Genomic DNA, 113,260 nt, shown 5'->3' with positions numbered 1-113,260 from the left:
CGACGCCGAGTCCACCGGCAGCCTGACGCTGATCGGCACCGTCTCGCCGGCCGGCGGCAACTTCGAGGAACCGGTCACCCAGGGCACGCTCAATACCGTCAAGACCTTCCTGGGGCTGAGCTACGACCGCGCCTACAAGCGCTATTACCCCGCCGTCGATCCGCTGATCTCCTGGTCGCGCTATCGCGATCAACTGGCCCCCTGGTATCGCCGCGAGCTGGGTGACGACTGGCCCGGCCGCGTCGAGCGCCTGCAGCGCCTGCTCCACGCCGGCGACGCGATCCAGCGGATGATGCAGGTCACCGGCGAGGAGGGCGTCAGCGACGCCGATTACCTGACCCACCAGAAGGCCGCGCTGGTGGATCAGGCCTATCTGCAGCAGGACGCCTTCGACCCGGTCGACGTCTCGACCCCGCTGGCGCGCCAGAAGGCGGCGCTCGACCTGCTCGACCGGGTGACGGCGATGGACGGGCCCTTCGCCGACAAGGCGGCGATCCGCGCGACCTTCACGCGCTTCGCCGACCTGTTTCACAATCTGAACGGAACCGCCACCGACAGCGACGCCTACCGCCAGTACCGCACGCGCATCGAGGCGCTGATCGCGGGCGACGCCGGCACGCAGCACGCGACGGCCCCCGCCGCCGAGGCGGGGCAGCAGGGGGCGACCTGAGGCGCCGGCTCAGCGCCCGGTCAGCCCCGTGAAGAAGCTAACGGCATTGGCCTCCAGCCCTTCCAGGTAGTAGCCGCCCTCCTGCACCACCAGCGTCGGCCGCTCGAGGTCGGCCACCGCCCGCCCGAGCCGGGCGAAGCCGGGGGTGGTGACGGCGACCTTGGCCTGCGGGTCCTTCTCGAAGATGTCGAAGCCCAGCGCCAGCACCACGGCGTCCGGCTCGAACAGCCGGATCGCCTGGCAGGCCTCTTCCAGCCGCGCGAAGAACACCGCTTCCGAGGCGCCGTGCGGCATCGGCAGGTTGAGGTTGTAGCCGTAGCCGGCGCCATGACCGCGTTCCTCCTCGAAGCCGCAGACCGCCGGATAGAAGTTGGTGGTGTCGCCGTGGATCGAGACGTACATCACGTCGTCGCGCGCATAGAAGATCTCCTGCACGCCCTGGCCATGGTGCATGTCGGTATCCAGCACCACCACGCGCGGATAGCGCGCGGTCAGATGCTGGGCGGCGATGGCGGCGTTGTTGAGAAAGCAGAAGCCGCCGGCCGAGTCGACCCCCGCGTGATGGCCGGGAGGCCGCGACAGGGCATAGGCGAAGCGCTCACCCGCCAGCAGCGCCTCGGCGCCGGCCACCGCGCTCTGCGCCGAGGCGTAGGCGGCCTGCCAGGTGTGTTCGCCGACCGGCGCGCTGCCGTCGGCCAGGTAGCGCGCCGCCTCGGCGAGGATGCCGCGCAGCGCATTGGGCGAGCGCACGAAGACGTTGGAGATCACCTCCTCGCCCCAGTCCTCGTCGAGCGCGTGCCAGCGCCGGTGGGCGCTTTCCAGAAAACGCAGGTAGGGTAGCGAATGCACCGCGCGCAGCGGCGTCACGCCGTGATCGCGCGGTGTCTGGATGTCGAAGCCCAGGCGTTCGGCGGCCGCCAGCAGGTGCTCGGCGCGCTGGCGCACTTCCTGGGGCGTGCGCAGCTTGCCGCGGGAAAAATAGGTCTGCGGCTGATGCAGACGCTGGTCGTCGTGGAAGAAGGTCTTCATCGCTGTGTCCTCGTCGGCCTCGCTCAATAACCCGCCTGGCGATCCACCTGGCTCGCCGGTTGACGCCCCGCGTCGAGATCGCGCAGCGCCGCTGCCACCTCCTGGGCAACCTGGCTGGGCGTCGAGTCGCAGGCGTCGTGCGGCGTGACCAGGATCCGCTCGTGACGCCAGAACGCATGACCCGGCGGCAACGGCTCGACCGCGAACACGTCCAGCGAGGCAGCCGACAACCGACCGCTGTCCAGCGCGACCAGCAGGTCATCCTCGATGAGATGTTCACCGCGCCCGACGTGGATCAACACGGCACCCGCGGGCAATCGCGAGAACAGTGTGGCATTCAGGATGCCGCGCGTCTGCGCCGTCAGCGGCAGCAGGTTGATCAGGATATCGCTGCGCGCCGCGAGTCGCTCGAGTCCCGCCTCACCGGTGACCCCCTCGACGCCGGCCGGCAGATTGCGCCCGCTGCGCGAGTAGATCGCCACGTCGTAATCCAGCGCCACGAGCGCGCGCGCGACCGCCCCGCCCATCCTGCCCGCCCCCAGCAGCCCTACCCGCACGTCAGCGGCGTCGCGCTTCGGCAGACGCTCCCAGTGCCGTTGACGCTGATGACTCAGATAGTCGCCGAAGCGGCGGTGATGCCACAGCACGTGCCAGGTCACGAAACCCGCCATCATCTGTGCCTGGGACTCCCCGGCAATGCGCATCAGCGGCACGTCGCTCGGCAGGCTGGGGCTGGCGAGAATCCCATTGACGCCGGCGGCGATCGACGACACCAGACGCAGGTTGGGATAGGCGCGAAAATCGTCGGGGCCCGGATCCCAGGCCAGCGCAAAGGTCACGCTTTCGGGCTCGGTGACGGCATCCGGCAACGCCAGACGGCACTGCGGCGCCACCTGCTCGAAGGCGGCAATGTAGGTCGTCATGATCTCGGGCGAGCCGAGCAGTACGCCGTGAATCGGTCGGGGCTCGTCGCGGGGGGCGCCGGTGGACCGGGCCTGTGGCGGGTTGGGGGGCATGGGCGTCCTCGTGTGATCGATCACGGCATTCGCGGGGCGGCGGCCGGGGCGGTCGCGTCGTCATGCCGGCCGGGAATCGCCGCCAGCAACTCGCGGGTATAGGGATGGCTCGGCGCCTGGAAGATCCGTTCGGCGCTGCCCTGCTCGACGATGCATCCCGTCTGCATGACGATCAGCCGGTCGCAGATCTGCGCCGCCACGCGCAGGTCGTGGGTGATGAACAGCAGCGACAGCGAGAGCTCCGTCTTGAGCCGCTCGAGCAGCTCGAGCACCTGGGCCTGGATCGACACGTCCAGTGCCGAGACCGCTTCGTCGGCGACGATCAGCTCGGGGTCCAGGGCCAGGGCGCGGGCGATACCGATACGCTGGCGCTGCCCGCCGGAAAACTCGTGGGGGAAGCGGTCGGCGGCGGCAGCGTCCAGGCCCACCGTGGTCAGCAACTGGCGTGCCCGCTCCAGGGCCCGCGCCCGGGGCACGCCGTTGGCGATGGGCCCCTGGGCGATCGCCATGCCGACGCGGATGCGCGGGTTGAGCGAGGCGTAGGGGTCCTGGAACACCATCTGGATGTGGCGGCGCTGTTCGCGCAGGGCCTGCCCGGTGAGTGTTCGCAGGTCGGTGCCTGCGAGCCGGATCCCGCCGCTGTCGGGGGTCTCGAGGCCGACGATGCAGCGCCCCAGGGTCGACTTGCCCGACCCCGACTCGCCGACGATGCCCAGCGTCTCGCCACGCCCCAGGGTAAAGCCGACCTCGTCGAGGGCGACCACCTCGCGGCGTGGCTGCCACCAGCCACCCCGTGAGCGATAGACCTTGTTCAGGCCCTCGACCGTCAGCAACGGCGCGGGATCGGCGCCGTCGCGGGCGGGAGCCGCCACACCGCCGGGGATCGCCGCGATCAGGGTGCGGGTGTAGGCGTGGCGCGGGCTTGCCAGCACCTCGCGGGCGTCGCCCATCTCGACGATCCGCCCCTTGCACATCACGCACACACGATCGGCGATCTCGGCGACCACGCCGAAATCGTGGGTGATGAACATCACCGCCATGCCGCGGCGCTTTTGCAGGTCCCTGATCAGGTGGAGGATCTGCGCCTGGGTCGTGACGTCGAGCGCCGTGGTCGGCTCGTCGGCGACCAGCAGCTGCGGCTCGAGTGCCAGGGCCATGGCGATCATCACCCGCTGGCGCTGGCCGCCGGAGAGCTCGAACGGATAGGCGCGCAGCGCGCTGGGCGGGTCGGGCAGACGCACCTCCTCGAGCAGCGCCAGGGCCTTCTCGCGCCGCTCGCGGGCCGTCAGCAGACCATGAGCCTCGAAGACCTCGGCGATCTGGTCGCCGACACGCATCAGCGGATTGAGCGCGGTCATCGGCTCCTGGAAGACCATGCCGATGCGCCGGCCGCGCAACGCGCGGTGGGTCGGCTCGTCCATCGCCAGCAGGTCCGCGCCGTCGAACAGGGCGCGTCCCTGGGTCACGCGCAGGCCGGGCGGCAGCAGCCCCATCACCGCGTTGGCGGTCATCGACTTGCCGGAACCGGACTCGCCCACCACACACAGCACCTCGCCGGCGGCCAGCGAGTAGCTGACGTCCTCGACCGCGTAGCGGCGATCCGCGCCCTCGGGCAGGGCCAGGGTCAGGCGTTCGATCTGCAGCAGGGGTTCACTCATCGTCGACTCCTCAGCGCTGCCGCGCCAGTTGCGGATTCAGCGCGTCGTCCAGGCCCTCGCCGACCAGGTTGAGCGCCAGCACGGTCAGCAGGATGGCGACGCCGGGGATCACCGACAGCCACCAGGCCTGGCGCATCACCGTGCGCGCGGCGCCGATCATGTAGCCCCAGGACATGGTGTCCGGATCGCCGAGGCCGAGGAACGACAGCGACGATTCGAGCAGGATCGCCGTGGCCACCATCAGCGAGGCCAGCACGATCACCGGCGACAGCGTGTTGGGCAGGATCTGCTTGAGGATGAGGTCGCGGTGGCCCTGCCCCACCAGGCGTGCCGCCTCGACGTACTCGCGGTGCTTGAGCGACAGGAATTCGCCGCGCACCAGGCGTGCCACCGGCGGCCAGCTGACCACGGCGATGGCCAGCACGATCGAGCCGATGCTGGGTTCCATGATCGCCACCAGCACGATCGCCAGGGCGAAGTTGGGGATGGTCTGGAAGAACTCGGTGATGCGCATCAGCACGTCGTCGGTGCGCCCGCCGAAATAGCCGGCCAGTGCGCCCAGCGGCACGCCGATCGCCAGCGCCACCAGGGTGGAGACGAAACCGACCAGCAGCGACACCCAGGCGCCGTGGGCCAGCTCGGCGGCGACGTCGCGGCCCATGGTGTCGGTGCCCAGCGGGAAGCCCGGCAGCTCGCCGGGGGCCAGGAACGGCCGCTGCACCATGCGCCACGGCGACTCGGGATAGAGCAGCGGCGCCAGCAGCGCGAGCAGCACCACCAGGGCGAGGATCACCAGCCCGACCAGGGCGCCGCGGTTCTGGGCGAAACGGCGAAAGAAGCTCATGCGGCCTCCTTGATGCGCGGATCGGCGAGGCGATAGATCACGTCGGTGAGCATGTTGAACAGGATCACCAGCAGCGCGCAGAAGAAGAAGATGCCCAGCAGCAGGTTGTAGTCGCGCTGCATCAGCGCCTCGTACATCAGCCGGCCGATGCCGGGCCAGGCGAACACCGTCTCGGTGAGCACTGCCCCGCCGACCATCTGGCCGGCCTGCAGCCCGGCCAGGGTGATGATCGGCAGCAGCGCATTGCGCAGGATGTGACGGCGCTGGATCATCCCCGGCGCGAGCCCCTTGGCGCGGGCGGTCTTGACGAAGTCCTGCTGCGCCACGCTGAGCATCGAGGCACGCGTCATGCGGGTGTAGACCGCCATGAAGAACAGCCCCAGGGTCGTCGCCGGCAGGATCAGATGCTCGGCGACGTCGAGGGCGTGGGCCAGCCCGGTGGCATCGCTGCCCACGGTGTCGTAACCGTAGGCCGGCAGCCAGCCGAGAAACACCGAGAACACCAGTACCGCCATCATCGCCACCCAGTACAGCGGCGTGGCGTAGAACAGCAGCGCCAGCCCCATGATCAGCGAGCCCGAGGGGCGCTTGGCGCGCATCGCCGCGAGCATGCCGGCGACGATGCCGCAGCCCAGCGAGATCACGAAGGCCGCCCCGGTCAGCAGCAGGGTCGCCGGCAGGCGCTCGAGGATCAGGTCGAGCACCGGCATCTGCTGACGATAGGAGTAGCCGAAATCCAGCGTCAGCACCCCGGCCAGGTAGTGCCAGAGCTGCATCGGCAGCGACTGGTCGAGGCCGAAGCGCTCGCGCAGGTCGGCGATGAACTGGGCATCGGTGGCGCCGGCCTCGCCGGCCATCACCATCGCCGGATCGCCCGGAGCCAGGTGGATGAGGAAGAAGTTGAGAATCAGGATCGCCAGCAGCACCAGTACCGCCTTGAGCAGGCGCGAGGCGATCAGCGACAGGTAGCGCATGTCGTGTCCTCCGCAACGCGCGCCGGCCACGGCGGGCCGGCGCGACCGGGCTAGCGTTCGATCCAGGCGTTCTTGAAGCCGTCGCTGAGGCCGATCCCGGTGGTGATCAGGTCATGCACGTTGCAGCGATAGAGGGTCGGGAACCCCAGCTCCATCAGCCAGGCCACCGGCACGTCGGCGTAGAGGATCGCCTGGATCCGGTCGTACATCGCCTGGCGCTTGGCGGGGTCGTTCTCCACCGCCGCCTCGGCGAACAGCTCGTCGACCTCGGGGTTGCGGTAGCCCTCGACGTTGTTCCACGGCGAGCCCTTGGCGATGTTGCTGGAGATGTAGGTGCGCGAGATGCCCAGCGCCGGATCGCCGTACTGGAAGAGATAGGTGAAGGCGATGTCGTAGTCCCACTGGGCGAGCTTCTGGTTCCAGCCGGCGACATCGGTGGACTCGGTCTCGACCTTGATGCCCACGCTCTCCAGGTTCTGGCGCACCGCTTCGCTCCAGCGGGTCCAGGTCTCGCCGTAGGGCAGCGGCAGCAGGCGCACCGGCGTGCCGTCGTAGCCCATCTCGGCGAGCAGCGCCCGCGCCTTGTCGGGGTCGTGCGGATAACCCTCGATGCTCTCGTCGTGCGCCGCCAGGTTGGTCGAGAAGGGCCCGCTGGCGACCTTGCCCAGGCCGTTCCACAGCACGTCCTTGGCGAAGTCGCGGTCCATGGCGTACATCACCGCCTGACGGAAGCGCGGGTCGGCGGTGGGCCCTTCGCGGTCGTTGAGCCACAGCATGGCGAAGGGGTTGAAGTACTCGTTGCCCTTTTCGGTGATGCAGCTGTTGTCGAGCCCCGACAGCCGCGGGATGTCGAAGTTTTCCACCGAACCCGGCGGCAGCACCTCGAGGGTGCCGTTCTCGTAGGCCGCCGCCCGCGAGGCGGCATCGGGGATCACGTGCCAGAGGATGCGATCCAGGTAGGGCTTGCCGGGCTCGTAGTAGTCGGGATTCTTGTCCAGCTCGATCACCGAGCCGCGATCCCATCGGGTGAATTCGAACGGACCGGTGCCGATCGGATGGTTGTTGGCGGGGTTGGTGCGGAAGTCGGTCCCGGCATAGATGTGCCTGGGCACCATCGGCATGGTGCCGACCTCGAAGGCCTGGATGAAGGGCGCGAAGGGCTGCTCGAGGGTGAACACCACGGTGTCGTCGTCGGGGGCCTCGATGCTCGCCACGTGTTCGAGGATCGCCCGGGTGCGCGGGTTGGTCTCGCGCAGGAAGACATCGGCCGAGAACACCACGTCGGCGGCGGTGAAGGACTCGCCGTCGTGCCACTTGACGCCGTGGTGCAGATGGAAGGTATAGACCCGGCCGTCGTCGCTGATCTCCCAGGACTCGGCCAGTTGCGGCATGGGCTCGAGGTCGGTGTCGTAGCGCAGCAGGCTCTCGTAGATGTTGCCGGCCACCCGCTGGGTCGGGGCATTCTGGATCAGGCCCAGCATCAGGCCCGGCGGTTCGGGCTGGATGGCGACATCGATGGTGCCGCCGGGCTGCGGGGCCGTGTCGGCGCTCGCCGCCGTCATCAGGCCGCTCGACAGGCATAGCACGGCGAGACCGCCGCGAAGGAAGGTGGTCGTTCGCATGATAAACCCCTCATCTGTTGATGTTGTTGGTAAGGGTTGCTGCTTCGGGTTGTACTTATCGTGATCGACGGGGCCCGCTGGTGCCGGGCCTCGCGTCAGCTGTCGAAGTCGGGCTGGATACGCCGCAGAAGGCGCAGGTAGGCGTCCCATTCGGGATCACGCTCGGTCGCGCCGTGATCGGCATCCCACCCCTCGTACTGGCGGGCGGTATGCTCGGCCAGGGCGTCCGACGGGCGGCGTATCGGCATGCCGGTGGCCATCGCCGCCAGCTGGGCCTGGCAGCTGCGCTCCAGGTTGTACATGCGACGGAAGGCTTCGCCCACCGTGCGCCCGCAGACCAGCATGCCGTGGTTGCGCAGTACCATCACCGGCTTGTCGCCGAGATCCGCCACCAGCCGCTCGCGCTCGGTCAGATCCAGCGCGATACCCTCGTAGTCGTGATAGGCGGTGCGCCCGTGGAACTCCATCGCCCACTGGTTGAGCGGCAACAGCCCTTCCTCCAGGCAGGATACGGCAACGCCGGCCACCGTGTGGGTATGCAGCACGCAGTGGACATCCGGGCGTGCGGCATGAATCGCGCTGTGGATGGTGAACCCCGCCTTGTTGATGCCCGCGCCGTCGGGGTCGTCGACCACGTGGCCGTCGAGATCGACGCTGACCAGGTTGGAGGCGGTGACCTCCTCGAAGCGGTAGCCGTAGGGGTTGATCAGGAAATGCTCGCCGTCACCGTCGGCACGGGCGGAGATGTGCGTGTAGATGCTGTCATCGAGCCCGAAGTGGGCGATCAGTCGATAGGCGGCGGCCAGATCGCGACGGGCGGATGCGTGCCGGGACGTCGCAGGGGCCTCGGTAACCGTATCCATCGGAAGTCTCCTGACGCTGGCGAGGGATCGGCGGATCATCCGCGTGCCGCTCTCGCCGGGGGTTGAGGAAGCCATCCTGAATCAACCTATCAGTTGAACCGCAAACTGTCGACACTCGACAGTCGACCTGAAACGCGTTTTCGGGGATAGTGGCGACGACGGTTCGATCCCCTCTTCCGGCCCAACCAGCGAGATGCCATGACCGCCCAAACCCGGAACTTTGCCGCGATCCAGCAGCGCGACCTGGTCAATCAGATCGCCGACCAGCTCACCGAAGCCCTGCTCAAGGGGGATTTCCGACCCGGCACCCACCTGGCCGAGGCACAACTGGCCCGCGACTTCGGCGTCAGCCGCGCCCCGGTGCGCGAGGCGGCGCGACTGCTGGAGAGCCGTGGCATGCTGGTGTCCCAGCCGCGTCGCGGTTTCTTCGTGCGCACCTTCAACGCCGACGAGCTGAACGACGTCTACGACCTGCGGCTGTGCCTCGAACGCCACGCCATTCGCCTGCTGGCCGGCCAGTTGACGGCCTCGATGGAAGCCGAGCTCAGTGCCCAGCTCGAGACCATGCGCCGGGTCGCCCAGGAGGGCACCGCGGTACAGCAGATCGAGGCGGATGTCGCGTTTCACCGTCGGCTGTGCGAATTCAGCGGCAACCGCCGGCTGCTCAAGGTATTCGACGAGCTGTGCCACGAGATGCGCTTCTGCATCCTGCTGATCGGCCAGCTCTACGACGATCCGGCGCGGGTCGCCGAGACCCACCAGCCGATCATCGAGGCCCTGCGCACCCGCCGCCCCGAGGCCTGCGAATCGGCCATCGACTATCACATCGGCATCGCCCAGCAGCGCGTGACGGAGATGTTCCGACGTCAGGAGACGGGGGCATCGTGACCCCCGGACAGCGGCGAGTCGTGCCATGAGGCGCTGGGGCACCTCGGAGTAGACCTGGATCAGGTCACGCTGCCGTGGAGCTTGCTAGACTGGTGGTTTCGCCACCGATCGAGCCGACGAATGCCCCAGGACCTGCCCATCGAGCGCATCATGCAGACCGGCCTGCTGTGCTGCTCGCCCCGCACCCCGTTGTGCGAAGCCGCCGCCCGCATGGCCGAACGCTGCTGCAGTTCGGTGCTGGTCATGGAAGGCGATGCGGTCGTGGGAATCTGGACCGAACACGACAGCCTGCAGGTGGACTTCGACGAGCCCGGCGCGGTGCGCGTGCCCATCGCCCAGGTCATGAGCTACCCGGTGGTCAGCCTGCCGCCGTCGACGCCGATCGGCGAGGCGGCGATGCGCTTCGCCGCCGAGAATCGCCGCCACTTCCTGGTCGCCGACGCCGATGGCCGGCCGCTGGGCATCGTGTCGCAGTCCGACGTGGTGCTCAATCAGGGGCTGGAACCCTACCTGCGCCTGCGCGAGGTGCGGGCCGCCATGCGCCCGGAGCCGGTGATCCTCGACGGCGGTCTGTCGCTGCGCGACACGGCGAGCACGATGCAGGCCGCCACCTGCGATGCCGTGGTGGTGCGTTGCGGCGATACCCTGGGCATTCTCACCGAGCGCGACCTGGTCCGCTTCGTGGCCCGCCACCCGGGGAACACGGCGATCCGCGAGCTGGCCAGCCGCCCGCTGATGAGCGTGCGCGCCGACGACATGCTGATTCATGCCCGGGATCTGCTGATCGGCCATCACGTGCGCCACCTGGTGGTCCTCGACGAGGATGACGCCGTGGTCGGCCTGCTGGGCTTCGGTGACATGCTGGCCGGCGCCGAGCAGCTCTACCTCGCCGACCTGCGCGACGCGCTGGAAAAGCGCGACCAGGCCCTCGCCCAGTCGCGCCGCAACCTGCAGCTCGCCGAACGGGTCATCGACTCGTCGCTGGAAGGCATCATCATCACCGACGCCCGCACGCGCATCGAATTCGTCAATCCGGCCTTCACCCACATGACCGGCTACTCGCTCGAGGAAGCCCTCGGCCGCACCCCCGCCATGCTCTCCTCGGGGCGGCACGATGCCACCTTCTATCGCCACATGTGGGACGACCTGCAGGCGCGGGGCTCCTGGCGTGGCGAGATCTGGAACCGGCGCAAGAGCGGCCAGCTCTATCTGGAACTGCTGACCATCACCGCGATCCGCGACGACGATGGCCAGATCACGCATTTCGCGGCGCTGTTCAACGACATCACCCACCTGCGCGAGAACGAGGAGCGCGTGCGCCGCCTGGCCTACTACGACGCCCTGACCCAGTTGCCCAACCGGCGGCTGCTCGAGGACCGCCTGTCGCTGGCCATTCGTCACGCCCACCGGCAGACCCAGCGTCTGGCGGTCATCTTCATCGACCTGGACCACTTCAAGCAGGTCAACGACTCGCTGGGCCACGCCGCCGGCGACGAACTGCTGATGCAGGTCGCCCGCCGGCTGAGCGCGCACCTGCGCGAGGACGACAGCCTGGCGCGGCTGGGCGGCGACGAGTTCATCGCCCTGCTGCCCGAGATCGACACCCCCGAGGAAGCCGCCTGCGTGGCGCGCCGGCTGATCGAGGCGATTCGCGCGCCGTTTCGTTTCGGCAATCGCGAATTCCGGGTCGGCTGCAGCCTGGGCATCAGCCTCTATCCCGACGACGACACCAGCGTCGAAGGGCTCTTGCACCATGCCGATGCCGCCATGTACCGGGCCAAGCAGGAAGGCCGCAACACCTATCGCCTGTTCCGGGCCGACATGCACGCCCACGACGATCGCCGCCTGGCGCTGGAGAGCGCGCTGCGCGAGACCCTGGAAACCGGCGCGGGGCTCGACGTGCACTACCAGCCGCTGTTCGACCGCGACACCGGCCGGCTGTGCAGCGCCGAGGCGCTGATGCGCTGGCGACACCCGGCATTCGGCGACCTCTCGCCGACCGAGTTCATTCCGCTGGCCGAACGCTCCGGGCTGATTCTGCCCCTCGGCGAATACCTGTTGCACCGGGTGGTCGAGCAGTTGCGCGTCTGGCGCAGCGCCGGCTTCGACCCGGTGCCGGTGGCCGTCAACCTCTCCGCCCGCCAGTTCTGGCAACGCGATCTCGTCGACTGGGTGTGCGCCGAGCTCGAGGCGCAGGAGGTGCCCGCCGAGCTGCTCGGCTTCGAGCTCACCGAGAGCACCCTGTTCGATAAGCAGCAGCAGGCCAGCCAGATACTCCGGGAGCTGCGCGAACTGGGCTGTACCGTCGCCATCGATGACTTCGGCACCGGCTACTCCTCGCTGAGCTATTTGCAGGAGCTGCCGATCAGCACGCTCAAGATCGACCGTCGCTTCATCCAGTCATTGACCGACGGCGGCCGGGGCGGCCAGGCGATCCTCGCCGCGGTGACCGGGCTGGCCAGCGAACTCGGTCTGCAGGTGGTCGCCGAGGGCGTCGAGACCCAGGCCCAGTTGATCGCCCTGGAACGCTTTCCGGTACATCGCATCCAGGGCTTTCTGACCGGCCATCCGGTGGCCGCCGCCACCTTCGCCGACAACTGGCTGATCGGCCGCTAGCCGACGTTTCGTCAAACCCTCAGGCCCAGGACGTCGACGTCTCGCGCCCTTCCTCCAGCGACGGCAGCGCGGCGACCCCGTCGTCCGGGGCGCCGCCGGCCGTCTCGCCCTCGTTCAGCTTGAAGCTGGCGATCATCGTCGCCAGGCGCTGCGACTCCGCTTCCAGCGAGGCGGCCGCCGAACTGGTCTGCTGCACCAGGGCGGCGTTCTGCTGGGTGACCGAGTCCATCTCGGTGACCGCGGTATTGATCTGGCCGACCCCCGACTCCTGCTCCCTGGCCGCCATCGACAAGTCGTCCAGCATCCGCGACACCTGCTCGATCGAGCCGACCACCTCGCGGATCTTCTCGCCGCTGCGTCCCGCCTGGCGCGAGCCGGTGGCGATCCGGTCGGTGACCTTTTCGATCATGCCGCGGATCTCGCGCGAGGACTCGGCGGTCCGCGTCGCCAGCGTACGCACCTCGCTGGCCACCACGGCGAAGCCGCGGCCGTCCTCGCCGGCCCGCGCCGCCTCCACCGAGGCGTTGAGGGCGAGGATGTTGGTCTGGAAGGCGATCGAGTCGATGACCTCGATGATCTCGCCGATCTGCTGGGAACTGGTCTCGATCTCCGCCATCAGCTCCACGGTCTGCTCGACCTCCCGGGTACCGGTCTCGGCCTGATCGCTGGCCTCGCTGGAGAGCGCGTTGGCCTTCTGCGACGTGTCGGTGTTCTGGCTGACCAGCGACGAGATCTGTTCCATGCTGGCGGCCGTTTCCTGCAGGGCGGAGGCCTGCTGTTCGGTCCGCGACGACAGGTCCTGACTGCCGCTGGCGATCTGGGCCGCGCCGGTGGCGACGCTGTCGCTGCTCGCCCGCAGCGAGCCGACCAGGGTACGCAGGCGCTGCTGCATGTCCTGCATCGCCGAGAACAGCTGGCCGATCTCGTTCCGGCCGTGCGAGGGAATCGTCGCGACGAGATCGCCGTCGGCGATCCGCTCGCAATGCGTGACCGCCTCGCGCAGCGGCGCGACGATCCGTCGCGAGACCCCACGCAGGACCAGCGCGACGATCCCCAGGGCCAGCAGCAGCAGGCCGATGCCGACCCCGTTGGCCAGCGTGGCGAACCGGGCATCCTCCATGATCAGCGTGTCGCCGCGCTCTTCGGCATAGTGCACGAAGTCATCCACCGCGCCGGCGAACGCTGTGTAACCGGCGAGAAAGTCCGCCCGTTCATCGGTCAGAGCACTGGCGTCGCCGGCGCGAATCGCGGCCAGGAAGTCGGCGCTCATGGCCTGAGCGTAGGCGTCGACGATCGCCTCGACGTAGGGCAGGCGTTGGCTGTCCGGGGGCAGATCGACGTTACGGAACTGCTCGAAACGATCGGCCGCCTGGGCGAAGGAATCCTGGGCGGCGGTTAGCTCCCGAGCGGCCTGGTCGTTCATGTCGCGGCGCCGGAACTCGTCGAACTTGAGAACATGGCTCTGCCCCTCGGCCATGTTGACCTGAGCGCGATTCAGGGTATTGACCTGTTCGACGTTGATCTCGGCCAGTTCCGAAAGGCTGGCGCTGCTCACCGAATGCGAATAGAAGCCCAGTCCACTGACCGCGGCGAGCATGAAGACCAGAACGCCGAAGGCGATGAAAAGCCCCTGCTTGACCGATAGGTTTGCCATCCCGGCACCTCGTTTGTCGTGTGTGCTTTATTGTCTCTCATCACACTTTGGATCGGCGAAGAGGCGCGGATCTTTAACGCCTTTCGACGTCACTCGAACACCGTCCCGGGATCGACGAGGTCTTAAAATCAACGAATGCTAATTGAATAATTATTGATAGATGAGAGAAGGTTAGCCGACCAACACAACGTACCGAGAGGCCGAGTCATCGGCGAAATTCTCCGACGAAAAGCACGGCAATGGCATGTCGACCAGCCGGCCATTATCGTCGCCAAGGGAGCAGAAAAAGATGTCAGAAGGGCCGCCAATGACGGCCCACGAATGCCTGACCAGGCCGGGAATGACAACTACGGAAACACTGCCTAAATGGCGGCGTGGGCCAATCACCCCGCCGTGGCGCCCTCAGGTGCTGGGACGCGCCTTGATCGCCACCCGGCGCTCGTGGAGGGCGATCGCCACGCCACTGGCGATGATCACCCCGGCGCCGACGAAGACCCAGACGTCGGGCACCTCGCCCCACAACCACCAGCCGAGCAACACCGCCCAGACCATCGCCGTGTAGTCGAAGGGCGCGGCGAGCGCCGCCGGGGCGTAACGAAACGCCAGGGTGATGCAGGACACCGCCCCCACCCCCAGCACGCCGGAGCACACGAACCCCAGCCAGTGGATGCCCTGGGGCGTGCGCCAGACCCCGGGCAGCAACAGCGCGCTGACCACCAGCGGCACCAGGGTGGCGTAGAAGACCATCGCCCAGAGCCGCTCCTTGCCGCCATAGCGGCGCGCGGTGATCATCATCAGCGCATAGCACACCGCCGCGCCGACCACGATCAGCGCCCCCCACTGAAAGCCCGACGCCCCGGGACGCACCACGATCAGCACTCCGGCGAAGCCCACCAGCGAGGCCGCGAAGGGCACCGCCTCGACCCGCTCCTTGAGCAGCGGGCCGGAGAGCAGGGTCACGAACAGCGGCGCGGCGAAGGCGATCGCCGTGGTCTCGGCCAGCGGCAGCAGGGTCAGCCCGGTGACGAAGCAGAACATGGTGCCGGCGAAGATCAGTCCGCGCAGCAGGTGCACGCCGGGCCGGCGCGTCTTCAGTGCCGCCCAGCCGCCGTTGAGGCGGGCCAGCAGGGCGATCAGCGGCAGCGAGATCAGGGTGCGGAAGAAGATGATCTGGATCGGGTCGTAACTGGCGCCCAACCACTTGGACACCGCATCCCCCAGCGCCAGGCACAAGACACCGGCACACATGATCAGGATCCCCAGCAGCGACGACGACATGCCCACCTCCACAGACGCACGATGGCCGCGACGCGAGCGTCGCAGCCATCGACAATGAACCGGACCGGTTTACCCACCGGCCTTCGAGCATAGCCGAAAGCCCGACGCACCGCGATGGTGCAAGTCGGATCGCGGCGTTGGCGGGTCGGAAACGACAACGCCCGATCGAAACGACCGGGCGCGGAAGTGGCAGGCGAGACTGTCAGGGAGAAGGGCGGAACGCCGCCACGCTTTTCGAGCGAGCGGCGAACGACCGCGCTCAACCGAACTTTTCGTTCTCGCCCATATCGGGCACGCTGCCCTGCTTGACGTTGGCCTTGGCGATCTCGTAGAGCTGAAACACCTTGCTTTCGCGGGCCTTCCAGTGCTCGCCGAACTTGACCTTGATCTCCATCAGCGTCAGGTCCGGGTCGTCCTTGCCGTCGGGGAACCAGGCGGCGACGAACGGGTTCCAGTACTTGTCGATCAGCTCGCGGTCGTCGTTGAGCCGGGCGGTGCCGGACAGCGAGACATAGACCCCCTCCTCCTGGTCGGAGAAGGTGATGCAGACGTCCTGATCGTCCCGGGTCTCGAAGACCTTCTCGGCACTGCGCCGGGTGTAGAACCACAGGGTGCCGTCGTAGGCATCCTGCACCAGATGCATGGGCCGCGCTCGTGGCATGGGGCCATCGAGGGTCACCAGCATCCCGACCTTGATGTCTTCGATCAGCTTCCAGATCTTCTGCTTGTGTTCCGGGCTCGACATACAGCGTTCCTCCTTGTCGCGGGTGGACCGTCGATCCGAAACGCGACGGCCCCTGGGCATCCTGCAGGGTGCAGCCTAGTCAGGGAGCGGCCGACCGGGCAAGCTCGCGATCCCCCGACCGGCTAGAACTCGTCCCACTCCGACTCCCGCTGAGCGGCGGCAGCGGGTCGCGGCTCGTGGCGCACAACGGCGGCTTGCCGCTGCGGGGCGGTCGCTGACGGATCGCCCTCGGGCAGCGCCTGCCACTGTGCATCGTCATCGATCCGGAAGCGGCCGATGATGTCCGTCAGGCGCCGGGACTCGTCGCGCAGCGTGCCGGCCGCGGTACTGGTCTGCTCCACCAGCGTGGCATTCTGCTGGGTCACCGAATCCATCTGGGTGACCGCCGCGCCGATCTGCTCGACCCCGGCGTCCTGCTCACGGGCGGACATCGCCAGTTCATCGATCAGCTCGGCGACCCGACGGATCGAGGCCACCACCTCATGGATCTGCTCGCCGCTGCGTCCGGCCTGCGCGGAGCCCGAGGCGATGGTCTGCGAGACCTGCTCGATCATGTCGCGGATCTCGCGCGAGGACTCGGCGGTGCGGGTCGCCAGGGTCCGTACCTCGCTGGCGACCACCGCGAAGCCACGGCCGTTCTCGCCGGCTCGGGCGGCCTCGACCGAGGCGTTCAGGGCCAGGATGTTGGTCTGGAAGGCGATCGAATCGATGACCTCGATGATCTCGCCGATCTGCTTCGACCGCGACTCGATCTCCTGCATCAGCGCCACCGTCTGTTCCACTTCACCGGCGCCCCGTTCGGCCTGATCGGCGGCGGTACCCGAGAGCTGATTGGCCTGTTCGGCGGTCTGGGCGTTCTGGCGCACCGTGGACGAGATCTCCTCCATGCTCGAGGCGGTCTCCTGCAACGCCGAGGCCTGCTGTTCGGTACGCGACGACAGGTCCTCGCTGCCGGCGGCGATTTCCTCGCCTCCTCGGGCGACGGCGTTGCTGCTCGTCTTGAGCCTGCCGACCAGCCGCTTGAGCCCGCCTTGCATGGCGGCCATGGCCGTGTAGAGCTGGCCGATCTCGTTGTCGCCCTGCGCGCGGATATCGCCGGTGAGGTCACCCTCGGCGATGCGCTCGCAGTGGTCGACCGCCTCGCGCAGCGGCGTCACCAGCCAGCGCTTGACGCCCAGCACGATCACCACGATGAGGCCGATCGTCAGCCCCAGCAGGAGCAAACCCAGCAGGTTGGCCAGCGTCGCGAAACTCGCGTCCTCGGCGATCAGGTCGTTGCCTCGCTGTTCGGCGAAGTGCACGAAGTCGTCGACGGCATCGGCGAACTCGGCATAGCTTTCGAGAAAGGCGTCGTCGTTGGCGAGCAGGGCCTGGGCATCGCCGCTGGCCAGGGCGTCGAGGAAGGGCTGGTTGATCGCCTGATGATAGGCGTCGGTGACGGCCTCCACGTAAGGCCGGCGTTCGCTGTCGGCGGGCAGGTCGACACCCTCGAACTGAGCGAAGCGCTCGGTGGCTTGACCGAAGGCGCTTTGCGCCTTCGCCAGCCAGGTCTGCGCCTCGTCCGGCATGCCGCGCTGCTGGGCGTTCTCGAACTTGACCAGCCGCGTCTGTCCCTGGGACAGATTGACCTGGGTGCGATTGAGCGTGTTGACCTGCTCGACGTTGAGTTCGGCCAGTTCGTGCAGCCCGCGGCTACTCACCTCGTGGGCGTAGTAACCGAGACCGCCGATCAGGACCATCATCAGGGCCATCAGGCCGAAGGCCGTGAAGAGTCCCCGCTTCACTGAAATATTGCGCATGGGTCGTTGTCTCCCTCGCCATCCTGGCGGATGCACGAATCGGATGAGTGGAGTACCGATACATGGAAAGCGGTATCGGCCGGGGTTTCAAAAACTTGAACAAGTGTTGTACAACAGTTTTATTCTTGTCTGAAAGGAGTTGTCATGTCAGCACTTCCGGGACGCCGTCAGGGCGTCGGTCTGCTGGGCTGGTTCGCCCTGTGCTTCGTGGCGGCCGGCATCGGCGCGCTGGCCTCGGTGGACGCCGCCGCCTTCTACGCCAGACTGGCGCAACCGGCCTGGGCGCCACCCGCGGCGGCCTTCGGCCCGGTCTGGACCACGCTCTATGCGCTGATGGCGATCGCCGCCTGGCTGGTCTGGCGCCGCGCCGGGTGGCGGGACGCCCACCGCGCGCTGTCGCTGTTCGTGATCCAGCTGGCGGTCAATGCCTTGTGGAGCTGGTTGTTCTTCGTCTGGCATCTGGGGGCTCCCGCTTTCGTCGGTACGCTCGCGCTGTGGGGGCTGATCGCGGCGACGCTGATCGCCTTCTGGCGCAAGAACCGCCTGGCCGGCGTATTGCTGGTGCCCTACCTCGCCTGGGTGAGCCTGGCCACCGCGCTGACCTGGTCCGTCTGGCAGGCCAACCCGGGACTGCTGGGTCTTTCCTGAAAGGCGAAAACGGGCCGCAATCGCGGCCCGTTCCGTGGTACGTCCCGACGTCGGTCGGCGTCAGCCCGGCTCGTGCTCCGGCAGGGCGCGACCGCGGGTCGCCCGCCCCGAGGTCAGGGCGTAAGGCGCCGGCGCCTCGCTGCGCCGGCGCAGGGTGAAGGTGCCCACCACCTCGGCGAGTCGCTGGGCCTGGGCCTTGAGCTCCTCGGCGGCGGTGGCGGTCTGCTCGACCATCGCGGCGTTCTGCTGGGTCATGCGATCGAGGTCGGCGACCGCCTGGTTGACCTGGCCGATGCCCTGACTCTGCTCGCGGGTCGCGGCGTTGATCTCGCTCAGCACGTCGGTGACCCGCGTCACGCTCGCCACGATCTCGTCCATGGTCGTCCCGGCAGTACGCACCCGTTCGGCGCCGCTGCGGGTCTTGGCGGTGGAGGCGTCGATCAGTTCCTTGATCTGGCGGGAGGCGTCGGCGCTGCGGCTGGCCAGCTGACGCACCTCGCCGGCGACCACCGCGAAGCCGCGGCCCTGCTCGCCGGCCCGGGCCGCCTCCACCGAGGCGTTGAGCGCCAGCAGGTTGGTCTGGAAGGCGATACCGTCCATCAGCGTGACGATCTCGGCGATCTGTCGCGACGAGGCCTCGATCTCGTCCATGGTCTGTACCACCTCACTCACCACCTGACCGCCGCGGGTGGCGACGTCGGACGCCGAGGCGGCCAGTTGATCGGCCTGGCGCGCCGAATCGGCGGTGTGCTCGACGGTGCTGGTCAGCTCTTCCATCGACGCCGACGACTCCTGGATGCTCGACGCCGCGGACTCGGTCCGCGCGGAGAGATCCTGGCTGCCGGTGGCTATCTCGGCCGAGGCCACCCGCACCGAGTCGCTGCTGTCGCGGACCTCGACCAGCACGTCGTGCATCTTCTCGGCGAAAGCATTGAACTGGGTGGCCACATCGGCGGTCTCGTCGCGCCCCCGCACCGGTAGCCGCTGGGTCAGATCGCCGCCGCCCGAGGCGATGTCGCGCATGCGTTCGGCCAACTGGCGCAACGGCCTGGCGATGCGACCGCCGAGCAGCCAACTGGCCAGCAGGCCGACCCCGGCGATCGCCAGGCCGACGGCGATCATGCCCAGCATGGAGGCGTGACGCTGCGCGCCGAGCTGCGCTTGCAGATCGTTCAAGCCGGCCATGACGGCGCTCTGCGGCAGCCGCACCATCAGCACCCAGGGCTTGTCGATCCCGGCGACCTCGAATGGCCAGTAGAGCACCACATCGCCGTCGGTCGTGGTATACACCGAGTCGCCGGACTGGGCCTGCTGGACCCGTGACACGGCCGCCTCGCCGAGCGCGCCGGCCATCGGCTTGCCCAGGGCATCGGCGTGCCCGGTAAAGGCCGTGATACCGCCGCGCGGGGCGATCAGCACCATCTCGCCGGCGCCGTCGTAGAGGGAGGCGTTGGCCTGATCCAACAGCCCCTGGATGAAGTCGACGGCGAGATCGACACCGGCGCTGCCGCGAAACTCGCCATCGACCAGGATCGGCGCGTTGAACGAGGTGACCAGCAGCATCTTGCCGTTGTAGTCGTACAGGTGGGGATCGACGATACAGCTACGCCGGGTCTCCTTGGGGCACAGGTAGTACTCCCCCTGGCGGATGCCCGAGTCGTCGCGCTCCTGACTCTCCATGCCACTGCCCAGCGCCAGGACCTCGATATCGCCGCTCTTGGTGCGATACCACCAGGGCATGAAACGCCCATCGGGGCCGTATCCCTGGTCCTCGCGTCCGGTGTAGAGCGCATCGTGGCCGAAGGCGTCGGGCTCCCAGCCGATGAAGGCGTCGAGCAGTTCGGGGTTGTCGACCACCATCTGACGCACCACCTCCGAGAGCTCGTCGCGGCTGAGCGTCAGCGGCGCCGGGCCGCCCGCATCGGGTTTCGCCATCATCGCATTCAACGACGCCAGGTTGCGCGCCAGCGTCATGGCGTGTTCCAGCCTGGACTGAATGCGCGTCGCCTGGTCGGAGGCCACCGCCTCGAGCCGCTCGGCGATACTCGTCTCGAGCAGATCGCTCGTCTGCGCGTCCACCAGCGCCTGATTGCGGGAATTGGCGAACATCGAATAACCCACCAGGGCCACCACGACGAGCAGGATGCAACTGCCGACGAGCGTCGTGACCAGCGTACGTACGGATTTAAATTGCATAGTCCGGCTCTCTCCGGGCGGTGTTGGCGGCGGTCGCGGGTGCTGCCGGCAGTGGCTCTGCCGATCGGGTGCGCCGCGTCAACGTGAAGGAACCCACCGCCTCGGCGAGTCGCTGGGCCTGGGCCTTGAGCTCCTCGGCGGCGGTGGCGGTCTGCTCGACCATCGCGGCGTTCTGCTGGGTCATGCGATCGAGGTCGGCGACCGCCTGGTTGACCTGGCCGATGCCCTGACTCTGCTCGCGGGTCGCGGCGTTGATCTCGCTCAGCACGTCGGTGACCCGCGTCACGCTCGCCACGATCTCGTCCATGGTCGTCCCGGCAGTACGCACCCGTTCGGCGCCGCTGCGGGTCTTGGCGGTGGAGGCGTCGATCAGTTCCTTGATCTGGCGGGAGGCGTCGGCGCTGCGGCTGGCCAGCTGACGCACCTCGCCGGCGACCACCGCGAAGCCGCGGCCCTGCTCGCCGGCCCGGGCCGCCTCCACCGAGGCGTTGAGCGCCAGCAGGTTGGTCTGGAAGGCGATACCGTCCATCAGCGTGACGATCTCGGCGATCTGCCGCGACGAGGCCTCGATCTCGTCCATGGTCTGTACCACCTCACTCACCACCTGACCGCCGCGGGTGGCGACGTCGGAGGCCGAGGCGGCCAGTTGATCGGCCTGGCGCGCCGAGTCGGCGGTATGCTCGACGGTGCTGGTCAGCTCTTCCATCGACGCCGACGATTCCTGGATGCTCGACGCCGCGGACTCGGTCCGCGCGGAGAGATCCTGGCTGCCGGTGGCGATCTCGGCCGAGGCCACCCGCACCGAGTCGCTGCTGTCGCGGACCTCGATCAGCACGCCCTCGAGCTTGTCGACGAAGTGGTTGAAGCCATCGGCGATCTGCGCCACCTCGTCGCGCCCATGAACCGGCAGCCGGCGGGTCAGATCGCCGCTGCCGGAGGCGATGTCCTCCAGCGCGTCGCGCACGCGCTCCAGGCCGCCGAAGGCGCGCCTCAGCCACAGGCCCAGCAGGACCGCGGCGATCAGCGTGACGATCACCAGCGTGACCAGTGCGGAGCGGATGATCGCGCGCAGCCCGGCCGTCGCCTCGCGTTCGTCGAGCGCCACGGCGAGTCGCCAGTCGGTACCGGTGATCGGCACGACCTCGAGTCGCTGGGCGGCGTCGCCGATCGTGACCGGCTGCCAGCCAGGCTGGTCGGCCAGGGCATTCATGTCGCTGGCGGTGAGTCCCGCGCTCAGCGCCGAGAGCGGTTCGAGGGTCAGTGCCTCGTCGGGATGGGCGATCAGGGTGTCGCCGGTGCTCAGGAAGGCGAAGCTCGAGGGCGTGGGCCGGATCGCCGCCACCGTGTCGACGATGGTCGCGATCGCCACATCGCCGCCGATCACTCCCCAGAGCTTGCCGTCACGCTTCACCGGCGTGGCGAACGACACCGCCGGCTTGCCGGAATTGGCATCGATGAAGGGCTTGGAAACGATGGTCCCGCCGTGCGCCACGGCATCCCGATACCAGCCACGCTGGCGGGGATCGAAATCGTCGGGCGGCACCCAGCCATCGGACATGACGATGCTGCCGTCGGTCTTGCCGACATACGCCGCGATGAAGCCCCCCGATTCGGCGAGCTGAATCAGGGCCGGCAGCGGATCGCCCTCGGCGACCGGCTTGCGGGCCGCCTCGATCATGCGACGACGATCGTCGATCCAGACTTCGATGGTATCGCGGCCGCCCTCGGCGGTCGCCGCCAGGCTCTTGCCGATGGCGTTTTCGTAATGACTGCGTACGGTGAAATAGCTGGTACCCGCGACCAGCAGCATGGCCACGGCAATGATGGCCACGCAGGCCACCTGAATGCGGCGTTTCAGGGAGGACAGCATGTCGGAAATCTCACTCAGGGCTTGGGTCGATCGATCATCGATAGGGCGCGCCGTCTTCGTGTGCGGCGCTTATGGGCCATATCGGCTGCTGTCAAGACAACTTGAGTGGCGATTCCCGAAACGTTGCCCGGGATCAAGGACGAACCGGGCACGCAGAAAAACGCCGTCCCGGATGGCGGGGCGGCGTTGCGATGGTCGTCGAGGGTGGGGTGGGATCAGGCGTAGGGCTTGCCCAGCGCCTCGGCGATCTTCTCCTTGGAGGCCTTGGAGAGGTCCTTGTCGAGCTCCCTGACCACCATGTCGCGGGTGTTGGAGTCCATCTTGTCGCGCAGCAGCCCGAGGAACCTGGGCTCGGCGATGATCACGAAACTGTCCGCCTTGCCCTGGGAGCGCGCATCCTTGAGATAGCCGGCGACCTCCTTGGCGAAGAACATCGCATGCTTGTCGGACGTGGCGTCGTCGTTGCCGGTCTGGCGAAGATTGGCACCGCCTCCGCCGCCGGACTCGCCCTTGCCGCCGGTGCGCAGATCGCCGGTATGCTCGCGGCTCTCCGGGTGGGACAAGTCCTCGACCTCGTTCATCTTACCGGCTGCATAGGCAAAGACACGGGCACGCGCCGCATCGGTGGCAACGATGTAAGTGGTCATGGAGTCTCCTTATTCCTGTGGCACATTTGCGCGTCGACCCATCCTCGGTCGCCCCTTCAGGATGGGCGATCCCGCCCCGCCGATCAACGTCGCCATGCCCGCCCCGGCCCGGCGGCCGGCTCGCCTTCACGGACGACCAGCCAGAGGCGCACCAGGCACGCCAGTGAATCGACCTCCAGCTTGGTCATGATCCGGGCACGATGCAGCTCGACGGTCTTGGGGCTGATCCCCAGTTCCGCGGCGATCGCCTTGCTGGTCGCACCGTCGACGACGCCGTCGAGCACCTCGCGTTCACGTGGCGTCAGCCGCGCGAATCGCTCGCCCACGTCCAAGCGCTGGCGACGCGCCCGACACCGGGCGAGATCACCCCGGGTCGCCCAGTTCACCCGCTCGCGGAGTTCCCCGGCCGCCAACGGCCGCAGCAGGACATCGGCCGCTCCGGCACGCATCGCCCTCAGCCCCAGCACGGCATCGGCCTCGCCGGCGAGAAACACCACGGGGGGCGGGTCGCCCTGCGCCGCGAGGCGCTGCTGAAACGCCACGCCATCCATGCTCGGCAGGCGCAACTCGCTGACCACACAACCCGGCGTGCGACACGACGCGTCGGCGAGCGTCCGGGCCCAGACGGCAAGGAACTCGCGCCCGCCGGCATAGCGTTGCACCGGCCAGGGCAGGTGGCGGGCCCAGTCGTGCGCTGCCCGGGCCGAGCCGTTGTCGACGAGGTGAATCGTGGGTGTGTCCTGCATGGAGCCTCCGCGGGTTGCCGTCCGTGGCGAGACGCGGCCGCAGCTGCGTCATGCTCAGCGTAGTCGCTGGACTAGGGGTTTTCCCCTATGGCGACATCCGCCGCGAGACACTTTACTTAACAGACGAATGGAATCCGCTAACGATACCCGGCCGGAAACTGGCGTCCGGCCCGACCGTGTCTCTCTGAGAGGGAGCAAGCACCATGCACGACGAAGCGCAAACGGATACGCGCTGCACGATCCACGTCGACGGCCAGCGCATCGAGGCCTTGCCGGGCGAACCGCTGATCGCCTGCCTGGAACGTCATCACATCGACCTGCCCCACCTCTGCTATCACCCGCAACTCGGCCCGCTGGAAACCTGCGATACCTGCTGGGTCGCCACCGGCGCCGGCCTGACCCGCGGCTGCACGCTGCGTGCCGAGGAAGGCCTGGCGGTCGAGCTGTCGCCCCATGAGGCCGACGCGGCACGCCACGAAGGCATCGACCGGGTGATCGCACGCCACGAGCTCTACTGCTCGGTGTGCGAGAACAACAACGGCAACTGCGAGGTGCACAACACCGTGCGCGACATGCAGGTGCCCAACCAGCGCTACCCCTACGAGCCCAAGCCCTACGCCAAGGACACCTCGCACCCCTTCTACACCTACGATCCCGATCAGTGCATCCTCTGTGGGCGCTGCGTCGAGGCCTGCCAGAACCTCGAGGTCAACGAGACGCTGACCATCGACTGGGAGCGCGAGCATCCCCGCGTGCTGTGGGACGGCGGCGAGGTCGCCGACGAATCGAGCTGCGTGTCCTGCGGCCAGTGCGTTACCGCCTGCCCCTGCAACGCGCTGATGGAGAATTCCATGCACGGCGAGGCGGGGCCGCTGACGGCGATGTCGTGGGACGTCAAGCGCCCGCTCACCGACGCCGTCAAGCGCCTGGAGCCGGTGACCGGCTTCGGGCCGATCTTCGCCATGTCGGAAGTCGACGCCACCCAGCGTCATGCCGACATCCAGCGCACCAAGACGGTATGCACCTACTGCGGGGTGGGCTGCTCGTTCGAGATGTGGACCCGGGGGCGCGAGATCCTCAAGGTCCAGCCCACCGAGCACGGCCCGGCCAACGGCATCAAGACCTGCATCAAGGGCAAGTTCGGCTGGGACTTCGTCAACAGCGACAAGCGCCTTACCCAGCCGCTGATCCGCGACGGCGAGCACTTTCGCGAGGCCAGCTGGGACGAGGCGCTCGATCTGGTGGCGCGCCGCCTCGGCGAGATCAGCGAGACCCACGGCCGGGACTCGCTGGCCTTCGTCGCCTCGAGCAAGTGCACCAACGAGGAGTCCTACCTGACCCAGAAACTGGCCCGGGCGGTGTTCGGCACCAACAATGTCGACAACTGCTCGCGCTACTGCCAGAACCCGGCCACCACCGGACTGTTCCGCACCGTCGGCTACGGCGGCGACTCGGGCAGCATCAGCGATCTGGAGATGGCCGACCTGATCCTGATGGTCGGCACCAACACCGCCGAGAACCACCCGGTGATCGCCTCCTCGCTCAAGCGCGCCCAGAAGCATCACGGCCAGCAGCACATCGTCGCCGACGTACGCCGCCACGAGATGGCCGAGCGTGCCGATTTGTTCCTGCAACCGCGCAACAGCACCGACCTGGTGTGGCTGTGCGCGGTGACCCGCTATCTGATCGACCACGGTTACGCCGATCGCGAGTTCATCGACGCCCACGTCCATGGCTTCGAGGAGTATCGACGCTCGCTGGAGCCGTTCACCGTCGGCTACGCCGCCGAGATCACCCGCCTCAGCGAGGCATCGATCATCGAGGCCGCCGAACGCATCGGTCGCGCCGAGCGGGTCTGCGGCCTGTGGGCGATGGGCGTGACTCAACACACCTACGGTTCCGACACCAGCACGGCGATCTCCAACCTGCTGCTGGTCACCGGCAACTACGGCCGCCCCGGCACCGGCGGCTACCCGATGCGCGGCCACAACAACGTCCAGGGCGCCAGCGACTTCGGCTCGCTGTGCAACATCTTCCCCGGCTATCAGTCGGTCGAGGATGCCGACGCCCGCGAGCACTGGCGTCAGGGCTGGGGCGTCGACTGGCTGCCCGAAAAGGCCGGCTTCAACAACCACTCGATGATCGACGCGGTCAGCGAGGGCAAGCTCAAGGCGATGTACATCATCGGCGAGGAGAGCGCGCTGGTCGACGCCAACGCCAACCACGTGCGCGAGAACTTCGGCCGGCTCGAATTCATGGTGGTGCAGGACATCTTCTTCTCGCGTACCGCCGAGTACGCCGACGTGGTGCTGCCGGCGGCGCCGAGCGTCGAGAAGGAGGGCACCTTCGTCAACACCGAACGACGTATCCAGCGCCTCTATCAGGTCATGGAGCCGCTCGGCAACGCGCGCCCCGACTGGGCGATCCTCGCCGACCTGGGGCGCCGCCTGGGCCATCCCTGGGACTATCGTCACCCGTCCGAGATCATGGACGAGGTGGCCAGCCTCAGCCCGCTGTTCGCCGGGGTCAGCTACGCGAGACTGGAAGGCTGGCAGTCGCTGCAGTGGCCGGTGGCCGCCGACGGCACCGACACCCCGCGGCTCTACGCCGACCTCGAGTTCCACTTCGACGACGGCATGGCGCGCTTCCATCCGGTCGAATGGCGCGACTCGCCCGAACGCATCGACGCCAAGTACGACCTGCACCTCAACAACGGCCGCGTCCTCGAGCACTTCCACGAAGGCAACCTGACCGGCGCGGGCCGCATCAACGACAAGCTCGCGGAGGTCTTCGTCGAGGTCAGCCCCGACCTGGCCCGGGCGCGCGGTGTCGAGACCGGCAGCCTGGTACGGCTGACCTCGCGGCGCGGCGAGATCGAATTGCGCGTGCTGGTCACCGACCGCGTGGTCGGCCACGGCCTGTACGTGCCGCTGCACACCCGCGAAGGCAACGTCAATCGCCTGACCGGCGATCACGCCGATGTCGCCGTGGACACCCCGGCCTACAAGGAGATCGCCGTGAAGATGGACGTGCTCCAGACCGAGGGCCCCTCGCCGCTACCGCGCAACAACCACCGCAACGGCAAGCGTATCCCGATCCAGGATATCGGTGTCGACCGCAAGTGGGCGCGCAGCGACTACCAGCGCCCGCCCCATGCCTCACCCGACCCGGAGCGATTCTGATGGCCAAGGCAATCAAGCCCGACCAGGTGCCCGCCGGCGCCTTCGGCGGCAAGACGGCGCCCGACGCCCACGATGAACTCGAGCGGCTGATCGAGAACCTGCACCGGCGGCAGGTCTTCCGCACGCTCAATGTCTTCCTCGAAGCCTTGCCCGAGACCTCGCGGCTGTTCGCCGAGGAACTCGACAGCGACACCGGCGTGCGCGGCGGGGCCAACCTTTACCTGCTGCTGCGCCTGCTCGGCCGGGTGCCACCCGAGGAGCTCCAGCGCTGGCTCGACGCCGCCGCCCGCGGCGTCAGCGCCGCCTCCCGGGAGGAGGCCAGCGAGGCCTACCCGCCACCGGGTGTGCTGGGGGTCAAGGATCTGCTTCACGACGAGGCACTGTGGCGCTCGCTGGGCCCGCTGCTGGAGGGGCTCAAGGCGTTCAGCGGCGGGCTGCAGGAGTCCGGGACCGGGTCGACCGGTTCACGCCCCGACCCCGAGACGGGTGCCGACGTGCCGCCGGCACGGGCCGGCAGCGGCCGTGATCCACTGGACTCGTCTGGGTAAACGCCGCGCCTCGTGGGTTTAGCGCTGCCGCAGCGGCAATGTTAGTATTGACTAACCGGCAAGGAGTGCCGGCCGTCATCGCATTGCATCCCCGCTGCGACCCGAATGGAGGCTCTGCCCACGATGCGCAATTTCCTGTTCCTGCGCCACCCGCTGCCCCGGCGCACCCTGGTGTTCTGTCACGTCGTCACGCAACTGGCGCTGTTCGTGGCCGGGCTGGTCTGGCTGGCGCGCCACAGCCCGCCGCTGTCCGGTGGCGCCTGGACGACGAGCTGGCCGACCCTGGCGCTGGGCGGCGGCGTCTGGCTGCTGAGCCTGGTGGGCGTGCGCCTGCTCGCCGAGTTGCTGATGCTGCCGTACCACCTGGCCGGGCTGCGCAACGCCGACTCGCCGGGCGCGGTGATGACACGCGCCTACGACCGCCGTCCCGCCGTCCACGATCCCGAGCGTCGCTGGGTCAACGACATCTCGCCGGTCATTTCGGAAGAGGCCGTGGGCGAGGCCCGGGTCACCCGGCCCCGCCAGTCGCTCAAGACCCGCCTGCACAGCCCCACCGAGCCCGGCGTCGCCGGCGAGGCTCGCAGTGCCGTGGCGGCACCGGGCAAGCAGCGCCAGGAGCCCAGCCTCTAGGGGCCTGACTTGTGCGCGGCGAGCATTGGACGCTTCCCGCGAATCACCTTAGGCTAGTGCCTCGCTTCACAGGCGGGGCGGCGTGCCACCGGGCGTGGTCCCCGCTTCGCCGGACGGGAACCCCTAGCCAATGTCGTCGGTCGTCAATGTCATCCTGCCCATCTTCGGGCTGATCCTGATCGGTTATCTCTGCCGCAGGACGGGCCGGCTGGGCGAGACCGCCGCCTCCGAGCTCAACCGCTTCGTGGTCTGGCTGTGCCTGCCGGCGCTGCTGTTCCGCGCCACCGCCACGGCGACCTGGGCCGAGATCTGGCACCCGCAATTCCTCGCGGTGGTCGCCATCGGCACGCTCACGGTGTTCATCGCCACCCTGGCCTATCGGCTGCGCGGGTCGCGCCATCTGGCGGATGCCAGCATCGACGGGCTCGGCGCCGCCTACGCCAACACCGGTTACGTGGGCATTCCACTGAGCCTACTGGTGCTCGGCGAAGCCGGGCTGGAACCGGCGCTGATCGCCACGCTGTTCGTCGCCTGCGTGCTGTTCGCCATCGCCGTGATCTGCATCGAGGTCGGCCTGCAGGCCGAACGGTCCCCCTCCCACGCGGTGCTCAAGGTGGCCAAGGCACTGGCCAGGAATCCGCTGGTGGTGTCGCCGCTGCTGGGGGCGCTGTGGGCGCTTTCCGGGCAGGACCTGCCGCATGCCCTGGACGCCTTCCTGCGCCTGCTCGGCGATGCGACGACGCCGTGCGCGCTGGTGTCGCTGGGGCTGTTCCTGGCCCAGAAGCAATCGGGGTCGACGCAGGGCACCCTGGGGCTGGTGGGCCTCAAGCTGTTCGTGCACCCCTTGATCACCTGGGTGCTTGCCTATCAGGTATTCTCCCTGCCGCCGCTGTGGGCACAGTCGGCGCTGCTGATGAGCGCCCTGCCGACCGGTACCGGCCCCTTCATGCTCGCGGAGTTCTACCGGCGCGAGGCGGCGGTGGTCTCGCGCACGGTGCTGCTGTCGACGCTGGGCTCGCTGGTCACCCTGTCGCTGTGCCTGTACCTGATCCAGGGATGACGGCGGGGCGTGACGGCATCGCGCGTCACGCCCCGGTCGCGCCCTTCCCGGTCAGTGACCGAGAATCTGGCTGAGGAAGGTCCGGGTGCGCTCGGAACGCGGCTCGTTGAAGAACCTCTCCGGCGGCGCCTGCTCGATGATCTGACCCTGGTCCATGAAGATCACCCGGTCGGCGACCGTCTTGGCGAAGCCCATCTCGTGGGTCACGCAAAGCATGGTCATGCCCTCGCGGGCCAGTTCGACCATCACGTCGAGCACTTCCTTGATCATCTCCGGGTCGAGCGCCGAGGTCGGCTCGTCGAAGAGCATCACCTCCGGGCGCATGCACAGCGCCCGGGCGATCGCCACGCGCTGCTGCTGCCCGCCGGAGAGCTGGCCCGGGTACTTCTTCGCCTGATTGGCGATCTGCACCCGGTCGAGGAATTCCATGGCGGTCTTCTCGGCCTCGCGGCGCGGCTTCTTCTGCACCCAGATCTGCGACAGGCAGCAGTTCTCGAGCACCGTGAGGTGGGGGAACAGGTTGAAGTGCTGGAACACCATGCCCACCTGACGGCGAATCTGCTCGATGCGCTTGATGTCCTGGGTCATGGTCACGCCGCCGACGACGATCTCGCCCTGCTGGTGCGCCTCGAGATGATTGATGCAGCGGATCATCGTCGACTTGCCCGACCCGGAGGGGCCGCAGATGACGATGCGTTCGCCGCGCGCGACGCTAAGGTCGATGTCGCGCAGCACGTGAAAATCACCGTACCACTTGTTGAGCCGCTTGATCTCGATCATCGGCTCGCTGTCGTGCCGGGGGGCGGAGGCTTCACTCATGGCAGTTTCCTGAGGGTCCTGCGCTCGTCGCCAGCGGGCCACGAGCGGCGGTTATGGTTGTGGATGTCACCGCTTGTGGCCGGTATGCAGCCGGCGCTCGATGTACTGGCTGTAGCGCGACATGCTGAAGCAGAAGACCCAGTAGACCAGCGCGGCGAACACGTAACCCTCCATCGCGAAGCCCAGCCAGTCGGTGTCGGTCAGGCCGGCGCGGATGATCGCCAGCAGATCGAACAGGCCGATGATCAGCACCAGCGAGGTGTCCTTGAACAGCGAGATGAAGGTGTTGACGATGCCCGGGATCACCAGCTTGAGCGCCTGGGGCAGGATGATCAGCCCCATGCGCTGCCAGTAGCTCAGCCCCAGGGCCTGGCCGGCCTCGTTCTGGCCCTTGTCGATCGCCTGCAGGCCGCCGCGTACCACTTCCGCCATGTAGGCGCTCCAGAAGAACATGATGCCGATCAGCGCACGCAGCAGCTTGTCGAACTCGATCTCCGAGGGCACGAACAGCGGCAGCATCACCGAGGCCATGAACAGCACGGTGATCAGCGGCACGCCGCGCCAGAACTCGATGAAGATCACGCTCACGCCCTTGACCAGCGGCATCGTCGAACGCCGCCCCAGCGCCAGCAGCACACCGATCGGCAACGAGCCGACGATGCCCACCACGGCCACGGTCAGGGTCAGCATCAGCCCGCCCCATTCGCGGGTGGGCACTTCCATCAGGCCGAAGTGGCCACCCACCAGCAGGAAGTAGGCGATGATCGGGAAGCCGACCAGCGCGAACAGCCCCACCCACGGCTTGGCCGGCAGGCGGGGGAGCGCCAGCCAGGCGATCAGCGCGGCCAGCATCGCGAAGACGAGATCCACGCGCCAGCGCGCCGCCTCGGGATAGAAGCCGTAGACGATCGACTCGAAGCGCGCCGAGATGAACACCCAGCAGGCGCCATCGCCGCTGCAGGCATCGCGCGTCGAGCCGAGCCAGTCGGCGTCGAACAGGCTCCATTCCAGGAAGGGCCACAGCAGCCGCGCCAGGATCGCGATGGTGACGATCGAGACGAGCGAGTTGAGGGGCCCGGAGAACAGGTTGGCACGCAGCCAGCCGAGCACGCCGCGGCGCTGGTCGGGGGGCTCGCGGGCCTCGATCATCTGGGTACGGACGGGGGTCGGTGACGAGGCCATGTCAACGCTCCTTGAGCAGCGTGCGCGCGTTGTAGAGGTTCATCAGCAGCGACACCAGCAGGCTGATCACCAGATAGACGGCCATGGTCATGGCGATGATCTCGATCGCCTGGCCGGTCTGGTTGAGCGTGGTCCCGGCGAACACCGCGACGATGTCGGGGTAGCCGATCGCCGTGGCCAGCGACGAGTTCTTGATCAGGTTCAGGTACTGGCTGGTCAGTTGCGGGACGATCACCCGCATCGCCTGGGGAATGACGATCTTGCGCAGGGTGATGCCGCCGGGCAGGCTCAGCGAGCGTGCCGCCTCGGTCTGCCCATGGGGCACCGACTGGATGCCCGAGCGCACGATCTCGGCGATGAACGCGGCGGTGTAGATCGACAGCGCCAGCCACAGCGCCATCAGCTCGGGCATGATGTTGATGCCGCCACGGAAGTTGAAGCCCTTGAGCTCGGGTATCGACCACGCCAGCGGCGAACCACTGGCCAGAAACACGATCAACGGCAGACCGACGACCAGGGCGGCGCCGATCCGATACATCGGCAGCGCCTTGCCGGTGGCCGCCTGGCGGCGACGGGCGAAGACCGCCAGCACCACGGTGAGGACCACCGCGACCACCAGCGCCCAGGGCGTGGCGGCGAACCCCGACAATGCCTCGGGGGCCGGCACCACCAGGCCGCGCACGTTGAAGAAGAAGGTATCGAACAGCGACAGGCTCTGGCGCGGCGAGGGCAGCGAGCGCAGCACCGCGAAGTACCAGAACAGGATCTGCACCAACAGCGGCACGTTGCGGAACGCCTCGACGTAGATCGTCGCCAGCCGGGCCAGCAGCCAGTTGGGCGAGAGCCGGGCGATGCCCACCGCGAAGCCGATGATCGTCGCCGCGACGATCCCCAGGACCGAGACCAGCAGGGTATTGAGCAGGCCGATCACGAAGGTGCGGCCGTAGGTGTCGTCGCTGGTGTAGTCGATCAGCGTCTGGGGGATGGAAAAGCCGGCGCGCTCGCCGAGGAAGTCGAAGCCGGTGCGGATACCGCGGGCCTCGAGATTGGCCAGGGTGTTATGGACCAGAAAACCGATGAAGACCGCCAGGAACGCGAACAGCAACCCCTGGACGATCAGGGCGCGCATGGCGGGGTCGCGCCACAGCGGACCCCGCCCGCGACGCGGGATGGACGTGGTGGGACGCAGCATGAGTGATCTCGACTCGGGCGGATAAGCCTGACCCGCGCGCCCTCGTGAGGCGCGCGGGGCTCGTTACGTCCAGCGGCTCAGCGAACCGGCGGGGCGTACTGGATGCCGCCGTCGGTCCACAGCGCGTTGATGCCGCGCTCGATCTCGAGCGGTGAATCCATGCCTACGGTGTGCGCATAGACTTCACCGTAGTTGCCCACCTTCTTGACGATGTTGTAGGCCCAGTCGTTGGACAGACCCAACTGCTCGCCGTAGTTGCCGTCCTGCCCGAGCAGACGCGCGACATCGGGGTTGGGCGGGTTGTCGCGCATCTGGTCGACGTTGTCGCTGGTCACGCCCAGTTCCTCGGCGTTGAGCATCGCGAACAGCGTCCACTTGACGATATCGAACCACTGGTCGTCGCCCTGGCGGACCACCGGGCCCAGCGGCTCCTTGGAGATGCGCTCGGGCAGGATCTTGACGCTGGCGGGGTCGGCGAGCTGCAGGCGCAACGCGGCGAGCTGCGAGGAATCGGAGGTCAGCACGTCGCAGCGGCCGCTGTCGAAGCCCTGGGCGGTCTGGTCCGAGGTGTCGAAGGCGACCTGCTGGAACTGCATGTCGTTGGCCTTGAAGTAGTCGGCCATGTTGAGTTCGGTGGTGGTGCCGGCCTGCACGCAGATCGAGGCGCCGTCGAGCTCGGTGGCACTGTCGATGCCCAGATCCTTGCGGATCAGGAAGCCCTGGCCATCGTAGAAGTCGACCCCGGCGAAGTTCAGCCCCAGGGAGTCGTCGCGGGTCGCGGTCCAGGTGGTGTTGCGCGAGAGCACGTCGATCTCGCCGGACTGCAGCGCCGTGAAGCGCTCCTTGGCGGTCAGCGGCGTGAAGGAGACCGCCTCGGGGTCGGCGAAGACCGCCGCCGCCACGGCACGGCAGAACTCGACGTCGAGTCCCTGCCACTGGCCGTCCTGGTCGGGGGCCGAGAAGCCGGGCAGGCCGGTGCTCACCCCGCAGCGAAACTCGCCTTCGCTCTTGACGTCGTCGAGCGTCGCGGCCTGTGACTGGGAGGCCACAGCCGCCGCCAGCAGGGCGGCGGGCAACAGGATCAGGCTGTTGTTCTTGATTCGCATGTCGGATTCAACTCCCTGTCGTTGTCATTGTCGGTGCATGCAGGCGCATGGCCCGAACAACGCTTGCAAGGAGCGTTCCAACCTGGCCCGTGAGTCGCTTTCATCTCATGGCAACGTGGGATTTGCCGCGGCGATGCCACCCCGCGGCGGCGACACGAGCGCTATCAGCGTGCGGTCGCGTGCCTCGACGCGCCGTTTCGGTGCGGGGTCGACGGCGGCCGCCATCAGGCAGCGGTGCGCCGACGTCGCCAGGCCAGCAACAGGCCGCCGGCCAGCAACGCCCCCAGGGTGTTGGCGAGGATGTCCAGCGGGTCGCCGCCGGCCCGCCCGGGCACGCCGAGCTGAGCCAGCTCGATGACGACCCCGTAGACGACGGCGACCCCAGCGGCGACCGCCAGGCGCCAGCCTGCCAGCCCCAGCGCACCGCTGAGCGCGGCGTAGGCCGCCAGGTGGTTGAACTTGTCCCACGGCAGATGCGCGGGCAATTCGTCGGCGGGGGTCAGGCTGCCCCAGGCGATGCCCGCGGCGACGCCCAGCGCCGCCAGGGCCCACCCCCGATGGCCGGGCATCGCCTCAGCCCAGCGGATGGTAGGCCGGGCTCAGCTCGTGCAGCGCCTCGAGGAAGTCGCTGACGCGCTGCGGGTCGGTATGCTGGCTGATGCCGTGGCCCAGGTTGAAGACATGCCCCGGGCCGGCGCCGTAGCTGTCGAGGATGCGTGCCACCTCGGCGCGGATCGCCGCCGGCCGCGCGAACAGCACGCTGGGGTCGAGGTTGCCCTGCAGGGCGACCCGGTGGCCGACCCGCGAGCGGGCATCGCTGAGTTCGGTGGTCCAGTCGAGCCCCAGGGCATCGGCCCCGGTCGCGGCGAGATGTTCGAGCCACTGACCGCCGTTCTTGGTGAACAGGATCACCGGCACCCGCCGACCGTCGCCATCGCGCTGCAGCCCGGCGACGATCTGCTCCATGTAGCGCAGCGAGAACTCCAGGTAGGCCGGCGTCGACAGCGCCCCGCCCCAGGTATCGAAGATCTGCACCACCTGGGCGCCGGCACGGATCTGCGCGTTGAGGTAGTCGGTCACGGCGTGGGCCAGCAGGTCGAGCAACTGGTGCATCGCCTCGGGGTTGCCGTAGAGCATGCCCTTGACGTGGCGGAAGTCCTTGCTCGACGCTCCCTCGACCATGTAGGTGGCCAGCGTCCAGGGGCTGCCCGAGAAGCCGATCAGCGGCACCCGGCCATCGAGTTCGCGGCGGATCGCACGCACCGCGTTCATGACGTAGTCCAGGTCGCGCTCGGCGTCGGGCAGGCTCAGCGCTTCGACGTCGGCCTGGCTGCGCACCGGCTTTCTGAACTTGGGCCCCTCGCCGGTCTCGAAATACAACCCCAGCCCCATGGCGTCGGGAATGGTCAGGATGTCGGAGAACAGGATCGCCGCATCCAGGGGGAACCGCTCCAGCGGCTGCAGCGTCACCTCGCAGGCCCGGGCGGTGTCGCGGCACAGGTCCATGAAGCTGCCGGCCTCGCCGCGAACCCGGCGATATTCAGGCAGGTAGCGCCCGGCCTGACGCATCATCCATACCGGGGTGCGGTCCACCGGCTCACGGGCCAGGGCACGCAGAAGGCGGTCGTTCTTGAGTTCCATGAAAGTCTCGCTGTTCGCGGTTTTGACCCATTGTACCGGATGCGCCGGGGGGATTGGCGAGCGCCGTGCAGCGCCGTGTGCGCCCTGCCGGCAAGACGCGATACGGGTGAGCTCGATCGGCGATCCTGCTACCATGGACGCTTCATCGGCCGGGCGCTGGTGCCCGCCGGTTCGTTGTCGAGGGTAACCGTGACGATTCGCTTCATCGCCGCCTCCAGGCTCCCCACCCCCTGGGCCACCTTTACCATGCACGGCTTCGAGGACGAGGCCACCGGCAAGGACCACATCGCCCTGACGCTCGGCGACGTGGCGATCGGCGAGCCCGTGCTGGGGCGCGTCCATTCCGAATGCCTGACCGGCGACGCGCTGTTCTCGATGCGCTGCGACTGCGGCTACCAGCTTCAGGAGGCACTCAAGCGCATCGCCGCGGAAGGTCGTGGCGTGCTGCTCTACCTGCGCCAGGAGGGGCGCGGCATCGGCCTGCTCAACAAGATCCGCGCCTATCATCTGCAGGATCAGGGCTATGATACGGTGGAGGCCAACGAGCACCTGGGCTTCGGCGCCGACCTGCGCCGCTACGACCTGTGCGTACCGATGCTCGAGCATCTGGGCGTCTCGTCGCTGCGCCTGATGACCAACAATCCGCGCAAGGTCGACGCCCTGACCCGGGACGGCGTGACCATCAGTGAACGCGTGCCGCTGACCACCGGTCGAAACCCCCACAACGAGCACTACCTGTCGACCAAGGCCGGCAAGCTGGGCCACATGATGGCACTCGACGACTTCACCCCGGCCGGCGACGTGGACATCGAACGCAAGCCCTGAGCGCGCCCCGATCGCGCACCCCGGCTTGCCATGCGGGAGGCGCAACGATGAGTTCCGAGCCCACTGACGACACGACCTACAGTCTTCTCGAGGAGTCCCTGCACAGCATCAGCCACGGCATCGGCGCCGCGCTGAGCCTGGCCGGCATGGTGGTGCTGATCGTGCTCGCCAGCCTGGCGGCCCACGTCGACCCCTGGAAGATCGTCGGCGTCAGTCTCTACGGCGCCACCCTGGTGCTGCTCTACACCGCCTCGACGCTCTATCACGGCTTTCGCCATCCGCGCCTCAAGCGCGCCTTCAAGATCCTCGACCACTGCGCCATCTATGCGTTGATCGCCGGCACCTACACGCCCTTCCTGCTGGTCAACCTGCGCGGCCCGCTGGGCTGGACGCTGCTGGCGGTGATCTGGACCCTGGCCCTCGGCGGCATCGCCCTGAAGCTGATCTGGCCGCAGCGCTTCGGCGTGCTGCGGGTCGCCGTCTACCTGCTGATGGGCTGGCTGATCGTGGTCGCCTCGGGCGAAATGGGCCGCTCGCTCTCCGCGACCAGCCTGGACCTGCTGATCGCCGGCGGCATCACCTACACCGTGGGGGTGCTGTTCTACGCGATCCGCGCCATCCCCTTCCACCACGTCATCTGGCACCTGTTCGTGCTGGGCGGCAGCGTCTGCCACTACCTGGCGGTCTACAACGCCGTGCTCGCCTGACGACCGCACCCCCGATCGACGGACCAATCCATCCGGGTTGATCCATATCAGCCCGCCCCCTGCCGGCTCGCTCTAGACTGGCGTTGACATTCATCAACGCAGGGAGAGCCGTCATGGCCGTGACGCCACCTCGACTGAAGCTCGGCGCGCTGATCGCGCTGGTCGTGGGATCGATGATCGGCGGGGGAATCTTTTCACTGCCCCAGAACATGGCGGCCAGCGCCGGCGCCGGGGCCATCCTGATCGGCTGGGCCATCACCGCGGTGGGCATGCTGGCACTGGCCTTCGTCTTCCAGAGCCTGGCCAACCGCAAGCCGGAACTCGACGCCGGCGTCTATGCCTACGCCAGGGCGGGCTTCGGCGCCTACATGGGCTTCTCCTCGGCGTGGGGCTACTGGATCAGCGCCTGGATCGGCAACGTCAGCTATTTCGTCCTGCTGTTCAGCACCCTGGGGATCTTCTTCCCGATCTTCGGCGAGGGCAACAACCTGCCCGCGATCGTCGCCGCCTCGCTGGTCCTGTGGGGCGTGCACTTCCTGGTGCTGCGCGGCATCCGCGAGGCCGCCTTCGTCAACCTGGTCACCACCATCGCCAAGCTGGTGCCGCTGCTGCTGTTCATCGTGCTGGTCGCCACCGCCTTCCGCTGGGACGTCTTCACCCGGGATTTCTGGGGCCTGCAATCCCCCGATCTGGGCGGCGTCATGAACCAGGTACGTAACATGATGCTGGTCACCGTGTGGGTGTTCATCGGCATCGAGGGCGCCAGCGTCTACTCGGCCCGCGCCGAACGCCGTCGCGACGTCGGCCGGGCCACCGTGATCGGCTTCGTCGGCGTCCTGCTGGTGCTGGTCCTGGTCAACGTGCTGTCGATGGGCGTGCTGTCCCAGCCCGAGCTGGCCGGGCTCGGCAACCCCTCGATGGCCGGCGTGCTGGAACACGTGGTGGGTCACTGGGGCGCGGTGCTGATCGGCATCGGCCTGATCGTCTCGCTGAGCGGGGCGCTGCTCTCCTGGACGCTATTGTGTGCCGAGATCCTGCATGCCGCGGCCCGCGACGACACCATGCCGGCCTTCCTCAAGCGCGAGAACGCCCGCCAGGTGCCGGCCAACGCGCTGTGGCTGTCCAATGGCCTGATCCAGCTGTTCCTGGTGCTGACCCTGTTCAACGAATCGACCTACCTGAGCCTGCTCTACCTGGCGACGTCGATGATCCTGGTCCCCTACTTCTGGTCGGCCGCCTACGCCCTGCTGCTGGGCCTGCGCGGCGAGACCTACCGGAACGCTCCCGGCGAGCGTCGCCGCGACATCGTCGTCGCCCTGATCGCCACGCTGTACGCCGTCTGGCTGGTCTACGCCGGCGGTATCCAGTACGTGCTGCTCTCGGCCCTGCTCTATGCACCGGGGGCGCTGTTCTTCGCCAAGGCCCGCCGCGAACAGGGCCAGCCGGTCTTCACGACCGTCGAGAAGGGCATCGTCGCGCTGGTGCTGCTCGGCGCCCTGCTGGCCATCTACGGGCTCTACAGCGGTTTGCTGAGCCTGTGACGCGCCCCGTTTCCCCTTTCCACCGCCACTGAGGACCTTCGCCATGTCAGTTACCGCGCTTTCCCCCGGCGTGTACTCCGAGATCGGCAAGCTGCGCCGGGTCATGGTCTGCTCGCCGGGACTCGCTCACCGGCGTTTGACCCCGGCCAACTGCGACGACCTGCTGTTCGACGACGTCATCTGGGTCAGCCAGGCCAAGCGCGATCACTTCGACTTCGTCACCAAGATGCGCGAGCGCGACGTGGAAGTGCTGGAGATGCACGATCTGCTGGCCGAGACCGTCGCCGACGCGCGGGCGCGCCAGTGGCTGCTCGACCGCAAGGTGACGGTCGACCGGGTGGGCCTCGGCCTGCAGCAGGAGGTGCGCGCCTGGCTGGAAGAACTCGAGGCGCCGCGGCTGGCCGAGTTCCTGATCGGCGGCGTCACGCCCGACGACATGGCGGGCACCCACGGCGGCGAGATTCTCGGCATGTTCCGCGATTACCTGGGGCACTCGAGCTTCATCCTGCCGCCCCTGCCCAACACCCAGTTCACCCGCGACACCACCTGCTGGATAAACGGCGGCGTGACCCTGAACCCGATGTTCTGGCCGGCGCGTCGTCAGGAAACCCTGCTCGCCGCGGCGATCTACCGCTTCCACCCGCTCTTCGCCGAGCAGGAATTCCCGATCTGGTACGGCGACCCCGACATCGACCATGGCCCCGCCTCGCTGGAAGGCGGCGACGTCATGCCGCTGGGCAACGGCGTGGTGCTGATCGGCATGGGCGAGCGCAGCTCGCGCCAGGCCATCGGCCAGCTCGCCCGGACGCTGTTCGATCACGAGGCCGTGGAACGGGTCATCGTCGCCGGCCTGCCGCGCTCACGCGCCTCGATGCACCTCGACACGGTGTTCACCTTCTGCGACCGCGACCTGGTGACCATCTTCCCCGAAGTGGTCGAGGGCATCGTCGCCTTCAGCCTCTATCCCGACGCCGGCAAGCCCGGCGGCATCGACGTGCGCCGCGAGACGCGCGGCCTGCTCGAGGTGGTCGCCGAGGCCCTCGGCCTGCCCGCCCTGCGCGTGGTGAAGACCGGCGGCGACAGCTTCGAGGCCGAGCGGGAGCAATGGGACGACGGCAACAACGTCGTCGCCCTGGAGCCCGGCGTGGTGATCGGCTACGACCGCAACACCTACACCAACACGCAGTTGCGCAAGGCCGGCGTGGAGGTCATCACCATCGACGCCAGCGAACTGGGGCGCGGCCGCGGCGGCGGCCACTGCATGACCTGCCCGATCGTTCGCGACCCCATCGACTACTGAGGAGGGACCCGTCATGGCCTTCAACCTGCGCAACCGCAGCCTGCTCAACCTGATCGACTACAGCGAGCGGGAACTGCATTTCCTGCTCGACCTGTCGCGGGATCTCAAGCGCGCCCGCTACGCCGGCACCGAACGTCGCCATCTCGTCGGCAAGAACATCGCGCTGATCTTCGAGAAGACCTCGACCCGCACACGCTGCGCCTTCGAGGTCGCCGCCTACGACCAGGGCGCCAACGTCACCTACATCGACCCCACCTCGTCGCAGATCGGTCACAAGGAAACCATGAAGGACACCGCCCGGGTACTGGGGCGGATGTACGACGCCATCGAGTATCGCGGCTTCGCCCAGGCGACCGTCGAGACGCTGGCGCGCTACGCCGGGGTGCCGGTCTACAACGGTCTGACCGACGACTACCACCCCACGCAGATGCTCGCCGACGTGCTGACCATGCGCGAACACAGCGACAAGCCGCTCCACGAGATCCGCTACGCCTACCTCGGCGATGCCCGCAACAACATGGGCCGCTCGCTGCTGCTGATCGGCGCCAAGCTGGGCATGGACGTGCGCATCGCCGCGCCCAAGGCGCTCTGGCCGCCCGCCGAGCACCTCGAGGCCTGCCGGGCGATCGCCGCGACCAGCGGGGCGCGCCTGACACTGACCGAGGATCCCCGCGCCGCCGTCGAACACGTCGACTTCATCCACACCGACGTCTGGGTCTCGATGGGCGAGCCGGTGGAAACCTGGGACGAGCGCATCGACGAACTGCTGCCCTATCAGGTCAACCGCGCGCTGCTCGAGGCCGCCGACAACCCGCGCGTGCGCTTCATGCACTGCCTGCCCGCCCTGCACAACGCCGAGACCAAGGTCGGCGCCCGGCTCGCCGAGCGCCGACCGGAACTGGCCCAGGGCGTGGAAGTGACCGACGAGGTGTTCGAGTCGCCCGCCTGCATCGCCTTCGAGCAGGCGGAAAACCGCATGCACACCATCAAGGCGGTGCTGGTCGCGACGCTCGGCGAGCGCTGAGCGCGGGCGATCGCTGCGGGACAAGGACCGCCCGGCGCCAGCGTCGCGGCGGTCGACCATCGACTGACAGGAGACACGCCATGCGTATCGTCGTCGCCCTGGGCGGCAACGCCCTGCTGCGCCGGGGGGAGCCGCTCACGGCCGAGGCCCAGCGCGACAATATCCGTCTCGCCTGCCGGCAACTGGCCCGCATCGCCCCGGGCAACGAGCTGGTCGTCGCCCACGGCAACGGCCCCCAGGTCGGCCTGCTGGCACTGCAGGGCGCCGCCTACGAGGCCGTCGAGCCCTACCCTCTGGACGTGCTCGACGCCGAGACCGAGGGCATGATCGGTTACGTCATCGAGCAGGAACTGGGCAACCTGCTGCCCGCCGAGACCCCGCTGGCCACCCTGCTCACCCAGGTCGAGGTGGACGCCGACGACCCCGCCTTCCATCACCCCACCAAGCCGATCGGCCCGGTCTACTCCCGCGAGGAGGCCGAGCGACTGGCCCGCGAGAAGAACTGGTCCATCGCCGCCGACGGCGACCGCTATCGGCGCGTCGTGGCCAGCCCTCGTCCACAGCGCATCTTCGCCATCCGGCCGATACGCTGGCTGCTGGAAAAGGGCAGCGTGGTGGTCTGCGCCGGGGGCGGTGGCATCCCCACCGCCTACGACGCGGCGGGCCAGTTGCAAGGTATCGAAGCGGTGATCGACAAGGACCGCTGCTCGGCGCTGCTCGCCGAGCAGCTCGATGCCGACCTGTTGATCATCGCCACCGATGTCGACGCCGCCTATGTCGACTGGCAGAGCCCGTCGCGCCGGGCGATCGCCCAGGCCTCGCCCGAGGCGCTGGATGGCCACGAATTCGCCGAGGGCTCCATGGCGCCCAAGATCCAGGCCGCCTGCGATTTCGCCAGACACACCGGCCGGCCCGCGACGATCGGCGCCCTGGCCGACATCGAGGCCATCGTCCAGGGCCGGGCCGGCACCCGCATCGACCGCCACGTCGACGGCATACGCTATCGCCCGTCAGGCACGTAAGCTCCCGCCGGCGGCTCACGTCTCGAGCCGCCGCGCCCCGCTCGCCGTCGCGCCCAGCACATCCTCGGGGTTGCGCAGCGGGCAGCTCTCCAGCGACAGACAACCGCAGCCGATACAGCCGTCGAGTTGATCGCGTAGCTTGCTCAGCGCATCGATCCGCGCCTGCAGCGACTCGCGCCAGTCGGCCGACAGGCGGCGCCAGTCATCGGCGGTGGGCGTGCGTCCCGGCGGCAGGGTCGCCAGGGCCGCGCCGATCTCGGCCAATGGCACCCCGGTGCGCTGGGCGATCTTGATGATCGCCACCCGGCGCAGCACGTCACGGGTGTAACGCCGCTGGTTGCCGGCGTTGCGCCAGGATTCGATCAACCCCTTGCTCTCGTAGAAGTGCAACGTCGATACCGCGACGCCGCAGCGCGCCGCGACCTCGCCGACCGAGAGTTCGCGCTTGCGGGGATCGAGCCGTCGTCCCATGGCCTTGACCTCAAGTTTACTCGAGGTTCTAGAGTGCTCGACGTCGCCCGTCACGTCAAAGGAGCCTCGCCATGCCCGCACCGCTCAAGCTCGCCCTGATTCTCGGCAGCGCCCGTCACCGACGCTTCTGCGACCGGGTCGCCGGCTGGACGCGCCGCCGGCTGGCCGCCCACGGCGGCTTCGAGGTCGATGTCATCGACCCCGCCGAACTGCCGCTGTCGGTTCGCGACCAGCCCCTGCCGCGGGCGGCATGGGGGCACCTCGAAGAACGGCTGGCTGCGGCCGATGCCTTCCTGATCGTCACGCCGGAGTACAATCATGGCTACACGGCCGCGCTCAAGGCGCTGCTCGACACGGTGCACGACGCCTGGCAGGCCAAGCCGGTGGGCTTCGTCGCCTATGGCGGCGCCTCCGGCGGGCTGCGGGCGGTCGAGCAGTTGCGCCTGGTGTTCGCCTCGCTGCATGCGGTGACGCTGGGTGACACGGTAAGCTTCGCCCACGCCTGGGAGCGTTTCGGCCCCGGTGGCGCCCTCTACGCTCCACTGCGCGAGGATCACCGCCTGGCGCTGCTGCTCGAGCGCCTCGCCTGGTGGGCCCGGGCACTGCGCACGGCGCGTCGTGCCGAGCCCTACGAGAGCGTCGGCCGGGACACCGCGACGAGCGTCTGACCGGCCCGCCTGGCCACCGACCACTAGCCCATCAAGGACGAGGTTGCCGCATGTTCCGCTGGTTCGAAAACCGACTCGATCCCTTTCCCGCCGAGAAGCCCGCGCGGCCGCCCGATACCCTGGTCGCCTTCTGCCTGCACTACACCCGCGGCGCCTGGCCCTACCTGGCGATCTCGGCGGTGCTGATGGCGCTGATCGCGGTCAGCGAGGTATGGCTGTTCCGCTTTCTGGGCAACATCGTCGACTGGCTCTCGGCCCAGGACCGGGCGACGTTTCTCGCCGATCAGGGCGCCAAGCTCGCGGGCATGGCGCTACTCGTCCTGGTCGTCCTGCCGGCGATGGTCTTCGCCCATTCACTGCTCAACCAGCAGACGCTGATGGGCAACTACCCGATGCGCATCCGCTGGCAGGGCCACCGCTACCTGCTCGAGCAGTCGCTGGGCTTCTATCAGGAGGAGTTCGCCGGGCGCATCGCCACCAAGCTGATGCAGAGTTCACTGGCGGTCCGCGAGTGCGTGATCAAGCTGTTCGACGTGCTCAACTACGTGATCGTCTACTTTCTCGGCACCTTGTTGCTGGTCGCAACCACCGACTGGCGCCTGGCCCTGCCGCTGGCGGCCTGGCTGGTCGGCTACCTGGTGCTGCTGCGCGTGTTCGTGCCACGCCTGGGACACGTCGCCGAGGATCAGGCCGACGCCCGTTCGCGGATGACCGGGCGCCTCGTCGACAGCTACACCAACATCCAGACCGTCAAACTGTTCTCCCACGCCCGGCGCGAGGCGAACTACGCCCGCGAGGGCATGCGCGGCTTCCTGGGCACGGTGCACCGCCAGATGCGTCTGGTGACGCTGTTCTACGGCGCGCTCTACGTGCTCAATGCGCTGCTGCTGTTCTCGGTGGCGGCCCTGGCGATCGTGCTGTGGCGGGAGGCGGCGGTGAGCGTCGGCGCGGTGGCGGTCGCCCTCGGCCTGGTACTGCGGCTGTGGGGGATGTCGCAGTGGATCATGTGGGAGGTCTCGGCACTGTTCGAGAGCGTCGGCACGGTGCAGGACGGCATCACCACGCTGGCCCTGCCCCACGCCCTCGAGGACGCCCCCGACGCCCGGGCCCTGCAGGTCGTGCGCGGCGGGCTGCGCTTCGAGCATGTGCGCTTTCACTACGGCAAGGGTGGCGGAGTGATCGAGGATCTCTCGCTCGACATTCGCCCCGGCGAGCGTATCGGCCTGATCGGGCCCTCGGGCGCCGGCAAGTCGACGCTGGTCAACCTGCTGCTGCGCTTTCACGACCTGGAGGGCGGCCGCATCCTGATCGACGATCAGGACATCGCCGAGGTGACCCAGGAAAGCCTGCGCGCGGCCATCGGCATGGTCACTCAGGACACCGCGCTGCTGCACCGCTCGGTGCGCGACAACCTGCTCTACGGCCGCCCGGACGCCGACGAGGCGAGCGTGCTCGAGGCGGCCCGCCAGGCCCACGTCACGCCCTTCCTCGACGGCCTGCGCGACAGCCAGGGGCGCAGCGGGCTCGACGCCCACGTCGGCGAGCGCGGGGTCAAGCTCTCCGGCGGCCAGCGCCAGCGTATCGCCATCGCCCGGGTGATGCTCAAGGACGCGCCGATTCTGATCCTCGACGAGGCGACGTCGGCGCTGGATTCCGACGTCGAGGCGGCGATCCAGGAGAACCTCGAGACGCTGATGGCCGGCAAGACGGTGATCGCCATCGCCCACCGGCTGTCGACCATCGCCGCCATGGACCGACTGATCGTCATGGACCGCGGGGCGATCGTCGAGCAGGGGCGCCACGACGAGCTGCTCGCCCGCGATGGCCTCTACGCCCGGCTCTGGCGGCGCCAGTCGGGGGGCTTCCTGGCACCCGGCGACAGTCGCGACACCGCCGCGGCACGCCCCGACATCAACCGCGCCTGACCCTCACTCGGCCGGGGTGAGTTCGGCCTCGCGCGCCCGGGCGGCGGCCAGGGCCGGTCGCGCCATGCAGCGCTCGCGATAGGCATCGAGCGCCGCCGGCAGCGGCTGCTGGAAGGCCTGCGCCCAGCTCAGGGTGTGGCCGACGAAGATGTCGGCCAGCGAAAAGGTCCCCCGGACCAGCCAGTCCGAGCCGTCGAAACGCCGTGCCAGCGCCCCGAGTGCGCGCTGGAACTCCCATTCGGCGGTGGGCAGGATCGCCGGCACCCGCCGCGCCTCGGGCAGGGCGAAGCGATGCTTGCCCAGCGTCCACAGCGGCTGTTCCAGCTCGCTGATGGTAAAGCTCAGCCATTGATCGACCTGTGCCCGGCCGGCCGTGTCCTCGGGCAGCAGGCGCCCCGCCCCGTAACGGTCGGCGAGATACCGGCAGATCGCCAGCGATTCGAACAGGGTCAGGTCGTCGTCGACCAGGACCGGCACCTTGCCATCGGGATGCAGGGCGAGATGGTCCTCGCGCTGCCCGGCCCCCGCCGCCAGATCCACGTGCCGGCAGCGATAGTCGAGGCCCAGTTCCTCGAGCGTCCAGGCCGCCCGCAGCGAGCGGCTGTTGGCAAAGCAGTGCAGGGTGAGCATGCGGCTATCCTCGCGGTGACGTCGGGGGATCAGTCTAGCGCGACGGCCGGTTCCGTGCCTGCATGCCGCTCAGGCATCGCGCTCGGCATCGGCCCGCTTCTCGAGACGATGGCCGTCCTCGCTGGCGCCCGCCTTCCAGTAGCTGGAGATGTAGAACTCGCCGCGCTGCAGGCCGCACTCGTTCCTGAAATAGGCACGCAGCTTGCGCATGCCCGAGAACTCGCAGGCCGCCCACACTGCCGGGCGTCCGGGCAGCCAGGGCAGGTCGCGTACCGCGTCGAGCATCCGGTCACTGTTCGCGCCCGGATGGGGCTCGATCACCCACGCGATGTCGACCCCGGCCGGCTTGACGAGCGACTGGATGTCATCGGCGGTCATCACTTCGATCACCGCCTGGCCCCGGGCGTCGGCGGGCAGGGCCGCGAGGTTGTCGGCGATCGCCGGTAGTGCGGTCATGTCGCCGACCAGCAGGTACCAGTCGGCACCGGCGGCAACGCGCTTTCTGGGCCCCGGGCCGCCGACGTCGATGACATCGCCCGGCTCGGCGTCGAGCGCCCAGCGCGAGGCCGGCCCACCGTGGTCGTGCACCACGAAGTCGATGTCGAGGGCGTCGTCGCGCTGGGCACTAACGGTATAGGTCCGTACCGCGGTCTGCCCATCGGCGGCGGGGCAGTGCAGCTTGACGTAGCCGCCGGCCTGGTCGGGCGGAAAGGTGCGCAAGCCGTCACCACCCAGGGTGATGCGCAGCATGTTGGGAGTGACGTAGCGTTTGCCGAGCACGGTGAAGGAACGGGGCGGGGAGCGTTTCATGCCGTCTCCTGGGGAAATTGCGAAACGAGTGACGGAGGCGCGAGCCGCAGCAAGCGGCCCGGGGTCGACCGGCGTGTCGACGATCATTGGCGATATAGTTGACTTTGTCAACCATAACAGCGAACGGTCGACAGCCCCGGTCAGACTCCGCCGCCATCGGCCGCCCACGAAAAAGCTCCGGTGCGAACACCGGAGCTCTCGGGACACAACGCGCGATCGTCATTCGAGGCGCGGGTCACATACCGCTTACCAGTCGCTGCCGTGGCCCAGCCGCGGCTGATCTTCACTGGGCAGATGCGCCTGCTGCGGCAGGCTCGTCTTGTGTGCGGTATTCCGGGCGATGGTGCGCTGGGTCTGGGCCATGGCATCGCTGACGCCACTGACGTCGATGACCAGGGCATCGGCCTGCGAGGACGCAGCGTGCTCGGCGGACATCGGAGCCAGCGGCTCGTGGTTGACGTTCATGGCCTCGTGGGAAGCGACACTGGCCTGGGCCACGACCGGCAGGACAGCGGCGACGAGAGCGATGAGGGTGAGTTGGCGTTTCATGATCAATACCTCCTTGGCGTCATTTCTTAGGAGACATTTTATTAACAGGCTAACGTTATTTGAACTAAAGTCTAGCTATCAAGAAACCCAGATAAATAGCCTAAAGCTATCACATACACCCACCCACGCGACGAACCACGCCGGCGGGCGAAATCAATGGTAAGAGGCGTATCGAAAAAGGCGGAATCAGGCGCTGCCACGCGCCTGCTTGATCTGATCGTAGGCGTGGGTGATCTCGCGGGTGCGGGCTTCGGCCATCTCGCGCATGCTCTCGGGCAGGCCCTTGCCGGCCAGCTTGTCCGGGTGGTTCTGGCTCATCAGCCGGCGATAGGCGCGCTTGATCTCGGCATCGCTGGCGTCACGCTCGACGCCGAGCACCCGATAGGCATCCTCGAGCGCCTGCTCCGAGGGTGCGCCGCCCGCCTGCTGCCCGGCACCGCCACGCAGCATCGCCTCGATCTGGGCGATCTCGGCCTCGCTGCACCCCAGGCCGCGCGCCACGCGCAGCAGCATCTCGTGCTCGGCCGGGTCGATCCGACCATCGGCGACGATCGCCGACAGTTGAACCTGCAGGAAGACCTGCAGCAGCGCCCGCTGGCCGCGGGTCAGGCGACGCACCGTGGCCAGCTCGGCGTCGAGGTCGAAGTCGTCGGCCTTGCCGCGCTCGAAGGCGGCCCGCGCCTGCTCGCGCAGGGCGCCGCTCAGGTGCAGACGGTCGTAGAGGCGTTCGGCGACACGCTCCTCGTCGGCGCTGACGTGGCCGTCCGCCTTGCACAGACAGCCCATCACCGCGAAGGTCGAGTCGAGAAACTGATTCTGCAACTGCGCCACCCGGGCGATGCCCAGGCCGCCGACCAGGCGCCGGGCGAGCCAGCCCGCGGCGATCGCCCCGACCAGCAGACCGACGAGCCCGCCGATCCAGTAGCCGAGTACCGCGCCGATCAGTATCGCTGTAAGCATGCCGTCCTCGTCGTCAGGGGTCGTGTAGGGTCAGTTCGCCAGGCGCTGGCGGATCGCGGCCTCGATGCCATCGACGTCGAGCCCGCAATCGGCGAGCAGCTCGGCGGGCTTGCCGTGCTCGATGAAACGGTCGGGGATGCCCAGGTTGAGCACCGCGACCGACACGCCCGCGGCGGCCAGCAGCTCGTTGACGCCACTGCCGGCACCGCCGGCGACCACACTCTCCTCGAGGGTGACCAGCAAGGCGTGATCGCGGGCGGCGGCGAGCACCGCGTCGCGGTCCAGCGGCTTGACCGTGCGCATGTTGAGATGCGTGGCGTCGAGGCGCTCGGCGACCTCGCCGGCGGGGCCGTTGAGGCTGCCGAAGGCGAGCAGGGCGATGCCGCTGCCGCCGTCGCGACGCCGCTCGGCGCGGCCGATCGCCAGCGGCTCGAGATCCTCGGGGATCGGCGTGCCGGGCCCCTTGCCGCGCGGGTAGCGGACCGCGGCCGGCCCCGGGTGGTGATAGGCGGCGCTGAGCATCGCCCGGCACTCGGCCTCGTCGGCCGGCGTGAGGATCACCAGCCCCGGCACGCAGCGCAGGTAGGAGAGATCCAGCGCCCCGTGGTGGGTCGGGCCGTCCTCGCCGACCAGCCCGGCGCGGTCGATGGCGAAGGTGACGTCGAGGTTCTGTACCGCGACGTCGTGGATCAACTGATCGTAGCCGCGCTGCAGGAAGGTCGAGTAGATCGCCACCACCGGCTTCATGGCCTCGCAGGCCATGCCGGCGGCGAGCGTCACCGCGTGCTGCTCGGCGATCGCCACGTCGTAGTAGCGCTCGGGGTACTCCTTCGAGAAGCGCACCAGGTCGGAGCCCTCGCGCATCGCCGGGGTGATGCCGATCAGCCGGGTATCGGCGGCGGCCATGTCGCACAGCCAGTCGCCGAACACGTTGCAGTACTTGCGCGGCTTGGCGGCCGGGAGTTCGGCCCCCTGGCTCTCGGGCGCCTGGGTCTCGACCCGGGGCGGCGGCGCGGGCTCCTTCTCCAGCTTGGTGATGGCGTGATAGCCGATCGGGTCGGCCTCCGCCGGGCGGAAGCCCTTGCCCTTGCGGGTCTTGATGTGCAGGAACTGCGGACCGTCGAGATCGCGCAGGTTGCGCAGCGTGTGCACCAGGCCGTTGAGGTCGTGACCGTCGATGGGGCCGATGTAGTTGAAGCCCATCTCCTCGAACAGCGTCGCCGGGCTGACCATGCCCTTCATGTGCTCCTCGGTGCGCCGCGCCAGTTCCAGGGCGCCGGGCAGGCGCGAGAGCACCTTCTTGCCGCCCTCGCGGACATTGAGGTAGGTGTTGCTGGCGAAGACCTTGGCCAGATAGCTGGCCATGCCGCCGACGTTCTCGGAGATCGACATCTCGTTGTCGTTGAGCACCACCAGCAGGTTGGCGTCGACGTGTCCGGCGTGCGCCAGCGCCTCGAAGGCCATGCCCGCCGACAGCGCGCCGTCGCCGATCACCGCGCACACGCGGCGCTTCTCGTCCTTGGTGCGGGCGGCCAGCGCCATGCCCAGCGCGGCGCTGATCGAGGTGCTGGAATGACCGACGCCGAAGGTGTCGTAGTCCGATTCGTCGCGCTTGGGGAATGCCGCCAGCCCGTGCAGCTGACGGATGGTGTGCATCCGCTCGCGACGGCCGGTGAGGATCTTGTGCGGATAGGCCTGGTGACCGACATCCCACACCAGCCGGTCGTGGGGCGTCTCGAAGACATGGTGCAGCGCCAGGGTCAGCTCGACCACGCCCAGGCCGGCGCCGAAGTGGCCGCCGGTGCAACCCACGCTGTAGAGCAGGTAGGCGCGCAGCTCATCGGCCAGTTGATCGAGTTGCGTGGCATTCAGGGCGCGCAGGTCCGCCGGCACATCGATGGTATCGAGCAGCGGCGTCAGCGGACGCTCGGCAGGAATCTCGTCGAACAGCTTCATAATGGCTCTTTAGTACTCGCGCTCGATCATGTAGCGGGCCAGACCGGCCAGCGGCGCGGCGGCTTCGCCCAGCGGGGCGAGCGCCTCGAGGGCCTCGTCGAGCAGCGCCCGGGCCCGGTCCTGGGCACCGTCGAGACCCAGCAGGGCGGGATAGGTGGGCTTGTCGCGGGCGGCATCGGCGCCGGCGGCCTTGCCCAGTGTGTGAGTGTCGCCGATGACATCGAGCACGTCGTCGTGGATCTGGAAGGCCAGACCGATCGCCGTGGCGTAGCGATCCAGCGCCAGCAGCCGCGGGTCGCTCTCGGCCACTGCGGTCAGCCCGCCCAGCAGCACCGCCGCGCGGATCAGCGCGCCGGTCTTGTAGCGATGGATCTCGGCCAGCGCCGCGACGTCGAGCGACTCGCCGACCGCGTACAGATCCAGCGCCTGGCCGCCGGCCATGCCGTCGCGACCGGCGGCCTGGGCGAGAATCCGGATCATCGCCGCCAGTCGGGGCGGCGCCGCCTCGGCCAGGGTCTCGAAGGCCAGGGTCTGCAGGGCATCGCCGGCGAGGATCGCGGTCGCCTCGTCGAAGGCCTTGTGCACGGTGGGCTGGCCGCGGCGCAGGTCGTCGTCGTCCATGGCCGGCAGGTCGTCGTGGACCAGCGAATAGGCATGGATCAGCTCGATCGCCACCGCCGCCGGGTCGAGATCCTCGTCATCGCCGCCCAGGGCGCGGCCGGCGGCATACACCAGCACGGCGCGCAGCCGCTTGCCGTTGCCCACCACGGCGTAGCGCATGGCCGCGTCGAGACGCTCGGCCGGGGCATCGTGGCGGGCGAACAGGTCATCCAGTTGCGCATTGATGTGCGCCTGATCGGCACTCAGACGCAGGGGCCATTCCATGGTTTCATCGATCATTACCGCTCTCCGCCGGCGGGTTGGGCATCGCGAACGGCGTCTCGTCGAGGGTGCCGTCGGGACGTTCGACCAGTGCGCTCACCTTGAGCTCGGCGGCGTCGAGGCGACGCTGGGCATCGCGGGTCAGCCGTACGCCCTGCTCGAAGGCCGCCAGCGAGGCCTCGAGCGACAGCTCGCCGGACTCCAGCTGGCCGACCAGCCGTTCCAGGCGTTCCAGCGTGGTCGCGAAGTCCTCGCCTGTCGGCGCGCCATCGCCCGGCGCTACGGATTCCTTGTCTGCCATGACGCGTCTCGCTCATCGACACGGGCCGCCTTCGGCAGCGCGGCCCGCCAGTGTCAGGGGTCTGGGCGCACAGTATACACGCTCATCCCCGGGGTGCGTCTGCCCGGCACGGCGATCTCCCCGCCGCCCTGACAAAACGACGCTTCGATTTCACTCATGGCCGAGCCGCGGCATTTTCATCGTCCCGTGACGGCGCTGTGCTAAGATGTGCGCCCTGTTGCGCTGTCCCACAGCCCGGCTCGGCCCTCACCTCTCCCCGCGTCTGCCACGGGCCGTCGCCGCTCGAAACGCCGCCAACAGATCCACATTCCAGACGCCGAGCGCGTCGTCAGTCGACGAAAGGGTTGAATCGACAATGGCCAAGACGTCCCTGGACAAGAGCAAGATCAAGATCCTGCTGCTTGAGGGCATTCACCAGTCCGCGGTGGACAACTTCCTGAACGCCGGTTACACCAACATCGAGCGCCTCTCCACCTCGCTCGACGAGGAGTCACTGATCGAGAAGATCCGTGACGTCCACTTCATCGGCATTCGTTCCCGCACCCAGCTCAACGAGCGCGTGTTCGCCGCCGCCGAGAAGCTCACCGCGGTGGGTTGCTTCTGCATCGGCACCAACCAGGTCGATCTCAACGCCGCACTGAGTCGCGGTATCCCGGTCTTCAACGCGCCCTACTCCAACACCCGCTCGGTCGCCGAGCTGGTGCTGGCCGAGACGATCATGCTGCTGCGCGGGATCCCCGAGAAGAGCGCCCGGGCCCACCAGGGTGGCTGGCTGAAGTCGGCCAAGAATGCCCACGAGGCGCGCGGCAAGACGCTGGGCATCATCGGCTACGGCAGCATCGGCGCCCAGCTCTCGGTACTCGCCGAGTCGGTGGGCCTGGATGTCATCTACTACGACGTCGTCACCAAGCTGGGCATGGGCAACGCCCGCCAGGTCGGCAGCCTGGAAGAGCTGCTGGCCCGGGCCGACGTGGTCACCCTGCACGTCCCCGATGTGCCGTCGACGCGCTGGATGATCGGCAAGAACCAGTTCGCGCTGATGAAGCAGGGCAGTATCTTCATCAACGCCTCGCGCGGGTCCACCGTGGTCATCGAGGATCTTGCCGCCTCGCTCAAGGAAGGCAAGCTGCTCGGTGCGGCGGTGGACGTCTTCCCGGTCGAGCCCAAGAGCAACGACGAGGAGTTCGTCTCGCCGCTGCGCGGTCTGGAGAACGTGATCCTCACCCCGCACATCGGCGGCTCCACCCTCGAGGCGCAGGAGAACATCGGCGTCGAGGTCTCCGAGAAGCTGATCACCTACTCCGACAACGGCACCACCATCACCTCGGTCAACTTCCCCGAGGTGGCGCTGCCGGCGCACCCGGACAAGCACCGTCTGCTGCATATCCACGACAACGTGCCGGGGGTGATGTCGGAGATCAACCGCGTGCTCTCCGAGGAAGGCATCAACATCGCCGGCCAGTACCTGCAGACCAACGAGAAGGTCGGCTACGTGGTGATCGACGTCGACAAGGCCTACGGCGCCAAGGCGCTCGAGGCGCTCAAGCAGGTCGAGCATACCCTGCGCACCCGCGTGCTCTACTCCGAGACCAACTACCAGGACTGAGTGCGTCTCACGCGACAAGGCGGCCCCGGGCGGGGCCGCCTTGTCGGCAGGCGTGTCATGCGGCCCCCAGGGGGCTCAACCCCGCGTCGCGCAGCGCCTCACCCCATCCGCCAGTTGGCCCAGCAGTTGCGGGTAGAGCCGCTCCCCGAGCGGCAGGTCGGTTCCCAGCGGATCGATCACCACGGATGTATTGACCCCGGTGCCCGCGAAGACGTTTTCCACCAGGGCCGGATTGAATTGCGGCTCGCTGAACACGCAGTCGACGTGCAGTTCGTTGACCCGCCGGCGTAACGCATCGAGCCTCGCCGGGCTGGGATCCGAGGCGTCACCCAGCTCGATCGCGCCGACCGCCGAGAGTCCGAAGCGATTCTCGAAATACTGATAGGCATCGTGGAACACCACGAAGCGGGTATCGCGGTCGTCCGCGAGACGATCTTCCAGCTCGCGGGTCAGCGTTTCGAGATCGCTCTTGCCGAGACGCGCATTTCGGCGATAGGTGGCCGCGTGCTCGGGGTCGGCCTCGGCGAGTGCCGCGGCGATGGCGTCGAGCCAGACCTCGGCGTTCACCGGGTCGAGCCAGGCATGGGGGTTGAGGCCGGTATGGGCGTGGTCATGACCACCGCTGCCGTGGTCGTGGTCGTGGTCGTGGTCGTGAGCATCATGCCCATGGGGCGCGAAGGTCGCTCCCTCGCGATACGCCAGCCGTAGCGTGCCGGGCTCGTCCAGCAGCGCCACCCCCTCGGCATCGGCGCCCAGCGTGTCCATCGAACGGGCCAGCCAGGGGGTCAGGTCCTCGCCGATCCAGAAGACGAGATCCGCCTGCTCGAGCGCGGATGCCTCCGAGGGCCGCATGGAATAGCGATGGGGCGATGCACCTTGCTGGATCAGCAGTTCCGGGGAGCCGAGCTCCCCCATCACGCGATCGACCAGCGAGTAGACCGGCGGTATATCCACCGCGACCGAGGGCACCTCGGCAGCGGCAAAAGCCGGTGTCAGCATCAGCGGGATTAGACAATAACGAGCGCGTCGTCTCACGAAGACCTCCGAAATAGAGCCTGATGGCGAATTGAACCCCGTTTTTGTTATGTTATAACATTGCTATTCATGTCAACCCGCTTGCCTCTTGAAGGCCTCTGCACATGACCCATCCCTGGAAGTCCCCATGGCCCTATTGACCCTCGAACACTGCGACATCCGTCTCGGCGGTCACCGCGTTCTGGAAGCGATCGACCTGACTCTCGAGCGCGGCGAGATCGTTGCCGTCATCGGCCCCAACGGTTCGGGAAAATCAACCTTGCTGAAGAGCATCCTGGGTTCCCTGACGCCCTCCCGGGGGCGCATTCACAAACCGCCCGGGCTGCGCATCGGCTATGTCCCGCAGCGCCTGTCGCTGGATGCGACCTTGCCGATGACAGTGTCCCGGTTCCTGCAGCTCCCCGGACAGCGCGCCTCGCCACGGATCGGCGAGACGCTGGCCCAGGCCGGCGCCGAGGGCCTGGAACGCTCCCAGATGAGTGAGCTGTCGGGCGGTCAGCTACAGCGGGTGCTGCTGGCGCGCGCCTTGCTGAAATCACCGGATCTGCTGCTGCTCGACGAGGCGACACAGGGCCTCGATCATCGCGGCATCGCCGACTTCTATCGGCGTCTCGAGCCGATACGCCAGACGCTCGACTGCGGTCTGCTGATGGTCAGTCACGAGCTGCAGGCCGCCCTCGCGGCCTCCGACCGGGTCGTGTGCCTGAACCGTTCCATCCATTGCCAGGGCACCCCGGCCCACGTCGCCGCCTCGCCCGCCTATCGGGCCCTGTTCGGCCCCGAGCCACGCCCCCTTGCCGACACCACTTCGACGCTACCGGAGTCTTCCTCGTGATGTTCGACGATTTTCTGATACGCGCCGCCCTGGCCGGACTCGGGGTGGCCCTGGCCGCGGCCCCCCTGGGCTGCTTCGTGGTATGGCGGCGCATGGCCTTCTTCGGCGACGCCACCGCGCACGCCGCCATCCTTGGCGTGGCGCTGTCCCTGCTGTTGTCGACCTCGATATTCGCCGGCGTCCTGGTCGCCTGCCTGCTCATGGCGGCGCTCGTCTCGCTGTTGAACGGCAAGGGGTATGCCATGGACACCCTGCTGGGGGTGATGGCGCATTCGGCCCTCGCCTTCGGCCTGGTGGCGGTGTCCTTCGTGTCCGGGGTGCGCATCGATCTGACAGCCTATCTCTTCGGCGACATTCTCGGCGTCGGCAAGAGCGACCTCGCGGTGATCTGGACGGGGGTCGCGCTCGTTCTGGGGTTGATGGGCTGGCGCTGGTCACGCCTGCTCATCGCCACCCTCGACGCCGATCTGGCGCGTGCCGACGGGATCGACCCGGAGCGCGAGCGGTGGGTACTGACCCTGTCGCTGGCGCTGGTGGTCGCCGTGGCTCTGAAGGTCGTGGGCGTGCTGCTGATCGCCGCTCTGCTGATCATTCCCGCCGCCACCGCACGCCCCTTCAGCCGCACACCGGAGACCATGGTGATGCTGGCCGGCTTGCTCGGGGCCACCTCGACCGTGGGCGGCCTGCAAGTGTCGTTCTGGTTCGATACGCCGACCGGCCCGACCATCGTCAGCCTGGCGTCGACCCTGTTCGCCGTGTTCGGCCTGGCCGCCTGGTCGAGGCAAGCGACCCGACGCGCCCGGCATCCCCCGCCGAGCGCTGAACGCTATCGATGATGCCCCACCGTGCGCATGCCGGCCGCGGCGTCGCCTTCACGCCTCGTCGGGGCCCCAGTTCCACGCGCTGCGTGCCACCGCATCGTGGGCGTGCAGGCTCTCGGCGTGCACGATACGCACCTGGAAGCCCTGCACGGCATCATGGCCTTCCAGGGCACCATGCACACGGCGTGCCGCGTCTTCACAGAACATCAGGTTACGGCCATTGGCCAGGGCGAAGGCCTGCTCGTCGACGCGCTTCACCGCCGTCTGCAGGGCGGTACCCAGCGCCCCTTCGACACACTCGACGAGCGCCGGCAGGGGCAGCGCGTCGATGCCGTCGGCCAGACGCACCGACAGGTGGGCCTGGCTGCGCTGGCTGTGCGGCGTCGCCACGATGCCCTCCTCGCTGCCCAACCAGGCCCTGACGGCGTCCCGGGTCAGCGGCGTATCGGTGAAGTCCGCGTCGAAGGCCTCCTGAATCGACTGGCGTGCCAGCGCGGCCGAGCAGGGGCAGGTCGACGAGTAGCCCACCGTCAGGTCGAGGATGAATCGCACGCCCTGCGCGTCTTGCCGGCAACGCAAGGCGAACGGGTAGGCCTTCCAGCCGGCGAGCGGGCTGATCAGCGCCGGGCGCTCGAGCAGCGCATCGCCGGCGAGATCGAGAAAGGCCGCGTCGGAAAGCGCCTGATGGCTGTCCAGGCAGGACGCCAGTACCGACTGCGCCCGCGACAGCGTCAGTTCCTGGCCGGCCAGCTCGGCCAGTGCCAGGTAGAGCCGCGACATGTGGATGCCACGCGCCGCGGGGTCGGTCAGGTTGACGCCCACCGAGGCGCGCCCGTTGACGGGGCCATCCGCCACCCGCAACGGCAGGGCGATTCGTTCCATGCCGACCCAGGCGAGGGCGCCCGCAACGGCGGACACACCCCCGGCCACATCGACCAGATGACTGCGACTCATGATTCAGGGATCTCCTTGATCGGTGTCGGAGGGGCCATGGCTCGGCATCGCTGCCGGCGACGCGGCGAGTCGCCGCTCACCCCCAGGCGGGGAAGGGATCGTCCAGGGTCTGCCAGTAGGCGTTGCCGGCCGCCAGCTCGTCGTCGGTCAGCAGGCAATCGTCGAGGGCCTGGCGAATCCGCGCTGCGTCCAGGTCCTGGCCGATGAAGACGAGTTCCTGGCGCATGTCGCCGAAGGGTTCCTGCCACTTGGTCAGGATGGCGGCCCGATAGTCCGGATCGACCGGCCAATGCGTGTCGGGCACGGCCTTCCAGAACAGGCCGGCGAAACCGTGGTGGGCGATGCCGCCGGCCTGGCTCCACTGCCCGGCGAACTGTGGACGCGTGGCCAGCCAGAAGAAGCCCTTGGAGCGCAGCAGCTTGCCGCCGAACCAGTCGCCGTGCAGCAAGTCGTGGAATTTTCGGGGATGAAACGGGCGTCGCGCATGGTAGGCGAAGCTGGAAATCCCGTACTCCTCGGTCTCCGGCACATGCTCGCCGCGCAGCTCCTTCAACCAGCCCGGTGCCTGCTGGGCGCGTTCGAAGCTGAACCGCCCGGTATCCAGCACCTTGTCCAGCCCCACCCGGCCATGTGCCATGGGGATCAGCTCGGCCTCCGGGTTGAGCGAACGCAGCACCGCCAGCAGTTCGTCCAGCCGTTGCGCGTCGATCAGGTCGGTCTTGCTGACCAGCAGCACATCGCAGAACTCGATCTGGTCGACCAGCAGGTCGGCGACGTTGCGCTCGTCGTCCTCACCCAGGCTCTCGCCCGCCTCGGCCAATGACCGGGCGTCGTGATACTGGGTCAGGAAATTGGCGCCATCGACCACCGTGACCAGCGTATCCAGCCGCGCCACCTGGGAGAGGCTGCGGCCGTCATCGTCGGTAAAGGTGAAGGTCTCGGCGACGGGCAGCGGCTCGGAGATGCCCGTGGACTCGATCACCAGATGGTCGAAGCGCCCTTCGCCGGCGAGCCGGTTGACCTCGACCAGCAGGTCCTCGCGCAGGGTGCAGCAGATGCAACCATTGCTCATCTCGACCAGGCGCTCCTCGGCACGATTTAGCGCCACCTCGCCGCCGGGGGTGAGATCCTCGCCCGGCAGACCGCGCACCAGCGACGCATCGATGTTGATGTCGCTCATGTCGTTGACGATCACCGCCACGCGGCGACCTTCGCGATTGGCCAGGATGTGGTTGAGCAAGGTGGTCTTGCCGGCCCCCAGGAAGCCGGACAGCACGGTCACCGGCAGGGCATTCCGTCGCGATTCCATCAGCCTTCTCCTCTTGCCTTGCGATAGTGATGTTCCCGCTGCTCCTGACGCGCCTTGGCCTCCAGGCACAGCGTCGCGGTGGGGCGCAGCAGCAACCGTGGCAGGCCGATGGGCTCGCCAGTTTCCTGGCAGTAGCCGTAGTCGCCAGCCTCGATCCGCTTCAGGGCGGCGACGATATTGGCCAGCAGGCGCGTCTCGCGGTCGGCCTGGCGCAACTGCAGGCGCAGTTCTTCCTCGAAGGCCGCCTGGTCGAGTTCGTCGCTGTCGCGACCATGGCCGGCCATGACCTCACGAACCTCCCGCAGGTGACTCTCGATACCGGCTTTCTCGGCGAGCAGGCGGCGGCGGAAGAAACCCAGTTGCTCGTCGTTCATGTAATCGTCATCGGGCATCATCAGCAGGCGTGTTGCATCGTCAGTCGGCATTCCAGGGCTCCCACGGCCAATGGCGAATCACCTCAGGGAATGACGCGAGGGACGCGATCCGTACCAGGCGCCACTTCAAGCGCCATAAAAGATACGTTATAACATAACATTTAAGCAACCCATGGAGACCTCGCATGCCGATGAACGCTCACGCCCGCACTCAACGACCCACCCATCTCGCCGGGTCAGGGGCCGAACACTGGGCCATCGATCAGGAAAGCGACGTGCTGCCGAGAATCTTCGAGGACGGCATCACCATCGCCGTGATGCAGCGGGCACTGTCGACGACGCTGCAAGCCGGCATCCACGCCCAGTGCCGTACGGCGCACGCCTGGCAGATCGCCTGGTGGGGCGACCCCGGCGAAGGCGCCTTGCGCCAGGAGCTGTTCGACCGGCTGCCGGCCCCGCGGCTCGCCGAGGCACTGGTCGAGGACGTCACGACCCTGGCCACGGCCATGGGCTGTCTCTTCGCCACCGACACGGTGGGGGTGCGCCTGCGTCTGCTGGACGCGGCGATGTGCCCCCGCTTCCACTGCGACAACCTGCCGGTGCGGCTGGTCACCACCTACTCGGGCCCGGGTAGCGAATGGCTGCCCGACCACGCCGTCGAGCGGGCCGGACTGGGCGCCCCACGCCCCGACAAGCCGGACGTCGTCGCCGATGCCGCGACCATCGAGCGGCTACGGGCCGGCGATCTGGCACTGCTCAAGGGGAGCGGCTGGGTCGGCAACGAACAGCGCGGGCTGGTCCACCGCAGCCCCGCCCTCGCCCCCGGCCAGAAGCGCCTGATGCTGAGCATCGACCCGGCGTGATGGCGCTTCCCGCGGCGCACTGACAAGCCCCGCCCGGGAGCATCGGGCGGTCCCCCCGTCGCTCGCGACGCATGATTGTCCGGCACTTTCATGCCATCATCCGGCCAGGCATCGCGCCACCGCGCGAGGCGCCGTTCATCGCCGTTCGAAACCCATGGGGATCGTCTTGACACCTACCGCTATCGGCATCGGCCGCTTCCTGGGGAGCGCGTCACTGGCATTGACCGCCTGGCTTGCCATTCCGCAGACCGCCGGGGCACACCCCCATGGTTGGGTCGATATCCGCGTCGAGGGGATCTTCGACGCGCAAGGCGACCTGACGGCGCTGCGCCAGCGCTGGCGGATGGATCCACTCTACAGTCAGGTCCTGATGGAAGAGATCTCGAGCGCGCCGGGGGACACGCCCCTGGCCCAGCGCCTCGACGCACTGGCCATCGAGATTCGCGACAACCTAGCGACCCAGCAGAACCTGACGCGCATCACCCTGGACGGCCGCCCCATCGCCCAGGGTGACGTGACGGCCATCAATACCGAGTATCGCGATCAACGCATGGTGTTCGGTTTCACGCTACCGCTGGCCGAGCCCCAGGGCTTGGCCGGGCACACCCTGCGTTACCGGGTCTTCGATCCGACGTATTACATCGAGATGCTCCACGAGGCCGATGCCGAGGGAACCGCCCCCTTGCCCGACGCCCTGCAGCTCCGTGATGCACCGCCAGGCTGCACGACACGGATCGTCGCGGCCGATCCCGACCCGGACAAGGTGATGGAGGCGGCGATGCTCGACAAGACGCAACAGGGCGAGCCGAACCTGGGGCGCTTCTTCGCCGAAACGGGGGAGATTGCATGCCCCGATTGACCGCGAAGGCCGTGCTCTGGATACCCCCGGTCGTGCTGACCGCGCTGGTGATCGTCGGCTATGCCGGGGGCTGGTGGCAACAGATCGTCGTACACATCGTCTTCTGGCAAGGCAAGCTCTACCATGCGCTGGTCGATGCCATCTCGGCACTCGACCAGGCCCCGGATGCCACCGCCTGGCGCGTACTGCTGGGCGTCAGCTTCGGCTACGGGGTCTTCCACGCGGCGGGGCCGGGCCACGGCAAGGTCGTGCTGAGCACGTATCTGGCCTCCCAGGGCGGCGCCTGGCGGCGCGCGCTGGGGCTTTCCGTGCTGGCGGCGCTGCTCCAGGGACTCATGGCCATCGCCCTCATCGCGGTACTGGTGTTCGGCTTCGGCTGGTTGACACGCCAGGCGATGGGCAGCGTCGAACACGCCGAGCTGGCCAGCTTCCTGATGGTGACGCTGGTCGGATTGTGGTTGTGCTGGCGCTCGCTGAAACGGTTACGCCTCGCGATGACCGCGTCCGGCGGGTCGGGCGAGCCCGCCGGTCATGCCGCTGTCGCGGCACCGGGCCATGGTCCGCATTGCGGCTGCGGTCACGATCACCATATCGCCCCCGATACCGCCGGCGACTGGCGGGTGGCGCTGCTCACGGTGCTGTCGATCGGCGTCCGGCCCTGCAGCGGCGCGGTGCTGCTGCTGGGCGCGGCGGCGCTGCTGGATCAGTTCGGCAAGGGGGTGGTCGCGGTCATGGCGATGGCCTGTGGCACGGCGCTGACGGTCGCCACGCTGGCGCTGGTGAGCGTGGTCGCCCGCGACTGGGTCGCTCGTCGTCTACGCCGCCCGACCGGGCACCACCCCTGGCAAGCCTGGATCGGCCTGGCCGGCGGCGCAGTGATCCTGGTCCTGGGGCTCACGCTGACGCTGGCTCAGTGGCGCAGCACCGCCACCGACACGCCGCCCCTGCTCGGCGGGGCGTCGATGACGCGCGCCGGGGAAGCTGGCGAGGCGACTGGCTGACGCCGACCCGGCCCCGCGTCTCAGGCGGCGTGGCTCGGGCTCTCGGAGACCTCGCGACACCGCTGCGGTTCGACGGTCACGTGCACCAGGGAGCGGCAGCACGCCCGGATGCGTCGCCGGTAGACGTCGGGCGTCGCCGGCTCGTGTGCCACCAGAGAGACGATGGCGGCATCCAGCCCCGGGCCGATAGCCCAGACGTGCAGGTCACTGACTCGTGCATCGCCATCCTCGATGGCATCCTTGACCGCCGTTTCCAGGTCATTGCGCCGACGATCGAGCAGGACGCTGGCGGTATCCTTGAGCAATCGCCAGGACCAGTGCGAGACCAGGATCGCGCCGACACCGCCCATGAGCGGATCCATCCAGTGCCACCCCGCATACTTGCCGGCCAATAGCGCGACGATTGCCAGCAAGGAGGTCAAGGCATCGGCAAGGACATGGAAATAAGCGGCACGCCGGTTATGGTCATGGCTCGCCTGATGGGAGCGAGCCTGGCCCGGGTCATGGTCATGCCCGTCATCTTTCAGAATCCAGGCCGACACGCCGTTGACCGCCAGGCCGATGACGGCAACGAGAATGGCGCCATCGAAGGCGATCGAGACCGGGTTCATGAAACGACCGACACTCTCGACCATCATGTAGAGGGCGAAGACGCACAGCAGAATGGCGCCCGCAAAGCCACCCAGCGCGTTGACCTTGCCCGTGCCGAACGAGAATGACGCATTGCCGGCATTCTTTCGCGCGTAGGCGTAGGCAAAGACGGTTATGCCCAGCGCCATGGCATGAGACCCCATGTGCAACCCGTCGGCCAGCAGGGCCATCGAGCCATAGACCACCCCGGCCAGGGTTTCCCAGACCATCATGGCCAGGGTGAGCCCCACGATGACGAGCGTTCGGGTCTCGCCCGCTTTCTTCCGATCCTGGCCAAAGACATGGTCATGCCGCCATTGGTCGAGACATTGGTGATGCATTGCTCGGCCCTCCAGAGCGTCGGGAACATCGTGTGCATGGCCTTCGCGATGGCAACAGGATGGTTGCGCATCGCAAACGTTACTATATAACATCACATATCCGTGCCGGCACACATCCCGGGTCTCGCGATGCCATCGAAGCCACCCAAAGGTGTCTGCACCCAGACGCGGCCGGCCGCTTTCCTCGTCGCAAGCCCTGGAAGTCACCATGTTCCACCGATCACCTAATCGCCTCGTCACCGCACTCGCGATCCTCGCCCTCGGCCTGGCCCCACGGGTCGCCTCCGCTCACATCATTCAGAACGGCGCGGCCGGCTTCACCAGCGGTTTCCTCCACCCGCTGACCGGCCTCGACCACTTCCTGGCCATGTTCGCCGTCGGCCTGTGGGGCGCGCAGATGGGCGGCCGATCGGTCTGGACGCTACCGGTGACCTTCCCCCTGGTCATGGTGGTGGGCGGCGTCCTGGGGATTCTCGGCGTCCCCCTGCCGGGGGGGGAAATCGGCATCGCCCTGTCGATCTTGCTGCTGGGGGCGGCCATCGTCGGGCGCTGGCACCCTCCCGAGAGCCTGGCGCTGCTGTTCGTCTCGGTGTTCGCCATCTGTCACGGCCATGCCCACGGCGCCGAGCTGCCGGCCGCCGCCGATCCGGCCGACTTCGCCATCGGCTTCGTGCTGGCCACCGGGCTGATCCATCTGGTCGGGATCGGTGTCGGCCTGGCGCTCGGCCGCCCCTTCCACGGGCGACTGATGCAGGCGCTCGGCGCAGCGATCATGCTCGGCGGCGTCTACTTCCTGCTGTCTTGACCCGGCTAGTGAACTCACGCGCACTGACAACGTCCATGAAAAGACATTGCTGCCGCCCTCGCCAGACATGCCCCTGACCCGGAACCTTCGTCACCTGCCCGACCACCCGCTCATCCCCCGCTGGGCGGGGCCGGCATTGCTGGTGTCGGGCCTGATGCTCCTCGGTGTCGCCTGGCGCTGGGGCGACACGCCGGCGGTCGACTGGCTGCTGGGCCCCGGGTTGCTGCCCGCCCGGCTGCTGCCGGTGATCGGCCTCGGGCTGCTGTGCGTCCGGTTGCCCGGGCCCCTGGCCGGTGGCGCCCTGCTCTTGTGGTTGGCCGGGGCGCTGATCGGCGGCGGGGCCCATGAAACCCTCCTGTACTGGCTGCACTTCGTCCCGCATGCCGCCGCCCATGAGTTCTACGCCTTCCCGCTGGCCTGCCTGCCCCTGGGGTTAATGCTCATCGCCGGAACGCGCCACGGCCGTTGGCCGGCACTTGTACTGGCGGCGTTCATCGGCGCCCTGGGCGGCGTGGCCACCCGGCTCACCGTCCCCGGCTTCCACGCCCAGGCCGCCTGGTGGCTCGGCATCGGCTCGGCGCTGTGGCTGCTGCTGGGCCTGACACTCACCCTGCAGCCCCGGCAAGGCCGCTGGAGCACCATCGCCACGCCGATCGTCGGCGCCTGGCTGATCGCCATCGGCCTGCTCTACACCGCGGCAGGGCTGGTCGTCGACCCGACGACATCGACCGGGCCGGCGCCGAACGCCTCAGGCATCGCGGTGCCCGATGCCCGGGACGCCTTCGCCGACTTCGGCACGCCGACGCCACCCACTGTCCCCGAACAGGGCACGCCCCATGCACCATGACCCTTCCCCCGCCCGCGCTCGCCGAGGCTGGCGCGGCATCCTCCTGCTGCTGGCCGTGCTGGCCGCGACACCGGCCCTGGCTCACCCCAACAGCATCATGAAGACACGCCTGCTGATCCAGTTCGAGCAGGGCAAGGTGGCACAGTTGGGCGAGTCCTGGAGCTTCGATGCGGGTTTCAGCCAGCAACTGCTCGACGACTACGACGACGACCACGACGGCGTCTTCGACAGCGCCGAGCTGGCGAGGATGCGCAAGGCGCTGCTCGCCAACCTCGCCGAGTCGAACTTCTTCACCTATGTATGGGCCGGCGGCGAACGCCTCGCCCCGCTGAAACCCTTCGACTTTCGCGCCAGCGTCGACGGCGAGACCGTGACCCTGCTGATCGGTCTGCAGCTGCCTGCGCCACAGGCCCCTCGGTCACTGAAGATCGAGATCAAGGATCCGACCTTCTTCATCTATGCCGAGTGGACCGACGATCAGCCGGTCGTGCTGCGCGGCCCGTCGGCCGAGCGATGCCGTGCCAGGCTCGACGATGCCCAGCAAGACGCCTACTTCGGCGGCATGGTGGTACCCAAGGCCATCACGCTGGCCTGTCGCCCCGCCTGAACGAGACACCCGCCGGCGCGCCTCGTCAGAAGGTGACGCCCAACCCGGCATACACCGTGCGCCCCGGCGCCGGGTCGAAGTAGCGGGCGTTGCTGGCGTTGATGATCACGTTGGCGTAGTGCTCGCGATCGAACAGATTGCGCACTCCGGCGTAGGCCTCGAGCACGGTGTCGCCGCCCAGCCGCCAGCCGTCGCCGGCGCGCAGGTTGACCAGCCAGACGTCGTCGATGGTCACCTCGTTGGCATCGTCGGCGACCATCGAGCCGATGTACTGGGTCTCCAGGGTCGCGAAGCGCCGGTCGAGCCCCTGCCACGACAGCCGGTTGACCCAGGTCCGCTCCGGCAGGCCGGGGATGCGATTGCCGTCGTAGTCCTGCCCGTCGACGCGATAGTCGTCGAATTCGTAGCGCGCCAGGGTCAGGGCGCTGTCGAGCCGCCAGCTCGGCGTGAACTGCCAGCCCAGTTGGGTCTCGATGCCCGCCTGGGTACTCTCCCCGGCGTTGCGGTAGTAGCTCTTGCCGGCGGCGTTCTCGTAGGCCACCAGGGAGTCCCGGACCCGGGTCGAGAACACCGCGAGGTCGTAGTCCAGCCCGTTGTCGAAGGTGCCGCGCAGCCCGACTTCGCGATTCCACGCCGTCTGCGGTTCGATGGCCGGGTTGAAGCCACCCCCGGCGGGGTTGGCGAACTCCGAGAAGGTCGGCGTCTCGTAGGCGGTACCGGTGGCCAGATAGAGCTGGTGGTCGGGCAGATACTGGAAACTCAGCCCGGCGCTGCCGCTCCACTGATCGAGAGTGCGATCGCCGCTGTCGTCGCCGTCGCTGAGGTGATGATCGTCGATGTCGAAGTTCACCCGGTCGTAGCGCGTGCCCAGCGACAGCATCCAGCGCTCGGTCAGGTCCAGGTCGCCCTGGGCGAAGACGCCCATGGAGGTCGCCCGCTGGGTCTCGTCCTGGGAGCGGCGCACGTGTTCGCCGTCGATCAGCACGTCGTCGCTGTGGCGGTCGTCCACCTGGCGCGCCACGTCGACCCCGGCCATGTAGCGCAGGGGCAGCCCGGCGAGCGTCAGCGACTGGCGGTATTCGGCGCTGCCGCCGTAGTAGTCGCGATCGTAGGCGATGTAGTTCTGCACGTCCGTGATGCCACGACGCCCACCGGCGAAGGCCAGTTGCTGCTGATAGTCGCGATGCAGGTAGAAGCCCTTGAGGGTGAGCGCCCCGGGCCCGGCGGACAGATCCTCGTACTGCAGACCGATGACCTGCTGGTCGACCTCCTGCCCCGAGTCGATATCGACCGGCGAGTAGTCGTAGTAACCCCGCGTATCCATGGCGGCGAAGCGATCCTCCTCGACGGATTCCCGCGTCTTGCCGCCAGGGTCCTCGGCGAAGGGGCTGTCGAGCAGGTTGAGGATGGCGGTGATCTTGCGGTCCTCGCCCAGCTCGCGGCTCAGCTTGGCGTTGAGCAGATACTTGCGGGCGGCGCTGTGCTCGCGATAGCCGTCGTAGTCCATCGCCGAGGCGCTGACGTGGTGCGACCAGGGGCCCTCGACACCGCCGTTCTGCACCGACAGCTTGCGATAGCCGTCGCTGCCCGCCTCGACGCGGATCGCGCTGCCCGGATCGCTCTCGCCGCTGGCGGTGGTGACGTCGAGCACCCCGCCGGCGGCGTTGCCGTAGGCCACCGCCGCCGGGCCGCGGATCACCTCGATGGTCTCGGCGCTGTCGAGATCGATGGCGTCAAGCTGCGCCTGGCCGTCCGGCAGGGTGTAGGGAATGCCGTCGACCATCACGGTGACGCCGCGCACGCCCCACGGCGTGCGCGCGCCGAAGCCGCGAATCGACAGTCGCTCGCCCTGGGCGAAGTTGTAGCGGTTCTGCAGGTAGAGCCCGGGCACGCCGGCCAGCGACTCGTCGAGGCGCACGCGCTGCTGGCCTCGGGCGATCGTCCGGCGATCGACCACCGACACGGCGGCAGGGGTGGCGTAGAGCTCCCGCGCCAGGCGCGGCGCGGTGACGGTGATGACGTCCGTGTCGGCCGTGGTATTGGCGGCCGGCGTTCCGGCGGCCGGCGCTCCGGCGGCCGTCAACGGTACGCTGACCAGGCCGCAGGCGCCCAGGCCGAGCACACGGATGAAGAGACGATGAGGCATGACGGTTCCCTGTAAACGACGAGTCAAGACGGCGCCCTCCCGGCGCGATCGCGGCACAGCCTAGCGTGCCAGCGTCGCCGTCTCCAGCCCGCCGTGCCGCCGACGCTCAGAATCGGGTTTCCATCACCTCGCGCACCTCGAGGGCGTCATCGACCAGCAGCACCCGCCGCCACTTGTCGAAGGTCAGGCAGGGGTGCGAGGTGCCGAAGGCGATCACGTCGCCGACCGCCACCTCGGCATCGTCGGGAATTGCCAGGAAGACGTGCTGATCCATGATGTGCGTGGTGCGCCAGGCGCTCACGTCCCGAGGCGTCTCGGCCGCCGACGGCGACGAGGCCAGCGGATACAGCCGCAGCGGCAACGGCAGGTCCGGTTCAAAGCCGATGTCGCGCTTGCCCAGGGCGACGATCGCCAGCCCCGGTTCGGGCAGCGACTGGACGTGGGCGAACACTTCCAGCGCCGGCTGGAGCTCGCCCTCGAGCCGGGGATGACGCGCCTTCACCGCAGCCATGGCGCCGGCGTAGAGGCGGTGATCGTGGACCACGTAGCAGCCGGGGCGCAGCACCGGCGTGTAGTGCTCGCGCAATTCCGCGCGGTCGAACGCCTCGGCGATCAGGTCGAACCACTTCGACCCGGAGGCGGTGACGATCGGCGCCTCGCGCTGGAGCTCCCCGCTGGCCCGCAGCGCTCTGACGGTCTCCACCAGCCGTTCGCCATAGGCGCGCACCGCGGCCACCTCGTCGCCACCGGCGATCATGCCCTCGTAGCCCTCGATGCCGGCCAGCGCCAGGGCCGGCTGCTCGGCGATCGCCGCCACCAGCGCTGCGACCTGGTCGGCATCGCGACAGCCGCAGCGCCCGCCCGGCACACCCAGTTCGATCAGCACGTTGAGCGTCTGCCCGCGGGCGGCGAAATAGCGCCCCAGCGCGGCGACGTTGTCCGCCCCGTCGACCACGCAATGGAACTCGGCACCGGCATCGATCAGCTCGGCGACGATCGCCATGTTGGGCTCGCCGATCAGCTGGTTGGCGAGCAGCAGCCGCTCGGCTCCGGCATCGAAGGCCGCCCGGCACTGCACCGCGGTGGCCAGGGTGATTCCCCAGGCGCCGGCGGCGAGCTGCCGCCGGAACAGCGCCGGAGCCATGGTGGTCTTGCCGTGCGGCGCGAGACGGGCGCCATGGGCGTCGGCGAAGCGCTGCATCCACGCCAGGTTGTGCGCCAGCGGCGCCTCGAAGATCGCCGCTGCCGGCAGCGGCACACCCTGCAGCAGGCTGGCATGCGGCGCCGCGGGAGCGCCTTTCTCGAGAGTCGCCGGCAAGCTGTTGGCGGGGGTAGCAGCGGTCATGGCTGTCTCCGATATCAAAAGGCCGGGCAGGTGCCACGGCCCGCAAGGATCAATCGCCGGCGGACAGCCCCTGGGCGGCCTCGCGCAGCGCAGCGATCAGGGTTTCCCGACGCGTCGCGTCGGCATTGCGGCCGACGGTGAAACACAGCGTCGCGCGAGGCGGGCCATCGGCATCGTGAATCGGTACCGCCATGCAGCACGCAAAGCTGTCGACCAGCCCTTCGGTCAGCGCAAATCCCCGCTCCCGGGCACGCTCGACCTCGGTAATGAAGCCATCGACATCGATGCGCTCGCCACTGGGCAGCACGAAATCCGCCTCGGGCACCAGCGACAACACCGCCTCGCGCCCCATGCCACCGAGCAATACGCGGCCCGATGCGGTCCACGGGATCGGCACCTTGACGCCGACCTCGGAGCTGATGCGAAACGGCCGGGCCCCGTTCTCGTTGAGCATCACGGTGTACTTGTCGCCATCCAGCATGCACAGCTGGGTGGTCTCGTCGAAGCGCGCGGAAAGCTGGCGCATCACCGGCCGCGCCCGCCGGATCAGATCGTTGTGGTCGGCATAGTCGAGCCCGAAGTAGTGCATGGCGCGGCCGAAGAAGATCCTGCCGTCGTCGTCGACTTCCAGCCAGCCCGCCTCGCAGAGCAGGTTGACCAGCTCGTAGACACTGGAGCGCGGCGCACCGGTCGCCTTGATCAGCTCGCGGGGCGTCATCGGTTGACGGTGCAGGTGCAGCTGTTCGCACAGCGTGATCAGGCGGTCGATGCCGCGGGCCCGGGACGCGGGCGGCTTGCCAGGGGGTTGAGTCATGCCACCTCGTACGGCGTATGGGTTCAGGTGGGAGATGGTACTCCGCCAGCCAACGGTTTGTGATGTCTCTTGCGCACGCCTCGTAACGCTCCTAGGATAAAACCGTCCGGCACATCAGACAATAGTCCGATATACCGGAAAACAAGACCAACAAGCCGAGTGAGCCTACCATGAACACCCTCGTGCAACGCTTCAGCGCCGTCGCGGCGTTCGTCATCGCCCCCACCTTGATCGCCACCCAGGCCCAGGCCGACACCCTGCAGACGGTGCTCGACCGTGGCGAACTCATCGTCGGCACCGGCAGCGCCAACCCGCCCTGGCACTTCACCGATCAGGGCAAGACGGTCGGTTTCGACGCCGACATCGGTCATATCCTGGCCCAGGGCCTGTTCAACGACCCCGACAAGGTGCGCTTCGTCAATCAATCGTCGGATGCCCGCATTCCCAACCTGCTGACCAACAAGGTCGACATCTCCTGTCAGGCGATGACCGTGACCGCCGCCCGTGCCCAGCAGGTCGCCTTCACGGTGCCTTACTATCGCGAAGGGGTCGGGCTGTTGATGCTCGATGGCAGCGATTACGCCGATTACGACGCCCTCGAGAGCGCCGGCGGCGATATCACCGTGGCCGTGCTGCAGAACGTCTATGCCGAGCAGATGGTTCATCAGGCGCTGCCCGAGGCGAAGGTCGACCAGTACGAGAGCCAGAATCTGATCTATCAGGCGCTCAATTCGCACCGTGCCGACGCGGTCGCCACCGACCTGTCGACCCTGAAGTGGTACATGAAGAACAACCCCGACCGGTACATCGACTCGGGCTACAGCTGGAACCCGCAGTCCTATGCCTGCGCCGTGTCACCCGACGACCCGCGTTGGCTGAACTTCGTCGACACCACGCTCCGGGAGGCCATGTATGGCGTCGCCTTCCAGGATTACGCCGATGCCTTCGAGCAGTGGTTCGGCGAGCGCCCGCCGGCACCCCAGACTGGCTTCCCCATGGAAATGCGCTGATCGCCGCTCTCGTGCCCCGTCGCGCCGACGCCCGGCGTAACGGGGCGTTCTCGAAGCCACGGGCGGACGGAAACGCATGAACTACCACTTCAATTTCACACCGATCCTCGAGCAGTGGCCGTTGTTGCTCAGCGGCATTGGTCTTGGCCTGGTGCTGGCACTAGTGTCGATCGCCATCGGGTCGGCGATCGGTCTCGTCGTGGCCTTCGCCACGCGCGCGCCGAATGGCTGGATACGCGGCATCGCCTTCACCTGGATCTCGGTGCTGCGCAACCTGCCGATTCTGGTCATCGTGCTCTTTTTGTTCTTCGGCATGCCGCAATTGGGGCTGTCGCTGGACAAGATCACCAGCTTCATCGTCGCGCTGTCGCTGTATGCCAGCGCTTACATGGCCGAGGTTTTTCGCGGCGGCCTGTTGAGCGTGCCTCAGGGACTGGTCGAGGCCGGCCAGGCGATCGGCCTGACGCCACTGCGCATCAAACGCCACATCGTGCTGCCGATCATGTTCCGCAACGCCCTGCCGGCGTTCGGCAACAACTTCGTCTCGCTGTTCAAGGACACCTCGCTGGCTGCCACCATTGCGGTGCCCGAGCTGACCTTCTATGCCCGCAAGATCAACTCCGAGACCTTCCGTGTCATCGAGGTGTGGCTGATCGCCTCGCTGCTCTACATCGTCTGCTGCTACGCGATCACCCTGATTCTACGCGCGCTGGAGCGGCGCCTCGTGCTGGAGGCGAAGTGACATGGACTGGCACTACTTTCTCAGCGAAATCGCCGCCCATCGCACGATGCTGCTGCACGGGGCGGCGGCCACCATCATGATCTCGCTGCTGGCAATCGTCGCCGGCACCCTGCTCGGCGTGGTCATCGGCGTAGCGGTCACCTATGGCGTGCGGGCCGTGCGCTGGCCGGCACGCGCCTACATCGACATCATCCGCGGCACCCCGGTGCTGGTGCTGATTCTGGCAACCTTCTACGTCTCGTCGGCGGTGGGACTCGACCTGAGCGCCTTCCAGGCCGGCGCCCTGGCCTTGACGCTGTTCTGTGCATCGCACGTCGGCGAGATCCTGCGTGGCGCCCTGCAGTCACTGCCGCGCGGGCAGATCGAGGCCGGCCAGGCCATCGGCCTGACCTTTACCGGCATCTTTCGCTACGTGCTGTTCCCGCAGGCACTGCGCTACGCCCTGCCCACCTGGATCACCGCCGCGGTGGAGATGGTCAAGGCGTCGACGCTGCTGTCGGTGATCGGCGTGACCGAGCTGCTGCTGACCACCCAGCAGATCATCAGCAACAACTTTCTCAACATGCAGTTCTACCTGCTGGCCGGGGTGATCTACTTCCTGATCGACTTCGCCATCGAGCGGGTGGGACGCCATATCGGCCGTCGGCTCGACCAGCCGACGCGGAGGACGACATGACTCCCATCGTTGAAGTGCGGGGGCTGCACAAGCGATTCGACCAGCTCGAGGTGCTCAAGGGTATCGACCTGACCGTTCACGAGGGCGAGGTGGTCTCGATCATCGGCGCCAGCGGCTCCGGCAAGACTACGCTGCTGCGCTGCCTCAACCTGCTGGAGAGCTTTCACCAGGGCGATGTGCTGATCGGCGGCGAGACGATCGGCTATGCCACCCGCAACGGCCAGCGCGTCCGCATCGGCGAGCGCGAGATCGCCCGTCAGCGGGCGATGACCGGCATGGTCTTTCAGTCGTTCAACCTGTTTCCGCACATGAGCGCCCTGGACAACGTCACCCTTGGCCTGACCCGGGTCCGCGGCCTGCCCCACGACGAGGCCGTCGAACTGGCCGACCACTGGCTCACCCGGGTCGGCATGCTGGAGCGCCGCGACCATCGCCCCTCGCAGCTTTCCGGCGGCCAGCAGCAGCGCGTGGCGATCGCCCGCGCCATCGCCATGAATCCCAAGGTCATGCTGTTCGACGAGGCGACCTCGGCGCTGGACCCGGAACGCGTCGGCGAGGTGCTGGCGACCATTCGCGATCTTGCCCAGGACGGCATGACCATGGTGCTGGTCACCCACGAGATGCGTTTCGCCCGGGACGTTTCCGACAAGGTGGTGTTCATGGAGGGTGGGCGAATCGCCGAGGCCGGCGATCCGGAGACGTTCTTCACGCGGCCGTCGTCATCCCGTCTGCGCGAGTTCCTTCAGACATCTTCGCTTTGATCTTTGCATAACGCGCGGCGGGCCGGGGCTTCCCGGCCGCGCTGCTGACACCTTTCATCGACCATCAGGAAATCACACCATGAGTATCACGCGCTATGGGACCACCGGCGGTGTCGGCACCGGCGGCCAGTCACTCCCCTTCGCCCGCGCCACCCAGGCCGACGGATGGCTGTTCGTCTCCGGGCAGACGCCGATGACCGATGGCGAGGTCGTCGAGGGCGGCATCGTCGAGCAGACACGCCTGGCCTTCGACAACTGCCTGGCGATCATGCGCGAGGCCGGTTACGGCGTCGAGGACGTGGTGCACGTCACCGCCGTGCTCACCGACGCCCGTTACTTTTCATCGTTCAACAAGGTCTTCAAGGAGATCTTCGGCGAGCATCCCCCGGCGCGGATCTGCAGCGTCCAGGACTTGGTGGTCGACTGCAAGGTCGAAGTCGACGTCAAGTGCTATCGTGCCCCCGGCGATCGCTGACCGCCCTGCCAGTGCGATGGCTTTCGTAAGGCGTCATCGAACCCCTCGCTGACGATGGCCCCGGGGATTGCCGGGGCCGTTCACCCGAGCGGATCGCGTCACGCCCCGGCGGCGGGAGCCTGCCGCATGAAAGGGGCGCGGGGCGTGCGGCCCGCGCGAGGGTCACTCGATCTCGTGGTTGGCCAGCGCCTCGAGGGCGCGGACCATGCCGGCGTGGTCCCAGTCGGCGCCGTCGTGGGCGGCGCAGGCCTGGAACAGCTGCTGGGCGTTGGCGGTGCCGGGCAGCGCCAGGTTCAGGCTGCGCGCCCCTTCCAGCGCCAGGTTGAGGTCCTTCTGGTGCAGCTTGATCTTGAAGCCCGGGTCGAAGGTGCGCTTGATCATGCGCTCGCCGTGAACGTCGAGGATCTTCGACTGGGCCAGGCCGCCGAGCAGCGACTCGCGCACCTTGGCGACGTCGGCACCGGCCTTCGAGGCGAACAGCAGCCCCTCGGAGACCGCTTCGATGGTCAGCGCGACGACGATCTGGTTGGCCACCTTGCAGGTCTGGCCGGCGCCGTGGCCGCCGATATGGGTGATGGTCTTGCCCATGAGTTCGAGCAGCGGATTGGCGCGGGCGAAGCCTTCCTGGGTGGCGCCGACCATGATCGTCAGCGCGGCGTTGATCGCGCCACCCTCGCCGCCGGAGACCGGGGCGTCGACGTATTCGCCGCCGGCCGCCTCGATACGCTTGGCGAAGTCCTGGGTCGCCAGCGGGGCGATCGAGCTCATGTCGATGACCAGCGTGCCCGGCTTGAGACCCCCGATCACGCCGCCCTCGCCGAACAGCACTTCTTCGACGTCGGGGGTGTCCGGCACGATGGTGATGATCACCTCGGAGGCCTCGGCGACCGCCTTGGGGTCGGCCAGTTCCTGCATGCCCTTGTCGGCGAGTTCGCTGGCCAGCGGCTTGTCGCGCTTGACGGTGACCAGCTCGTGGCCGGCGTCGAGCAGATGACCCGCCATGGGACGGCCCATGATGCCCAGGCCGATAAAACCGATCTTGCTCATGATGATTCTCCTATCACGAAATACCTTGACGTTGAGATGTGAGTGTTCGTCGCTTACAGGGCACGTCGCTCAGGACTCACAAAGGATGAGCGCCGGGGGCAAGACAGAGCGAGGGTCCTGCGCCATGGATGGCGCAGGTAGCGCCCATGGATGGGTTCATAGCGCCCTCGCGTCGTCTTGACGCCGGAACAGCTCATCCGACAGCCATAAACTCCTTAGCCTCGCACCATATCGAGCCAGCCTAGTCCCTCCTGGGTATCTGCCTTGGGCTTGTACTCGCAACCGATCCAGCCGTCGTAGCCCAGCCGGTCGAGGTGGGCGAACAGGAACGGATAGTTGATCTCGCCGGTACCCGGCTCGTGGCGGCCCGGGTTGTCGGCCAGTTGCACATGGGCGATGCGATCGAGATGTTTCTCGATGGTCGGCGCCAGATCCCCTTCCATGATCTGCATGTGGTAGATGTCGTACTGCAGCTTGAGGTTTCGGCTACCCACCTCGTCGAAGATCGCCAGCGCCTGCTCGGTGCGGTTGAGGAAGAAGCCCGGGATGTCGCGGGTATTGATCGGCTCGGCGATCAGCCGGATGCCGGCATCCGCGAGCTTGCCGGCGGCGAAGCTCAGGTTCTCCACCAGGGTGCGGCGGGCGTCGGCGTCGCTGACGCCCTCGGGCCGGATGCCCGCCAGGCAGTTGACCTGGGTGTTGCCCAGCACCTTGGCGTACTCGATCGCCCGGTCGACGCCGGTGCGGAACTCCTCGATGCGATCCGGATGGCAGGCGATGCCGCGCTCGCCGGCGGCCCAGTCACCGGCCGGCAGATTGAACAGCACCTGGGTCAGGCCATGGTCGTCGAGCCGCTGCTTGATGTCGGCGGCCGGGTAGTCGTAGGGAAAGAGGTACTCGACGCCCTTGAAGCCGGCGTCCGCGGCGGCCTCGAAGCGGTCGAGAAACTCCTCCTCGGTGAACAGCATGCTGAGGTTGGCGGCGAATCTGGGCATCTCGGATTCCTCTGGATCGTACAGTGTGTCTTGTGGCTGATACGGCGACAGGCCTCTATTACATCCGCGACGCGATCGACGTCGGCGCATCCTCGGCGGTCTCGGCCAGCGCCTCGAACTCGGTGACGCCGCTCAGGTCCTTGCCGCTCATGGCGATGTTGGTGACCCGCTCGAGGATCACCTCGACCACCACCGGCACGCGATGCTCGTGCATCAGCTCACGGGCCCGCGCGAAGGCCGGGGCAATGTCGTCCGGGCGAGTGACGCGCAGTGCCTTGCAGCCCAGCCCCTCGACGACCGACACGTGGTCGACGCCGTAGCCGTTGATCTCCGGGCAGTTGATGTTCTCGAACGACAGCTGCACGCAGTAATCCATGTCGAAGTTGCGCTGCGCCTGGCGGATCAGTCCCAGGTAGGAGTTGTTCACCAGCACGTGGATGTAGGGCAGGTTGAACTGCGCCCCCACCGCCAGCTCCTCGATCATGAACTGGAAATCGTAGTCGCCCGACAGCGCCACGACCTCGGCATCCGGATCGGCGCGACACACCCCCAGCGCCGCGGGGATCGTCCAGCCCAGCGGCCCGGCCTGGCCACAGTTGATCCAGTGACGCGGCCGGTAGACGTGCAGGAACTGCGCACCGGCGATCTGCGACAACCCGATGGTACTGACATAGCGGGTGTTCCTGCCGAAGGCGCGATTCATCTCCTCGTAGACGCGCTGCGGCTTGATCGGAACGTCGTCGAAGTGGGTCTTGCGCAGCATCGTGCGCTTGCGCTCGCGACATTCCTCGGCCCAGGCGCTGCGATCCTTGAGCCGGCCGGCCGCCTCGAGGTCGCGGGCCACCTCGATGAACAGCTCCAGAGCGGCCCCGGCGTCGGAGACGATGCCGTAGTCGGGCCCGAACACCCGGCCGAGCTGGGTCGGTTCGATGTCGACGTGAACGAAGGTCCGCCCCTCGGTGTAGCTGGCCACGTCGCCGGTATGGCGGTTGGCCCAGCGGTTGCCGATGCCCATCACGAAGTCCGCGGCAAGCAGCGTGGCATTGCCGTAGCGATGCGAGGTCTGCAGCCCGGCCATGCCAGCCATCAGCGGGTGATCGTCGGGGATCGTGCCCCAGCCCATCAGGGTGGGAATCACCGGCACCCCGGTGAGCTCGGCGAACTCGACCAGCTTGTCGGCGGCATCGGCGTTGATCACCCCGCCACCGGCGACCAGCAACGGCCGTTCGGCGGCGTTGAGCATGCCGATCGCCTTCTCGATCTGGGCCCGCGAGGCGCTCGGCTTGTAGGCCGGCAGCGGCTCGTAGGTGTCGGGATCGAATTCGATCTCGCTCATCTGCACGTCGAGCGGCAGATCGATCAGCACCGGGCCGGGGCGCGAGCTGCGCATCAACTGGAAGGCCTGCTGGAAGGCGCGCGGCACCTGAGCCGGCTCGAGCACGGTGACCGCCCACTTGGTCACCGGACCGGCGATCGCCTGGATGTCCACCGCCTGGAAATCCTCCTTGTGCAACCTGGCGCGCGGCGCCTGGCCGGTGATGCACAACATCGGAATGGAATCCCCCGAGGCCGAGTAGAGCCCGGTGATCATGTCGGTCCCGGCCGGACCGGAGGTGCCGATGCACACCCCGATGTTACCGGCCCGGGCGCGGGTGTAACCCTCGGCCATGTGCGAGGCACCCTCGACGTGACGGGCGAGCACATGATCGATGCCGCCGACCTGGCGCATGGCGGCATAGAAGGGATTGATGGCGGCGCCGGGCAGGCCGAAGGCAACGTCGATGCCTTCCTTCCGGAGCACGTGAACGGCGGCTTCTGCGGCGGTCATCCTGGTCACGAGCGGTCCTCCTGGGAGACGTGATCATTGTTGTTGACTCCAAGTTAGGCAGCACCGCAACGGCTGTCAATATTTATTGGAAACATTTTCCATTAAATGGAATTAGCGAACGCAGACCAGAAAATGTCGCCTGGATATTGCATGAAATATGGTAATCCACATGAAAAAAGGGCCCGACGCACAGCGCCCGGCCCATTATTCAGAAATAATTTCCAATATTATGAAATAGCAATCAAGCCAGGCGAATCCGCGCGGCGAGGGGGTGTTCGTCGCAGTTGTCGCCCTTGCCACCGCGATCGACGACCAGGAATTCGCCCTCGCGGTCGAGTACCGACTGGATGGCGTGCCAGGTGCCGGCCCGGTAGTTGACGCCCTGGCGCCCGTCGGTGACGAAGGCCCGCACCTCGGCAGGGTCGATCTCGTCGCCCGGCGGCGCCACGACGATCAAAAAGCGCTCCTCGTGCAGCGGCATGAAGGCCTGGCTGCCCAGCGGATGGCGCTCGAGGAAGTCGATGGTCAGCGGTACCTCGACCGGCTGGCTGACGAAGATGCTGACCAGTGTCCGCGCTTCCTCGCCGAGGGTCTCGACCCGCGCCAGATCGTGATAGCGCCGGGTACGCCCGGCGTTGATCGGAAAGGAGTCGCTGATGCGCGTATCGATGACGTCACCGAACGGCGCGAACGCCTCGGGGGTCAGCGGCTCGGCCTTGAGTTCCAATATGTTCATACGCCCTCACAAATCAATTCTGCGTCTCGGAAAAACTCGACGAGCGAAGGTCAGGCAAGGCGAAGATCGGCGAGAAAGCGGACCGGGCTGGCGATCCAGTTTACAAGCCGTAAATGAGCATTTTGACCGGGCTGGCGCTCCAGCCGATCTTCAACGCCGCATGACCGAGCGCAGACAGTTTTTACGGACGCAGTTTCGGGTGACGGTTGACGTCCTTGTACAGCAGATAACGGAACGGCCCCGGCCCACCGGCATAGCAGGCCTGCGGGCAGAAGGCACGCAACCACATGAAATCGCCGGCCTCGACCTCGACCCAGTCCTGATTGAGGTGATAGACGGCCTTGCCCTCGAGCACGTACAGGCCGTGCTCCATGACGTGGGTCTCGTCGAAGGGGATCACCCCGCCGGGCTGGAAGGTGACGATGGTCACGTGCATGTCATGGCGCAGGTCCGCCGGGTCGACGAAGCGGGTCGTCGCCCAGACGCCCTGGGTATCCGGCATCGGCGTCGGTTCGATGTCGTTCTCGTTGGTGACGAAGGGCTCGGGCACCCCGAGCCCCTCGACGAACTCGTACGCCTTGCGGATCCAGTGGAAGCGCAGCGTCCCGTCCGCCGTGTTGCGCACCTGCCAGTCACAGCCCGGGGGGACGAAGGCATAGCCACCCGGCCCCAGGGTATGGCGCTCGCCGGCCAGGGTCAGGGTCAGCTCGCCCTCGACCACGAACAGCACGCCCTCGGCGCCGGGGTCGATTTCCGGCCGGTCGCTGCCGCCGCCGGGAGCGACCTCCATGATGTACTGGGAGAAGGTCTCGGCGAAGCCGGACAGCGGGCGCGACAGCACCCACAGCCGGGTCTTCTCCCAGAACGGCAGGAAGCTGGTGACGATGTCGCGCATCACGCCCTTGGGGATCACCGCATAGGCTTCGGTGAACACCGCACGATCCGAGAGCAACTGGGTCTGTGGCGGTAGCCCGCCCCTGGGGGCGTAGTAGGTATTGGCCATGAATGTACCTTGCTGATGAACGTTGGCGAACCGGCGACCGGGTTCAGTGGCCGGCCGGGTGCCGCTCGGCCCAGTGGCGGGCGATGTCGACGCGCCGCGTGACCCACACCCGGTCGTGAGCCTCGATGTGATCGAGGAAGCGCTGCAGGGCGCGGAAGCGGCCGGGGCGGCCGATCAGCCGGCAGTGCAGGCCCACGGAGAGCATCTTGGGCGTTTCCTCGCCTTCGGCATAGAGCACGTCGAAAGCGTCGCGCAGGTAGCCGAAGAAGTGATCGGCGGTATTGAAGCCCTGCGGCGTGGCGAAGCGCATGTCGTTGCTGTCGAGGGTATAGGGCACGATGAGGTGGTCGTGGAGCTCGCCCCGGCTGTCCGCCTCGCGAGTCCAGAACGGCAGATCGTCGCCATAGTAGTCACTGTCGTAGAGGAACGAGCCCTCGTCGAGCACCAGCCGCCGGGTGTTGGGGCTGTCGCGGCCGGTGTACCAGCCCAGCGGCTTCTCGCCGTAGAGCGACTGGAAGATCTCGATGGCCCGCTGCATGTGCTCGCGCTCGATCGCCTCCGGCATGCTCTGATAGTGCAGCCAGCGCCAGCCGTGACAGGCGATCTCGTGGCCCAGCTCCTTGAAGGCCTGGGCGACCTCGGGATTGCGCTCGAGGGCCATGGCCACGCCGAACACCGTGAGCGGCAGGCCGCGGCGTTCGAACTCGCGCAGCACCCGCCATACCCCGGCCCGCGAACCGTACTCGTAGATCGACTCCATGCTCAGGTGGCGCTCGGGATACGCCTCGGCGCCGACGATCTCGGAGAGAAACTTCTCGGAGTGGGTGTCGCCGTGCAACACGCAGTTTTCGCCCCCCTCCTCGTAGTTGAGCACGAACTGCACGGCGATGCGCGCCTTGCCCGGCCAGTCGGCCTGGGGCGGGTTGCGGCCATAACCGATCAGGTCGCGGGGGTAGTCGGGATCGCGTCGGGTGATCATCTGCCGGTATCCTTGTTGTTGGTCGCGTCCGCCAAGTCGGCGAGCACAGGCCCGCCAGCTTGGCACGCCATATATGTATACAATAAAAAGCTAGGCTGTATGCACCCGGAGTGCAAGCCCCACCCACTGCCACCCAGGCCGAAGCGATCACCGCCGCGCATCGTTCCGGGCCCGCGCGATCAGCTCGCCACTTCTGGCTGCCGTCGCTCGCCGGCCCGGCGCGCAAGCGCCGCACAGGCAAGCGGAACCTTCATTCCGAAGCCTTGACCTTTGTATACAATAAATCAAGGCGACTTTCGTTGTCCTGTAGCCCTCCGCCGTTGAGCCTCATCCAGAAGCCCATGTCTGACAAGCCGTTATCGAGCGGCATTCGACGCCACATCCGCATGGCAGGACATTGATATCACCGCTGGTCCGGACTATTGAGCACAGGTAATGTATACATACATTGTGCTCACAAACGCCAGCATATGCGATACCGACAACCATTCCGCGGCCCCCGAGACACCCGCCCCGCCGCGCGGCCGGCTTCATAAAATGATTACCTGACAAGGGGTTGCGATTAATTGTTCGGGAAACGTGCTTGACGCTTGCCCTCGCAGACTGGCAAGACTATTTTGTGTACAAAGACAACAAGCATCGTGAACAAGACGATTCACGAGCACCCAGCGAGGCCCCCATGCACATCCGCGTCATCAACCCCAACACCACCGCCGCCATGACGGCCAAGATCGGCGAGGCCGCCGAGCGTATCGCCGCGCCCGGCACCCGCATCAGCGCGGTGAATCCCGCCAGCGGCCCGGTGTCGATCGAAAGCCACTTCGACGAGGCGATCAGCGCCGTGGGCGTCACCGAGGAGGTCCGCCGCGGCGAGACCGAGGGTGCCGACGCCTATATCGTCGCCTGCTTCGGGGACCCCGGACTGATGGCCGCCCGCGAGCTGACCCGAGCGCCGGTGATCGGCATCGCCGAGGCCGCCTTTCACATGGCGACCCTGATCAGCACCCGTTTCTCGATCGTCACTACCCTGGGGCGCACCGGGATCATCGCCGAGCATCTGCTGGCCAGCTATGGCTTCGCCGGCCACTGCCGGCGGGTACGCGCCGCGGAGATCCCGGTGCTCGACCTGGAAGAGAACGGCGATGCCGCCTATCAGCGGATCGTCACCGAGTGTCGCCGCGCCCGCGACGAGGACGGCATCGGCGCCATCGTGCTGGGCTGTGGCGGCATGGCCGACCTGACGGCGCGAATCAGCGATGCCGTGGGCCTGCCGGTGGTCGAGGGCGTCACCGCCGCGGTCAAGCTGGCCGAGGCGCTGGTCGGCCTGGGCCTTCAGACCAGCAAGCACGGCGACCTGGCCTTTCCGCGGCCCAAGCCCTTCACCGGTCGGTTCTCGGAGCTGTCCGACACCCGCTTCGAGTGAGGCGCCCACCGCACGATAATCAAGACAACCGCTAACGACCTGCCCGGTACGCCACGTTCACAAAGGCGCCACGCGCGCCAACAACAAACCGGTAACTCCGCGAGGCACAACAATGTCCACTTCCTCCTCCCAGCCCGGCGCCGCGTCCGACGCGCTCGCCGAGGGCTCTACCAAGGCCGCCGGCGATGAATCGCTGGCCCCCCAGAAGACCCGCATCATGGGGCGGCTCTCCTACCTGCTGGCCTGGTTCGGCGGCTGCGTGTCGATCGGCACCTTCGCCATGGGCTCGAGCATCGTCGGTACCCTCAATCTGCTGCAGGCATCGCTGGCGATCGCCATCGGCTGCTTCGTGATCGGCGTGGCACTGACCATCAACGGCGCCGCCGGCTACAAGTACGGCATCCCCTTCATGGTCCAGGCGCGCAGCGCCTTCGGCTTCACCGGCACGCGCCTGCCCGGCCTGGTGCGCGCGGTCCCGGCGGTGGTCTGGTTCGGCTTCCAGAGCTGGATCGGCGCCGGGGCGCTGAACGCCGTGTCGTCGACACTGCTCGGCTTCGACAACCTGGTGTTCTACTTCATCGCCTTCCAGTTGTTGCAGATCGCCCTGTCGGTGTTCGGCTTCCAGGGCATCAAGTGGCTGGAGAACATCGGCAGCGGCTTCATTCTGGCCTCGCTGCTGTACATGTTCATCAGCGTGATCAACAAGTATGGCGACGTGATCGGCGCGCAGCTGATCGACATCGACGGCACCTGGGGCCTGCCGTTCTGGGGCGCGACGATGCTCTTCCTGGGCATCTACAGCACCATGATCCTCAACGCCAGCGACTACTCCCGCGAGCTCAAGCACGGCGCCGGCCCGGGCTTCCTGACCACGCTCTACGCCATGTCGATCCTGCCCTGCACGCTGTTCATGGGGCTGATCGGGCTGATGGTCTCCGGCGCAACCGGCGTCGCCGACCCCATCGACGTGTTCGCCAACGCCGTGGACAACACCCCGCTGCTGGTCACCACGCTGCTGTTCATCGCCTTCGCCCAGGTCACCACCAACGTGCTCAACAACGTGGTGCCGCCGACCTACGTGCTGATGGACGTGTTCAAGCTGAAGTACCGCGTCGCGGCGGTGATCGTCGGTCTGCTGGCCTTCGCCACCTTCCCCTGGGAACTGGTCAAGGACGACTCCGCCACCGGCCTGCAGATCTTCGTCCAGACCTATTCGGCCTTCCTGGGCCCGATCTTCGCGATCATGGCGGTGGACTACTTCCTGATCCGCAAGCGCACCCTGGATCTCGACGCCCTCTACGACGAGCAGGGCCCGTACCGCGGCACCAACCCCGCGGCGCTGATCGCCACGGTGCTGGGTGTGCTGGTCGCGTTCAGCGTCTCGGCGGTGTCGTGGTACGCCAGCCTGATTCCGGCGGGGCTCAGCTACTATCTACTGATGCGTCACTGGCCCGCCTGCCGGCGCTTCCTCTCCTGAGCGGTCATCACCGACAACGACAACAAGGGGCGTTCCCATGAACGACAACGACCTACGCATCCAGGCGCCCTCGCCGCGTCTCTACAATGCCGACCTGGCCCCGGTGCCGCGCCGCGAGCGCCGCTGGGGCGCCTTCGAGATCTTCAACGTCTGGTCCAACGACATCCAGAGCCTGTTCGGCTATACCCTGGCCGCCTCGCTGTTCATCGGTTACGGCCTGAACGGCTGGGCGGTCATGGCGGCCATCATCGTCGCCGGGCTGATCGTCATGGGCCTGGTCAACCTCACCGGCCGTCCCAGCGTGACCTACGGCCTGCCGTTTCCAGTGATCGTGCGTGCCAGCATGGGGGTCCACGGCGCCAACCTGCCGGCGATGCTGCGCGCGGTGATCGGCATCTTCTGGTACGGGGTCCAGACCTACTTCGCCTCCACCGCGGTGACCCTGCTGATCACCGCCAGCCTGGGCATCGAGGAAGGCACGCCCATCCTCGGCCTGTCGGGTGTGGCCTGGGTCTCCTTCCTGATCGTCTGGGTCTTCCAGCTGGCGATGTTCTGGGCCGGCATCGAGCGCATCAAGAAGTTTCTCAACTGGGCCGGCCCGCTGGTCTATGTGGTGATGGTCGCGCTAATGGGCATCATCTGGTATCAGGCGGGCGACACGCTGCTGCCGGCCGTCGGCAGCATCTTCTCCGCCGACGACACCACCTCGGGCAGCGCGATCGGCGCCTTCCTGACCATCGTCGGCACGATGATCGCCTACTTCGCCGCCGTGGTGATCAACTTCGGCGACTTCGCGCGCTTCGTGAAGGACGAACGCGCCATGCGCCTGGGCAACCTGCTGGGCCTGCCCTTGAACGTGGCGTTCTTCTCGTTCATCGCGCTGATCATCACCGCCGGGACACTGGCGCTGTTCGGCGATGCCCTGACCAACCCGTCCGACATCGTCGCCCGGGTCGACAGCCTGCCGCTGACGCTGATCGCCGCACTGACCTTCTTCGCCGCCACGGTGGGCATCAACCTGGTCGCCAACTTCATCCCGCCGGCCTACGACCTGGCCAACCTCTTCCCGGAACGCATCAGCTTCCGGCTCGGCGGCCTGATCACCGCCCTGATCGCCCTGGTGATCGGCGCGCTGTGGGTGGCCGTGATCAGCCAGATCGGCATCAGTGGCTTCGTCAACGCCATCGGTGCGGTGATCGCGCCCTTCTTCGGCATCATCGTCATCGACTTCTACGTGATTCGCCGGCGCCGGCTGGACGTCCAGGCGCTGTTCTCGACCGATCCGAACGGACCGTACTTCTACCGTAACGGCTGGAACCCACGCGGCCTGGCCGCCTTCGCGATCGGCGCCACGTTCTCGCTGGCCTCGGTCTTCGTGCCGGCCCTGCAGGCACTGGGCGGCTTCGCCTGGCTGCTCGGCGCCGGGCTCGGCGCGCTCAGCTACGGCGTGCTGATGATGCGCGACCCCGGCGTCGCCGCCGCCCGCGCGACGAGCGCGAACTGACCAGGCGCTGCTCTCCCACCCAAGACGACGCCCACAAGACGACGCGAGGCCGATAGCGGTCTCGCGTCGCTTTTTGTCCAGCCGCTCGTTTCACTCTCGTGACGGGCGCTCGCTGTCCTCGGGCGGCGGGCCGGTGGTCTCGCGGACCACCAGCTCGGGCGGCATCATTTCCCGCACCGCCGGCTGGCGGTCGCCGGCGATGCGCGCCAGCAGCAGCTCGCTGGCGCGATTGCCGATCAGGTCGGTGCGCACGCGGACACTGGTCAGGGCCGGTGCCGAGTAGGCGGCGGCGCCCATGTCGTCGAAACCGGTCACCGAGAGGTCGATGCCCGGACGCAGCCCCCGGCGGTAGCAGGCCGCCAGCACCCCGAAGGCGATCACGTCGGAAAAGCAGACGATGGCCGTGGGCGGTGTCGGCAGCGCCATCAGTTCGTCGAGCATGCGATCGCCGAAGGCCAGCGACGTCGGGCCGTGATGGATCGTCGTCTCATCGACCGGCAGCCCAGCGGCATCCATCTCGCGGCGAAAGGAGCGCTCGCGATCATGGGCCGTGGAGGTATCGCCACCCCCGCCCAGCCAGGCGAAGCGGCGGTGGCCCAGGGCGTACAGGTGGTCGAACAACAGCCGCACGCCGTGTTCGTCGTCGTTGATCACCCGGTCGAACGCCGTGTCGGCGACGTCGCGCGAGATCAGCACCAGTGGAAAATCTTGCAGGTGGCGCACCCGGGGGCCGTCGAGATCCTCGCGCGACGTGCCCGCCACCGGCACCAGGATCAGCCCTGCTGCGCCGTGCTCGGCCATCTGGCGGATGAAGCGGGCCTGGATCGAGGGCGTCTCGTGGGCGTGACAGAACAGCATCATGCGCCCCGCCTCGCGGAAGCGGGTCTCCATGTGGCCGAGGAACTCGGTGAAGAAGGGGTTGCTCAGGTCGTTGAGGCATACCGCCACGGTGCCGCTGTCGCCACGCCGCAACCCCGCTGCATGCCGATTGTAGACGTAGCCCACTGCCTCGGCGGCCTCCTGGATCCGGGAACGCGTCGCCGTGGAGATGCGCGGATCGTCGCGCAGCGCCAGCGATACCGCGGAGACGGTCACGCCCACCCGGTCGGCGATGGTCTTGAGAGTCGGTCGACGCGTCATGCAAGAGTCCTGTCCCGGCGGCACCCCGGGGGCCGTTGTCGAAGCCTGTCGGCGTGAAGGTCGTTACGCCGCGCGCGATCTTCGCGCGGGGCTTCGGCGATGGTATGCCACCACTCGGAGGCTTTCAGCCCCCGAGGATACCGACCAAGGTCGCATTGGTTCAATCGATTGAATTACGTAAAACGACGCATGAGGCGGTGGTCGGGAACGCAAGCCGGCCATCGGAGGTTTGCCAGGCGACACTCGCGGGAGCCCATCATGAAACAGGTACGCTCGACCCTATCGACCGCCACTACACTGGCCTTCGGCATCGCCGCGGCGGCGATGTCATCGACGGCGGTGGCCGACACGTCCGACCAGTGCGGCTGGCAGCCCGACCGCGCCGTGACCGTCATCGTCCCCTGGGGCACCGGCGGCGGCACCGACGCCAACGCCCGGCGCCTGGCCAGCCTGCTGGAAGACGAGATGGGCGTGCCCTTCAACGTGGTCAACCGCACCGGCGGCAACGGCGTCGTCGGGCATACCATGCTCGCCCGCGGCAAGCCCGACGGCTACACCATCGGCGCCGCCACGGTCGAGATCGACACCATGCACTGGATCGGCCTGACGCCGCTGACCTACCGGGACATCACGCCCATCGCGCTGATCGACCGTACCTCGGCAGGTGTCCTGGTCGCCAAGGACTCGCCCTATGCGTCGCTCGACGACCTGCTCGACGCCGCTAGGGACAACCCCGGCGAGCTGACCGCGTCGGGTACCGCCCAGGGCGGCATCTGGCACCTGGCGCTGGCCGGCATGCTCAAGGCCGAGGGGCTGGCTCCGGATGCCATCCGCTGGATTCCCAGCAAGGGTGCCGGCCCGGCGCTCAAGGAACTGATGGCCGGCGGCGTCGACGTCGCCACGCCGGCGCTCTCCGAGGCACTGCCGCTGGTCGAGCAGGGCGAGATCAAGGCGCTGGGCTACATGAGCGACACGCCGATGGAACAGCTGCCCGACGTGCCGGCAACCGGCGAGGCCCTCGACAGCGGCTGGACACTGGGCGCCTTCGTTACCATCAGCGGCCCCAAGGGGCTGCCCGACGAGATCGCCTGCGCCTACGAACAGGCTGTCGATCAGGCCGTGCACAGCGACGCCTGGGCCGAGTTCAAGCAGAGCCGTGGCGCGCCGGTGGTCTTCGAGGATCGCCAGCAGACCCGACAGACCCTGGCCGAGGCCGACGACAAGCTGGGCGACGTCATCCAGTCCATCGGCCTGGCCCAGTGACGCCTGCCCCCGGACAACACGGAGACGTCCATGGCACAGCATGACCGCCTGTCGGGCTGCCTGCTGATCCTCTTCGGCGCGCTGGTCCTGTGGCGCGCCTCCGGCTTCCCGAGCATGGCCGGACTCGCCTACGGGCCCGGCCTGTTCCCGTCGATCGCCGCCATCGGCCTGATCGGCTGTGGCACCATCATCGCGCTGGGGGCGCGTCGCCCCGCCTCGCGGGGCACGTCCCGCGGCGAGTCGACGACAGGCACCTCGCGGCGGCGCGCCAACGCCCGCATGGCGAGCCTGCTCGGTGTCGTGCTCGGCTACGCCCTGCTGCTCGAACCGCTCGGCTTCCATGTCGCCTCGCTGTTGCTGGTCGTCGCCGCGGCGCGGATCTTCGGCCTGCCCTGGGGGCGTTGCCTGCTGCTGGCGGTGCCCCTGGTGGTGGCGGTACACGCGCTGTTCTATTCGCTGCTGCACGTCCCGCTGCCGTGGGGCGTGCTGACTCCCGTGGCCTGGTGACATCATGCTCGTCGAGACGCTTGCCAACCTGTTCACCCCCGAACACCTGGCGGTGATCGCCGCCTGCACCCTGTATGGCACCGTCGTCGGCGCCATGCCCGGCCTGACCGCGACCATGGCGGTGGCGCTGCTGGTGCCCTTCACCTACTTCATGGATCCGCTGATGGCGATCAGCGCGATCGTCGCCACGACCTCGACGGCGATCTTCGCCGGCGACATCCCCGGCGCCCTGATGCGCATCCCGGGTACGCCGGCCTCGGCGGCCTATGTCGAGGACGCCCACCGCCTGTCGCGCGCCGGGCGGGCCCGGTCGACCCTGTGCGTATCGCTGTTCGCGGCGGCCATCGGCGGACTGGTGGGCGTCGCCATGCTGGCGCTGATCGCCCCGCAACTGGCCCGGGTAGCCATGCAGTTTTCCAGCTACGAGACCTTCTGGCTGGCCTGCCTGGGCCTGAGCTGTGCCGTCATGACCAGCAATGCCGACGTGGCGAAGAGCTTCGCCAGCCTGTTTCTGGGCCTGTTCATCGCCTCGATCGGCATCGATGTCGCGGTGGGCTACCCGCGTTTCACCTTCGGCAACTTCGAGCTCTACGACGGCATCAGTTTCATCCCGGCCATCATCGGCCTGTTCGCGCTCAGCGAAATCCTGCGCAGCGCCCGCTCGGGCGAGACCGGCACCCGCGTCACCGCCGACCAGGAACCCTTGCCGGCGGCGCTGCGCGAGGCACTGGCCACGCTGCGCCGCTACAAGCGCAACGTGGCCCGTTCGAGTGTACTGGGTACCCTGATCGGCGCCCTGCCCGGGGCCGGCGCGGACATCGCCGCCTGGATCTGCTATGCCGTGTCGCGGCGCTTCTCGCGACAGCCCGAGCGTTACGGCCAGGGCCACGTGGAGGGCATCGTCGACGGCGGCAGTGCCAACAACGCGGCGATCGGCGGCGCCTGGACGCCGGCGCTGGTCTTCGGCATCCCCGGCGACAGCGTCACCGCCATCGCCATTGGCATCCTGCTGCTCAACGGCCTGACGCCCGGCCCGCGCATCTTCACCGACTCGCCGGAACTGGTGCACACCCTCTACGGGGCCTTCGCGCTGACCAACCTGATCATGATCCCCGCCGGGCTACTGGTGATTCTCGTCGCCAGCTGGCTGCTGCGCATTCCGCGCCGCGTGCTGATGCCGATCGTACTGCTGTTCTCGCTGGTGGGTGCCTACGCCATCACCAACTCCGCGATCGCCATCTGGATCGTGCTGGCGCTGGGCGCGCTGGGCTACGCGATGGAAGCCAACGGCTTTCCGCTGGCGCCGGCGATTCTCGGCATCGTGCTGGGCGGCATCGTCGAGGACAACTTCATGACCTCGATGCTCAAGGCCCAAGGCGACCTGCTGGCCTTCTTCGAACGCCCCTGGGCGGCGGCACTCGGCACTCTGACCCTGCTCGTCTGGGCCCTGCTGCTCTGGCGCGCCGCCCGCGACGCGCTGCGCCGCCGCTCGCCCGCTTCATAAAAGGAATCCCGCTCATGAAACGACACAACCCGACCAAGGCCGCCCTGCGCGAGGGCCGCACCGTCAGCGCGCTATGGCTGGAAAGCGCCAGCCCGGAACTCGCCGAGGCCGCCGTCGGCGCCGGCTGGAAGACCGTGCTGGTCGACAACGAGCACGGTGTCTCCAGCCTCGAGCACACCGCGCATCTGGTGCGCGCCATCGAGGCGGCCGGCGGCGAGGTGGTCCTGCGCATCCCCGCCAACGACCCGGCCTACCTGAAGAAGGTCCTCGACATGGGGGTGCGCTCGATCATGGTGCCGATGATCAATGACGCCGATCAGGCCCGGGCGTTCGTCGCTGCCTGTCGCTATCCGCCGCAGGGCAGTCGCGGCTACGCGGCACCGATCGTCCGCGCCTCGGGCTACGGGGCAATCGACGACTATGCCCGTCACGCCAACGACGAGCTGTTGCTGATCGGCCAGATCGAACACGTCGACGCCGCCCGTGACGTGGAAGCGATCGCCGCCGTCGACGGCCTCGACATGCTGTTCATCGGCCCCAATGACCTGGCCGGCTCGTTGGGCAAGCTGGAGCGCCTCGAGGATGCCGAGGTTCGCGAACTGATCGGCGACCTGGAGCGGCGCATCGTCGCCGGCGGCCGCTGGATGGGCACCATCACCGGCCCCGGTCGCGATGTCGCCACGCTCAGCGACAGCGGCTACCGCTTCGTCGCCGGCCCCAACGACATCGCCCTGTTCGCCAGCACGCTGCGCGCCGAGGCCGAAGCCTGGCGGGCACGCACGGCGGACTTCGACGCCGTCTAGACCGCTACCCGACCGATCCACTCAACCCCGTCACGCACGTGGCCCGGCGATGGCATTCCTGCTGCCCCGGCCCCGGGCCTGCTCGCGGCCAGGGCCCCACCCAGCCATTCCTGACACGCGCCATTTCCGGTCTTATCCTGCTCGTTGCACTGTTGTCACTGGTACTGCCGTCTTTCTTCGGATGGCGGAAGAAACTGGCGGCGCAACGTCTTCACACCAAGGAATCGCAAAATGGCAATGTCTGATCTCGTCAGCGTCGACTGGCTCCGCGACAACCTCGATCTGCCGGAGATCGTGATCCTGGACGCCAGTTGGTATCTACCGACCGCCTCTCGGGATCCGGAGGCCGAATATCGCGACGGCCACATCCCCGGCGCCAGACGTTTCGATTTCGATGGAGAGATCAAGGATCCCTCGTCGTCGCTGCCGCACATGCTGCCCGCCCCGTCGGCATTCGGCGCCGCCGTGCGAGCACTCGGCGTCAATGCCGACAGCCGCGTGGTGGTCTACGACGGCCAGGGCATCTTCGCCGCACCGCGGGCCTGGTGGATGTTCAAGGTCATGGGCCATCAAGACGTCGCGGTCCTCGATGGCGGACTGCCGGCCTGGAAGGCCGCCGGACTCGCGCTCGACAGCGGTCCGCCGTCCGCCGCCACCCCGGGCGATTTCGAGGCACGCCTGAACCCCGAGCGCCTCGCCGACGCCGACGCAGTTGGCGCGCATCTCGAGAAGCGCACGGCACACGTGGTGGATGCCCGCTCGGCGGCACGCTTCAGCGGCGAACAGCCCGAACCGCGCCCGGGGTTGCGAGCCGGCCATATGCCGGGCGCCTTGAATCTTCCCTTCGACCGGCTGCTGGACAATGGCTTCTATCGTTCGCCCGATATCCTGCGGGAGCGTTTCCGCGAGGCGGGTATCGAGCCGGGGACGCCGCTGGTCGGCTCCTGCGGCTCCGGCGTGACCGCCTCGGTGCTGGCGCTGGGCGCCGAACTGGCCGGACTGGGGCCGATGGCGGTCTACGACGGGTCCTGGGCGGAGTGGGGTCAGGAATCGCGCCCCGAACTCGCCGTGGTCAAAGACCGCTGAGGCGATCAACAACGGTCCACCGGAGCTGGCGTCGGCGTCCCTGAAGACTGCACGGCATGATCACGCCCGGCCGCTCACCCCAGCAGCGAACGCAGTCCGGCGATGGCGTCCTTGCCGCGGGCCTGCTTGCGGTCAGGGTCTTCCTTGTCGGCACGGCCTTCCCATTCCAGGTCGGCCTCGGGCAGTTCGTCGAGAAAGCGGCTCGGCGTGCAGTCCATCAGCTCGCCGTAGGCCTTGCGCTGGCGAGCCAGCGTCAACGTCAGGGTCTGGCGGGCGCGAGTGATGCCGACGTAGGCCAGGCGCCGCTCCTCCTCGATGGTGCCGGCCTCGATGGCGTTGCGGTGGGGCAGCAGTTCCTCCTCGAGGCCCATCACGTAGACGTGGGGGAACTCCAGGCCCTTGGCGGCGTGCAGGGTGAGCAACTGGACGCGGTCGGAGTCGTCCTCCTCGGCCTGCTGCTCGAGGATGTCGCGCAGCACCAGCCGCGAGATCGCCGCCTCGACGTCGTCGGTCTCCTCGCTGGCTCCCTCCTCGGCGTCCCGCGCCATCGATTTCTCGAGCTGGTCGATCAGCGTCCAGACATTGGCCATGCGCCGCTCGGCGACGGTCGGCGCGCTGGCGTTCTGATGCAGCCAGGCCTCGTAGTCCATGTCGCGGAACATCTCGCGCAGCGCGCTGATGGCGTCGCCCTGGTCCATGCGCCGGCGCACGCCGTCGATGAAGTGGGTGAAACGCCCCAGCCGCTCGACCGCGCGGGTCGGCAGCACCTGCTCCAGGCCCATCTCGTGACAGGCGGCGAACAGCGAACCGTCGCGCTCGTTGGCGTAGTTGGCGAGCTTCTCCAGCGTGCCGGGGCCGATCTCGCGACGCGGCACGTTGACGATGCGCAGGAAGGCGTTGTCGTCGGCCGGGTTGATCAACAGCCGCAGGTAGGCCATGGCGTCCTTGATCTCGTTGCGCGAGAAGAAGGAGGTACCGCCGGAGAGCTTGTAGGGCACCTGGTAGTGCTGCAGCTTGAGTTCGAGCAGCCGGGCCTGGAAGTTGCCGCGGTAGAGCACCGCGAAGTCGCGCCATTCGGCACGCTCCTTGATGCGCCGGGTGAGGATCTCGCTGGCCACCCGCTCGGCCTCGGCCTCCTCGTGACGGTTGACGACGATGCGGATCGGCATGCCGACGCCCTTGTCCGACCACAGGCTCTTCTCGTAGACGTGGGGGTTGTTGGCAATCAGCGTGTTGGCAGCGCGCAGGATGATCCCGGTGGAACGGTAGTTCTGCTCGAGCTTGATCACCCGCAACCGCGTGAAGTCCTCGCCCAGGGTCACCAGGTTCTCGGGGCGCGCCCCGCGCCAGGCATAGATCGACTGGTCGTCGTCGCCGACCACGGTGAAGGTAGCGCGCTCGGCCATCAGCAGGCGCACCAGCTGGTACTGGCTGACGTTGGTGTCCTGGTACTCGTCGACCAGCATGTAGTGGATCTTGCGCCGCCAGCGGGCCAGGGCCTCGGCGTCGCTCTGCAGCAGCGCCACCGGCAGCAGGATCAGATCGTCGAAGTCGACCGCGTTGTAGGCCTTGAGATGACGGTTGTAGGCCTCGTAGAGCCGCGCGGCGTACTGCTCGTCGTCATCGGCGGCGTGCGAGAGCGCCTGACCGGGCAGCACCAGGTCGTTCTTCCAGGTGGAGATCTGATGCTGCACGCGGTTGATCTGCTCGGCGTCGATCTGGGCATCCTTCTGCATCAGATCGCGCAGCAGCGCCTTGGCGTCCTCGGGATCGAACAGCGAGAAGCCCGGCTTGTAGCCCAGCGTCTTGAGCTCGCCGCGAATGATGTTGAGCCCCAGGGTGTGGAAGGTCGACACCGTCAGGCCGTGGCCCTCGCGGCCCTTGAGCAACTGGCCGACGCGCTCCTTCATCTCGCGGGCGGCCTTGTTGGTGAAGGTCACCGCGGCGATCTTGCGCGCGCTCATGCCGCACTCCTGGACCAGGTAGGCGATCTTGGTGGTGATCACGCTGGTCTTGCCGGAGCCGGCCCCGGCCAGCACCAGGCAGGGGCCGTCGATGTAGCGCACCGCGTCCTGCTGACGCGGGTTGAGCTTGGCGAGGCGTTGTTGGATCGACATGAATCACTCGTCGCCGGCATCGCCGGCCATGGACTCGTTGACGGGACGGGAAACCCCGGCGGACGTCGCGGGCTCCTCGGCCCCCGGAAGGCCGGCCCCCGGAAGGCCGGACCCAGCGAAATCGAGCTGACGCCATGCCTCGTAGACCAGCACCGCCGCGGCGTTGGAGAGGTTCAAGCTGCGGCTGTCAGGCAGCATGGGGATGCGCAACCGATGCTCCGTTGGCAGGGCATCCAGCATCGCCTGCGGCAGACCGCGAGTCTCCGGGCCGAACACCAGGGCATCGCCTTGCCGATAGGCCGGCTCATGGTAGCCGGTGCGCCCGCGCGTGGAAACGGCGAACACCCGCTCGGGCGCCACGTCGCGCAGAAATGCCGACCAGTCGGCGTGCACGCGCACCCGGGCCCACTCGTGATAATCCAGCCCGGCGCGCCGCAGGCGCTTGTCGTCGAGCGTGAAGCCCAGCGGCTCGATCAGATGCAGCCGAAAGCCGGTGTTGGCGCACAGCCGGATCAGATTGCCGGTGTTGGGCGGGATCTCGGGTTCGAAGAGAACGATATCGAGCATGCAGGGACACTGAAGATGGCGGCGACCGCGCCCATGATACGCAAACGGCGCCCCGAAAGGGACGCCGATACTCCTTACAGCGCTCGGATACTCTTTACAGCGCTCCGAACCCAGCGCTCGAAGCCACGGATGCGGCTTTTGACCTTTCTTCCAGCTTACGGCTTATGGCTTACAGCTCCCGGCGCAGCCGGGCGCCCTCAGAAGCCGACACTCAACCCGACCACCGGTCCGCTGTCCAGGGTGTGGTCGTCCCGGTCGGTGAAGTCGCTGCGAATGTAGCGGTAACCGCCGTAGAGGTAGGTGTGCGAAACCAGGTTGACGCGTGCCTGGGCACCGTATTCGACGCTCTTCTCGAGATCGCCGTGGCTCAGCCCTTCGGGCGTGTAGAAGCCGTAACCGCCGATCGAGGTCAACGGGATCGGCGTAGGTACGAACACCGAGCCGCCCAGCCCCAGGCCGCCGCCATCGCCGTAGGGCGTGTCCTGATACTGGTAACGGCCGCCGACCGCGACATCGACGCCCGGCACGAAGGGCGTGAACATCAGCGAGCCGGAATAGATATCGGTGTCGTCGCCGCTGTCGTCGGTGGACAGATAACCGACGCCGGCACGCAGGGTGGGAAAGATCGTCTGGCTGGCCTCGACGCCGACGGAATCGGAGCCGGCGTTGGCAGCGACGCTCAGGGCCAGGGCCTGTTGGCTGGCCAGCAGGCAGGCGGTGGCGGCGAAAGGTAGGGCGAATAACGATTTCATGACGAAGCGCCTCGTAAAATGGCCTGACAAGGCCTTCACTATGGCATAGTATCGTCAGTTATCAAACGCCGTTTCCATTGGATCGCTCAATCGGCGTCGACACCGTAGCGGTCGCGATAGGCGCGAATCGCCTCGGCATGGGGCTGAAGGGCGGCACCGGCGTGGATCTCGAGATAGGCGAGCACGTCGTCGAGGGTGACGATGCTGATCACCGGCATGCCGTAACGGGCCTCGACTTCCTGAATGGCGCTGCGGGGCTTCGTTTCACCCTCGGCCTGCCCGCGCTCCTGGCGGTCCAGGGCGATGACCACGCCGGCCGGGCTCGCCCCGGCAGCGTCGATCAGCTGCATCACCTCGCCGATCGCGGTGCCGGCGGTGATCACGTCGTCGATGATCAGCACGCGACCGGCGAGCTCGGCGCCGACGATCCGCCCCCCCTCACCGTGGGCCTTGGCCTCCTTGCGGTTGAAGGCGAACGGCAGGTCGAGGCCGTGATGGTCGGCCAGTGCCACGGCGGTGGTGGCGCCCAGCGGGATGCCCTTGTAGGCGGGGCCGAACAGCACATCGGCGGCGAGGCCGCTGTCGGCGATGGCGCGGGCGTAGAAACGCCCCAGCCGCGCCAGGGCGGCGCCGGTCCGGAACAGGCCGGCATTGAAGAAATAGGGGCTGACGCGGCCGGACTTGAGCGTGAATTCGCCGAACTTGAGCACGCCCTGCTCGATGGCGAAGGCGATGAAGTCACGCTGGTAGTCTTGCAACTCGGCGGCCACGGTGAAACGGCTCCCCTTTATCGGAATGATTGGCTCGGGTCATTTACCCAAACGTCGAAAGCTCAGGTATCATACACGCGCGACGAAAAAGGGACCATGTATGAAAATCGCCAGCATCAACGTCAACGGAATCCGTGCCGCGGTCGAGCGAGGTTTTCTCGACTGGCTGGCCGGTCAGGATGCCGACGTCGTCTGCGTGCAGAACATTCAGACCAAGAGTTTCGAACTCGACGACAGCATCCTCTACCCCGAAGGGTACGAAAGCTATTTCCTCGATGCCGAGCAGGACGGTTTCTCCGGCGTCGGGCTGTACTGCCGCAAGATCCCCAAGGCGATCATGTATGGCCTGGGCTTCGAGCAGTGCGACAACGAGGCGCGCTTCCTGCAGGCCGACTACGACCGCTTCAGCATCGCCACCTTCCTGATGCCCGACGGCAGCGACTACGCCGCCAAGCAGTCGTTCATGGCCCAGTACCAGGAATACCTGTCCAAGATGGCCCGCAAGCGCCGCGAGTACATCATCTGCGGCACCTGGCACATCGCCCACAAGACCGTCGACCTGGCCAACTGGGCCGACAACCAGACCACGCCGGGCTTCAAGCCGGAAGAGCGCGCCTGGATGGATCAGGTGTTCGGGCCCACCGGCTTCATCGACACCTTCCGCGAGGTCAACCGCGACGCCGGCGAATACACCTGGTGGCCCAAGCTCGACCAGGACGTGCCACGCGCTCGCCAGGAAGGCTGGCGCATCGACTATCAGGTGGTGGGCCCCAACTTCCGCCGCCACGTGGTCGACGCCTGGATCGATCGCGACGCGACCTTCTCCGAGTTCGCCCCGCTGATCGTCGAGTACGACCTGACGCTGTAAACCCGGTCTTTCGTCGCGGTCAACGAACGACGCCGGCCCTGGGCCGGCGTCGTCGTCTCTGCTGTGTCTCCAGCCGGTGCCTCGCTCAGTCGCGAATATCCAGTGCCTCGCGCTGGCGGGCGAACAACTCGTTGCCGGCCTGCTGCGCCAGATCGAGCATGGCATCGAGCTCGGCCCGCGAGAACGCCGCCGCCTCGGCGGTGCCCTGTACCTCGATCAGCCCGCCGCTTTCGGTCATCACCACGTTCATGTCGGTGTCCGCGCCGCTGTCCTCCGGGTAGTCCAGATCGACCACCGGCGTGCCCTTGAACACGCCCACCGACACCGAGCTGACCAGCTGCTGGAAGGGATCGCTCTTGATCAGCTTCTCGCGCTGCAGGTGACGAATGGCATCGACCAGCGCCACGCAGCCGCCGGTGATCGACGCCGTGCGCGTGCCGCCGTCGGCCTGGATCACGTCGCAGTCGACGGTGATGGTGAACTCGCCGAGCTTCTTGAGATTCACCGCCGCGCGCAACGCCCGGCCGATCAGCCGCTGGATCTCCAGGGTGCGCCCGCCCTGCTTGCCGCGCGCCGCCTCGCGGGCACCACGGGTATGGGTGGCGCGCGGCAGCATGCCGTATTCGGCGGTGACCCAGCCCTGGCCCTTGCCGCGCAGCCAGCGGGGCACGCCGGCCTCGACGCTGGCGTTGCACAGCACCTTGGTATCGCCGAACGCCACCAGCACCGAGCCCTCGGCGTGCCGCGTGTAGTCACGGGTCAGCTGAATCTCGCGCGTCTGCTCGGGCTGGCGCCCGCTGGGACGGATGGAAGCCGAGTGCATAACACCTCTCGTCGTGTTCACGGAAATCGGGGCGCGGCGGTATGGCCGCCGCGCGGGAGGCTCATTCTACACGCTCGACGCCGGCGAATCCGTTACACTGGGTCAAATCCGCCGCCGGGGACGTCCCCGCGGCCCTCGACACCCAGGCGCGGTACCGGACATACCGGTGGAATCGGGCGGAGCCCCGATCGACGAGGCCTTCCGCGCAGGCCAGGGTGACGAACGACGACCCTGTCAAAGGAGCACGCATGGCGTACAGCATGACCGCCTTCTCTCGGCAGACCCTCGCCGCCGAGTGGGGAAGCCTGCAACTGGAACTGCGCTCGGTGAACCAGCGCTACCTGGAACCGCATTTCCGCCTCCCGGACGCCCTGCGCGACCTGGAGCCGACGTTCCGCGAGGCGCTGCGCGAACGTCTGGCACGCGGCAAGGTGGAGTGCAGCCTGCGCTTCGACCCGGCCACCGGCAGCGAAAACCTGAGCGTCAACCGCGACCGGCTCGCCGAGCTCGCCCGCGCCCTGCACGAAGTGCGTGCCGAACTCCCCGAGTCGCCGATGCCCGACGCCCTCGCCCTGCTCGACCACCCCGGGGTGCTGGAAGCCAGCGGCGTCGATCTGGAACGGGTCAAGCAGGAGGCACTGGCCCTGTTCAATGCCGCGCTCGACGACCTGATCGCCGGGCGCGCGCGCGAAGGGCAGCGCCTCGCCGAGCTGATCCAGAGCCGTCTCGACGGCGTGCGCGTGCAGGTCGCCGAGGTGCGCGGCCTGATGCCGGAGATCCTCGAACGCCAGCGCAACCAGTTGCTGGAACGCCTGGAAACCTTCAAGGCCGAGCTCGACCCGCAGCGCATCGAGACCGAGGTCGCCCTGCTGGCCCAGAAGGCCGATGTCGACGAAGAGCTCGACCGCCTCGACACCCATGTCGCCGAGGTCGAGCGCCAGCTCAAGCAGAAGGGGCCGGTCGGCCGGCGGCTGGACTTTCTGATGCAGGAGCTCAACCGCGAGGCCAACACCCTCTCCTCCAAGGCGGTGGTCGCCGAAAGCACCCGCTGCGCGGTGGAGCTGAAGGTGCTGATCGAGCAGATGCGCGAGCAGATTCAGAATATCGAGTAGCGCCCTGGGCGCGATCGACAGGAGACGCGGCTAGAGCTGTACGCGCGACTGCCGATCACCAGTGGCAAGAGACGAAGGTGCAGGGGGTTCGGGAAACTCTCCCGAACCCCTCGGGTTCAATCCCCCATCTCGGCGGGAAGATCGTCGCCATAGGCGTCCCAATTCTCGGCGGTGATCCAATCCCAGAAGCTGTTGACGATATTGACGCGCTTATGGGATCTCGGCACCACGACGTAAAAGCCGGGAATATCCGCTTCGGGCATATCAGCGAGGACGTCCGCCCCGAACGGCGCTACGAGCCGGCCCACCTTGAGATCGTCCATGGCATCGACTTTCGAAATCAGCCCGACCCCCAGGCCGGAAATGGCCGCACGCCTCATGGTCGCCGCATCCTGGAACTGGATCTCGTTGCCTGGGTCATGCTCGCCAACATTGAGATAGGCAAGGACTCTCGCCCATAGGTCACGCGCCAATACCGGATGCAAGAGAGGGAGCTGAGTCAGATCTTCGGGCTTGGTGATCTTCTTGGCGAACTCCGGCTCGCAGCCAATAATCTTGGGATCCTTGATTAGCAGCTTGACGTCGTATTCCTTCCATTGCCCGAAGCCCCATTGGATGGATATATCGACGTCGTCTACCGCAAAGTCCGGTAGTTTTACCATTGTAGTGAGCCGAATATCGGCTCCCGGCACTTTCTCGCAAAAGCGGTCCAGGCGCTCCATCAGATAGCGCATGGCAAAGTGCGGACTGACATTGATGTTGATGCGATGACGGTAGGTGGAGCGGGTGATACGGTTGACACCTTCGCTCAGCTCATCGAACCCTGCCTGGACGAAGGGGGCCAGGATACCCGCCTGCTCGGTTGGCTCTATGACACGAGAGCGGCGTTCAAAAAGCGGGACGCCCAGGATGTCCTCCAGCAGGCGAATCTGCTGGCTCACCGCCTGGGGGCTGATCAACAACTCATCGGCAGCCCCCCGAAAGCTCCCATGACGCATCACGACCCAGAAAACCCGCAACGCGTTAAGGGGGGGCAGGCGAGTGGTCCGGTTCGTCATGTCGCTCCTTGATCCACAGGCATCGCAGGAAAGAGGCGCGCTCCCCGCCCGGGGAGCCTGGCACCATCAAATGACTGCCTTCTCAAGGAAGGGTCGATTTTCAATGATACGCTCATAACCTACTTCTGACAGGTCCAGGGACCGATATTCTCCATAAGTGATCAGTTCGGCGACGCCACGCCCGGTGGCCGGCGACTGCTGCAGACCGTGGCCTGAAAAACCGTTGGCAAAGACAAAATTCTTCACCTGCGGATGTCGGCCCACGACCAGGTTGTGATCCAGCGTATTGAAGTCATAGTGCCCCGCCCATTGATTGATGACCTTGATCGCCTCGAAAGCCTCGGAACGCTCCGCTAGTGTCGGCCAGATCACCTCCTCGAACTCGTCGTAGCGCGGATCGAAGTCGTCCCAGACCACCGCAGGATCCTCGATTGGTGGACAACCAGAGAGGAAATAGCGTCCTTCCGGACGACAGAAAACGCCCGTGGGATCGATCATCAGAGGGAGACGCCCCTGATTGACCCTGGCAGTACCCTCGGGCGTCTGCGCACAATCGAACACGAACAGGGTACGCTTGCGCGGTTCGACCGGAATATCGAGGCCGGCCATTCGTGCGGTCAAGGACGCACGGGTACCAGAGGCGTTGACCACAGTGCCGGCCTTGATCTCCCCCCCCTCCTTCAGCGTCACGCCGGTGATCCGATCGCCCTCGCGGGAGATACCGACCACTTCGTCCTTGACGTACTCGACGCCCAGCTCACGGGCCTTGGCCTTGAACCCGAACATCAAGCCGGTGTTGTTGAACCAGCCTTCATTGGAGCGACCGTAAGAGGCCATCTCGATATCGTCGACCCGCAGGTGCGGGAAGGCATTGGCAAGCTCGTCCCGGTTCCAGAGCACCACATCGGCCCCGCAGGCACGCTGCACCTCGTGGTTCTCTGTCAAGGTCTGGACCTGCTCCGGCGAGTGAGCCAGAAACAGGTAGCCGCCCTCATGGAAGTCCAGCTCCGGCTTGTCTCCCCCCGCCACCTGCATCGTGTTGGCGAAACCCTTGATGAACTCGATACCGAACTGGCTGATCTTGACGTTGATCGGGTTGGAGAACTGCGTACGAATGGCCGACGACGACAGGGAAGTACCCGCCGCTACGTAGGTCGGGTCACGCTCTACCACCAGTACCGAACCGTTGAAGTCGGGGTTCTGCGCCAGGAAATACGCCACGGAGGAACCAATGACCGCGCCCCCGACGATAATGACATCGTATTGATCCTTCATCACTTCATCTCCTCGTCGTTGGGGTGGCCCAGATTGACGAACCAACCGCCGATACAGCGGGTCGAGGGATCCCTGGGATCCGCTGGCTCGGTCTTGGCCTCGAGTGCCTCACGGTAGGGTTCGGCGCTGTCCTGCGGTACGTAACCAATGTGGCCGGCATTATCCATCTTGACCGGCTTGACCTTATTGTCGGACATGCCGACGGTGATGGTATGACCGAGGTGCGGCGCGGTCAGACAGGCGCTAACCAGGCGCACACAGTCTCCGAACGATAGCCACGACCACAGCATGCGGCGGTCTGCCGGCTCCGGGAACGACGAAAAGATACGGATACAGGCGCTTTCGATACCGAACTTGTCCCAGTACAGGCTGGAAAGTGACTCGACGAAATTCTTCGATACCCCATAGAGGCTGTCCGGACGCGGATTGGCGTCGCAGTCGATATGATCATCGATCTGGTGATAGCCGATCGCGTGGACCGAAGACGCGTAGACGACACGCTTGACGCCATGGCGACGCGCCGACTCGTAGATGTGGTACGAGCCACGAATATTGGAGTCGAGGATCTCGTTCCACGGCCGCTCCAGTGGCGCACCACCAAAGTGCACGATCGCATCGACACCCTCGACGGCCTTGTCCACAGCAGCCTCGTCGGCGAGGTCGAAGATCATCGCCTCTTCGTTATCCTGAAGATCGCCGATCTCGACACGGTCGGTTACACGCAGATGCTCGGCCAGTGGCGCCAGCCCCTTGCGCAGTTCGGTGCCGAGGCGGCCAGCAGCACCGGTAATCAGGATGCAGTTGAACTGTTTCGTCATTGTCTTGGCCTCCTAATATGAAATAGCGGGAACGCGTTCGAGTTTCTCAACGGCCGTGGCGATACGACGTATCGCCTCGTCCAGGATCCGCTCGGAGGTCGCCGTCGAGATGCGGAAGAATGGCGACAGACCGTAGGCAGCGCCAGGCACGGCAGCCACGTGCCCTTCGTCGAGCAGATAGCGCGCCACGGCCCCGTCGTTCTCGAGCACGTCGCCCTTGGACGTGCGCGCACCGATCAATGCCGCACAACCGATATAGGCGTAGAACGCCCCTTCCGGCGGATCGAGGGTGAGCCCGTCGATCGCCTTGATTCCCTCGACCACCCGATTGCGACGACGCTCGAATGCTTCGCGATAACGCGCGACCTCACCCTGCGGACCTTCCAACGCCGCTTGAGCCGCGATCTGCGCCACACTGCATACGGACGTGCAGGACTGGCTTTGAACGGTGGCCATGGCCTGGATCAACGCGCGTGGCCCTGCTGCGTACCCCACGCGCCAGCCGGTCATGGCGTAGGCCTTGGAAACCCCGTTGACGATCAGGCTGCGCTCACGCAGCGTCGGGCAGGCCTTGCCGAAGGAGACGAACTCGCGCCCGTCGAAGATGATGTGCTCGTAAATCTCGTCGGACAGCACCAGCACCTGTGGGTGCTTGGCCAGCACCTCGCCTAGCGCCTGCAACTCGGCGTGACTGTAGGTCGCCCCGGACGGATTACCCGGCAGGTTGAGAAACAACCACTTGGTATTGGGCGTGATCGACGCCTCGAGAAGCGCCGGGGTCAGCCGAAAGCCCGTTTCGGCGGGACACGCCGGCGTCACCGGCACCCCGCCGAAGAGTTTGACCATCTCCGGATAGGAGACGAAGTACGGCGCCGGCAGAATCGCTTCGTCACCCTCGTTCATCGTCGCCATCAAAGCGTTGAAGATGATCTGCTTGGCGCCGTTGGCCACGGCGATCTCGTCGATCGCGTACGTCAGACCGTTCTCGCGTTGGAACTTGGCCGCGACCGCCTTGCGCAGCGCCGGAGTTCCCAGCGAGGCGGTATAGAGCATGCGCTCGGCACTGGCCGCCTCAAAGGCGGCCCGGGTGATGTGGGCGGGCGCGGCGAAGTCCGGTTCGCCCAGCCCCAGGTCGATGACGTCGACCCTGGTGGCCGCCAGCGCCTTGGCCGCCTGGGATACGGCCATCGATGCCGAGGGTTTCACCACGGAGAGACGTTCGGCGATATAGCTCATGCCTTGTCCTCCGTGACATATCCCTTGATATGGTCCTCGGCGGCGGCTTGCGGATCGCGCTCACTCGGATCACCGAAGCCTCCGCCGCCGGGCAGATTCAGCACCAGCCTGCGCCCGCCCGGCACGTGCTGCCAGCCCTTGGGGCGCAGCCGGGTGCCGTCGTCCAGCGCCACGCTGCCCGGGGCCCCCGACACGCCGCCGTCCCGCCCCCGCGGGGCGGATGTGATGCGGTCGAACATGGCCGAGAAGTCGAACTCGTGCCCGTCGGCCGGCGCGATCTCGATGACCTGGCCCAGGCCGCCGCGATACTTGCCGGCCCCCCCGGAATCCGGGCGCAACTCCTTGCGCCAGACGATGATCGGGCCGGTATGCTCGGTAGCCTCGATCGGCATGGTGTGAACCCCGGACGGAAACGCCGTCGCCGAGAGACCGTCGAGTCGCGGGCGCGCGCCCATGCCGCCGGAGTTGAACATCAGCACTTCGGCGCGACGCCCTGCCTGGCCGCCGCTCGGGCGCGCGGAGATGTGCACGTTCCAGAGCGCCGCGGCGCCTTCGGCCAGTACCTGACCCGGCAGCGCCTTGGCCAGCGCGCCCAGCACCAGGTCCGGGATCATGTGGCCCAGCACGTGGCGCACGGAAACCGGCGCCGGGCGCTCAGCGTTGAGAATGTTGGTCGGCGACGAGACCTTGAACACCGCCAGCGACGCCGCATTGTTGGGGATATCCGGGGCTACCACGCACTTGAGCGCATAACAGGCGTACGCCTTGGTGTAGATCAACGGCACGTTGATGCCCCACGGGCTCATCGCCGCGGTGCCGGAGAAGTCCACGTTGACACAGCCTTCGCCGATACTCACCTCGGCCGCCAGCTTGATCGCCTCGTCGTAGCCGTCGGTGAGCATATCGTTGGACCAGGCGCCCCTGGGCAGATCGGCGATACGCGCCAGGATGGCCGCGTGGGTGCGCGACAGAATGAACTCGCCCAGGCTCTCGAGGTTGTCGAGGCCGACTTCGTCGAGCATCGCGATCAGGCGGTTATGGCCGACATCGTTACACGCCGCCAGCGAGTAGAAGTCGCCGATGACCTGGTTCGGTTCGCGCACGTTGAGGCGCAGGATCTTGAGCAGATCCTGATTGACCTCGCCGCGCTCGGCGAACTTCATGATCGGGAGCTGAATCCCCTCCTCGTAGACCGACTTGCCGTCGGCCCCGAAGCCGCGGCCCCCCACATCGACGACATGCGCGGTACAGGCGAAAAAGCCGATCAGCCTATCGCCCTTGAACGATGGCGACACCATGGTGATGTCGTGCAGATGGCCGGTGCCCTTCCACGGATCGTTGGTGACGTAAGTATCGCCCGGATACATCGCTTCATAGGAAATCTCGTCGATGAAGTTGCGTACCGCCTCGGCCATGGTATTGACGTGACCGGGCGTGCCGGTCACGGCCTGGGCCAGCATCTCGCCTCTGGCGTTGTAGACCCCGGCCGAGAGATCGCCCGCTTCCCGCACGGAGGTGGAAAACGCGGTGCGCAACAGCGTCATCGCCTGCTCTTCGACCACCGAAATCAGGCGGTTCCACATGACCTGCAGGCGGATTTCGTCAATCTGGTTCATGAATCACACTCCTTTCCGCACGAGAAGCAGGGTGCCATCGACCTGGACCACCGCATCGAACGGCGAGGTGACGACGGTGGCGGTTTCACGCTCGACGATGACCGCCGGGCCGCTGATACGCTCGCCGGCCGACAGGCTGTCGCGGGGGAAGATGCCGGTCTCCTGCTCACCGCCCAGCACCGGGTCGAACACCTGACGCGTGGCTGGCGCATCGATCACTCGGCCCGCTTCGCTCAACGGCTGGCCGCCGATCAGGGGACGCACGTCCTGGGCCTTGACCGAGAAGGTGACGAACTCGATCTGCGGGCCTTCGACCGCCCGTCCGAAGAACTGGGCATAGCGCTTTTTGAACGCCGCCTCGATCATCGCCTCGTCGGCGGCACTGAAATCGCGATCCGGCAGCGCCACCGGAATCTCCCAGCCCTGGCCGGCGTAACGCATGAATGCCGTGATCTCGCGCTGGATCTCGCCCTGCGTGCCTTCACGGACGAAACCTTCGGCGGTGGCCTTGAGTTCGTCCAACACGGCGTTGAGCACGGCGATGTCGACACCCGCGAGCGGCATGATCTGGGAAGCCACGGCTTCGTAGCCGAACGGTGCCCGCAGGAAACCAATCGCCGACCCGACCCCAGCCCCCTGGGGGATCAGGCAGCGATCGATGTTGAGCTTCTCGCACAGGCGTGCGGCGTGCAGCGGTGCCGCGCCGCCGAAGGCGATCATGGTGTTATCGGAGATGTGCTTGCCGTTCTCGACGGCATGCACGCGTGCCGCGTTGGCCATGTTTTCGTCGACGACATCGCAGATGCCGAACGCAGCGGCCTGCGGCTCGAGATCGAGCGCCTCGCCCACGTCGCGGGATATCGCCCGGGCCGCGGCCTGGGCGGAGAGCTTGATCTTGCCGCCGGCGAAGTTGTCGGGGTCGATCTTGCCAAGCAACAGGTCGGCATCGGTGATCGCCGGGCGTTCGCCGCCGCGAGCGTAGCAGGCCGGCCCCGGCTCGGACGCGGCGGACGCCGGCCCCACCTGGATGCGGTTCATGGCATCGACCCAGGCGAGAGAGCCGCCGCCCGCCCCGATCTCGATCATCTCGATCACCGGGATCGAGATCGGCATGCCGGAGCCCTTGCAGAAGCGATAGGTCCGCGCCACCTCGAAGGTGCGCGCCGTCTGCGGCTGGAAATCCTCGATCAGGCAGACCTTGGCGGTAGTGCCGCCCATGTCGTAGGAGACCACGCGGTCGAGCTCGAAACGGCGCGCGATGTCCGCGGCGAAGATCGCCCCGCCGGCCGGGCCGGACTCGATCAGCCGCACCGGGAACTCGGCCGCGGTCTCGACCGAGATCAGCCCGCCACCGGAGTGGATCATGAACACCGGACAGGCGGCGCCCATCTCCGCCAGCCGCACCTGCAGACGCGACAGGTAGGTGGCCATCTGCGGGCGTACGTAGGCGTTGGCGCAGACGGTGTTGAAGCGTTCGAACTCGCGCATCTGCGGCGAGACTTCCGCCGAGATCGAGATCGGCAGGTCGAGGTGGCGCTGCAGGATCTCACGCGCGCGCTTTTCGTGGGCGTCATTCATGTAAGCGTGAATGAAGCCGATCGCCACGGCACCGAATCCCCCGGACGCGAGGGTCTTGGCCAGTGCCTCGAGCGCCGCTTCATCGAGTGCCTGGAGCTCCTCACCCTGGGCGTCGATGCGCCCCTTGACCGTGAAACGGTCCTCACGCGGAATCAGTGGCGTCGGCAGCTTGAGGTCGAGATCGTACTGCTCGAAGCGGTTCTCGGTGCGCATCTCGATCACGTCACGGAAGCCTTCCGTGGTGATCAGTGCCGTGCGCGCACCGCGACGCTCGATCAGGGCGTTGGTGGCGAGCGTCGTGCCATGGATAATCATGTCGATCTGCGAGGCCGAGATGCCCGCATCTTGGGTCACGATCTCGATACCATCGAGAATCGCCTGCTCCGGTGCCGTGTAGTTGGTCAGCACCTTGATGGAGTGGAGCTTGCCGCGAACGTCGAGGGCGATATCGGTGAAGGTCCCGCCGATATCGGCCCCGAGACGGATGTCTTGACCGATAGTCATGAGTTTTCCTTGGCTGCGAGAGCTGCGTCGCGCATCTGACTCAGGGTCTGACGCGGAGTGAGCGCTTCGGGAGAAATGTTGAGCTCGAGCAGCGCACCGCTGTCAGACGCCAGAGCGCGCTCGAAGGCCGCGGGGAAGTTCTCGGTGGTCTCGACCCGTTCGGCGTGGAAGCCGTAGGCCTTGCCCAGGGTGACGAAGTCCGGGTTCTGCTCCATCGTGGTGCCGGAAACGCGGGCCGGGTAGTTGCGCTCCTGATGGGCGCGGATGGTGCCGTAGATGCCGTTGTTGAGGACCAGGATGATCGGCTGGGCGCCGGCCTGCATGGCGGTACCCAGTTCGGGGCAGTTCATCTGAAAATCGCCGTCGCCGGCGAAGCAGAGCACGGTGCGCTCCGGATGCACGACCTTGGCCGCGACGGCCGCCGGTACGCCATAGCCCATGGCGCCGGATTGCGGCCCCAGCAGGCGTGCCTTGGGCCCATACTGGAAGAATTTGCTCGGCCACACGGTGAAGTTGCCCGCCCCGTTGGTCAGGATCATGTCTTCGGGTAGCTTGTCGCGCAGGTAGGCACAGACCTTGCCCATGTCAACCGGCGACGGCAGGTCGGGCAGGTCGAATCCGGCCTCGTAGGCCGCGCGTCCTTCGGCACACCACTCGGTCCAGTCACCCTGGACCGGCTCGAGATTACCCAACGCTTCGGCGAAGGCGTTGGGGCCGGCCTGGATGCCCAGCGCCGGTCGGTAGACCTTGCCGATCTCGCGGTCGCTGCCGTGGACGTGAATCAAGCGCTGCTGCGGCTGGGGTACGTCGAACAGGGTATAGCCGTCGGTGGAGATTTCTCCGAAGCGATTGTTGATCGCCAGCACCACGTCGGCGTCACGCAACAGCGTCTTCACCGCCGCGGTCATGCCCACGCCCGCTTCGCCACAGAACACCGGCGAATGGTTATCGAACTGATCCTGGTAGCGGAACCCGGCCACCACGGGAATGTGGCAAGCCTCGGCAAAACGCTGGATCGGGACCGTACCCTCGCCCTGCCAGTTGGCGCCGCCGTAGAGGATCACCGGGCGCTTGGCCTGGGAAAGCATCTCGCGCATACGGTCCATTGCCGCCGGGCTCGGCAGCGGCTCGCTCACCTCGGCCGGCCCGCTCAACGGCTGGGCCTCACTGAGCGAAGTCAACATATCCTCGGGCAGCGCGATCACCACAGGGCCGGGGCGGCCGGTGGTGGCCGTGGTCCAGGCGCGGGACAGGATCTCGGGCATGCGATCGACGTCGTCGATCTCGACCGCCCACTTGGCCAGGGTGCCAAAGACGGCACGGTAGTCGACTTCCTGGAACGCTTCACGCCCTTGCATGCCGGTGCCGACCTGTCCGACGAAGAGCAGCATCGGCACGCTATCCTGCATCGCGGTGTGCACACCGATCGAGGCATTAGTGGCGCCCGGGCCCCGGGTCACGAAGCAGAGCCCCGGCTGACGGGTCAGCTTGCCGTAGGCTGCCGCCATGAACGCCGCACCGCCTTCGTTACGGCACAGCACGTAGTCCAGGCGTCCTTGGGTATCATGCAAGGCATCCAATACGGCGAGATAGCTTTCTCCCGGGACACCGAAGCTTTTTGAGGCTCCCAATGCCAGCAAGCTCTCGACGAGCAGCTGTCCTCCGTTGCGCTTCATCGCTATTGTCCTTTGTCTTTCATCACAGAAGTCACGCTGACCATCACCGCAATGACGGATTGCCGCAGACGACGACTCAACGACCTAACTTGTTCGGATCATGCGCTCCCACGGGACGCCCTTAAAATCAAGAAAAGGCATCTATAGACAACTTTTACTTGTCGTTATCGATCTATGACGCCTTCTGAAACCCCATTTATCGGGGCTCGATACAAGAGCTCATGCTTGCCAATCGACAAGCATGAGTTTGTGTGCTGAAAAAACAGAGCGTTGCGGTCTCAGCGGCTCATGCGTAGACGTAACCGCCGGAAACGATAATGTTCTCCCCTGTCATGTACGTATTCTTAGGCCCCCCTGCCATGAGCACCCACTCGGCCATCTCGCGGGGTTCACCACCACGGCCCAGCGGGCTCGCCTTGGCCAGTTCGTCGAGGAACCCGAGTTCCCGTGCCTGGGGGGTAGCCATGCCCGCCGGAGCCACCGAGTTCACCAGAATGCCCTCCGGCGCCACCTCGTGGGCGAAGCTGCGGGTCAGGCTGACCACGGCGGCTTTGGTTGCCGCGTAATGCGCATTCTGGGGGTGTGCCTTGAAGGCATCCACCGACGTGATGTTGACGATCCGGCCGCGTACCACACCGGAAGGCGACTGCTCGCGCATATGTCGCACGGCGGCCACCATCATGTGGTACGTCCCTTTAACGTTGACGCCGTTGGAGGCGTCCCAGTCGGCATCAGTGATCTCGAGCAGCGGCTTGCGCGGAAAGATCGCGGCCGAGTTGACCAGCGTGTCGACCCGGCCGAGGGAAGAGGCGACCTTCGCAAATGCTGTGTGAGCCGCCTCACCGCTGCGAATATCGCAAGCGGCGAACGCCGTGGGCAGCCCCCTCTCCCTGGCTGGCGCGAGTGCCGCCTGAGCCGCCTCCGGGTTGAGATCGATGATGCCGATGGCCGCAGCCCCCGCCTCTACCGCCATTTCCACAGTCAGCGCGCCGAGCCCGGCGCCGCCACCGACGACGACGATGGATAAATTCTGCATGGTTGCCTCCTCCTAGCGGGGCGATGACACCGACCGGGTCGGTACAATATCGAAACGCGATACGTCTACTGCCTCAGGCAGCCCGAGCACGGCGACGATCATCTCGGCGACGTCCCCGGGCTGTACCGCGCTCTTGTCGGCGTACATCTGTGAGCGCTTTTCCTCGGAGAGAATCTCGCGATAAAGGTTGGTCTCCACCCGCCCGGCGACGATCTCGGTGACGCGGACGCCATGAGTGGAGAGGTCCAGACGAAGCGCCTGGGCAAAGCCACCGATCGCGGCCTTGGTGGCGCAATAGATCGCCATGTTGGCGACCGCCACATGACCGGCCGTCGAGCCGGTGAAGAAGACGTGGCCACGGCCACGCTTGCACATTTCGCCGACGACCAGCCGCGTCAGCGCGACCTGAGCCGAGAAATTGACCGCGATGGCAGTGTCGATATCGGCCTGGTCGGCCTCCTGAAAGGCGCCCAAGGGCGGCATCACACCGGCATTGTTGACCAGGACGTCGAGCTCCTCTCCCTGCAGGGCCGTGCGCAGGGCCTCACGATCGGTGAGCTCGGCCGGCACCGGCACGATATTCGGGTCAATCGATAAAGACTCGAACGCGTCGGCATTTCGCCCCATCGCCAGGACTCGGTAGTCCTCATGGGCCAGCCGTGTCGCGATGGCACGTCCCACGCCACTAGTGGCACCCGTGACCAAAGCTGTTCTCATTATTTAACTCCTTGAGCAATAAACACTCTTTAGGAACCCATCTAACTGCAACGAACCGGACCGGCATGAGCCGGTCCGGATTGCTGGTTGCCAAATACCCCAGGGTTTGGGTCAGCCTCAATCAGCGACCTGCGAAGGCTTGGGCTTGGACTTGCGTCTCCCCCAAGAACCGACCTGGCTGTGAATGAAGCGCTTCAGGGAATGATCGACCTCGCCCATTTTCCACACGCCCTCGACCAGGATGGGGTCGTTGTTGCGTTCCCAACGCTTGGCGTCTTCCGGCGTCGCCTTGGGCACGAACCATCCGGTCCACCCCCAGATCAGGTCGAATACCGGACTCAGCCAGCAGGCGATGGCGAACGGGGCGTAGATAATGGTCTGCACACCGGTAACGCCAGCGATGAAGACCCCTGCGGAGGTCCAGGGAAACAGTGGCGCACAGAGCGTTCCGGTGTCCTCGGCGATACGCGAGACGTTGGCGGTTGAGAGGCCCAGGCCACGGAAGGCGGGCGAGAAGGTCTGGCCGGTGATGGTGTAGGCGACCCACTGGTCGCTGATGCCGGTGATGCCGAGCGAGGTCAGCAGCGTGCCGGTGACCAGCTTGCCGCGAGAACGCAGCTTGGACACCACGGTGGTCACGATCCTCTCGATGCTGCCGATCTTGAGCAGCAGACCGCCGAACATCAGCGCGATAATCATGAGCGAGATGATGTACATCATCGACATCAGGCCGCCCTTGCTCAGCAGAGTATCGAGATAGTCCGCCCCGGTGTTGATGTGGTAACCGTTCATCATCACGTCGAGAAGCGTACCGATGGACACTCCCTGCGCGAAGAGTGCAACAAGCCCACCAACAATGACGCCAGAAAACATGCCCGGCAATGCAGGGACCTTCTTGAAGCACATGACCCCCGTGATGAGCGGCGGCAAGAGCAGGAACCAATTGAGGTTGAAGACACCGCCGAGTGCGTCCTTGATATCGGTTACGCGCTGCAAGGTGGCCTGACCGTCGACCGCTCCGTAGCCAAGGTAGGTATAGACGATGAGTGCAATCAGCATCGCCGGCACCGTCGACGGCAACATGTTGCGGATGTGCGTCCACAAATCGGTGCCGACCATTACCGGGACGGCATTGGTGGTTTCGGACAGCGGCGATATCTTGTCGCCGAAGAATGCGCCGGAGATGACGGCGCCCGCCGTGTAGGCAGTCGGTACACCAAGCACCTCACCGATACTGATCAGCGCCAGGCCGATGGTGCCAGTTGTCCCCCAGGAAGTGCCGGTCAGCAGGGACGTGAAGGAGCAGATTACACAGGCGATCGGCAGGAAGAACTGTGGCGAGATAAGGTCGACACCCAGATTGATCAGCAGCGGCACGGTACCGGCGACAATCCAGGTACTGATCAGCATGCCGATCGTCATCAGGATGCCGATGACGGGTATAGCCGGCTTGAGCGCCTGAATCATGCCCTCCTCGACCTCATCCCAGGACATGCCCAGCCCCAGGCCGATGATCGAACAGATAGCGACGCCAATGATCAGTGGCACGTGCGGGTCGCCGCCGAAGACGAAGATGTTGACGATCAATAGTGCTAGTGTCAGCACGATCGGTAGGATCGCCATTAATAGCGATATTTTCTTTTTTCCAGCTACCGGAACTTCGGTACTCATATCGAATCTCACACTGTTGTTGTTGAAGTAATGTCGCAGTTAACGACGGGCTTGAGCGAAGTCATCCCCTCACTGACTCATCCCTGATAAAACGTCCTATCCGTTAGTCGTCATCCAGAGTTACCGTACTGCCGCTTCCGCCATTCCTTGGCGCAGATGGCTGCCGGCTCCGGTACCGAAAATCGCTTCCGGTTGGCGTCATGCACGTTCAGAAATCGCCGGCAAAGGTGTAAGCCGTCTTGACCGTCGTATAGAAGTCCATGGCAATGGAGCCCTGTTCACGGCCTCCCAGGCTGGATGCCTTACGCCCGCCAAACGGTACGTGGTAATCGACCCCCGCCGTCGGCAGGTTGACCATGACCATGCCCGCCTGCGCCAGCCGCTTGAATGCCGTAGCGTGTTTCAGCGACTGCGTACAAATGCCAGCAGAAAGCCCAAATGGCGTGTCGTTGGCGACAGCCACTGCCTCTTCGAAATCCGCCACCCTGATCACTGAGGCACAGGGCCCGAAAATCTCATCTCGGGCGGTGGACATCCGGTTGCTGGCATTGAGAAACAACGCCGGCACCTGGAAGTAGCCATCGCGATCGAGGCGTTCGCCCCCCTTCACGTCACACCCCTCCTGGGTGGCACGACTGACGGCGGCCAGATTGCTGGACAACTGGCGCTCGGAAGCGACCGGACCGAGCTGGGTATCGGCGTCGAGCGGGTCGCCGAGAGCCAGGGCGCTGCGGGCGGCATCCAGACGCTCGACGAAGGCATCGTGAATACCAGCGGTGACGATCAACCGCGACGACGCGGTGCAGCGCTGACCGGTCGAGAAGAAAGCACCGTTGAGACAAGCCTGCACGGCGACCTCGAGATCGGCGTCGTCAAGCACCACCATGGGGTTCTTGCCGCCCATCTCGAGCTGCACCTTTTTCATCCGGTGCGCACACTCCACGGCGATGGAGCGACCGACACCCTCGGAACCGGTAAAGGAAATCGCGGCCACATCGGGATGTTCGGTCAGCGCCGCGCCGACCTGGGAGCCAGAGCCCATCACCAGGTTGAAGACGCCCGCAGGGCAGCCCGCCTCGTGCAGGATCCTAGCCATCTCGTAGGCACAGCCCGGCGTCAACTCTGCGGGCTTGAGTATCACCACGTTGCCGGCAGCCAGGGCAGGAGCCGCCTTCCACGCAGGAATGGCAATGGGGAAGTTCCACGGGGTAACGAGGCCCACGACGCCCACTGGCTCACGGGTGATCTCGACATCACAGCCGGGCCGGGTCGAGGGGATCTTCTGCCCGCCCAGGCGTACCGCCTCGCCGGCGAAGAACTTGAAGCTGTGCCCGGCGCGAGTCACCTCGCCGCGTGCTTCCGCCAGCGGCTTGCCTTCTTCACGTGCCAACAGACGGGCCAGTTCGTCACCCCGCGCCAGGATTCGGTCACCGGCGCGGTCGAGCACATCGGCACGAACCTGTGGTGACGCCGCGGCCCAGGCCGGCTGCGCGGCCTTGGCGGCCTCGACTGCCTCGTGGGCCTCTTCGCGTCCGCCACGGGCGTAGAGCCCGACCAATTCACTGGGGCGCGATGGGTTGCGGTTTTCAATGACGTCCTTGCCCTGACGCCAGGCACCGCCAATCAAGTTGCCGTGGGAATCGCCCATGATTGACTCCTGAAAATACGGTGGCTCTGAAACCAGACTGCCAAAACCCTCCGGGCCCAACAGCCAAGAAGTCGTGTCCGATTCACAAGAAAAACTTTGCGGTGGCCCAAAGGCATGAAGCCGTAAGCCTTTTCCGATGACGCCCTATGCCACTCGTCGTTCACAGGTTCGGATAGTTCGGTCCATCCCCGCCTTGCGGGACTGTCCAGGTGATGTTCTGCAATGGGTCCTTGATGTCGCAGGTCTTGCAATGCACACAATTGGCAAAATTGACCTGCAAACGTCGGGATTCCCCTTCCCCGACGAACTCGTAAACGCCGGCTGGACAGTAGCGCTGCGATGGCCCCGCATATTCCGGCCAGTTCACCGACACTGGCACCTCAACGTCGGCCAGTTTGAGATGGCAGGGCTGACGTTCTGCGTGGCTGGTCATGGCAAAGCTGACATTGGTCAAGCGGTCGAATGAGAGCTTGCCATCGGGTTTTGGGTACTCGATCAGCGCGTAGTCTGCTGCCTTGCCGGTCGACTTGGCATCGCTGATGCCATGCTTGAGCAACCCGAAAGGCGAACGCTTGAATAGCTGCTGGCTCCACATGTCCACACCGCCCAGCACCAACCCGCCCTTGAGGCCATACTTCGACCACAGCGGCTTGACGTTACAGACACGCTTCAAGTCATCGGCGATGGGGCCGGTACGCAGCTCAGTTTCGTAGGCTTCCAGGGTGTCGCCGCTACGGGACGCCTGCAGGGCCTTATGTGCCGCCTCTGCCGCAGCCATGCCGGAAAGCATTGCATTGTGGTTGCCCTTGATGCGCGGCACGTTGACCAATCCCACCGAACATCCAAGCAGGGCGCCGCCCGGAAAGGCCGCCCTGGGCATCGACTGCCAGCCCCCCTCGGAGATTGCGCGGGCACCGTAGGCAATGCGCTGGCCGCCCTCCAGCAACTCCGCCACCATTGGATGATGCTTGAAACGCTGGAACTCCATGTAGGGATAGAGGTGCGGGTTCTTGTAGTTCAGGTGAACCACGAAACCGAGGAAGACCTGATGGTTCTCGCCGTGGTAGAGAAAGGCCCCACCACCGGCGTTGCCCTCCAGCGGCCACCCCATGCCGTGCACTACGGTGCCTTCGCGATGCTTGGCCGGATCGATGTCCCAGACCTCTTTCATGCCCAGGCCGAACTTCTGCACGTCGCGGCCGGCGGAGAGATCGTAGCGAGCGATCACTTCCTTGGAGAGCGAGCCGCGAACGCCCTCGCCGAGGAACACATACTTGGCATGCAGTTCCATGCCCGGCTCGTAGGCGGGCCCCGGTGTACCGTCGGACTGGCGACCGAACTCGCCGGCGACGACGCCCTTGACCTCACCACGCTCGCCATAGACCAGCTCGGAACAGGCCATGCCTGGGAACACCTCGACACCCAGCTCTTCGGCCTGCTCGGCCAGCCAGCGGCACACATTGCCCATCGAAACGATGTAGTTGCCGTGGTTGTTCATCAGCGGCGGCATCGCCCAATTGGGCAGGCGTGTCTGGCCAGTTTCGCTGAGCAGGTAGAAGTGATCCTCCGTGACCTCCGTGCTGACGGGAGCACCGCGCTCCCGCCAGTCCGGCAGCAGCGCATCGAGCCCAACGGGGTCGAGTACCGCACCGGAAAGGATGTGTGCCCCGACCTCGGAGCCCTTCTCCAGCACCATGACGTTGAGCTCGGCGTCCAGCTGCTTCAGCCGGATCGCCGCGGCCAGACCCGCCGGGCCGGCGCCGACGATGAGAACATCGCACTCCATCGACTCGCGTTGCGGCTCATTCATGATCTTCACCTCGATCAGCACTCGCCCCGGAAGACGCGGGCCGGCGCTCGGCCACCGCGACACACTCTCGGCCCGACGGGGTTAGAGAGATATCGGTGGATTCCGAACGCCGCTCCGCGACGTCACGATGGAGATCGACACAGGGCCAGCGAAAAATTTCGAAAAGCGAGGATAGGCTGGTCGTGATCACGACCAGCCCGTCGCACACAGCAAGCCGTTCAGGGCTTATCCCAGCTTGGCCGCCAGTTCGGGTACGACGTCGAACAGATCGCCGACAAGGCCATAGTCGGCGACCTGGAAGATCGGCGCCTCTTCGTCTTTGTTGATGGCGACGATGATCTTGCTGTCCTTCATCCCCGCCAGGTGCTGGATCGCCCCGGAGATACCGCAGGCGATATAGAGCTCCGGCGCCACCACCTTGCCGGTCTGCCCCACCTGCCAGTCGTTGGGAGCGAAGCCTGCATCCACGGCGGCGCGGGAGGCACCGACGGCGGCCCCCAGCTTGCCGGCCAGTTCGTCGAGCACCGCGAAGTTTTCCCTGGAGCCGACCCCGCGCCCGCCGGAGACCACCACGCGTGCGGACGTCAGATCGGGACGGTCACTCTTGTCGACCTGATCCTCGACCCAGCGGCTAAGGCCCCGGTCTTCTCCCGCGGCCGAGCGGCTCTCGACCGCCGCTTCGGCACCATTGGCCGCGGCCTCGAACGCCGTGGTGCGAACGCTGATGACCTTGATATCGTCGATGGACTGCACCGTCTGCAGG

General features: G+C 67.0%; 102 protein-coding genes (2 of these 102 running past the window's edge). 40 read left to right on the top strand and 62 right to left on the bottom strand.

What is annotated here, in order from left to right; genetic code table 11:
* Positions 1-670, top strand: partial view of a V-type ATP synthase subunit A gene (locus KGR00_RS13430; protein WP_224418279.1) — the 3' end only. The gene continues 1,214 nt to the left of window position 1, outside the view; only the last 670 of its 1,884 coding nucleotides appear in the window; its start codon lies beyond the left edge, outside the window; its stop codon occupies positions 668-670.
* A gap of 9 nt (positions 671-679) precedes the next feature.
* Here the strand turns inward: KGR00_RS13430 and KGR00_RS13425 are convergent, their stop codons facing one another.
* From KGR00_RS13425 to KGR00_RS13395, 7 genes are all read right to left on the bottom strand, one after another.
* Positions 680-1,699, bottom strand: coding sequence for a histone deacetylase family protein (locus KGR00_RS13425; protein ID WP_224418280.1), 1,020 nt, complete (start codon positions 1,697-1,699; stop codon positions 680-682).
* A 23-nt stretch (positions 1,700-1,722) separates the two neighbouring features.
* Positions 1,723-2,715 (bottom strand): glyoxylate/hydroxypyruvate reductase A, encoded by a 993-nt coding sequence (locus tag KGR00_RS13420; RefSeq protein WP_224418281.1) that lies wholly within the window; start codon positions 2,713-2,715, stop codon positions 1,723-1,725.
* A gap of 20 nt (positions 2,716-2,735) precedes the next feature.
* Positions 2,736-4,373, bottom strand: a complete 1,638-nt coding sequence (locus tag KGR00_RS13415) for an ABC transporter ATP-binding protein (RefSeq protein ID WP_224418282.1) — start codon at positions 4,371-4,373, stop codon at positions 2,736-2,738.
* 10 nt (positions 4,374-4,383) lie between these two features.
* On the bottom strand, positions 4,384-5,217 hold the full coding sequence (locus KGR00_RS13410) for an ABC transporter permease (RefSeq protein WP_224418283.1): 834 nt from the start codon (positions 5,215-5,217) through the stop codon (positions 4,384-4,386).
* Entirely contained in the window at positions 5,214-6,191 is a 978-nt protein-coding gene (locus KGR00_RS13405) for an ABC transporter permease (RefSeq protein ID WP_129141695.1), read from the bottom strand. Before KGR00_RS13405 ends, KGR00_RS13410 begins: the two co-directional genes overlap by 4 nt.
* Positions 6,192-6,241: 50 nt before the next feature.
* Positions 6,242-7,753 (bottom strand): ABC transporter substrate-binding protein, encoded by a 1,512-nt coding sequence (locus KGR00_RS13400; RefSeq protein WP_224419830.1) that lies wholly within the window; start codon positions 7,751-7,753, stop codon positions 6,242-6,244.
* A 155-nt stretch (positions 7,754-7,908) separates the two neighbouring features.
* Entirely contained in the window at positions 7,909-8,676 is a 768-nt protein-coding gene (locus tag KGR00_RS13395; RefSeq protein ID WP_224418284.1) for a class II aldolase/adducin family protein, read from the bottom strand.
* 198 nt (positions 8,677-8,874) lie between these two features.
* On the opposite strand from KGR00_RS13395, the gene KGR00_RS13390 reads away from it, so the two are divergent.
* Both KGR00_RS13390 and KGR00_RS13385 read left to right on the top strand, forming a co-directional pair.
* Positions 8,875-9,564, top strand: coding sequence for a GntR family transcriptional regulator (locus KGR00_RS13390; RefSeq protein WP_224418285.1), 690 nt, complete (start codon positions 8,875-8,877; stop codon positions 9,562-9,564).
* Positions 9,565-9,684: 120 nt separating this feature from the next.
* Positions 9,685-12,180 carry an EAL domain-containing protein gene (locus KGR00_RS13385; RefSeq protein ID WP_224418286.1) on the top strand — a complete coding sequence of 832 codons (2,496 nt, stop codon included), beginning with the start codon at positions 9,685-9,687 and terminating at the stop codon, positions 12,178-12,180.
* Between the two features lie 19 nt (positions 12,181-12,199).
* Here KGR00_RS13385 and KGR00_RS13380 read toward each other — a convergent pair whose 3' ends face one another.
* The 4 genes from KGR00_RS13380 to KGR00_RS13365 all read right to left on the bottom strand — a co-directional run bounded on the left by KGR00_RS13380 (position 12,200) and on the right by KGR00_RS13365 (position 17,656).
* Positions 12,200-13,834, bottom strand: coding sequence for a methyl-accepting chemotaxis protein (locus tag KGR00_RS13380; protein WP_224418287.1), 1,635 nt, complete (start codon positions 13,832-13,834; stop codon positions 12,200-12,202).
* 402 nt (positions 13,835-14,236) lie between these two features.
* Positions 14,237-15,112, bottom strand: a complete 876-nt coding sequence (locus KGR00_RS13375) for a DMT family transporter (protein WP_129141689.1) — start codon at positions 15,110-15,112, stop codon at positions 14,237-14,239.
* Positions 15,113-15,371: 259 nt separating this feature from the next.
* A complete protein-coding gene (locus KGR00_RS13370; RefSeq protein ID WP_129141688.1) occupies positions 15,372-15,857 on the bottom strand; it encodes a pyridoxamine 5'-phosphate oxidase family protein in 486 nt (161 codons plus the stop codon).
* Between the two features lie 122 nt (positions 15,858-15,979).
* A complete protein-coding gene (locus KGR00_RS13365) occupies positions 15,980-17,656 on the bottom strand; it encodes a methyl-accepting chemotaxis protein (RefSeq protein WP_224418288.1) in 1,677 nt (558 codons plus the stop codon).
* Between the two features lie 144 nt (positions 17,657-17,800).
* On the opposite strand from KGR00_RS13365, the gene KGR00_RS13360 reads away from it, so the two are divergent.
* Positions 17,801-18,304: a TspO/MBR family protein gene (locus tag KGR00_RS13360; RefSeq protein WP_224418289.1), complete on the top strand. Its 504-nt coding sequence runs from the start codon at positions 17,801-17,803 to the stop codon at positions 18,302-18,304.
* Positions 18,305-18,364: 60 nt separating this feature from the next.
* On the opposite strand, the gene KGR00_RS13355 is transcribed toward KGR00_RS13360, so the two are convergent.
* The 4 genes from KGR00_RS13355 to KGR00_RS13340 form a co-directional block, all read right to left on the bottom strand.
* Entirely contained in the window at positions 18,365-20,500 is a 2,136-nt protein-coding gene (locus KGR00_RS13355) for a methyl-accepting chemotaxis protein (RefSeq protein ID WP_224418290.1), read from the bottom strand.
* Positions 20,490-22,370 (bottom strand): methyl-accepting chemotaxis protein, encoded by a 1,881-nt coding sequence (locus KGR00_RS13350; RefSeq protein WP_224418291.1) that lies wholly within the window; start codon positions 22,368-22,370, stop codon positions 20,490-20,492. The genes KGR00_RS13355 and KGR00_RS13350 overlap by 11 nt, the downstream gene beginning before the upstream one ends.
* Before the next feature lie 215 nt (positions 22,371-22,585).
* Positions 22,586-23,017 carry a host attachment protein gene (locus KGR00_RS13345; protein WP_129141682.1) on the bottom strand — a complete coding sequence of 144 codons (432 nt, stop codon included), beginning with the start codon at positions 23,015-23,017 and terminating at the stop codon, positions 22,586-22,588.
* Between the two features lie 83 nt (positions 23,018-23,100).
* The gene (locus KGR00_RS13340) at positions 23,101-23,763 is read right to left on the bottom strand and encodes a LuxR C-terminal-related transcriptional regulator (RefSeq protein WP_224418292.1); all 663 of its coding nucleotides are present in this window, start codon (positions 23,761-23,763) and stop codon (positions 23,101-23,103) included.
* A gap of 203 nt (positions 23,764-23,966) precedes the next feature.
* On the opposite strand from KGR00_RS13340, the gene fdhF reads away from it, so the two are divergent.
* From fdhF to KGR00_RS13320, 4 genes are all read left to right on the top strand, one after another.
* Positions 23,967-26,945: a formate dehydrogenase subunit alpha gene (fdhF, locus tag KGR00_RS13335; protein ID WP_224418293.1), complete on the top strand. Its 2,979-nt coding sequence runs from the start codon at positions 23,967-23,969 to the stop codon at positions 26,943-26,945.
* Positions 26,945-27,493 (top strand): hypothetical protein, encoded by a 549-nt coding sequence (locus KGR00_RS13330; protein ID WP_224418294.1) that lies wholly within the window; start codon positions 26,945-26,947, stop codon positions 27,491-27,493. The genes fdhF and KGR00_RS13330 overlap by 1 nt, the downstream gene beginning before the upstream one ends.
* 123 nt (positions 27,494-27,616) lie before the next feature.
* Positions 27,617-28,123: a hypothetical protein gene (locus tag KGR00_RS13325; protein ID WP_224418295.1), complete on the top strand. Its 507-nt coding sequence runs from the start codon at positions 27,617-27,619 to the stop codon at positions 28,121-28,123.
* 130 nt (positions 28,124-28,253) lie between these two features.
* Positions 28,254-29,183 carry an AEC family transporter gene (locus KGR00_RS13320; protein WP_224418296.1) on the top strand — a complete coding sequence of 310 codons (930 nt, stop codon included), beginning with the start codon at positions 28,254-28,256 and terminating at the stop codon, positions 29,181-29,183.
* A 51-nt stretch (positions 29,184-29,234) separates the two neighbouring features.
* Here the strand turns inward: KGR00_RS13320 and KGR00_RS13315 are convergent, their stop codons facing one another.
* From KGR00_RS13315 to hemE, 6 genes are all read right to left on the bottom strand, one after another.
* The gene (locus tag KGR00_RS13315) at positions 29,235-30,002 is read right to left on the bottom strand and encodes an amino acid ABC transporter ATP-binding protein (RefSeq protein WP_275423170.1); all 768 of its coding nucleotides are present in this window, start codon (positions 30,000-30,002) and stop codon (positions 29,235-29,237) included.
* 66 nt (positions 30,003-30,068) lie between these two features.
* Positions 30,069-31,151: an amino acid ABC transporter permease gene (locus tag KGR00_RS13310; RefSeq protein WP_224419831.1), complete on the bottom strand. Its 1,083-nt coding sequence runs from the start codon at positions 31,149-31,151 to the stop codon at positions 30,069-30,071.
* A gap of 34 nt (positions 31,152-31,185) precedes the next feature.
* Positions 31,186-32,376, bottom strand: coding sequence for an amino acid ABC transporter permease (locus KGR00_RS13305; RefSeq protein WP_224418297.1), 1,191 nt, complete (start codon positions 32,374-32,376; stop codon positions 31,186-31,188).
* Between the two features lie 77 nt (positions 32,377-32,453).
* On the bottom strand, positions 32,454-33,482 hold the full coding sequence (locus KGR00_RS13300) for an amino acid ABC transporter substrate-binding protein (RefSeq protein ID WP_224418298.1): 1,029 nt from the start codon (positions 33,480-33,482) through the stop codon (positions 32,454-32,456).
* 224 nt (positions 33,483-33,706) lie between these two features.
* Complete coding sequence (locus tag KGR00_RS13295) at positions 33,707-34,051, bottom strand: VanZ family protein (protein WP_224418299.1); 345 nt, start codon at positions 34,049-34,051, stop codon at positions 33,707-33,709.
* 4 nt (positions 34,052-34,055) lie between these two features.
* A complete protein-coding gene (gene hemE / locus KGR00_RS13290) occupies positions 34,056-35,123 on the bottom strand; it encodes a uroporphyrinogen decarboxylase (protein WP_224418300.1) in 1,068 nt (355 codons plus the stop codon).
* A 189-nt stretch (positions 35,124-35,312) separates the two neighbouring features.
* Between hemE and ribA the strand changes: the two genes are divergently transcribed.
* From ribA to arcC, 6 genes are all read left to right on the top strand, one after another.
* Positions 35,313-35,948, top strand: coding sequence for a GTP cyclohydrolase II (gene ribA / locus KGR00_RS13285; protein ID WP_129141310.1), 636 nt, complete (start codon positions 35,313-35,315; stop codon positions 35,946-35,948).
* A 47-nt stretch (positions 35,949-35,995) separates the two neighbouring features.
* Entirely contained in the window at positions 35,996-36,655 is a 660-nt protein-coding gene (locus tag KGR00_RS13280; protein ID WP_224418301.1) for a hemolysin III family protein, read from the top strand.
* A 113-nt stretch (positions 36,656-36,768) separates the two neighbouring features.
* Entirely contained in the window at positions 36,769-38,196 is a 1,428-nt protein-coding gene (gene arcD / locus KGR00_RS13275) for an arginine-ornithine antiporter (protein ID WP_224418302.1), read from the top strand.
* 43 nt (positions 38,197-38,239) lie between these two features.
* The gene (arcA, locus tag KGR00_RS13270; RefSeq protein ID WP_129141307.1) at positions 38,240-39,496 is read left to right on the top strand and encodes an arginine deiminase; all 1,257 of its coding nucleotides are present in this window, start codon (positions 38,240-38,242) and stop codon (positions 39,494-39,496) included.
* A gap of 13 nt (positions 39,497-39,509) precedes the next feature.
* Complete coding sequence (locus tag KGR00_RS13265; RefSeq protein ID WP_224418303.1) at positions 39,510-40,520, top strand: ornithine carbamoyltransferase; 1,011 nt, start codon at positions 39,510-39,512, stop codon at positions 40,518-40,520.
* A gap of 80 nt (positions 40,521-40,600) precedes the next feature.
* On the top strand, positions 40,601-41,542 hold the full coding sequence (gene arcC / locus KGR00_RS13260) for a carbamate kinase (protein ID WP_224418304.1): 942 nt from the start codon (positions 40,601-40,603) through the stop codon (positions 41,540-41,542).
* Between the two features lie 15 nt (positions 41,543-41,557).
* Here arcC and soxR read toward each other — a convergent pair whose 3' ends face one another.
* Positions 41,558-42,013 carry a redox-sensitive transcriptional activator SoxR gene (gene soxR, locus KGR00_RS13255; protein WP_129141304.1) on the bottom strand — a complete coding sequence of 152 codons (456 nt, stop codon included), beginning with the start codon at positions 42,011-42,013 and terminating at the stop codon, positions 41,558-41,560.
* Between the two features lie 71 nt (positions 42,014-42,084).
* Between soxR and KGR00_RS13250 the strand changes: the two genes are divergently transcribed.
* Together KGR00_RS13250 and KGR00_RS13245 are read left to right on the top strand one after the other, a co-directional pair.
* Entirely contained in the window at positions 42,085-42,681 is a 597-nt protein-coding gene (locus KGR00_RS13250; protein WP_224418305.1) for an NAD(P)H-dependent oxidoreductase, read from the top strand.
* 50 nt (positions 42,682-42,731) lie between these two features.
* On the top strand, positions 42,732-44,606 hold the full coding sequence (locus tag KGR00_RS13245; RefSeq protein WP_224418306.1) for an ABC transporter ATP-binding protein: 1,875 nt from the start codon (positions 42,732-42,734) through the stop codon (positions 44,604-44,606).
* 3 nt (positions 44,607-44,609) lie between these two features.
* On the opposite strand, the gene KGR00_RS13240 is transcribed toward KGR00_RS13245, so the two are convergent.
* The 7 genes from KGR00_RS13240 to xseB all read right to left on the bottom strand — a co-directional run bounded on the left by KGR00_RS13240 (position 44,610) and on the right by xseB (position 50,694).
* Complete coding sequence (locus KGR00_RS13240; RefSeq protein WP_224418307.1) at positions 44,610-45,236, bottom strand: glutathione S-transferase family protein; 627 nt, start codon at positions 45,234-45,236, stop codon at positions 44,610-44,612.
* Between the two features lie 69 nt (positions 45,237-45,305).
* Positions 45,306-46,046: a siderophore-interacting protein gene (locus KGR00_RS13235; protein ID WP_224418308.1), complete on the bottom strand. Its 741-nt coding sequence runs from the start codon at positions 46,044-46,046 to the stop codon at positions 45,306-45,308.
* 246 nt (positions 46,047-46,292) lie between these two features.
* Positions 46,293-46,595, bottom strand: a complete 303-nt coding sequence (locus KGR00_RS13230; protein WP_224418309.1) for a hypothetical protein — start codon at positions 46,593-46,595, stop codon at positions 46,293-46,295.
* 186 nt (positions 46,596-46,781) lie between these two features.
* A complete protein-coding gene (gene djlA / locus KGR00_RS13225; protein ID WP_224418310.1) occupies positions 46,782-47,555 on the bottom strand; it encodes a co-chaperone DjlA in 774 nt (257 codons plus the stop codon).
* A 30-nt stretch (positions 47,556-47,585) separates the two neighbouring features.
* Positions 47,586-49,511 (bottom strand): 1-deoxy-D-xylulose-5-phosphate synthase, encoded by a 1,926-nt coding sequence (gene dxs / locus KGR00_RS13220; RefSeq protein ID WP_224418311.1) that lies wholly within the window; start codon positions 49,509-49,511, stop codon positions 47,586-47,588.
* Positions 49,512-49,520: 9 nt separating this feature from the next.
* Entirely contained in the window at positions 49,521-50,411 is an 891-nt protein-coding gene (locus tag KGR00_RS13215; RefSeq protein ID WP_129141296.1) for a farnesyl diphosphate synthase, read from the bottom strand.
* Positions 50,401-50,694: an exodeoxyribonuclease VII small subunit gene (gene xseB, locus KGR00_RS13210; protein WP_129141295.1), complete on the bottom strand. Its 294-nt coding sequence runs from the start codon at positions 50,692-50,694 to the stop codon at positions 50,401-50,403. The genes KGR00_RS13215 and xseB overlap by 11 nt, the downstream gene beginning before the upstream one ends.
* 355 nt (positions 50,695-51,049) lie before the next feature.
* Here xseB and serA point away from each other — a divergent pair, with 355 nt between their 5' ends.
* Positions 51,050-52,300, top strand: coding sequence for a phosphoglycerate dehydrogenase (serA, locus tag KGR00_RS13205; protein ID WP_129141294.1), 1,251 nt, complete (start codon positions 51,050-51,052; stop codon positions 52,298-52,300).
* A gap of 75 nt (positions 52,301-52,375) precedes the next feature.
* On the opposite strand, the gene KGR00_RS13200 is transcribed toward serA, so the two are convergent.
* Positions 52,376-53,335, bottom strand: a complete 960-nt coding sequence (locus KGR00_RS13200; RefSeq protein WP_224418312.1) for a zinc ABC transporter substrate-binding protein — start codon at positions 53,333-53,335, stop codon at positions 52,376-52,378.
* A gap of 127 nt (positions 53,336-53,462) precedes the next feature.
* Here KGR00_RS13200 and KGR00_RS13195 point away from each other — a divergent pair, with 127 nt between their 5' ends.
* Together KGR00_RS13195 and KGR00_RS13190 are read left to right on the top strand one after the other, a co-directional pair.
* The gene (locus tag KGR00_RS13195; RefSeq protein ID WP_129141293.1) at positions 53,463-54,170 is read left to right on the top strand and encodes a metal ABC transporter ATP-binding protein; all 708 of its coding nucleotides are present in this window, start codon (positions 53,463-53,465) and stop codon (positions 54,168-54,170) included.
* Positions 54,170-55,006: an iron chelate uptake ABC transporter family permease subunit gene (locus KGR00_RS13190; RefSeq protein WP_224418313.1), complete on the top strand. Its 837-nt coding sequence runs from the start codon at positions 54,170-54,172 to the stop codon at positions 55,004-55,006. Before KGR00_RS13195 ends, KGR00_RS13190 begins: the two co-directional genes overlap by 1 nt.
* Positions 55,007-55,042: 36 nt before the next feature.
* On the opposite strand, the gene folE2 is transcribed toward KGR00_RS13190, so the two are convergent.
* The 3 genes from folE2 to KGR00_RS13175 form a co-directional block, all read right to left on the bottom strand.
* Positions 55,043-55,945 (bottom strand): GTP cyclohydrolase FolE2, encoded by a 903-nt coding sequence (gene folE2, locus KGR00_RS13185; RefSeq protein ID WP_224418314.1) that lies wholly within the window; start codon positions 55,943-55,945, stop codon positions 55,043-55,045.
* 76 nt (positions 55,946-56,021) lie between these two features.
* Positions 56,022-57,254, bottom strand: a complete 1,233-nt coding sequence (gene zigA / locus KGR00_RS13180; RefSeq protein WP_224418315.1) for a zinc metallochaperone GTPase ZigA — start codon at positions 57,252-57,254, stop codon at positions 56,022-56,024.
* Complete coding sequence (locus KGR00_RS13175; protein ID WP_129141289.1) at positions 57,254-57,679, bottom strand: TraR/DksA C4-type zinc finger protein; 426 nt, start codon at positions 57,677-57,679, stop codon at positions 57,254-57,256. The genes zigA and KGR00_RS13175 overlap by 1 nt, the downstream gene beginning before the upstream one ends.
* Positions 57,680-57,813: 134 nt before the next feature.
* Here KGR00_RS13175 and KGR00_RS13170 point away from each other — a divergent pair, with 134 nt between their 5' ends.
* From KGR00_RS13170 to KGR00_RS13160, 3 genes are all read left to right on the top strand, one after another.
* Complete coding sequence (locus KGR00_RS13170) at positions 57,814-58,491, top strand: DUF1826 domain-containing protein (protein ID WP_343232806.1); 678 nt, start codon at positions 57,814-57,816, stop codon at positions 58,489-58,491.
* Between the two features lie 166 nt (positions 58,492-58,657).
* On the top strand, positions 58,658-59,350 hold the full coding sequence (locus KGR00_RS13165) for a DUF1007 family protein (protein WP_224418316.1): 693 nt from the start codon (positions 58,658-58,660) through the stop codon (positions 59,348-59,350).
* Complete coding sequence (locus tag KGR00_RS13160; protein ID WP_224418317.1) at positions 59,338-60,351, top strand: nickel/cobalt transporter; 1,014 nt, start codon at positions 59,338-59,340, stop codon at positions 60,349-60,351. Before KGR00_RS13165 ends, KGR00_RS13160 begins: the two co-directional genes overlap by 13 nt.
* A 20-nt stretch (positions 60,352-60,371) precedes the next feature.
* Here the strand turns inward: KGR00_RS13160 and dmeF are convergent, their stop codons facing one another.
* Complete coding sequence (gene dmeF / locus KGR00_RS13155; RefSeq protein WP_224418318.1) at positions 60,372-61,322, bottom strand: CDF family Co(II)/Ni(II) efflux transporter DmeF; 951 nt, start codon at positions 61,320-61,322, stop codon at positions 60,372-60,374.
* 208 nt (positions 61,323-61,530) lie between these two features.
* Here dmeF and KGR00_RS13150 point away from each other — a divergent pair, with 208 nt between their 5' ends.
* From KGR00_RS13150 to KGR00_RS13140, 3 genes are all read left to right on the top strand, one after another.
* Entirely contained in the window at positions 61,531-62,127 is a 597-nt protein-coding gene (locus KGR00_RS13150) for a HupE/UreJ family protein (protein WP_224418319.1), read from the top strand.
* 67 nt (positions 62,128-62,194) lie between these two features.
* Complete coding sequence (locus KGR00_RS13145; RefSeq protein ID WP_224418320.1) at positions 62,195-62,974, top strand: hypothetical protein; 780 nt, start codon at positions 62,195-62,197, stop codon at positions 62,972-62,974.
* Entirely contained in the window at positions 62,964-63,581 is a 618-nt protein-coding gene (locus tag KGR00_RS13140; protein ID WP_224418321.1) for a DUF1007 family protein, read from the top strand. The genes KGR00_RS13145 and KGR00_RS13140 overlap by 11 nt, the downstream gene beginning before the upstream one ends.
* Positions 63,582-63,606: 25 nt before the next feature.
* Here the strand turns inward: KGR00_RS13140 and KGR00_RS13135 are convergent, their stop codons facing one another.
* The 3 genes from KGR00_RS13135 to KGR00_RS13125 form a co-directional block, all read right to left on the bottom strand.
* Positions 63,607-65,727: a TonB-dependent receptor gene (locus KGR00_RS13135; RefSeq protein WP_224418322.1), complete on the bottom strand. Its 2,121-nt coding sequence runs from the start codon at positions 65,725-65,727 to the stop codon at positions 63,607-63,609.
* Positions 65,728-65,833: 106 nt separating this feature from the next.
* Entirely contained in the window at positions 65,834-67,072 is a 1,239-nt protein-coding gene (locus KGR00_RS13130; protein WP_224418323.1) for an amino acid deaminase, read from the bottom strand.
* Positions 67,073-67,121: 49 nt separating this feature from the next.
* Positions 67,122-67,886, bottom strand: coding sequence for an IclR family transcriptional regulator (locus tag KGR00_RS13125; RefSeq protein WP_224418324.1), 765 nt, complete (start codon positions 67,884-67,886; stop codon positions 67,122-67,124).
* Between the two features lie 170 nt (positions 67,887-68,056).
* On the opposite strand from KGR00_RS13125, the gene KGR00_RS13120 reads away from it, so the two are divergent.
* From KGR00_RS13120 to KGR00_RS13100, 5 genes are all read left to right on the top strand, one after another.
* Positions 68,057-68,896: a transporter substrate-binding domain-containing protein gene (locus KGR00_RS13120; RefSeq protein WP_224418325.1), complete on the top strand. Its 840-nt coding sequence runs from the start codon at positions 68,057-68,059 to the stop codon at positions 68,894-68,896.
* Between the two features lie 76 nt (positions 68,897-68,972).
* The gene (locus KGR00_RS13115) at positions 68,973-69,638 is read left to right on the top strand and encodes an amino acid ABC transporter permease (protein ID WP_224418326.1); all 666 of its coding nucleotides are present in this window, start codon (positions 68,973-68,975) and stop codon (positions 69,636-69,638) included.
* A gap of 1 nt (position 69,639) precedes the next feature.
* Positions 69,640-70,314, top strand: coding sequence for an amino acid ABC transporter permease (locus tag KGR00_RS13110; RefSeq protein ID WP_224418327.1), 675 nt, complete (start codon positions 69,640-69,642; stop codon positions 70,312-70,314).
* Positions 70,311-71,075, top strand: coding sequence for an amino acid ABC transporter ATP-binding protein (locus tag KGR00_RS13105; RefSeq protein WP_224418328.1), 765 nt, complete (start codon positions 70,311-70,313; stop codon positions 71,073-71,075). The genes KGR00_RS13110 and KGR00_RS13105 overlap by 4 nt, the downstream gene beginning before the upstream one ends.
* A gap of 79 nt (positions 71,076-71,154) precedes the next feature.
* Positions 71,155-71,550 (top strand): RidA family protein, encoded by a 396-nt coding sequence (locus tag KGR00_RS13100; RefSeq protein ID WP_224418329.1) that lies wholly within the window; start codon positions 71,155-71,157, stop codon positions 71,548-71,550.
* 162 nt (positions 71,551-71,712) lie between these two features.
* Here the strand turns inward: KGR00_RS13100 and KGR00_RS13095 are convergent, their stop codons facing one another.
* The 6 genes from KGR00_RS13095 to puuE form a co-directional block, all read right to left on the bottom strand.
* Complete coding sequence (locus KGR00_RS13095; RefSeq protein WP_224418330.1) at positions 71,713-72,597, bottom strand: 2-hydroxy-3-oxopropionate reductase; 885 nt, start codon at positions 72,595-72,597, stop codon at positions 71,713-71,715.
* A 215-nt stretch (positions 72,598-72,812) separates the two neighbouring features.
* Entirely contained in the window at positions 72,813-73,592 is a 780-nt protein-coding gene (hyi, locus tag KGR00_RS13090) for a hydroxypyruvate isomerase (RefSeq protein ID WP_224418331.1), read from the bottom strand.
* Between the two features lie 58 nt (positions 73,593-73,650).
* Positions 73,651-75,429 (bottom strand): glyoxylate carboligase, encoded by a 1,779-nt coding sequence (gene gcl / locus KGR00_RS13085; RefSeq protein ID WP_224418332.1) that lies wholly within the window; start codon positions 75,427-75,429, stop codon positions 73,651-73,653.
* Between the two features lie 232 nt (positions 75,430-75,661).
* Positions 75,662-76,150, bottom strand: coding sequence for an ureidoglycolate lyase (locus KGR00_RS13080; protein ID WP_224419833.1), 489 nt, complete (start codon positions 76,148-76,150; stop codon positions 75,662-75,664).
* Positions 76,151-76,337: 187 nt separating this feature from the next.
* Positions 76,338-77,159: a bifunctional allantoicase/(S)-ureidoglycine aminohydrolase gene (locus KGR00_RS13075; RefSeq protein WP_224418333.1), complete on the bottom strand. Its 822-nt coding sequence runs from the start codon at positions 77,157-77,159 to the stop codon at positions 76,338-76,340.
* A gap of 43 nt (positions 77,160-77,202) precedes the next feature.
* Positions 77,203-78,138 carry an allantoinase PuuE gene (gene puuE / locus KGR00_RS13070; protein ID WP_224418334.1) on the bottom strand — a complete coding sequence of 312 codons (936 nt, stop codon included), beginning with the start codon at positions 78,136-78,138 and terminating at the stop codon, positions 77,203-77,205.
* Positions 78,139-78,817: 679 nt separating this feature from the next.
* Here puuE and KGR00_RS13065 point away from each other — a divergent pair.
* The 3 genes from KGR00_RS13065 (at position 78,818) to KGR00_RS13055 (ending at position 82,542) form a co-directional block, all read left to right on the top strand.
* Positions 78,818-79,561, top strand: a complete 744-nt coding sequence (locus KGR00_RS13065; protein WP_224418335.1) for an aspartate/glutamate racemase family protein — start codon at positions 78,818-78,820, stop codon at positions 79,559-79,561.
* 112 nt (positions 79,562-79,673) lie between these two features.
* Positions 79,674-81,038, top strand: coding sequence for an NCS1 family transporter (locus KGR00_RS13060; protein WP_224418336.1), 1,365 nt, complete (start codon positions 79,674-79,676; stop codon positions 81,036-81,038).
* A gap of 37 nt (positions 81,039-81,075) precedes the next feature.
* The gene (locus KGR00_RS13055; RefSeq protein WP_224418337.1) at positions 81,076-82,542 is read left to right on the top strand and encodes an NCS1 family nucleobase:cation symporter-1; all 1,467 of its coding nucleotides are present in this window, start codon (positions 81,076-81,078) and stop codon (positions 82,540-82,542) included.
* Between the two features lie 90 nt (positions 82,543-82,632).
* Here KGR00_RS13055 and KGR00_RS13050 read toward each other — a convergent pair whose 3' ends face one another.
* Complete coding sequence (locus KGR00_RS13050; protein ID WP_224418338.1) at positions 82,633-83,682, bottom strand: LacI family DNA-binding transcriptional regulator; 1,050 nt, start codon at positions 83,680-83,682, stop codon at positions 82,633-82,635.
* Positions 83,683-83,940: 258 nt separating this feature from the next.
* On the opposite strand from KGR00_RS13050, the gene KGR00_RS13045 reads away from it, so the two are divergent.
* The 5 genes from KGR00_RS13045 to sseA all read left to right on the top strand — a co-directional run bounded on the left by KGR00_RS13045 (position 83,941) and on the right by sseA (position 88,845).
* Entirely contained in the window at positions 83,941-84,945 is a 1,005-nt protein-coding gene (locus KGR00_RS13045; RefSeq protein WP_129141268.1) for a tripartite tricarboxylate transporter substrate binding protein, read from the top strand.
* Positions 84,946-84,975: 30 nt separating this feature from the next.
* Positions 84,976-85,452: a tripartite tricarboxylate transporter TctB family protein gene (locus KGR00_RS13040; RefSeq protein ID WP_224418339.1), complete on the top strand. Its 477-nt coding sequence runs from the start codon at positions 84,976-84,978 to the stop codon at positions 85,450-85,452.
* A gap of 4 nt (positions 85,453-85,456) precedes the next feature.
* Positions 85,457-86,956, top strand: coding sequence for a tripartite tricarboxylate transporter permease (locus tag KGR00_RS13035; RefSeq protein ID WP_129141266.1), 1,500 nt, complete (start codon positions 85,457-85,459; stop codon positions 86,954-86,956).
* Between the two features lie 14 nt (positions 86,957-86,970).
* Positions 86,971-87,759: an aldolase/citrate lyase family protein gene (locus KGR00_RS13030; RefSeq protein WP_224418340.1), complete on the top strand. Its 789-nt coding sequence runs from the start codon at positions 86,971-86,973 to the stop codon at positions 87,757-87,759.
* A gap of 231 nt (positions 87,760-87,990) precedes the next feature.
* The gene (sseA, locus tag KGR00_RS13025; protein ID WP_224418341.1) at positions 87,991-88,845 is read left to right on the top strand and encodes a 3-mercaptopyruvate sulfurtransferase; all 855 of its coding nucleotides are present in this window, start codon (positions 87,991-87,993) and stop codon (positions 88,843-88,845) included.
* Between the two features lie 74 nt (positions 88,846-88,919).
* Here the strand turns inward: sseA and rep are convergent, their stop codons facing one another.
* The 4 genes from rep to pyrE all read right to left on the bottom strand — a co-directional run bounded on the left by rep (position 88,920) and on the right by pyrE (position 93,051).
* Positions 88,920-90,962 (bottom strand): DNA helicase Rep, encoded by a 2,043-nt coding sequence (gene rep / locus KGR00_RS13020; RefSeq protein ID WP_129141263.1) that lies wholly within the window; start codon positions 90,960-90,962, stop codon positions 88,920-88,922.
* A gap of 3 nt (positions 90,963-90,965) precedes the next feature.
* Entirely contained in the window at positions 90,966-91,529 is a 564-nt protein-coding gene (trmL, locus tag KGR00_RS13015; protein WP_224418342.1) for a tRNA (uridine(34)/cytosine(34)/5-carboxymethylaminomethyluridine(34)-2'-O)-methyltransferase TrmL, read from the bottom strand.
* Between the two features lie 197 nt (positions 91,530-91,726).
* The gene (locus tag KGR00_RS13010) at positions 91,727-92,281 is read right to left on the bottom strand and encodes a YfaZ family outer membrane protein (protein WP_129141261.1); all 555 of its coding nucleotides are present in this window, start codon (positions 92,279-92,281) and stop codon (positions 91,727-91,729) included.
* Between the two features lie 86 nt (positions 92,282-92,367).
* Positions 92,368-93,051 (bottom strand): orotate phosphoribosyltransferase, encoded by a 684-nt coding sequence (pyrE, locus tag KGR00_RS13005; RefSeq protein ID WP_129141260.1) that lies wholly within the window; start codon positions 93,049-93,051, stop codon positions 92,368-92,370.
* 100 nt (positions 93,052-93,151) lie between these two features.
* Between pyrE and KGR00_RS13000 the strand changes: the two genes are divergently transcribed.
* A complete protein-coding gene (locus KGR00_RS13000) occupies positions 93,152-93,919 on the top strand; it encodes an exodeoxyribonuclease III (protein WP_129141259.1) in 768 nt (255 codons plus the stop codon).
* Positions 93,920-94,004: 85 nt separating this feature from the next.
* Here KGR00_RS13000 and rph read toward each other — a convergent pair whose 3' ends face one another.
* Positions 94,005-94,742, bottom strand: a complete 738-nt coding sequence (rph, locus tag KGR00_RS12995) for a ribonuclease PH (RefSeq protein WP_239031359.1) — start codon at positions 94,740-94,742, stop codon at positions 94,005-94,007.
* A 248-nt stretch (positions 94,743-94,990) separates the two neighbouring features.
* Between rph and KGR00_RS12990 the strand changes: the two genes are divergently transcribed.
* Positions 94,991-95,854, top strand: a complete 864-nt coding sequence (locus KGR00_RS12990) for a YicC/YloC family endoribonuclease (RefSeq protein WP_224418343.1) — start codon at positions 94,991-94,993, stop codon at positions 95,852-95,854.
* 116 nt (positions 95,855-95,970) lie between these two features.
* Here KGR00_RS12990 and KGR00_RS12985 read toward each other — a convergent pair whose 3' ends face one another.
* The 13 genes from KGR00_RS12985 to KGR00_RS12925 all read right to left on the bottom strand — a co-directional run.
* Positions 95,971-96,912, bottom strand: coding sequence for a LysR substrate-binding domain-containing protein (locus tag KGR00_RS12985; protein ID WP_224418344.1), 942 nt, complete (start codon positions 96,910-96,912; stop codon positions 95,971-95,973).
* Between the two features lie 66 nt (positions 96,913-96,978).
* Positions 96,979-98,187 carry an FAD-binding oxidoreductase gene (locus KGR00_RS12980; RefSeq protein ID WP_224418345.1) on the bottom strand — a complete coding sequence of 403 codons (1,209 nt, stop codon included), beginning with the start codon at positions 98,185-98,187 and terminating at the stop codon, positions 96,979-96,981.
* Complete coding sequence (locus KGR00_RS12975; RefSeq protein WP_224418346.1) at positions 98,187-99,005, bottom strand: NAD(P)-dependent oxidoreductase; 819 nt, start codon at positions 99,003-99,005, stop codon at positions 98,187-98,189. The genes KGR00_RS12980 and KGR00_RS12975 overlap by 1 nt, the downstream gene beginning before the upstream one ends.
* Positions 99,006-99,017: 12 nt before the next feature.
* A complete protein-coding gene (locus KGR00_RS12970) occupies positions 99,018-100,241 on the bottom strand; it encodes a pyridoxal phosphate-dependent aminotransferase (RefSeq protein ID WP_224418347.1) in 1,224 nt (407 codons plus the stop codon).
* A complete protein-coding gene (locus tag KGR00_RS12965) occupies positions 100,238-101,857 on the bottom strand; it encodes a hydantoinase B/oxoprolinase family protein (protein WP_224418348.1) in 1,620 nt (539 codons plus the stop codon). The genes KGR00_RS12970 and KGR00_RS12965 overlap by 4 nt, the downstream gene beginning before the upstream one ends.
* Positions 101,858-101,860: 3 nt before the next feature.
* Positions 101,861-103,939 carry a hydantoinase/oxoprolinase family protein gene (locus KGR00_RS12960; protein WP_224418349.1) on the bottom strand — a complete coding sequence of 693 codons (2,079 nt, stop codon included), beginning with the start codon at positions 103,937-103,939 and terminating at the stop codon, positions 101,861-101,863.
* Positions 103,936-105,615 (bottom strand): thiamine pyrophosphate-dependent enzyme, encoded by a 1,680-nt coding sequence (locus KGR00_RS12955; protein ID WP_224418350.1) that lies wholly within the window; start codon positions 105,613-105,615, stop codon positions 103,936-103,938. Before KGR00_RS12955 ends, KGR00_RS12960 begins: the two co-directional genes overlap by 4 nt.
* Before the next feature lie 286 nt (positions 105,616-105,901).
* On the bottom strand, positions 105,902-106,651 hold the full coding sequence (locus tag KGR00_RS12950; RefSeq protein WP_224418351.1) for an SDR family oxidoreductase: 750 nt from the start codon (positions 106,649-106,651) through the stop codon (positions 105,902-105,904).
* A gap of 12 nt (positions 106,652-106,663) precedes the next feature.
* A complete protein-coding gene (locus KGR00_RS12945) occupies positions 106,664-107,368 on the bottom strand; it encodes an SDR family oxidoreductase (protein ID WP_224418352.1) in 705 nt (234 codons plus the stop codon).
* 117 nt (positions 107,369-107,485) lie between these two features.
* On the bottom strand, positions 107,486-109,039 hold the full coding sequence (gene nhaC / locus KGR00_RS12940) for a Na+/H+ antiporter NhaC (protein ID WP_224418353.1): 1,554 nt from the start codon (positions 109,037-109,039) through the stop codon (positions 107,486-107,488).
* Positions 109,040-109,247: 208 nt separating this feature from the next.
* Positions 109,248-110,687 (bottom strand): aldehyde dehydrogenase family protein, encoded by a 1,440-nt coding sequence (locus tag KGR00_RS12935; RefSeq protein ID WP_224418354.1) that lies wholly within the window; start codon positions 110,685-110,687, stop codon positions 109,248-109,250.
* A 160-nt stretch (positions 110,688-110,847) separates the two neighbouring features.
* Complete coding sequence (locus KGR00_RS12930) at positions 110,848-112,497, bottom strand: electron transfer flavoprotein-ubiquinone oxidoreductase (protein WP_224418355.1); 1,650 nt, start codon at positions 112,495-112,497, stop codon at positions 110,848-110,850.
* Positions 112,498-112,722: 225 nt separating this feature from the next.
* Positions 112,723-113,260: the 3' portion of an FAD-binding protein gene (locus KGR00_RS12925; protein ID WP_224418356.1), read on the bottom strand. 398 nt of this gene lie beyond the right edge of the window; only the last 538 of its 936 coding nucleotides appear in the window; its start codon lies off the right edge, out of view; its stop codon occupies positions 112,723-112,725.

It is taken from the genome of Modicisalibacter sp. MOD 31.J (assembly GCF_020147985.1).
Taxonomy (GTDB): domain Bacteria; phylum Pseudomonadota; class Gammaproteobacteria; order Pseudomonadales; family Halomonadaceae; genus Modicisalibacter; species Modicisalibacter coralii.
This window is presented reverse-complemented; position numbering and strand designations above follow the sequence as displayed.

What these genes read in the sequence shown, in the direction of transcription:
- KGR00_RS12965 (WP_224418348.1), bottom strand. Translation starts at nt 101,857, where the DNA reads ATGAACCAGATTGACGAAATCCGCCTGCAGGTCATGTGGAACCGCCTG.
- KGR00_RS13385 (WP_224418286.1), top strand. Translation starts at nt 9,685, where the DNA reads ATGCCCCAGGACCTGCCCATCGAGCGCATCATGCAGACCGGCCTGCTG.
- KGR00_RS13010 (WP_129141261.1), bottom strand. Translation starts at nt 92,281, where the DNA reads ATGAAATCGTTATTCGCCCTACCTTTCGCCGCCACCGCCTGCCTGCTG.
- KGR00_RS12950 (WP_224418351.1), bottom strand. Translation starts at nt 106,651, where the DNA reads ATGCAGAATTTATCCATCGTCGTCGTCGGTGGCGGCGCCGGGCTCGGC.
- KGR00_RS13135 (WP_224418322.1), bottom strand. Translation starts at nt 65,727, where the DNA reads ATGCCTCATCGTCTCTTCATCCGTGTGCTCGGCCTGGGCGCCTGCGGC.
- KGR00_RS12945 (WP_224418352.1), bottom strand. Translation starts at nt 107,368, where the DNA reads ATGAGAACAGCTTTGGTCACGGGTGCCACTAGTGGCGTGGGACGTGCC.
- KGR00_RS13375 (WP_129141689.1), bottom strand. Translation starts at nt 15,112, where the DNA reads ATGTCGTCGTCGCTGCTGGGGATCCTGATCATGTGTGCCGGTGTCTTG.
- KGR00_RS13035 (WP_129141266.1), top strand. Translation starts at nt 85,457, where the DNA reads ATGCTCGTCGAGACGCTTGCCAACCTGTTCACCCCCGAACACCTGGCG.
- KGR00_RS13280 (WP_224418301.1), top strand. Translation starts at nt 35,996, where the DNA reads ATGAGTTCCGAGCCCACTGACGACACGACCTACAGTCTTCTCGAGGAG.
- KGR00_RS13245 (WP_224418306.1), top strand. Translation starts at nt 42,732, where the DNA reads ATGTTCCGCTGGTTCGAAAACCGACTCGATCCCTTTCCCGCCGAGAAG.
- KGR00_RS13360 (WP_224418289.1), top strand. Translation starts at nt 17,801, where the DNA reads ATGTCAGCACTTCCGGGACGCCGTCAGGGCGTCGGTCTGCTGGGCTGG.
- KGR00_RS13250 (WP_224418305.1), top strand. Translation starts at nt 42,085, where the DNA reads ATGCCCGCACCGCTCAAGCTCGCCCTGATTCTCGGCAGCGCCCGTCAC.
- KGR00_RS13310 (WP_224419831.1), bottom strand. Translation starts at nt 31,151, where the DNA reads ATGATCGAGGCCCGCGAGCCCCCCGACCAGCGCCGCGGCGTGCTCGGC.
- KGR00_RS12960 (WP_224418349.1), bottom strand. Translation starts at nt 103,939, where the DNA reads ATGACTATCGGTCAAGACATCCGTCTCGGGGCCGATATCGGCGGGACC.
- fdhF (WP_224418293.1), top strand. Translation starts at nt 23,967, where the DNA reads ATGCACGACGAAGCGCAAACGGATACGCGCTGCACGATCCACGTCGAC.
- KGR00_RS13350 (WP_224418291.1), bottom strand. Translation starts at nt 22,370, where the DNA reads ATGCTGTCCTCCCTGAAACGCCGCATTCAGGTGGCCTGCGTGGCCATC.
- KGR00_RS13265 (WP_224418303.1), top strand. Translation starts at nt 39,510, where the DNA reads ATGGCCTTCAACCTGCGCAACCGCAGCCTGCTCAACCTGATCGACTAC.
- KGR00_RS12955 (WP_224418350.1), bottom strand. Translation starts at nt 105,615, where the DNA reads ATGAAGCGCAACGGAGGACAGCTGCTCGTCGAGAGCTTGCTGGCATTG.
- KGR00_RS13370 (WP_129141688.1), bottom strand. Translation starts at nt 15,857, where the DNA reads ATGTCGAGCCCGGAACACAAGCAGAAGATCTGGAAGCTGATCGAAGAC.
- puuE (WP_224418334.1), bottom strand. Translation starts at nt 78,138, where the DNA reads ATGATCACCCGACGCGATCCCGACTACCCCCGCGACCTGATCGGTTAT.
- KGR00_RS13415 (WP_224418282.1), bottom strand. Translation starts at nt 4,373, where the DNA reads ATGAGTGAACCCCTGCTGCAGATCGAACGCCTGACCCTGGCCCTGCCC.
- KGR00_RS13060 (WP_224418336.1), top strand. Translation starts at nt 79,674, where the DNA reads ATGTCCACTTCCTCCTCCCAGCCCGGCGCCGCGTCCGACGCGCTCGCC.
- KGR00_RS13110 (WP_224418327.1), top strand. Translation starts at nt 69,640, where the DNA reads ATGGACTGGCACTACTTTCTCAGCGAAATCGCCGCCCATCGCACGATG.
- zigA (WP_224418315.1), bottom strand. Translation starts at nt 57,254, where the DNA reads ATGGAATCGCGACGGAATGCCCTGCCGGTGACCGTGCTGTCCGGCTTC.
- KGR00_RS13055 (WP_224418337.1), top strand. Translation starts at nt 81,076, where the DNA reads ATGAACGACAACGACCTACGCATCCAGGCGCCCTCGCCGCGTCTCTAC.
- KGR00_RS13195 (WP_129141293.1), top strand. Translation starts at nt 53,463, where the DNA reads ATGGCCCTATTGACCCTCGAACACTGCGACATCCGTCTCGGCGGTCAC.
- KGR00_RS13425 (WP_224418280.1), bottom strand. Translation starts at nt 1,699, where the DNA reads ATGAAGACCTTCTTCCACGACGACCAGCGTCTGCATCAGCCGCAGACC.
- KGR00_RS13395 (WP_224418284.1), bottom strand. Translation starts at nt 8,676, where the DNA reads ATGGATACGGTTACCGAGGCCCCTGCGACGTCCCGGCACGCATCCGCC.
- KGR00_RS13075 (WP_224418333.1), bottom strand. Translation starts at nt 77,159, where the DNA reads ATGGCCAATACCTACTACGCCCCCAGGGGCGGGCTACCGCCACAGACC.
- KGR00_RS13160 (WP_224418317.1), top strand. Translation starts at nt 59,338, where the DNA reads ATGCCCCGATTGACCGCGAAGGCCGTGCTCTGGATACCCCCGGTCGTG.
- dxs (WP_224418311.1), bottom strand. Translation starts at nt 49,511, where the DNA reads ATGAAGCTGTTCGACGAGATTCCTGCCGAGCGTCCGCTGACGCCGCTG.
- KGR00_RS13170 (WP_343232806.1), top strand. Translation starts at nt 57,814, where the DNA reads ATGCCGATGAACGCTCACGCCCGCACTCAACGACCCACCCATCTCGCC.
- KGR00_RS13120 (WP_224418325.1), top strand. Translation starts at nt 68,057, where the DNA reads ATGAACACCCTCGTGCAACGCTTCAGCGCCGTCGCGGCGTTCGTCATC.
- KGR00_RS12970 (WP_224418347.1), bottom strand. Translation starts at nt 100,241, where the DNA reads ATGAGCTATATCGCCGAACGTCTCTCCGTGGTGAAACCCTCGGCATCG.
- KGR00_RS13355 (WP_224418290.1), bottom strand. Translation starts at nt 20,500, where the DNA reads ATGCAATTTAAATCCGTACGTACGCTGGTCACGACGCTCGTCGGCAGT.
- KGR00_RS13065 (WP_224418335.1), top strand. Translation starts at nt 78,818, where the DNA reads ATGCACATCCGCGTCATCAACCCCAACACCACCGCCGCCATGACGGCC.
- djlA (WP_224418310.1), bottom strand. Translation starts at nt 47,555, where the DNA reads ATGCTTACAGCGATACTGATCGGCGCGGTACTCGGCTACTGGATCGGC.
- KGR00_RS13305 (WP_224418297.1), bottom strand. Translation starts at nt 32,376, where the DNA reads ATGCTGCGTCCCACCACGTCCATCCCGCGTCGCGGGCGGGGTCCGCTG.
- KGR00_RS13340 (WP_224418292.1), bottom strand. Translation starts at nt 23,763, where the DNA reads ATGCAGGACACACCCACGATTCACCTCGTCGACAACGGCTCGGCCCGG.
- KGR00_RS12935 (WP_224418354.1), bottom strand. Translation starts at nt 110,687, where the DNA reads ATGGGCGATTCCCACGGCAACTTGATTGGCGGTGCCTGGCGTCAGGGC.
- KGR00_RS13115 (WP_224418326.1), top strand. Translation starts at nt 68,973, where the DNA reads ATGAACTACCACTTCAATTTCACACCGATCCTCGAGCAGTGGCCGTTG.
- KGR00_RS13330 (WP_224418294.1), top strand. Translation starts at nt 26,945, where the DNA reads ATGGCCAAGGCAATCAAGCCCGACCAGGTGCCCGCCGGCGCCTTCGGC.
- KGR00_RS13145 (WP_224418320.1), top strand. Translation starts at nt 62,195, where the DNA reads ATGCCCCTGACCCGGAACCTTCGTCACCTGCCCGACCACCCGCTCATC.
- dmeF (WP_224418318.1), bottom strand. Translation starts at nt 61,322, where the DNA reads ATGCATCACCAATGTCTCGACCAATGGCGGCATGACCATGTCTTTGGC.
- KGR00_RS13030 (WP_224418340.1), top strand. Translation starts at nt 86,971, where the DNA reads ATGAAACGACACAACCCGACCAAGGCCGCCCTGCGCGAGGGCCGCACC.
- KGR00_RS13100 (WP_224418329.1), top strand. Translation starts at nt 71,155, where the DNA reads ATGAGTATCACGCGCTATGGGACCACCGGCGGTGTCGGCACCGGCGGC.
- hemE (WP_224418300.1), bottom strand. Translation starts at nt 35,123, where the DNA reads ATGGAACTCAAGAACGACCGCCTTCTGCGTGCCCTGGCCCGTGAGCCG.
- KGR00_RS13140 (WP_224418321.1), top strand. Translation starts at nt 62,964, where the DNA reads ATGCACCATGACCCTTCCCCCGCCCGCGCTCGCCGAGGCTGGCGCGGC.
- KGR00_RS12985 (WP_224418344.1), bottom strand. Translation starts at nt 96,912, where the DNA reads ATGACGAACCGGACCACTCGCCTGCCCCCCCTTAACGCGTTGCGGGTT.
- KGR00_RS13405 (WP_129141695.1), bottom strand. Translation starts at nt 6,191, where the DNA reads ATGCGCTACCTGTCGCTGATCGCCTCGCGCCTGCTCAAGGCGGTACTG.
- KGR00_RS13345 (WP_129141682.1), bottom strand. Translation starts at nt 23,017, where the DNA reads ATGACCACTTACATCGTTGCCACCGATGCGGCGCGTGCCCGTGTCTTT.
- KGR00_RS13240 (WP_224418307.1), bottom strand. Translation starts at nt 45,236, where the DNA reads ATGCTCACCCTGCACTGCTTTGCCAACAGCCGCTCGCTGCGGGCGGCC.
- KGR00_RS13040 (WP_224418339.1), top strand. Translation starts at nt 84,976, where the DNA reads ATGGCACAGCATGACCGCCTGTCGGGCTGCCTGCTGATCCTCTTCGGC.
- KGR00_RS13380 (WP_224418287.1), bottom strand. Translation starts at nt 13,834, where the DNA reads ATGGCAAACCTATCGGTCAAGCAGGGGCTTTTCATCGCCTTCGGCGTT.
- KGR00_RS12990 (WP_224418343.1), top strand. Translation starts at nt 94,991, where the DNA reads ATGGCGTACAGCATGACCGCCTTCTCTCGGCAGACCCTCGCCGCCGAG.
- KGR00_RS13365 (WP_224418288.1), bottom strand. Translation starts at nt 17,656, where the DNA reads ATGCGCAATATTTCAGTGAAGCGGGGACTCTTCACGGCCTTCGGCCTG.
- KGR00_RS12975 (WP_224418346.1), bottom strand. Translation starts at nt 99,005, where the DNA reads ATGACGAAACAGTTCAACTGCATCCTGATTACCGGTGCTGCTGGCCGC.
- KGR00_RS13320 (WP_224418296.1), top strand. Translation starts at nt 28,254, where the DNA reads ATGTCGTCGGTCGTCAATGTCATCCTGCCCATCTTCGGGCTGATCCTG.
- rep (WP_129141263.1), bottom strand. Translation starts at nt 90,962, where the DNA reads ATGTCGATCCAACAACGCCTCGCCAAGCTCAACCCGCGTCAGCAGGAC.
- KGR00_RS13295 (WP_224418299.1), bottom strand. Translation starts at nt 34,051, where the DNA reads ATGCCCGGCCATCGGGGGTGGGCCCTGGCGGCGCTGGGCGTCGCCGCG.
- trmL (WP_224418342.1), bottom strand. Translation starts at nt 91,529, where the DNA reads ATGCTCGATATCGTTCTCTTCGAACCCGAGATCCCGCCCAACACCGGC.
- KGR00_RS12980 (WP_224418345.1), bottom strand. Translation starts at nt 98,187, where the DNA reads ATGAAGGATCAATACGATGTCATTATCGTCGGGGGCGCGGTCATTGGT.
- KGR00_RS13215 (WP_129141296.1), bottom strand. Translation starts at nt 50,411, where the DNA reads ATGATCGATGAAACCATGGAATGGCCCCTGCGTCTGAGTGCCGATCAG.
- KGR00_RS13325 (WP_224418295.1), top strand. Translation starts at nt 27,617, where the DNA reads ATGCGCAATTTCCTGTTCCTGCGCCACCCGCTGCCCCGGCGCACCCTG.
- KGR00_RS12930 (WP_224418355.1), bottom strand. Translation starts at nt 112,497, where the DNA reads ATGAATGAGCCGCAACGCGAGTCGATGGAGTGCGATGTTCTCATCGTC.
- arcC (WP_224418304.1), top strand. Translation starts at nt 40,601, where the DNA reads ATGCGTATCGTCGTCGCCCTGGGCGGCAACGCCCTGCTGCGCCGGGGG.
- KGR00_RS13045 (WP_129141268.1), top strand. Translation starts at nt 83,941, where the DNA reads ATGAAACAGGTACGCTCGACCCTATCGACCGCCACTACACTGGCCTTC.
- serA (WP_129141294.1), top strand. Translation starts at nt 51,050, where the DNA reads ATGGCCAAGACGTCCCTGGACAAGAGCAAGATCAAGATCCTGCTGCTT.
- KGR00_RS13410 (WP_224418283.1), bottom strand. Translation starts at nt 5,217, where the DNA reads ATGAGCTTCTTTCGCCGTTTCGCCCAGAACCGCGGCGCCCTGGTCGGG.
- KGR00_RS13230 (WP_224418309.1), bottom strand. Translation starts at nt 46,595, where the DNA reads ATGAAACGCCAACTCACCCTCATCGCTCTCGTCGCCGCTGTCCTGCCG.
- KGR00_RS13130 (WP_224418323.1), bottom strand. Translation starts at nt 67,072, where the DNA reads ATGACCGCTGCTACCCCCGCCAACAGCTTGCCGGCGACTCTCGAGAAA.
- KGR00_RS13420 (WP_224418281.1), bottom strand. Translation starts at nt 2,715, where the DNA reads ATGCCCCCCAACCCGCCACAGGCCCGGTCCACCGGCGCCCCCCGCGAC.
- rph (WP_239031359.1), bottom strand. Translation starts at nt 94,742, where the DNA reads ATGCACTCGGCTTCCATCCGTCCCAGCGGGCGCCAGCCCGAGCAGACG.
- KGR00_RS13300 (WP_224418298.1), bottom strand. Translation starts at nt 33,482, where the DNA reads ATGCGAATCAAGAACAACAGCCTGATCCTGTTGCCCGCCGCCCTGCTG.
- KGR00_RS13235 (WP_224418308.1), bottom strand. Translation starts at nt 46,046, where the DNA reads ATGAAACGCTCCCCGCCCCGTTCCTTCACCGTGCTCGGCAAACGCTAC.
- folE2 (WP_224418314.1), bottom strand. Translation starts at nt 55,945, where the DNA reads ATGAGTCGCAGTCATCTGGTCGATGTGGCCGGGGGTGTGTCCGCCGTT.
- KGR00_RS13315 (WP_275423170.1), bottom strand. Translation starts at nt 30,002, where the DNA reads ATGAGTGAAGCCTCCGCCCCCCGGCACGACAGCGAGCCGATGATCGAG.
- nhaC (WP_224418353.1), bottom strand. Translation starts at nt 109,039, where the DNA reads ATGAGTACCGAAGTTCCGGTAGCTGGAAAAAAGAAAATATCGCTATTA.
- arcA (WP_129141307.1), top strand. Translation starts at nt 38,240, where the DNA reads ATGTCAGTTACCGCGCTTTCCCCCGGCGTGTACTCCGAGATCGGCAAG.
- xseB (WP_129141295.1), bottom strand. Translation starts at nt 50,694, where the DNA reads ATGGCAGACAAGGAATCCGTAGCGCCGGGCGATGGCGCGCCGACAGGC.
- KGR00_RS13050 (WP_224418338.1), bottom strand. Translation starts at nt 83,682, where the DNA reads ATGACGCGTCGACCGACTCTCAAGACCATCGCCGACCGGGTGGGCGTG.
- KGR00_RS13105 (WP_224418328.1), top strand. Translation starts at nt 70,311, where the DNA reads ATGACTCCCATCGTTGAAGTGCGGGGGCTGCACAAGCGATTCGACCAG.
- KGR00_RS13400 (WP_224419830.1), bottom strand. Translation starts at nt 7,753, where the DNA reads ATGACGGCGGCGAGCGCCGACACGGCCCCGCAGCCCGGCGGCACCATC.
- soxR (WP_129141304.1), bottom strand. Translation starts at nt 42,013, where the DNA reads ATGGGACGACGGCTCGATCCCCGCAAGCGCGAACTCTCGGTCGGCGAG.
- KGR00_RS13150 (WP_224418319.1), top strand. Translation starts at nt 61,531, where the DNA reads ATGTTCCACCGATCACCTAATCGCCTCGTCACCGCACTCGCGATCCTC.
- sseA (WP_224418341.1), top strand. Translation starts at nt 87,991, where the DNA reads ATGGCAATGTCTGATCTCGTCAGCGTCGACTGGCTCCGCGACAACCTC.
- KGR00_RS13000 (WP_129141259.1), top strand. Translation starts at nt 93,152, where the DNA reads ATGAAAATCGCCAGCATCAACGTCAACGGAATCCGTGCCGCGGTCGAG.
- KGR00_RS13175 (WP_129141289.1), bottom strand. Translation starts at nt 57,679, where the DNA reads ATGCCGACTGACGATGCAACACGCCTGCTGATGATGCCCGATGACGAT.
- arcD (WP_224418302.1), top strand. Translation starts at nt 36,769, where the DNA reads ATGGCCGTGACGCCACCTCGACTGAAGCTCGGCGCGCTGATCGCGCTG.
- KGR00_RS13125 (WP_224418324.1), bottom strand. Translation starts at nt 67,886, where the DNA reads ATGACTCAACCCCCTGGCAAGCCGCCCGCGTCCCGGGCCCGCGGCATC.
- KGR00_RS13190 (WP_224418313.1), top strand. Translation starts at nt 54,170, where the DNA reads ATGTTCGACGATTTTCTGATACGCGCCGCCCTGGCCGGACTCGGGGTG.
- KGR00_RS13390 (WP_224418285.1), top strand. Translation starts at nt 8,875, where the DNA reads ATGACCGCCCAAACCCGGAACTTTGCCGCGATCCAGCAGCGCGACCTG.
- hyi (WP_224418331.1), bottom strand. Translation starts at nt 73,592, where the DNA reads ATGCCCAGATTCGCCGCCAACCTCAGCATGCTGTTCACCGAGGAGGAG.
- KGR00_RS13095 (WP_224418330.1), bottom strand. Translation starts at nt 72,597, where the DNA reads ATGAGCAAGATCGGTTTTATCGGCCTGGGCATCATGGGCCGTCCCATG.